Origin of the sequence: Devosia lucknowensis, from assembly GCF_900177655.1 — a bacterium.
Classification (GTDB): Bacteria; Pseudomonadota; Alphaproteobacteria; order Rhizobiales; family Devosiaceae; genus Devosia; species Devosia lucknowensis.
In genome coordinates, this window is sequence record NZ_FXWK01000002.1 from 287,109 (window position 1) to 402,451 (window position 115,343).

General features: G+C 60.9%; 101 protein-coding genes, 1 tRNA gene and 3 pseudogenes (2 of these 105 cut by a window edge). 52 read left to right on the plus strand and 53 right to left on the minus strand.

Annotation, left to right across the window (positions count from 1 at the left end; translation table 11 throughout):
- From CCK88_RS13725 to CCK88_RS13750, 6 genes are all read left to right on the plus strand, one after another.
- On the plus strand, positions 1-236 hold the final stretch of the coding sequence (locus CCK88_RS13725; protein ID WP_244557539.1) for a hypothetical protein. 946 nt of this gene lie to the left of the window's left edge; only the last 236 of its 1,182 coding nucleotides appear in the window; the start codon falls outside the window, past its left edge; its stop codon occupies positions 234-236.
- Between the two features lie 51 nt (positions 237-287).
- Complete coding sequence (locus CCK88_RS13730) at positions 288-746, plus strand: RrF2 family transcriptional regulator (protein ID WP_086471162.1); 459 nt, start codon at positions 288-290, stop codon at positions 744-746.
- 413 nt (positions 747-1,159) lie between these two features.
- A complete protein-coding gene (locus tag CCK88_RS13735) occupies positions 1,160-1,792 on the plus strand; it encodes a tyrosine-type recombinase/integrase (RefSeq protein WP_086471163.1) in 633 nt (210 codons plus the stop codon).
- A 258-nt stretch (positions 1,793-2,050) separates the two neighbouring features.
- Entirely contained in the window at positions 2,051-3,079 is a 1,029-nt protein-coding gene (locus tag CCK88_RS13740; RefSeq protein ID WP_170926493.1) for a carbohydrate-binding domain-containing protein, read from the plus strand.
- A gap of 7 nt (positions 3,080-3,086) precedes the next feature.
- On the plus strand, positions 3,087-4,970 hold the full coding sequence (locus tag CCK88_RS13745; protein WP_086471165.1) for a glycosyltransferase family 2 protein: 1,884 nt from the start codon (positions 3,087-3,089) through the stop codon (positions 4,968-4,970).
- Positions 4,967-5,422: a hypothetical protein gene (locus CCK88_RS13750; protein ID WP_086471166.1), complete on the plus strand. Its 456-nt coding sequence runs from the start codon at positions 4,967-4,969 to the stop codon at positions 5,420-5,422. The genes CCK88_RS13745 and CCK88_RS13750 overlap by 4 nt, the downstream gene beginning before the upstream one ends.
- On the opposite strand, the gene CCK88_RS13755 is transcribed toward CCK88_RS13750, so the two are convergent.
- From CCK88_RS13755 to CCK88_RS13765, 3 genes are read right to left on the minus strand one after another with little or no spacing between them, the layout of a single operon-like run.
- Positions 5,405-5,839: an ATP-binding protein gene (locus tag CCK88_RS13755; RefSeq protein WP_086471167.1), complete on the minus strand. Its 435-nt coding sequence runs from the start codon at positions 5,837-5,839 to the stop codon at positions 5,405-5,407. The genes CCK88_RS13750 and CCK88_RS13755 overlap by 18 nt on opposite strands.
- 3 nt (positions 5,840-5,842) lie before the next feature.
- Positions 5,843-6,178 carry an STAS domain-containing protein gene (locus CCK88_RS13760; protein ID WP_086471168.1) on the minus strand — a complete coding sequence of 112 codons (336 nt, stop codon included), beginning with the start codon at positions 6,176-6,178 and terminating at the stop codon, positions 5,843-5,845.
- Entirely contained in the window at positions 6,165-8,090 is a 1,926-nt protein-coding gene (locus tag CCK88_RS13765; RefSeq protein WP_140048993.1) for a PP2C family protein-serine/threonine phosphatase, read from the minus strand. Before CCK88_RS13765 ends, CCK88_RS13760 begins: the two co-directional genes overlap by 14 nt.
- Positions 8,091-8,194: 104 nt before the next feature.
- On the opposite strand from CCK88_RS13765, the gene CCK88_RS13770 reads away from it, so the two are divergent.
- The gene (locus CCK88_RS13770) at positions 8,195-9,190 is read left to right on the plus strand and encodes an endo-1,4-beta-xylanase (protein ID WP_170926494.1); all 996 of its coding nucleotides are present in this window, start codon (positions 8,195-8,197) and stop codon (positions 9,188-9,190) included.
- Between the two features lie 340 nt (positions 9,191-9,530).
- Here CCK88_RS13770 and CCK88_RS13775 read toward each other — a convergent pair whose 3' ends face one another.
- Genes CCK88_RS13775 through CCK88_RS13795 form a run of 5 tightly spaced genes read right to left on the minus strand, consistent with a single transcriptional unit; the run spans position 9,531 to position 14,302 of the window.
- Positions 9,531-10,667: a serine hydrolase domain-containing protein gene (locus CCK88_RS13775; RefSeq protein WP_086471171.1), complete on the minus strand. Its 1,137-nt coding sequence runs from the start codon at positions 10,665-10,667 to the stop codon at positions 9,531-9,533.
- A complete protein-coding gene (locus tag CCK88_RS13780) occupies positions 10,667-11,716 on the minus strand; it encodes an extracellular solute-binding protein (protein ID WP_086471172.1) in 1,050 nt (349 codons plus the stop codon). The genes CCK88_RS13775 and CCK88_RS13780 overlap by 1 nt, the downstream gene beginning before the upstream one ends.
- 18 nt (positions 11,717-11,734) lie before the next feature.
- Positions 11,735-12,775 (minus strand): ABC transporter ATP-binding protein, encoded by a 1,041-nt coding sequence (locus CCK88_RS13785; RefSeq protein WP_086471173.1) that lies wholly within the window; start codon positions 12,773-12,775, stop codon positions 11,735-11,737.
- A 4-nt stretch (positions 12,776-12,779) separates the two neighbouring features.
- Positions 12,780-13,562 (minus strand): ABC transporter permease, encoded by a 783-nt coding sequence (locus tag CCK88_RS13790; RefSeq protein WP_086471174.1) that lies wholly within the window; start codon positions 13,560-13,562, stop codon positions 12,780-12,782.
- The gene (locus CCK88_RS13795; protein ID WP_170926495.1) at positions 13,559-14,302 is read right to left on the minus strand and encodes an ABC transporter permease; all 744 of its coding nucleotides are present in this window, start codon (positions 14,300-14,302) and stop codon (positions 13,559-13,561) included. Before CCK88_RS13795 ends, CCK88_RS13790 begins: the two co-directional genes overlap by 4 nt.
- Positions 14,303-14,961: 659 nt before the next feature.
- On the opposite strand from CCK88_RS13795, the pseudogene CCK88_RS13800 reads away from it, so the two are divergent.
- Positions 14,962-15,155: pseudogene (locus CCK88_RS13800) on the plus strand (IS3 family transposase); the annotation flags it as partial.
- 50 nt (positions 15,156-15,205) lie between these two features.
- On the opposite strand, the gene rffA reads toward CCK88_RS13800, so the two are convergent.
- Positions 15,206-16,336, minus strand: coding sequence for a dTDP-4-amino-4,6-dideoxygalactose transaminase (gene rffA, locus CCK88_RS13805; RefSeq protein WP_086471176.1), 1,131 nt, complete (start codon positions 16,334-16,336; stop codon positions 15,206-15,208).
- A gap of 25 nt (positions 16,337-16,361) precedes the next feature.
- Positions 16,362-17,240 carry a glucose-1-phosphate thymidylyltransferase RfbA gene (rfbA, locus tag CCK88_RS13810; protein ID WP_086471177.1) on the minus strand — a complete coding sequence of 293 codons (879 nt, stop codon included), beginning with the start codon at positions 17,238-17,240 and terminating at the stop codon, positions 16,362-16,364.
- 217 nt (positions 17,241-17,457) lie between these two features.
- Between rfbA and CCK88_RS13815 the strand changes: the two genes are divergently transcribed.
- Positions 17,458-18,462, plus strand: coding sequence for a hypothetical protein (locus tag CCK88_RS13815; protein ID WP_140048994.1), 1,005 nt, complete (start codon positions 17,458-17,460; stop codon positions 18,460-18,462).
- A gap of 382 nt (positions 18,463-18,844) precedes the next feature.
- Entirely contained in the window at positions 18,845-19,999 is a 1,155-nt protein-coding gene (locus tag CCK88_RS13820) for a hypothetical protein (RefSeq protein WP_140048995.1), read from the plus strand.
- An 11-nt stretch (positions 20,000-20,010) separates the two neighbouring features.
- On the opposite strand, the gene CCK88_RS13825 is transcribed toward CCK88_RS13820, so the two are convergent.
- From CCK88_RS13825 to rfbB, 6 genes are read right to left on the minus strand one after another with little or no spacing between them, the layout of a single operon-like run.
- Positions 20,011-20,445: a GtrA family protein gene (locus CCK88_RS13825; protein WP_086471180.1), complete on the minus strand. Its 435-nt coding sequence runs from the start codon at positions 20,443-20,445 to the stop codon at positions 20,011-20,013.
- Positions 20,438-21,343: a glycoside hydrolase family protein gene (locus CCK88_RS13830; RefSeq protein ID WP_086471181.1), complete on the minus strand. Its 906-nt coding sequence runs from the start codon at positions 21,341-21,343 to the stop codon at positions 20,438-20,440. Before CCK88_RS13830 ends, CCK88_RS13825 begins: the two co-directional genes overlap by 8 nt.
- On the minus strand, positions 21,343-22,008 hold the full coding sequence (locus CCK88_RS13835) for an acetyltransferase (protein WP_086471182.1): 666 nt from the start codon (positions 22,006-22,008) through the stop codon (positions 21,343-21,345). The genes CCK88_RS13830 and CCK88_RS13835 overlap by 1 nt, the downstream gene beginning before the upstream one ends.
- Positions 22,005-22,649 (minus strand): methyltransferase, encoded by a 645-nt coding sequence (locus tag CCK88_RS13840; RefSeq protein ID WP_086471183.1) that lies wholly within the window; start codon positions 22,647-22,649, stop codon positions 22,005-22,007. Before CCK88_RS13840 ends, CCK88_RS13835 begins: the two co-directional genes overlap by 4 nt.
- Positions 22,650-22,661: 12 nt before the next feature.
- A complete protein-coding gene (locus CCK88_RS13845; RefSeq protein WP_086471184.1) occupies positions 22,662-23,363 on the minus strand; it encodes a WbqC family protein in 702 nt (233 codons plus the stop codon).
- Positions 23,360-24,400 (minus strand): dTDP-glucose 4,6-dehydratase, encoded by a 1,041-nt coding sequence (gene rfbB, locus CCK88_RS13850; RefSeq protein WP_086471185.1) that lies wholly within the window; start codon positions 24,398-24,400, stop codon positions 23,360-23,362. Before rfbB ends, CCK88_RS13845 begins: the two co-directional genes overlap by 4 nt.
- A gap of 69 nt (positions 24,401-24,469) precedes the next feature.
- On the opposite strand from rfbB, the gene CCK88_RS13855 reads away from it, so the two are divergent.
- From CCK88_RS13855 to CCK88_RS13900, 10 genes are all read left to right on the plus strand, one after another.
- Entirely contained in the window at positions 24,470-25,693 is a 1,224-nt protein-coding gene (locus tag CCK88_RS13855; RefSeq protein ID WP_086471186.1) for a class I SAM-dependent methyltransferase, read from the plus strand.
- Positions 25,690-26,508, plus strand: a complete 819-nt coding sequence (locus tag CCK88_RS13860; RefSeq protein ID WP_086471187.1) for a phytanoyl-CoA dioxygenase family protein — start codon at positions 25,690-25,692, stop codon at positions 26,506-26,508. Before CCK88_RS13855 ends, CCK88_RS13860 begins: the two co-directional genes overlap by 4 nt.
- Positions 26,447-27,445 carry a glycosyltransferase family 2 protein gene (locus CCK88_RS13865; RefSeq protein ID WP_244557541.1) on the plus strand — a complete coding sequence of 333 codons (999 nt, stop codon included), beginning with the start codon at positions 26,447-26,449 and terminating at the stop codon, positions 27,443-27,445. Before CCK88_RS13860 ends, CCK88_RS13865 begins: the two co-directional genes overlap by 62 nt.
- Before the next feature lie 4 nt (positions 27,446-27,449).
- Entirely contained in the window at positions 27,450-29,267 is a 1,818-nt protein-coding gene (locus CCK88_RS13870; protein ID WP_086471188.1) for a hypothetical protein, read from the plus strand.
- Between the two features lie 652 nt (positions 29,268-29,919).
- On the plus strand, positions 29,920-31,788 hold the full coding sequence (locus tag CCK88_RS13875) for a polysaccharide biosynthesis protein (RefSeq protein WP_086471189.1): 1,869 nt from the start codon (positions 29,920-29,922) through the stop codon (positions 31,786-31,788).
- A gap of 91 nt (positions 31,789-31,879) precedes the next feature.
- A complete protein-coding gene (locus tag CCK88_RS18675) occupies positions 31,880-33,094 on the plus strand; it encodes a sugar transferase (RefSeq protein ID WP_244557542.1) in 1,215 nt (404 codons plus the stop codon).
- Between the two features lie 56 nt (positions 33,095-33,150).
- The gene (locus CCK88_RS13885) at positions 33,151-34,458 is read left to right on the plus strand and encodes a nucleotide sugar dehydrogenase (RefSeq protein ID WP_086471975.1); all 1,308 of its coding nucleotides are present in this window, start codon (positions 33,151-33,153) and stop codon (positions 34,456-34,458) included.
- A gap of 6 nt (positions 34,459-34,464) precedes the next feature.
- Positions 34,465-35,529, plus strand: coding sequence for a Gfo/Idh/MocA family protein (locus tag CCK88_RS13890; RefSeq protein WP_086471190.1), 1,065 nt, complete (start codon positions 34,465-34,467; stop codon positions 35,527-35,529).
- An 8-nt stretch (positions 35,530-35,537) separates the two neighbouring features.
- Entirely contained in the window at positions 35,538-36,638 is a 1,101-nt protein-coding gene (locus tag CCK88_RS13895; RefSeq protein WP_086471191.1) for a DegT/DnrJ/EryC1/StrS family aminotransferase, read from the plus strand.
- A gap of 12 nt (positions 36,639-36,650) precedes the next feature.
- Positions 36,651-38,018, plus strand: coding sequence for a lipopolysaccharide biosynthesis protein (locus CCK88_RS13900; RefSeq protein WP_086471192.1), 1,368 nt, complete (start codon positions 36,651-36,653; stop codon positions 38,016-38,018).
- 293 nt (positions 38,019-38,311) lie between these two features.
- On the opposite strand, the gene CCK88_RS13905 is transcribed toward CCK88_RS13900, so the two are convergent.
- Positions 38,312-39,649, minus strand: a complete 1,338-nt coding sequence (locus tag CCK88_RS13905) for a glycosyltransferase (RefSeq protein WP_086471193.1) — start codon at positions 39,647-39,649, stop codon at positions 38,312-38,314.
- The gene (gene wecB / locus CCK88_RS13910; protein ID WP_086471976.1) at positions 39,646-40,728 is read right to left on the minus strand and encodes a non-hydrolyzing UDP-N-acetylglucosamine 2-epimerase; all 1,083 of its coding nucleotides are present in this window, start codon (positions 40,726-40,728) and stop codon (positions 39,646-39,648) included. The genes CCK88_RS13905 and wecB (CCK88_RS13910) overlap by 4 nt, the downstream gene beginning before the upstream one ends.
- A 131-nt stretch (positions 40,729-40,859) precedes the next feature.
- Between wecB (CCK88_RS13910) and CCK88_RS13915 the strand changes: the two genes are divergently transcribed.
- Complete coding sequence (locus CCK88_RS13915; protein ID WP_086471194.1) at positions 40,860-42,119, plus strand: hypothetical protein; 1,260 nt, start codon at positions 40,860-40,862, stop codon at positions 42,117-42,119.
- On the opposite strand, the gene CCK88_RS13920 is transcribed toward CCK88_RS13915, so the two are convergent.
- Positions 42,116-42,637, minus strand: coding sequence for an acyltransferase (locus CCK88_RS13920; protein ID WP_086471195.1), 522 nt, complete (start codon positions 42,635-42,637; stop codon positions 42,116-42,118). The genes CCK88_RS13915 and CCK88_RS13920 overlap by 4 nt on opposite strands.
- Before the next feature lie 41 nt (positions 42,638-42,678).
- On the opposite strand from CCK88_RS13920, the gene CCK88_RS13925 reads away from it, so the two are divergent.
- The 7 genes from CCK88_RS13925 (at position 42,679) to CCK88_RS13955 (ending at position 49,986) form a co-directional block, all read left to right on the plus strand.
- Positions 42,679-43,989, plus strand: coding sequence for an N-acetyl sugar amidotransferase (locus CCK88_RS13925; protein ID WP_244557543.1), 1,311 nt, complete (start codon positions 42,679-42,681; stop codon positions 43,987-43,989).
- Entirely contained in the window at positions 43,986-44,600 is a 615-nt protein-coding gene (gene hisH, locus CCK88_RS13930) for an imidazole glycerol phosphate synthase subunit HisH (RefSeq protein ID WP_086471196.1), read from the plus strand. Before CCK88_RS13925 ends, hisH begins: the two co-directional genes overlap by 4 nt.
- Before the next feature lie 3 nt (positions 44,601-44,603).
- Positions 44,604-45,383 carry an AglZ/HisF2 family acetamidino modification protein gene (locus CCK88_RS13935; RefSeq protein WP_086471197.1) on the plus strand — a complete coding sequence of 260 codons (780 nt, stop codon included), beginning with the start codon at positions 44,604-44,606 and terminating at the stop codon, positions 45,381-45,383.
- A 73-nt stretch (positions 45,384-45,456) separates the two neighbouring features.
- Complete coding sequence (locus tag CCK88_RS13940) at positions 45,457-46,491, plus strand: polysaccharide biosynthesis protein (protein ID WP_086471978.1); 1,035 nt, start codon at positions 45,457-45,459, stop codon at positions 46,489-46,491.
- Complete coding sequence (gene wbjC, locus CCK88_RS13945; protein ID WP_086471198.1) at positions 46,491-47,597, plus strand: UDP-2-acetamido-2,6-beta-L-arabino-hexul-4-ose reductase; 1,107 nt, start codon at positions 46,491-46,493, stop codon at positions 47,595-47,597. Before CCK88_RS13940 ends, wbjC begins: the two co-directional genes overlap by 1 nt.
- Complete coding sequence (gene wecB / locus CCK88_RS13950; RefSeq protein WP_086471199.1) at positions 47,597-48,730, plus strand: non-hydrolyzing UDP-N-acetylglucosamine 2-epimerase; 1,134 nt, start codon at positions 47,597-47,599, stop codon at positions 48,728-48,730. The genes wbjC and wecB (CCK88_RS13950) overlap by 1 nt, the downstream gene beginning before the upstream one ends.
- 62 nt (positions 48,731-48,792) lie before the next feature.
- The gene (locus CCK88_RS13955) at positions 48,793-49,986 is read left to right on the plus strand and encodes a glycosyltransferase family 4 protein (protein ID WP_244557545.1); all 1,194 of its coding nucleotides are present in this window, start codon (positions 48,793-48,795) and stop codon (positions 49,984-49,986) included.
- A gap of 403 nt (positions 49,987-50,389) precedes the next feature.
- Here the strand turns inward: CCK88_RS13955 and CCK88_RS18910 are convergent, their stop codons facing one another.
- The 11 genes and pseudogenes from CCK88_RS18910 to CCK88_RS14025 all read right to left on the minus strand — a co-directional run bounded on the left by CCK88_RS18910 (position 50,390) and on the right by CCK88_RS14025 (position 63,998).
- Positions 50,390-50,878: a tyrosine-type recombinase/integrase gene (locus CCK88_RS18910; protein ID WP_425290640.1), complete on the minus strand. Its 489-nt coding sequence runs from the start codon at positions 50,876-50,878 to the stop codon at positions 50,390-50,392.
- The gene (locus tag CCK88_RS13965) at positions 50,766-52,691 is read right to left on the minus strand and encodes an AAA family ATPase (protein WP_086471202.1); all 1,926 of its coding nucleotides are present in this window, start codon (positions 52,689-52,691) and stop codon (positions 50,766-50,768) included. The genes CCK88_RS18910 and CCK88_RS13965 overlap by 113 nt, the downstream gene beginning before the upstream one ends.
- A 78-nt stretch (positions 52,692-52,769) precedes the next feature.
- Positions 52,770-54,053: a DUF4357 domain-containing protein gene (locus CCK88_RS13970; protein ID WP_086471203.1), complete on the minus strand. Its 1,284-nt coding sequence runs from the start codon at positions 54,051-54,053 to the stop codon at positions 52,770-52,772.
- Between the two features lie 386 nt (positions 54,054-54,439).
- Positions 54,440-55,666 carry a site-specific integrase gene (locus CCK88_RS13975; RefSeq protein WP_086471204.1) on the minus strand — a complete coding sequence of 409 codons (1,227 nt, stop codon included), beginning with the start codon at positions 55,664-55,666 and terminating at the stop codon, positions 54,440-54,442.
- Positions 55,667-56,511: 845 nt separating this feature from the next.
- Positions 56,512-57,610, minus strand: a protein-coding gene (locus tag CCK88_RS13980) for an IS3 family transposase (protein ID WP_140048997.1) whose coding sequence is annotated in 2 segments (ribosomal slippage) — positions 56,512-57,352 and positions 57,351-57,610 — 1,101 coding nt in all. Because the reading frame shifts where the segments join, the coding sequence is not laid out codon by codon here.
- Between the two features lie 357 nt (positions 57,611-57,967).
- Positions 57,968-58,612: a Na/Pi cotransporter family protein gene (locus tag CCK88_RS13985; protein WP_086471205.1), complete on the minus strand. Its 645-nt coding sequence runs from the start codon at positions 58,610-58,612 to the stop codon at positions 57,968-57,970.
- Positions 58,613-58,660: 48 nt separating this feature from the next.
- Positions 58,661-59,098 carry a Na/Pi cotransporter family protein gene (locus tag CCK88_RS13990; protein ID WP_086471206.1) on the minus strand — a complete coding sequence of 146 codons (438 nt, stop codon included), beginning with the start codon at positions 59,096-59,098 and terminating at the stop codon, positions 58,661-58,663.
- Between the two features lie 2 nt (positions 59,099-59,100).
- Positions 59,101-60,686, minus strand: a pseudogene (locus CCK88_RS18915) (FGGY family pentulose kinase).
- Positions 60,687-61,038: 352 nt separating this feature from the next.
- Positions 61,039-61,269 (minus strand): SDR family NAD(P)-dependent oxidoreductase, encoded by a 231-nt coding sequence (locus CCK88_RS18920; protein WP_425290630.1) that lies wholly within the window; start codon positions 61,267-61,269, stop codon positions 61,039-61,041.
- Positions 61,270-61,336: 67 nt separating this feature from the next.
- Positions 61,337-61,567, minus strand: coding sequence for a hypothetical protein (locus CCK88_RS14015; protein WP_140048998.1), 231 nt, complete (start codon positions 61,565-61,567; stop codon positions 61,337-61,339).
- 2,354 nt (positions 61,568-63,921) lie between these two features.
- Positions 63,922-63,998 (minus strand) — tRNA-Arg (locus CCK88_RS14025).
- A gap of 190 nt (positions 63,999-64,188) precedes the next feature.
- Here CCK88_RS14025 and CCK88_RS14030 point away from each other — a divergent pair.
- From CCK88_RS14030 to CCK88_RS14045, 4 genes are all read left to right on the plus strand, one after another.
- A complete protein-coding gene (locus tag CCK88_RS14030; protein ID WP_086471211.1) occupies positions 64,189-64,800 on the plus strand; it encodes a DNA-3-methyladenine glycosylase I in 612 nt (203 codons plus the stop codon).
- A gap of 65 nt (positions 64,801-64,865) precedes the next feature.
- Positions 64,866-66,545: a circadian clock protein KaiC gene (gene kaiC, locus CCK88_RS14035; RefSeq protein ID WP_086471212.1), complete on the plus strand. Its 1,680-nt coding sequence runs from the start codon at positions 64,866-64,868 to the stop codon at positions 66,543-66,545.
- A gap of 22 nt (positions 66,546-66,567) precedes the next feature.
- Positions 66,568-66,852 (plus strand): circadian clock KaiB family protein, encoded by a 285-nt coding sequence (locus CCK88_RS14040; RefSeq protein WP_086471213.1) that lies wholly within the window; start codon positions 66,568-66,570, stop codon positions 66,850-66,852.
- Positions 66,849-68,294 carry an HWE histidine kinase domain-containing protein gene (locus tag CCK88_RS14045; RefSeq protein WP_086471214.1) on the plus strand — a complete coding sequence of 482 codons (1,446 nt, stop codon included), beginning with the start codon at positions 66,849-66,851 and terminating at the stop codon, positions 68,292-68,294. Before CCK88_RS14040 ends, CCK88_RS14045 begins: the two co-directional genes overlap by 4 nt.
- Positions 68,295-68,353: 59 nt before the next feature.
- On the opposite strand, the gene CCK88_RS14050 is transcribed toward CCK88_RS14045, so the two are convergent.
- Complete coding sequence (locus tag CCK88_RS14050; protein WP_086471215.1) at positions 68,354-68,791, minus strand: FKBP-type peptidyl-prolyl cis-trans isomerase; 438 nt, start codon at positions 68,789-68,791, stop codon at positions 68,354-68,356.
- A gap of 391 nt (positions 68,792-69,182) precedes the next feature.
- Between CCK88_RS14050 and CCK88_RS18685 the strand changes: the two are divergent.
- Positions 69,183-69,677, plus strand: a pseudogene (locus CCK88_RS18685) (transglycosylase SLT domain-containing protein); the annotation flags it as partial.
- Positions 69,678-69,680: 3 nt separating this feature from the next.
- On the opposite strand, the gene CCK88_RS14060 reads toward CCK88_RS18685, so the two are convergent.
- The gene (locus CCK88_RS14060) at positions 69,681-70,067 is read right to left on the minus strand and encodes a response regulator (protein WP_086471217.1); all 387 of its coding nucleotides are present in this window, start codon (positions 70,065-70,067) and stop codon (positions 69,681-69,683) included.
- 216 nt (positions 70,068-70,283) lie between these two features.
- On the opposite strand from CCK88_RS14060, the gene polA reads away from it, so the two are divergent.
- The gene (gene polA, locus CCK88_RS14070; protein ID WP_086471219.1) at positions 70,284-73,205 is read left to right on the plus strand and encodes a DNA polymerase I; all 2,922 of its coding nucleotides are present in this window, start codon (positions 70,284-70,286) and stop codon (positions 73,203-73,205) included.
- On the plus strand, positions 73,206-73,757 hold the full coding sequence (locus tag CCK88_RS14075) for a hypothetical protein (protein WP_086471220.1): 552 nt from the start codon (positions 73,206-73,208) through the stop codon (positions 73,755-73,757). It abuts the gene before it with no gap.
- 106 nt (positions 73,758-73,863) lie between these two features.
- On the opposite strand, the gene CCK88_RS14080 is transcribed toward CCK88_RS14075, so the two are convergent.
- Together CCK88_RS14080 and CCK88_RS14085 are read right to left on the minus strand one after the other, a co-directional pair.
- A complete protein-coding gene (locus CCK88_RS14080; RefSeq protein WP_140048999.1) occupies positions 73,864-74,280 on the minus strand; it encodes an endonuclease domain-containing protein in 417 nt (138 codons plus the stop codon).
- A gap of 168 nt (positions 74,281-74,448) precedes the next feature.
- Positions 74,449-74,742, minus strand: coding sequence for a hypothetical protein (locus CCK88_RS14085; RefSeq protein WP_086471222.1), 294 nt, complete (start codon positions 74,740-74,742; stop codon positions 74,449-74,451).
- Positions 74,743-74,905: 163 nt separating this feature from the next.
- Here CCK88_RS14085 and CCK88_RS18490 point away from each other — a divergent pair, with 163 nt between their 5' ends.
- Positions 74,906-75,064 carry a hypothetical protein gene (locus CCK88_RS18490; RefSeq protein WP_170926497.1) on the plus strand — a complete coding sequence of 53 codons (159 nt, stop codon included), beginning with the start codon at positions 74,906-74,908 and terminating at the stop codon, positions 75,062-75,064.
- The gene (locus CCK88_RS14090; protein ID WP_086471223.1) at positions 75,048-75,506 is read left to right on the plus strand and encodes a DUF1810 domain-containing protein; all 459 of its coding nucleotides are present in this window, start codon (positions 75,048-75,050) and stop codon (positions 75,504-75,506) included. The genes CCK88_RS18490 and CCK88_RS14090 overlap by 17 nt, the downstream gene beginning before the upstream one ends.
- A 20-nt stretch (positions 75,507-75,526) precedes the next feature.
- Here CCK88_RS14090 and tsaE read toward each other — a convergent pair whose 3' ends face one another.
- From tsaE to CCK88_RS14135, 9 genes are all read right to left on the minus strand, one after another.
- A complete protein-coding gene (tsaE, locus tag CCK88_RS14095) occupies positions 75,527-75,955 on the minus strand; it encodes a tRNA (adenosine(37)-N6)-threonylcarbamoyltransferase complex ATPase subunit type 1 TsaE (protein WP_086471224.1) in 429 nt (142 codons plus the stop codon).
- 6 nt (positions 75,956-75,961) lie between these two features.
- The gene (locus CCK88_RS14100) at positions 75,962-78,424 is read right to left on the minus strand and encodes a sensor histidine kinase (RefSeq protein ID WP_086471225.1); all 2,463 of its coding nucleotides are present in this window, start codon (positions 78,422-78,424) and stop codon (positions 75,962-75,964) included.
- Positions 78,425-78,739: 315 nt separating this feature from the next.
- Positions 78,740-80,143 (minus strand): adenosylhomocysteinase, encoded by a 1,404-nt coding sequence (gene ahcY / locus CCK88_RS14105; RefSeq protein ID WP_086471226.1) that lies wholly within the window; start codon positions 80,141-80,143, stop codon positions 78,740-78,742.
- A gap of 272 nt (positions 80,144-80,415) precedes the next feature.
- Positions 80,416-80,937 carry a DUF2937 family protein gene (locus CCK88_RS14110; protein ID WP_170926498.1) on the minus strand — a complete coding sequence of 174 codons (522 nt, stop codon included), beginning with the start codon at positions 80,935-80,937 and terminating at the stop codon, positions 80,416-80,418.
- A gap of 174 nt (positions 80,938-81,111) precedes the next feature.
- Positions 81,112-81,417 (minus strand): HPr family phosphocarrier protein, encoded by a 306-nt coding sequence (locus CCK88_RS14115; protein WP_425290641.1) that lies wholly within the window; start codon positions 81,415-81,417, stop codon positions 81,112-81,114.
- Positions 81,414-81,812, minus strand: a complete 399-nt coding sequence (locus CCK88_RS14120; protein ID WP_086471229.1) for a PTS sugar transporter subunit IIA — start codon at positions 81,810-81,812, stop codon at positions 81,414-81,416. Before CCK88_RS14120 ends, CCK88_RS14115 begins: the two co-directional genes overlap by 4 nt.
- A gap of 142 nt (positions 81,813-81,954) precedes the next feature.
- A complete protein-coding gene (locus CCK88_RS14125) occupies positions 81,955-82,422 on the minus strand; it encodes an HPr kinase/phosphorylase (protein WP_086471230.1) in 468 nt (155 codons plus the stop codon).
- A gap of 9 nt (positions 82,423-82,431) precedes the next feature.
- The gene (locus tag CCK88_RS14130) at positions 82,432-84,123 is read right to left on the minus strand and encodes a sensor histidine kinase (RefSeq protein WP_086471231.1); all 1,692 of its coding nucleotides are present in this window, start codon (positions 84,121-84,123) and stop codon (positions 82,432-82,434) included.
- 104 nt (positions 84,124-84,227) lie between these two features.
- On the minus strand, positions 84,228-84,944 hold the full coding sequence (locus CCK88_RS14135) for a response regulator transcription factor (protein WP_086471232.1): 717 nt from the start codon (positions 84,942-84,944) through the stop codon (positions 84,228-84,230).
- Positions 84,945-85,198: 254 nt separating this feature from the next.
- Between CCK88_RS14135 and pckA the strand changes: the two genes are divergently transcribed.
- Complete coding sequence (pckA, locus tag CCK88_RS14140; protein WP_086471233.1) at positions 85,199-86,791, plus strand: phosphoenolpyruvate carboxykinase (ATP); 1,593 nt, start codon at positions 85,199-85,201, stop codon at positions 86,789-86,791.
- A 95-nt stretch (positions 86,792-86,886) separates the two neighbouring features.
- On the opposite strand, the gene CCK88_RS14145 is transcribed toward pckA, so the two are convergent.
- Together CCK88_RS14145 and CCK88_RS14150 are read right to left on the minus strand one after the other, a co-directional pair.
- Positions 86,887-87,711: a cell wall hydrolase gene (locus CCK88_RS14145; protein ID WP_086471234.1), complete on the minus strand. Its 825-nt coding sequence runs from the start codon at positions 87,709-87,711 to the stop codon at positions 86,887-86,889.
- 344 nt (positions 87,712-88,055) lie between these two features.
- Positions 88,056-88,751, minus strand: a complete 696-nt coding sequence (locus CCK88_RS14150) for an HAD family hydrolase (protein WP_086471235.1) — start codon at positions 88,749-88,751, stop codon at positions 88,056-88,058.
- Between the two features lie 101 nt (positions 88,752-88,852).
- Between CCK88_RS14150 and CCK88_RS14155 the strand changes: the two genes are divergently transcribed.
- Complete coding sequence (locus tag CCK88_RS14155; protein WP_086471236.1) at positions 88,853-90,331, plus strand: protein adenylyltransferase SelO; 1,479 nt, start codon at positions 88,853-88,855, stop codon at positions 90,329-90,331.
- A complete protein-coding gene (locus CCK88_RS14160) occupies positions 90,280-90,834 on the plus strand; it encodes a gamma carbonic anhydrase family protein (RefSeq protein ID WP_086471237.1) in 555 nt (184 codons plus the stop codon). Before CCK88_RS14155 ends, CCK88_RS14160 begins: the two co-directional genes overlap by 52 nt.
- Here CCK88_RS14160 and CCK88_RS14165 read toward each other — a convergent pair.
- Positions 90,831-92,243 carry a helix-turn-helix domain-containing protein gene (locus tag CCK88_RS14165; protein WP_086471238.1) on the minus strand — a complete coding sequence of 471 codons (1,413 nt, stop codon included), beginning with the start codon at positions 92,241-92,243 and terminating at the stop codon, positions 90,831-90,833. The genes CCK88_RS14160 and CCK88_RS14165 overlap by 4 nt on opposite strands.
- A gap of 122 nt (positions 92,244-92,365) precedes the next feature.
- Between CCK88_RS14165 and CCK88_RS14170 the strand changes: the two genes are divergently transcribed.
- The 5 genes from CCK88_RS14170 to CCK88_RS14190 all read left to right on the plus strand — a co-directional run bounded on the left by CCK88_RS14170 (position 92,366) and on the right by CCK88_RS14190 (position 101,188).
- A complete protein-coding gene (locus CCK88_RS14170; protein WP_086471239.1) occupies positions 92,366-93,898 on the plus strand; it encodes an acyl-CoA carboxylase subunit beta in 1,533 nt (510 codons plus the stop codon).
- A gap of 8 nt (positions 93,899-93,906) precedes the next feature.
- Positions 93,907-95,889, plus strand: coding sequence for an acetyl-CoA carboxylase biotin carboxylase subunit (locus CCK88_RS14175; protein WP_086471240.1), 1,983 nt, complete (start codon positions 93,907-93,909; stop codon positions 95,887-95,889).
- Positions 95,886-98,003 (plus strand): methylmalonyl-CoA mutase, encoded by a 2,118-nt coding sequence (scpA, locus tag CCK88_RS14180; RefSeq protein ID WP_210189951.1) that lies wholly within the window; start codon positions 95,886-95,888, stop codon positions 98,001-98,003. The genes CCK88_RS14175 and scpA overlap by 4 nt, the downstream gene beginning before the upstream one ends.
- The gene (gene mce / locus CCK88_RS14185; protein ID WP_086471242.1) at positions 98,000-98,410 is read left to right on the plus strand and encodes a methylmalonyl-CoA epimerase; all 411 of its coding nucleotides are present in this window, start codon (positions 98,000-98,002) and stop codon (positions 98,408-98,410) included. Before scpA ends, mce begins: the two co-directional genes overlap by 4 nt.
- 117 nt (positions 98,411-98,527) lie before the next feature.
- Positions 98,528-101,188: a bifunctional diguanylate cyclase/phosphodiesterase gene (locus tag CCK88_RS14190; RefSeq protein ID WP_244557546.1), complete on the plus strand. Its 2,661-nt coding sequence runs from the start codon at positions 98,528-98,530 to the stop codon at positions 101,186-101,188.
- 17 nt (positions 101,189-101,205) lie between these two features.
- On the opposite strand, the gene CCK88_RS14195 is transcribed toward CCK88_RS14190, so the two are convergent.
- Positions 101,206-101,931, minus strand: a complete 726-nt coding sequence (locus CCK88_RS14195; RefSeq protein WP_086471243.1) for an SIMPL domain-containing protein — start codon at positions 101,929-101,931, stop codon at positions 101,206-101,208.
- 77 nt (positions 101,932-102,008) lie between these two features.
- Between CCK88_RS14195 and CCK88_RS14200 the strand changes: the two genes are divergently transcribed.
- Entirely contained in the window at positions 102,009-103,052 is a 1,044-nt protein-coding gene (locus CCK88_RS14200) for a Gfo/Idh/MocA family protein (protein ID WP_086471244.1), read from the plus strand.
- A 151-nt stretch (positions 103,053-103,203) separates the two neighbouring features.
- On the opposite strand, the gene CCK88_RS14205 is transcribed toward CCK88_RS14200, so the two are convergent.
- From CCK88_RS14205 to CCK88_RS14220, 4 genes are all read right to left on the minus strand, one after another.
- Positions 103,204-104,844 (minus strand): ABC transporter ATP-binding protein, encoded by a 1,641-nt coding sequence (locus tag CCK88_RS14205; RefSeq protein ID WP_086471245.1) that lies wholly within the window; start codon positions 104,842-104,844, stop codon positions 103,204-103,206.
- Entirely contained in the window at positions 104,844-105,803 is a 960-nt protein-coding gene (locus tag CCK88_RS14210; RefSeq protein ID WP_086471246.1) for an ABC transporter permease, read from the minus strand. Before CCK88_RS14210 ends, CCK88_RS14205 begins: the two co-directional genes overlap by 1 nt.
- A gap of 4 nt (positions 105,804-105,807) precedes the next feature.
- Positions 105,808-106,788 (minus strand): ABC transporter permease, encoded by a 981-nt coding sequence (locus tag CCK88_RS14215; RefSeq protein ID WP_086471247.1) that lies wholly within the window; start codon positions 106,786-106,788, stop codon positions 105,808-105,810.
- Between the two features lie 66 nt (positions 106,789-106,854).
- A complete protein-coding gene (locus CCK88_RS14220) occupies positions 106,855-108,444 on the minus strand; it encodes an ABC transporter substrate-binding protein (RefSeq protein WP_086471248.1) in 1,590 nt (529 codons plus the stop codon).
- Positions 108,445-108,674: 230 nt separating this feature from the next.
- Between CCK88_RS14220 and CCK88_RS14225 the strand changes: the two genes are divergently transcribed.
- From CCK88_RS14225 to CCK88_RS14240, 4 genes are all read left to right on the plus strand, one after another.
- Positions 108,675-109,067: a VOC family protein gene (locus CCK88_RS14225; RefSeq protein ID WP_086471249.1), complete on the plus strand. Its 393-nt coding sequence runs from the start codon at positions 108,675-108,677 to the stop codon at positions 109,065-109,067.
- Positions 109,040-109,576: a hypothetical protein gene (locus CCK88_RS14230; RefSeq protein ID WP_086471250.1), complete on the plus strand. Its 537-nt coding sequence runs from the start codon at positions 109,040-109,042 to the stop codon at positions 109,574-109,576. The genes CCK88_RS14225 and CCK88_RS14230 overlap by 28 nt, the downstream gene beginning before the upstream one ends.
- Positions 109,573-110,511 (plus strand): aldo/keto reductase, encoded by a 939-nt coding sequence (locus CCK88_RS14235; RefSeq protein WP_086471251.1) that lies wholly within the window; start codon positions 109,573-109,575, stop codon positions 110,509-110,511. Before CCK88_RS14230 ends, CCK88_RS14235 begins: the two co-directional genes overlap by 4 nt.
- Positions 110,512-110,653: 142 nt before the next feature.
- Positions 110,654-111,817 carry an ROK family transcriptional regulator gene (locus tag CCK88_RS14240; protein ID WP_170926499.1) on the plus strand — a complete coding sequence of 388 codons (1,164 nt, stop codon included), beginning with the start codon at positions 110,654-110,656 and terminating at the stop codon, positions 111,815-111,817.
- Positions 111,818-111,826: 9 nt separating this feature from the next.
- Here the strand turns inward: CCK88_RS14240 and CCK88_RS14245 are convergent, their stop codons facing one another.
- Positions 111,827-112,132 carry an HU family DNA-binding protein gene (locus CCK88_RS14245; protein WP_170926500.1) on the minus strand — a complete coding sequence of 102 codons (306 nt, stop codon included), beginning with the start codon at positions 112,130-112,132 and terminating at the stop codon, positions 111,827-111,829.
- Between the two features lie 187 nt (positions 112,133-112,319).
- On the opposite strand from CCK88_RS14245, the gene rirA reads away from it, so the two are divergent.
- A complete protein-coding gene (gene rirA / locus CCK88_RS14250) occupies positions 112,320-112,796 on the plus strand; it encodes an iron-responsive transcriptional regulator RirA (protein ID WP_086471253.1) in 477 nt (158 codons plus the stop codon).
- Positions 112,797-113,046: 250 nt separating this feature from the next.
- Positions 113,047-114,861, plus strand: coding sequence for an ABC-F family ATP-binding cassette domain-containing protein (locus CCK88_RS14255; protein ID WP_086471254.1), 1,815 nt, complete (start codon positions 113,047-113,049; stop codon positions 114,859-114,861).
- Here the strand turns inward: CCK88_RS14255 and CCK88_RS14260 are convergent.
- A protein-coding gene (locus CCK88_RS14260) for a LacI family transcriptional regulator (RefSeq protein WP_244557547.1) crosses the window boundary here: on the minus strand, positions 114,858-115,343 show its 3' end. It continues 561 nt past the right edge of the window; only the last 486 of its 1,047 coding nucleotides appear in the window; its start codon lies off the right edge, out of view — the gene reads right to left on this strand; it ends in the stop codon at positions 114,858-114,860. The two genes, CCK88_RS14255 and CCK88_RS14260, sit on opposite strands and share 4 nt — an antisense overlap.

A 115,343-nucleotide genomic window follows, 5' to 3' on the forward strand; every position in this document is an offset into this window, starting at 1 on the left:
CGACCCCGTCGGGCCTCAAGCTCAGGGGGCTGGTGCCGGCCATCGGCAGCGTTCCTGCAGGCCTACTCGCCGCTCTGGTGATCATCGCCGGCAGCTACTGGACCCTGCACGGCGCTTTCTACGACTACGGAGCCGCCAAGCCCGTCGTCACCGCGCCCGACGGCGAACTGCTGACGCATATGCCGAACGCGGAGCATCCGCACGGCATGGCCGTCCCCGAGATCACCGCGCAGTAGTCAGGACGACGGCCCCGCTTCGGCGGGGCCGTTCCCATCAGGGAGTATCTCGTGCGTCTGACCCAATTCACCGACTTCGCGCTCCGGCTCCTGATCGATCTGGCCCGGGAGACTCCCGGGAAGCGGACTACCATAGCGGAAGCCTCCCGGCGCCTCGACATCCCTATCAACCATCTCACCAAGATCGCGCATCGTCTCGCCAAGGCGAACCTACTCAAGACGAGCCGGGGGCGTTCGGGAGGACTTGCCCTTTCCCGACCGGCGGAAAGCATAACTGTCGGCCAGGTCGTGCGCGTCACGGAACCTGACTTCGCACTGGTTGGATGCATGGCGGGTCAAGACTGCTCACTTGCTCCCGGATGTGGTCTCGCTCCCGTTCTCGACACCGCTCTCATGACGTTCCTGCGCGTTACCGACCAAGCCACTCTGGCCGATATTGCCCATTCTCCACAACGCACCGGTACTGCTGATAGTCTCGACCCGTTCGGGGAGAAGAACCCATGTGGCTAAACCTGATCGTCGGAAGTCTGGTCATCTGCTGCACCGTTCTGATCCACGTCTCCGGTCTGCTGGCACTCTCCCGCGCAACTTCATTGGTGGACGTCGAGCGGTTTGGACAGCTGCCCAAAATCGACCTGCTCACCGCAGTGGTCTTCGGCTTGTCATTACGGTCGGAGTGGAGATATGGCTCTGGGCCGCGATCTACTGGACGTTAGGGGTGACCGGTGACTTCGCTGGCGCTGGTCGCCGCGCCATAATCCTGTCACGCCCCTCGGCTGAAGCCGGCTCAGGCGCGTTCTGAGCGTCTGCTTTCGGAAATTTTCCCAGCTGCTCTCCGTGACCGAAATGGGGTCGGCATGGGCCGCTGTTGAGCCTGCCATATTCGTTTCCTTATTGGCCGCTTTGGCCAGAGGAGAAATGTAATGGGTATCTCACAGTACGACCCCGCTGCCGCAGGAAAACCTGCCTGGAATGCCGGCAGGCAAATCGGCGCCAAACGCGCATTGAAAATCAGACAAATCTGGTCAATCCGCTTTTATCTCGACCGAGAGGGAAGGATGAGGGACCGAGCACTTTTTGACCTAGCGATCGACAGCAAGCTTCGAGGCTGTGATCTGGTGAGGATTAAGATCGGCACCCTTGTGGCTGGACCTGCCATCCGCTCGCGATCGATGGTGATCCAGCAGAAAACAGGCAGACCTGTTCAGTTCGAGATTACTGCTGATACAAGAGCCAGCCTGCTTGCCTGGCTCGAGCGACGCGGGGGCACGATCGATGACTTCGCCTTCCCGAGCCGAGTCGTGGCTGATGGCCACCTGAGCACCCGCCAATACGCCAGGCTGGTCGACGAGTGGGTCACAGCCATCGGATTGCCGGCGCCGGAGTACGGCACGCATTCGCTGCGACGAACAAAGGCATCGCTCATCTACAAAGCCACAGGCAACCTGCGAGCTATCCAGATTCTGCTTGGCCATAGTAAGATCGAGAACACAGTTCGGTACCTTGGTGTGGACGTCGACGACGCTCTCTCGCTGTCAGAGGCTACCGAGATATGAATTAGCGACTTCGCCGGCGGCCGTTCTTCACTGTCGGCGAAGCGCCCCCTCTCGGACGTCCGAGCCCACGTGTTGAGCGCTAAAAGCAGACATGGGCTGGCGACTTTGACGTTCAGGTTGGAGGCGTTCGGGTACCCTTAAAATTGATGCATGAGTTCGTAGCGCATTGCCGTTAGGTCAATGGTTACCCTGACGGACCGTTTTGGGTTGTCATGGGCCTTGTGGCTTGCAAGCTTTGAAGCGGATCGGGAGGCAGTGATGCGAAGCGGTGCATTTTTCTGTTCGGTAGCGGTTTTCGCGCTAAGCCTCGCTGGATATTCCGCTCGGGCTGGCGAGATCAGCGTTACTCTCTCGGGCACGGCCTTCGAGGGCGGTCCCGCCTTCGAAATGGCGCTAGGCGGCACGGTGGTCGGCAGTGGCACGGTCGAGAACCCGGTACCAGAAGGGCAGACTTTTACCTTTGCCGTCGGCGATGATCTCCTCGCCTCGCAGGGCGACCTGACGCTGCGCCTCACCAACGATTATTTTGCCGGCGAGGGGCAAGACCGCAGCCTTGCGGTACTCAGCGCCACTGTCGGTGCGACGGGCCTCACTCCTGCCGATTTCAACATTGTCGCCGAAGGTACCATCATAGAACGCGACAACTCGATTGGAGCCTTGGTCTGGTCGGAGAACGAAACGGCGGTGGCCAATGCGCCGCCCGGCGGATGGCAGGCTTCGACCGAACAGTCTGCAGGTGACGCTTGCTCCGCATCCGCCGACGTCATCGGTTTCGCCACTGACAGCACGGCGGCAGACGTCGGGGAAGCGCTCTCGTCGCTCGTTTCCGCCGCTGCGGCCAACAACTGCTCGGTGACCATTACGGGTTATGCCGATGTCAGTGGCTCGGAACTGGGCAACCTGCGCTTGACAGCGGCCCGCGCTAGCGCCGTGCTCGATGATCTCCTGGTCGCCGGCGCGCGCTTCCCTGCCGCCAATATCGTGCCTACCCCTGGCACCAACCAGTTCGGCGCAGAAGCCGCAGACAATCGACGCGTCACGGTGCAGCTCTGGAGCCCGACCCCTGTCGCTCAGCCTGCCGCTGTCCTACCCGACAATCCTGTTTCGCAACTGGCCGGTGAAGCGCAAGGTGCCGATCTGGCGCATATTCTGGTTCTCGGATGGCGCAATGACGGCACCCTTTATGTCCGCTCCAGCAACACCGATCCCAAGGAGGTGTTGTGGCTGCTTGAGCAGGCCAAGGCGCGTCTGATCGCAGGGGAACCAGTGCTCGGACCAGGGCATTAGCGGTGCCATGACGGATTACGGTTTCCGCTCGCGTTTTGCGGCACAAAAACCTTGGACGCCCCTGCGCTATTCGCCCTGGCATGAGGCGCTCTGGCAGTTTCTCAGCACAGCGTGCCTTGCGTTTGGCGCTTGGTACATCATCTGGCGCTGGATGTTCTCGGTCAATTTTGAGGCGCTGTGGTTTTCCATTCCCCTGCTGGTGGCCGAAACCGGCGCCTATCTCGGCCTTTTCCTTTTCACCCTCAACCTGTGGTCGGCAAAATCTCCGGAACTGCCGCCGCTGCCGGTGACCACGCGCGACTGCAGCGGCGATCCCGATGCACCCGAGCGGCCGCTCGCCGTCGATGTGTTCTTTGCCACCTATAGCGAGGATCCCGAGCTGGTGCGGCAAGGCCTGCAAGCGGCCAAGGCGCTGACCTACCCTCATCCGATCGACCTCAAGGTGCACGTGCTCGATGATGGCAAGCGCCCAGCCATGGCCGCGGTCGCGGCGGAAGAGGGCGTCAACTATATCACCCGCAGCGACAATCTGGGCTTCAAGGCCGGGAACCTGCGCAATGCCATGACCGTCACCGGCGGCGATTTCATCCTGATCTGCGACGCGGACATGATCCCGTTTCCCACATTCCTTGAGGAAACGCTGGGCTATTTCCGCGACGAAAAGGTCGCCTGGGTGCAGACGCCGCAATGGTTCTACGACGTGCCCCCCGGCGTGCCGCTGCCGGCAAAGCTTGAGCGCCGCCTGGGCCGGCCCGGCCGCTGGCTGGGACAGGCGGTAGAACGTGTTGTCGGTCCGATACAGCTGGGCGAAGATCCCTTCGCCAACGATCCGCAATTGTTCTTCGACGTCATCCTGCGCCGGCGCAACTGGGCCAATGCCAGCTTTTGTTGCGGCGCGGGCTCCATTCATCGCCGCGAGGCCGTGATGGAGGCCGCCCTTCGTCAATGGTCGGACGCCATCGAGGCCGAGGCAGGTCGTGACGAGGCTTCGGCGCGCCGGCTGACCGGCGAAACGGCGATCGCCGAGTCGATCAAGAGCGCGATGCGCTGGCAGGGCGCGCTCGATACCGAGTTCCAGCCCTATAAATTCCACGTCTCGGAAGACATCTATACCTCGATCGCCCTTCATTCCGACCGCGAACGCGGGTGGAAATCGGTGCTGCACCCGGTCCCGCAAGCGCGCATGCTCTCGCCCAACGACCTTCTGAGCTGGATGCTGCAGCGCTTCAAATATGCTGGCGGCACGCTCGACATCTTCGTCACCGACAGTCCGCTCTTTCGCCCGGGCCTGACCGGCGCGCAAAAGCTCATGTATGCGGCGACGTTCTACTCCTACCTGTCGCCGATCTGGAACGTCATCTTCCTCGTCTCGCCCATCGTTTTCCTTCTGACCGGCATCGCCCCGCTGGCGGGCTATTCACTGGATTTTTTCATCCACATCACCCCGTTCCTCGTGCTGAACGAGCTCAGCAAGCTGGTCTCCACCTGGGGCAATTCAAACAGCAAGGGCCGTGCCTGGTATCTGGCGACATTCCCGCTGAGCCTTCAGGCGCTTTGGACCGTGTTGCGCGGCAAGAAGATCGCCTTTCCCGTGACCCCCAAGGATCGGCAGGTTGGCACTTACGGTCGCCTCGTGCGCTGGCAGATCGGGGTCGTGGTGTTGACACTCGTGAGCCTGGCTTGGGGCTGGGTCGCCTATGCCCAGGGCCGTCACGGCTATGGCCTGGGCGCCATGCTGGCGAACACGCTTTGGGGCCTCACCAATGCCAGCTCCATGCTCCCCATCATCCGCGCCGCCTTCTGGCAACCCGACGCCGAATTTGAAAGCGAGATCGTCGCCGGCAAGATGCATCCACACCAATCCAAAGGCGAGGAGGCCGTGTCGCCATGAGTTTTCGCGATGGCATGCTGCAAGCCCGCGGGCAGATCGTCTTTATCGCCGCGCTGCTTTGTTCCACCGCAGCGATCGTCTACCTCGAATACCTCGATACGACCGGGCGTATCCGGGACCAGGTTATTGCCGCTCAAGCCACGACAGGCTCGGAGGCTCCCGTGCTTGCCCCGGACTTTGTCGGGACAGCGATGCAAAGGGGAGAGGATTCTTATGGCGCCGATCCCAGCACCGCCGGCAATAGGGCAGCAGCGTTGAACGCGGCCGTCCTCGGCTTAGCCCAGGGGCTAGGTCAACCGGCGCAGCATCGGCAATCGCTGGAGCAGGTCATCGCCACGCTCGAAGCGGAGGCACCCTCTGCGTCTCAGGAGGTCGCGCCGGCTTTGGCACTGGTAGCCGCAGCGGTTCCGGATCTGGAGCCGCGCGTCAGGGCGCTACTTGCGCGACAATAGCTTGGTCAAGGTCAGTGTGTTAACGCCCTTGCGCGACGAATAGGCTACCTCGTCCATCGTCATCTGGATCAAGGCCAGGCCCATGCCGCCCTCGGGCAGATCCTGCGGCTGGCCCTCGTCTATCCCGGCCCAGGGATCGGGCGGTTGGAGCGCCGACTGTGGCATGGGCGGCGCCCGATCGATGATCTCGACGACAACCTTATCGGCCTTGAGGCCGACGCGCACCTGGACCAAAGAGCCCTTTTGGCCGGCATAGCCGTGCTTGATGACATTGTTGAGGGCTTCAACCACCCCCAGTTCGAGCTCGTCGAGCGCCAGCTCGTCGAGCGTCTCCGAGCACAGCGCACGCACCGCCCGGGCCACCGGCCCGACACCGGCAAGATCACTGTCGATCTTCAAACTGAGGGAGGACGGCATGGCCTAGGCCTGAAGGTTTTCGATCGCCAATTGCGGCGTATCGTAGAGGGTAAAGACGCGGTCCATCCGAGTAAGACTGAACAGGCGCCGAACCGCGCTATTGGCGCTGGCAATGGCGAGGCTCCCCGACGGACCGAGGCGTTTCAGCACCGAAACGATGACGCCCAACCCCGAGCTATCGATGAATTCCACCTGTCCCAGGTCCAGCACCAGCCGATTCACATCGCCGCCCAGGGATGCGCTCATATGCTCCTTGAAAGAGGGCGCCTTGCTGGCGTCGAGCCGGCGCTCTAACACCCGAACGATCAGCACGCCGTCGATGGTTTCAGTGGATAACATGGTTGCTCCTTAGGTCGGTTCGTTCAACGATCAGCACGCTGACATCGTCGGTCAGCTCGCTTTCTCCCCGCCACTTGCGTAGCGAATTCTGAAGGGACGCCAGAAGGTCCGGCGTTGCGCTCGCGGCATGGCCGGCGACGAAATCGTGGAGGCGTTCTTCCGAGTAGAAGGCGCCCCGCGGATTTTCCGTTTCGACCACCCCGTCGGAATAGATCAGCAGCCGGTCGCCGGTGCGAAAATCAAATTCGATGCTCTCGTAATCGGCCTGGGCAACCATGCCCACCGGGAAGCCGCTGCCGCCCAAGGGCTCTACCTCGCCGTTCGAACGGATCAAAAGCGGGCTGGGATGCCCGGCCTGGACGATGCGGCCGACTGGCGCGGCGGCGTCGATCTCGCCCAGGATGGTAGTAAAATAGGGCAGGTCCTCGGGCCATTCGCGGTTGACCTGTGCGAGGATCTTTTCGATCGGCTCCTCGCGCCGCCGTGTCAGGATCGCTTGGGACAGCGTATGCTGCCCCGCCACCGACACCAAGGCGGCCGCCGCCCCGTGTCCTGCGACATCGATCTGGAAAAAGCCGACGCCGCCCTCGGGCTGGGCAATGACATTATAGGTGTCGCCGGCAACAAGGCTCGATGGGCTATAAAGCCCGTTATGGCTGATGCCGTCGACAATGGCCGGCGCCGGCAGCATGGCGAGCTGGATGGTCGCCGCCGCCTCGAGGTCATGCCGCAACTGGTCAAAGGTGCGCTGCAGGTTCTGGTGCACCGACTGCAGTTCGCGCTGCGTCCGCTGCCGCTGGATGGCATTGGCCTTGAAGGTGCGCAGCGCATTGGTCATCACGCCCACCTCGTCAAGGCGCTGAGCGCGCGGCACCGGCGTCGAAAGGTCGTTGTCGGCCAGTCGCACCATGGCGCCACTAATGCGCCCGATGGGTTGGATCACCCGACGGCGCACGACAAGAAGAATGAGCACGGCCGCGACGGCACCGGCTCCTGCGACCAGAGAAAAAATAATGGCCGACCGTCGAGCATCGCGAACGAGTAGCTCAAGCCGCTCTGATGAACTTACAATCACCGTGTCCTGAAGTGCGCTGAGCGCGTCGAGCATCTTGTCCGATGTCGCTTCCCAGTTGGCTACCATTGATGCTGTGGCCGCACCGGCTTTTGCGCTGACGAGCTGGAGGAGCAGCGGATAGTATTCTCGTCGATAATGCGCTCGTGCGTTCGCTATGGCGGCGCGAACCGTAGAACTGAGAGAGATGTCGACTTCGTTTTCGATCATCTGCCAGGCTAGGCTCACTCTTCCTAAAATGCGCTCGACCATCACCAAAGTTTCGCCCGGCTCACCATCCTCGTAGGTTAGAAGGGAGACGCCGATCGCCTCATTGAACGCAACCGCTTCATGAAGAATATCGACATAGGCGCGAATGTTGGCTTCCGCTGCCAGCACGGCATCGGTCGGACGGTTGTCGTTGAGAAGGTCCAGTCGCGTGGCCTGTAAGTCGTCGATCAAAGCCGACGCCTCGCTGAGCCAGGCCGCTGCCGCAGCAAGGCGCGCACCTTCGTCACCGACGCCGATTGCTCGGTCTATCCTCGCGCGTAAGGCCGTCAGTCTGCCCTTTTTTGCTACAACCTGCGCATGACTTTCTCCGGCGCGTGCGAGCAGCCCATTTCCAGACTGGAGCGCTGCCTCAGCCTGCTCCAGCGCCTCTTCGGCATCGGCGCGCATCTGGTCAATATCGTCACCGAATTCATCTTGGTTCGACACGGTGAGATGAATAAAGGTCTTCGTCCGTTCGCGCGCCAAAACAGTGCTCGCGAGCAGCAGTTCCTGCCGCACCGCATTGGATGCCTGCAGGCGCTCTGCGGTTTCGAGCTTGGAAAGCTCGCCGCGAAGCAGCGCGATGGTCACAAGGATTAGGGCTAGGCCGAGACCAGCAGTAAGCACCAGGATTATGTCGCGTATCTTCATGGGCCGCTCGCGTCTGGCTCGCTAACGCTTTGAAGGAAAAGTCGTTGAGACAACTCGGCGAAAATTGTGGCTCAGCTCCTTGCTCCACATTCGGCTATGCCATAGCAACGGCTGACCTCGACCACTCCGCGCGCCGCGCTGTGATCCTGCGCGATTGCACCTCGTTGACGCCCGAATACGAGGGCAAGTGGGACGCCGTTTGCCAGGCGGACGGCAGCCTCGACTTTGCAGCGCTCGATTGCCTGGCCGACTTCGCCAAGGCCCATGGCCTTGCGCTTCATGGCCATACTTTGTGCTGGCATGGTTCAATCCCCAGGCAGTTTACCAAGGTGGACGCCGAGCGATTCCGCGCGGCCGCGACAGTCTACTGGGGCAACGCGGTGGACCGGTACCGTGGCGTCATGCGTTCATGGCATGTCGTTAACGAACCCTTGTACCTGCCCGATGGCCGCGATGATGGGCTGCGGCTGACGCCGTATCTCCAAGCCTTCGGCCCGCCTTACCTGCACGAACTCTTTCAGCTCGTTGCCTCCCGCGATCCCCATGCGGTGCTTGTGCTAAACGAAATGGGCCTGGAAGACCAGTCGCCGGAGGCTGACGCAAAACGGCGCGCTATGCTGCGGCTCCTTGAATCTGCGCTCAGGCACGGCGTGCCGATCCATGCTCTGGGGTTACAATCACACCTCGATGCCGCGACCTTCTTGCGCGGGGGCCACGAGCGGTTTGCCCGCTGGCTGCGTGATGTCACGGATCTGGGCCTCCGGGTTTCGGTCACCGAGCTCGACGTCGACGACCGTGGTCTCGAAGGAAACATCGTCGTTCGAGATGCAGCCAGTGCCGAGGTTTATCGCGAATACCTTGCTCTGGTGCGCGACAACGCCCTTCTGCGCGACATCACCGTCTGGGGCCTATCCGACGACCGTAGCTGGCTCAATGCCGAACACATCGACCCCGCAGCGCGTCCGCTGCTCTTCGACGAGCACCTCATTCCGAAGCAGGCGTGGCACGAAATGACGGCTACAACGGGTCAGACAATATAACGGCAGTTATTCCAACCGGACGCCCAAAAGCTGCCAGTCCGCTACCGGCCCCGGTGCGGTCACAAATCAGACCGACTGCCTTGGCCGCCGCCCGGAATTTCACTGGTTTTGCATTCGAGGTACATCCGCGAGGACCAGCCTCAATCAACCGGATGCCCTTGGTCTTGAGCAGCTAGCCAATGTCGAATTTTGGTCCCCTACGCTCAGATTGAGGTCGCGCCCCACGTAGGTTGGCAAATGCGACTTGAGCGGCGCGCCGGTTTGCCTTCGGAACAGCTCACCAGCGCGGTTTCGTGCGAAATCCAACCCTTGGTTGTTGAGTTGGAAGTGGTGTCTGTTTTTAAAGGGAGATCGACATGTAGGCGGCATCGATCATCGCTTTGGCGCGCGCCCCGATGTCGTTGCCGTCATGCATCTTGTTGGTGGTCCAGCACAGACTGAGCTGCGCCACAGGATCGGCGAAGGCCTGCGATCCGCCCGCGCCGGAATGCCCAAAGCTTCTCATGTTCGGGCCCATCGGCCGGTGCGGCGGCGAGTTCAGCATAAACCCTACAGCCATGCGCAGTCGCGCTCCTTCGCTGTCGGTACTTTGCGCCTGCTGCTCGGTCAAGAATTGCCGCAAGGTCGCTGCGGTGACTAGTGGATTGGGCCCGATCATGGCATTGTAGATGCCGGCAACCGCTCGCGCGGTACCATGTCCGTTGACCGAGGGCAGCTCTTCGCTCCGCCATCGCACCGAGTTGTAGTCTTCCTCCACAGGCACCGCTTGCCACATGCGATAAGAAATGGAGTTTTTGGGCTCACGCTTTGCAGCATTCACCACGTTATTGGCCGAAGCGACGATCGTGGAACAGCGCGCTTGCTGTTCGGCATTCATGCCAATGAAATAGTCGAGCCCCCGCGGGGCGCAGATTTCGTCCCGCAGAAAGGTGCCGATGCTGCGCCCGGTAACCCTGTGCACCAGTTCTCCTGCGATAAAGCCAAGCGTTGAGGAATGGTAGACCTGCTTTTCACCCACCGGCCAAAGTGGCTTCTGGTTGGCAATCGCGGCGACCATTCGATCCCAATGGTAGAAGTCGCCCGGCACGGCCAGATCAGTCACCGGAATGCCGGCCAGGTGCCCCAGCGCCTCGCGCACGGTGATCGCGCCTTTACCTTCTGCGGCAAATTCGGGCCAGTAAAGACTGACCGGCGCATCGAGCGATAGTTGTCCGCGATCGACGAGCATGGCCACACAGATCGTCGATATGCCCTTTGCCACCGACATCATCAGCGTCAATGTGTCGGCGCGCCAGGGCGCGCCGCTCTGCTTGTCGGCAATACCGCCCCACAAATCCACCACCAGCTCGTTGCGGTAGTAGATGGCAACGGCGCCGCCCAGTTCGTTTCGCAACCTAAAATTGTCGCGAAACGCCTGAGCCACCGGCTCAAAGCGGGAGTCCGAATGGCCGCCGATAGTGGGGTGCACTTGCGCCATCAGCCCGAGATCACTTCCTGCTGCATGCGCTGGGTGATCTCGGTAAAATGCGACTGGATCGACGCCCAGTCGATGCGCAGGAGCTGGTCGGCTGGGGCGATGCGGCTAGCGACATCGGGGTTGAGCTGGGCTTTGGAGTTGACCACGCCAGTGGGCATGGCATTGCCGAACGCCACCTGCTGGTCGACGCTGAGGGCAAAGTCGACGAATTCGAGCAGCAGGTCGCGGTTCGCCGCATTGATCGGCACGTGGTAGGACAGGACGCCCATCGGCGCGCCTTCCGTCGGCGTCACGAACTTGCCGGGAACCCCACCGTCGATCAGCGCGTAGGAGCGGAAGCCGCCAAAGCCGGCGGCAACGCTGGCTTCCTTGCGCTGGATGAGCCCGTCGACCTCGTTGGCGGTGTTGAACCAGCGCGCCACATTGGGCTTGAGTTCCTTGAGCTTTTCGATTCCCAAGTTCCAATCCGAGGGATCGCCGGCGATCGCCGCAGCAATCATCACCAACTCATACATCGAGCCTGCGGCTGCCGCCGGAGCCAGAACCTTGCCGGCGAGCGAAGGATCCCAAAGATCGGCCCAGGAGGCAATCGGCTTTTCGACCATGTCTTCGCGGTACAAGATGCCGTAGTCAACATAGTTGAAGCCGACGGCCTTGCCTTCGTAGGTATCCTTAAAGATCGGATAGACGTCGGCCAGTGCCGGTACCTCGTTGGGCGTCAGGTCCATGAACAGGTCCGGTACGCGGATGGCGCGCATCGCCACCGGCAGCGAAAGGAACGGTAGATCGATTTCGGGCGCATCGCGATTGACCAGCGCATTGTTGAGCCATTCATCGGCTGAACCATACTTGATGACAAACTCGGCGCCGGTCTTGGCCGAGAAAGGGTCAAGCACGTGCTTGCGATAGTTCTCCTCATAGGCGCCGCCGAACAGTGTCGTGACGATGGTCTTGCTCTGTGCGCGCACGATTGCCGGAAAACCGGTGACCAGACCTGCAGCAGCCGTCGCTGCCAGAAAGTGCCGTCGAGTCAGTGAACCTGATGTCATTTCCAAACTCCCTTGAAGCTAATGTGCCAGAATACGAATGGCCGCCGGATCGAGATCGACCGATACGGCCTCTCCCACCGCGAACCGCGCATCCGTCGTCGGGATGCGGGCCGTGACGGGACCAGTTGCGGTGTCGACGACATAAGAGGTCTGTTCGCCCTGATAGACGGAGGACGAAATCTGCCCCGGCATCGCCCCTTCGCGATGACCGGATGCCAGCGACACACGCTCGGCTCGAATGGCCATCCGGACTTTGCTGCCCGGCTGCGCCTCGATTTTTTCGACCGCAATGACCGTATCCCCGATCGCTAATTGCTGAGCCGAACGCGCCTCGGCGTCGAAAATGTTCTGAAAGCCCATGAAATTGGCGACGAACTCGTTGGCCGGGTTTTCGTAGACGTCACAGGCCGGCGCGATCTGCTGGATGATCCCGGCATTCATCACCGCCACGCGATCGCTCAACACCACAGCCTCTTCCTGGTCATGGGTCACGAAAATGGCGGTAATGCCTAGTTCCTTGGTCAGGCGGCGCAGTTCCACCTGAAGCGTTTCGCGCAGTTTGCGATCGAGCGCGCCAAAAGGCTCGTCAAGCAGCAATGCCGTCGGGTTGGTGACGACCGCCCGAGCAATGGCGACGCGTTGCTGCTGCCCGCCCGAAAGCTCATGCGGCATGCGCGCGAGGTAATCATCGAGCCGGACCAGGCTTAGGGCGCGCTTCACGCGCTCTTCACGCTCGGCCTTGGCGACGCCCTGCATCTTGAGGCCGAACGCAACATTGTCTGCGACGCTCATATGCGGAAACAGCGCATGAGACTGAAACACCATGGCGATGCCGCGCTTGTGGATCGGCACCTTGGTAACGTCGCGGCCATCGAGGATCACCCGACCCTCGTCGATATCGGCAAGTCCGGCGATCGAACGCAGCAAGGTAGTCTTGCCGCAGCCGCTTGGCCCCAGCAGCGTTACCAGCTCACCCTTGTCGATCTGCGCCGACACATGGTCGAGCACGAGCAGGTGGTTGTAGCTCTTTGAGACCGATTGAATATCGAGTGCGGGCATGGGGTTAGGCTCCCAGGGTTTTGCGCAGGCCGGCAAAGCGTTCGAGCGCAATTGCGACAACCAAGGCCAAGAGGATCAAAAGGGTGGACACGGCTGCAACCGACGGGTCGAGATTGTATTCGACATAGCTCATGAGGCTGAGCGGAAGAGTATTGGTGCGGGCGTTGGCCAGAAACAGCGAGATCGACACGTTGTCGAACGAGATGATGAAGGCAAATATCATTCCCGCCAGAAGCCCCGGCGCCATGCCGGGCAGCGTCACATGCAGGAAAGTACGCAAGCTGTTGGCGCCAAGCGAACGGGCGGCCTCTTCCGCAAGCGGATCAAGCCGCATGAGGCTAGCGCTGGTGGTGCGCACGAGATAGGGCAAAACGATCAAGACGTGCGCCGCGATCAGCCGCGTGCTGCCGCTCGAAAAGCCAAGGCGAGACGACGCCAGCAAAATAGCAAGCCCGATTACCACCGAAGGCACGACGAGCGGCGCCAGCAACACCGTCTGCAGCACCTCCCGGCCTGGCAACCGGCCACGGGTGACGGCAATCGAAGCCGCAACGGCCAGCGGGGTGGCAATGGCCGTCGAGGTCACGGCCAACCATAGGCTGTTCCAGGCCGCCGAGGTAAATTCGGGGCGGCTGAGGGCATAGGCATACCAGCGCAGGGTGAAGTTCTGCGGCGGAAACTCGAGGATTTCGCTGGTGCCGAAAGAGCTTAGCGCAATGATTACCGTCGGCGCCAGGATGAAGGTAAAGAGCGCGGCGACGACGAGGCCGAAGACGATACGGGTCATTGCGGGCGCCTTTGTGCCGGAGCCAGTATTGTCGTGAGCGTGCCAAGGCCAAGCACGACCGTCGCCGCGACCAGCAGCAACAGGAAGGCCATGGCCGACCCAGTGCCCCACTCATAAAGGTTGATGAAGTTCTGGTAGATTAGCGTGGTGATGAAGTTGGGGCCGCTCGGGCCTAGCACTGCCGGGGTGACATAGGCCGAAATTGAGAGCGAAAAGCATAAGGTGACCCCCGCACCAATGCCGGGCACACAGAGCGGCAACAGGATGTGCCACCATACCCGAGCCCGATTAGCACCCAGGGTCGATGCCGCTTCGCTGATGGCCGGCTCAATGCGGTCGAGTGCTGCAACCAGCGACAGGACCATGAATGGCAGAATGATGTGCACCAAACCGACACCGATGGCGAAGTCGGTGTAGAGCAACTGGATCGGCGACTGGATCACGCCAAGCCCGATCAGGAGATTGTTTATGACGCCATTATTGCCGAGGATGACGATCCAGCCATAAGAGCTCGCCACCATGCTCACCAGCAGCGGCGACAGGACGATGATAGCGATCGGCGAGCGCCAAGCGGCCGGCGCGCGCGACATCAGCGCCGCCAGCGGAAAGCCGAAGATCAGTGCCATGACCGTGGCACAGAGCGAGATCAGGAAGGTTCGCCCGGCAACCCCCAGAAAGAACGCGTCTGTTAGCAGGCCCGAATAATTCGCCCCAGTCGGCCCCGAAACTTCCTGGAGCATGAAGTCCCCGGTCAGGGTGCTAAAATTGAGTAGGTGATACAGCGGCACACCCAGCACCAACCCCAGGAGCGCCATACTGGGTACAAGAAGCGCCAAAGAGTATCTGTTTGATAAAAAGGGCATCGTCACTCCTCCCCCAGAAGCTTCGACACTCAACTGTCATCTGTCAACAGTTTGTTACGCCGGGACGCGATCACTCCCATCAGTCTTTAGGATAATGAGATAAAGGCTTGCGTACCAAGGGAAGCAGCCAAGCAGAAAGCCTAGAGGACGTATTCCAGTCATCGTAGAATGTGTTTGTGCAGACTGTCGACAGGTTGGATTGGATGCACTTGCAACCATGACCTCTCGAGAGTTGACGGTCTGCGTATCCACCCCCCAAGGCCATGCGCGTGATCCTGACTACGCCTGAGGAGTTCTAAACCAGGATGACCGCGCCTTGGGAAGTGGCCAAGTTGCTTCAGGGCCCGCTCCCGGATGGCCACTCAAAATTGTCGCCCGACGCGCCAAGGAAGATCCGCCACCCTCCAAAACGGAGTAGCTTCGCCCGGCAACTCAATCGTCCTTGACGACTTGCAGCTTGGTTATGGCCAGAGCCGCGCCACGCGGCCGCAGACGAAGCGGCCGGGTGGTTTCTCCTTGATGGGCGCCGATGGCGGAGCAGGCGCGGAAACTGCCATTACGATGCCGTAGCCGAAAGCTTCTTCATCCTGCTCAAGCGCGAGAGAATTAGGCGCTGGACCTATTGAACCGGGACGAAACGCACCAGGATACGTTCGACTACACCGATCTGTTCTACAACCCGACCCGCATGCTGTCACCCGTCGAGTTCGAGCGACGGCATCAGAAATGACCCCGAGGGTGTTTACAAAACGAGCGGCTATTCACAAACCCGGGACAAGGCTATGTGCACGAAGCCAAAATCTCAACTATGCGTACCTGATCAGCAGACCGCAAGCCCGGCGAAAGGGGCAGGCGTACGATGCGCTGCCAGATGTCGTCGGTAACGGTCATGTCGCCGTGGGATCGACCAAACTTCTCGCCAGCCGGAGAGGAATGGAGCGGCACATAGTGGAAGGCGGCCTGGATACCGGCCGCGGCCAGCGCGCCGATCACGACCTGGCGCTGGGCCGCCTCGGGCAGCAGGACATAATACATATGCCCATTGTGCCGGCATTCGTCGGGCACGATGGGTCGCCGCAGCCGACCTGACGCCTCGAGCCCAGCAAAGGCCTGGTGATAGTTGTCCCAGACTGCCAGGCGTGCGCGATTGATCGCCTCTTCCTCCTCAAACTGCGCCCACAGAAAGGCGGCAATCAATTCGCTGGGGAGATAGGATGAACCGATTTCGCGCCAGGTATACTTATCCACTTCGCCGCGGAAGAACTGGGCCCGGTCGGTGCCCTTCTCGCGGATCACTTCGGCGCGCAGCACCATGTCGGGGGAGTTGACCAGCAGCGCGCCGCCTTCGCCGGCGATGATGTTCTTGGTTTCGTGGAAGCTATAGGCGCCCAGCGTGCCGATGCTGCCAAGCGCCCTGCCCCGATAGCTCGCTCCGACGCCCTGGGCGGCGTCCTCGACGACGGCGAGCCCATGCCGATCGGCAATGGCCATGATCGTATCCATCTCACAGGCCACGCCCGCATAATGCACCGGGGCGATCGCCCGGGTTCTCGATGTGATGGCCGCCTCGATCAACCTTTCATCGAGGTTGATCGTATCCTCGCGAACATCAACAAAGACCGGGATACCCCCGCGCAGCACGAATGCATTGGCAGTCGACACGAATGTGTAGGATGGCATGATGATTTCATCGCCCGGTGCGATGTCTAGCAACAAGGCTGCCATCTCCAGTGCGGCGGTACACGAATGGGTCAGCAGAGCTCTGGCCGTGCCGGTCTTCCGTTCCAGCCAGTCGTGGCATTGCCTAGTGAAACGGCCATCGCCAGACAGCCTCTCAAGACAGGCCTGGGCGACATAGTCCATCTCCTTGCCGATGAGATGGGTGGCGTTGAATCGGATGCTCGAGGACATGGCAATTCCAGTCATGAGAAGTTCATTAACGCTGCTGCCTTTCGGCCTCGGAGGCGACATAGGCTAGATAGTCACGATACTCGCAGTGAGGGATAGTGTCCAAAAGCGCACGGAACCGTTCGACGCTGAGGAAGCCCCGGACCAAAGCGGCTTCTTCGGGGCAGCCGAGTTTGATCCCCTGCCGACGCTCGATTGTCTCGACATAGGAGGAGGCTTCCTGAAGGGTGCTGCTCGTGCCGGCATCTAGCCAGACAAAGCCACGATTGAGTCGAGATACCTGAAGCTCGCCCTGTTCGAGGTAGTGCCGGTTGACGTCGGTGATTTCGAACTCACCGCGCGCCGACGGCTTTAGGGATTTGGCGATATCAACCACCTGTCGATCGTAGATATACACACCTGGCACGGCGAAATTTGAGCGGGGGACGCTTGGTTTTTCCTCGATAGAAATGGCCTGGCCATCGGCGCCGAACTCGACCACGCCATATTGGTTGGGATGCTTGACGTGATAGGCGAAGATCAACGCGCCGGACTTGAACGTCGACACGGCCTGAGGGAAGGCATTGCCGCCGAAGAAAATGTTGTCGCCCAGCATGAGGGCGACGTTCTCGTCGGCCACGAAATCCTCAGCAATGACGAAGGCCTGCGCAATGCCTTCGGGCCGTTCCTGAATGCGATAGTGGATCTCGATGCCCCATTGCGTGCCGTCGCCCAAAAGCGCCCGGTAACGCGGCAGATCATGTGGTGTTGTTATGATACAGAATTCGTGAATGCCTGCCGCAATCATCACGGTGAGCGGGTAATAAATCATCGGCTTATCATAGACGGCCTGCAGCTGCTTGCTGGACACCTTAGACAAGGGATAGAGCCGCGAGCCGTTGCCACCCGCTAGAATAATGGCTTTCATGCCTCAACGCCCCCATAAACGCGCCTTCCTGAAAGTGAATTGCGTATCAGAAGGTCGCTAGGGAGAAAATCTATAAAATGGAATATGAAAAACTAGTTTGGCACGATACACAGCGCGTGGTGCCGACCCCGCCGTAAAGAGAATTGCCCCCTCACCGAGCCGCCGCACGATGCGCCCCCTTGTAGCCTACATCCTCTGCGCAGCACGCGCGCCCGCAATGTCGATCTGCTCTGTTCTATTGCTTCTGCATACGGGATTCGATGCCTACTGGCCTGCATTCAGCGACGACGTCACATTCAATCATCAGATTCGAACCTTTGCAGCTGTGGGATTTTCGGGGGGGTACTACACCATCGGCGAGCTGCCGCCGCCTGCATCGTTTACCCATTTTGGGGCCCATGGTCCGTTTTATCCCGCGCTCTATGGGCTGTTGTTATGGCCGCTCGGGGCATCCGTCTCCGGGCCGATCTGGGTGCACCATAGCGTAATGTATGCGGCAACGTTGTTCGGGCTGCTGCTTGCCCGACCGACCGCGGCTGGCGCCCTGGCGATGGCCGTTGTCATTGCGACGTTCTGGCCGGCAATTGCCATGCTGACTGCCTCCATGCAGGAGGGATTACATTTCAGCATCGCAATCCTTGGTGCTGCCGCAGCCTTCCACAAAAGGACCTCGATCGGCACGGCGTTGTATATGGCCGCAAGCCTGGTCCGCCCGACCTGGGCGCTCGGATTAGTTACGCTGATCCGAAAGCCGAGAAACGTTTCGAGCTTCGCGGTACTGGTGGGCGGTGTTGCGCTGTTTTCGGTCGGTTCGCTTATGGCCTTCATGTTTATTGCGGCCCCTGTTCCGAGGGGAATTGTAGAGCGCGCCCAAGATGCCATCGGGAGCGGAGGGATTGGCTCGCAGACAGCCGGGCTCGCTGTATACTACGGCCAAAAAGCCCTCGCGAACCTGACATTCGTCATGTCGCCGTCCCGCTGGCAGCCTCTCGAAGGTCAGGTCCTAGTTCTTTCTGCGGTCGCTTTGCTCCTTGCTCTCCGGCGCGACGCGGACTGGAGATTACGGATGTCGGCTACAGTGCTCGCCGGGATGCTCACTCTGGTAATAGTTTTCTATGATGCCGACAGCTATAGAGGGTTTAGGACCTTGGCCCATTCACGTTACTCGCCCTCGTCAGTGCCGTGCTATGTATCGGCAGTAAAAAGGTCGCCGCACTACTAGTTGGCATCAATCTGATATTTGTCGGCTCGTTCGTCCACTTCGTCCAACAGAATCGCGAGCCGGCATTCGGCTCGAATCATTTGGCTCTCGCAAGCATTGCCGACGAGTTGTCGGATCGAATGAGGTTTGACATTACGGCAGACCCTTGGTGCAATACCGTTCTTATTGACTACATGGATTTGGGCGCGATAGCAGCGACTATACCCCCGGGGTTTGGATTATCTGTTGTCGCAGAGCCGAAGCGGGTGCCTGATAGCCCAAGATCGGCATTTATCATGATTTCGTCTGGCACTACAGAAGCCATGAAGTTTTCGTACGAAGTTGTATACCGATCCGACGATTTTTCGATTCTTAGAAATTCACTCAGCGAATGCAAATAAAAATGACAACAGATCAGTCTAATACAGGCGCCAGACGTATTCGGGATATCTCGCTATTTGTAATTGTATTCTTATTTTTTGCTTTTGTGTTTTTGCAGTTTATGCTCACAAACAGTAGCAGCGATCTTCACCTGCACATAAGATACGCGGAGGAGATCAAATCATTTTCGGATATCCACTCGCCGCATTTTCTCTTTCAGATAACGATCAATTTCATTCACTTCATTACGGGTCTGTCCCACAGCTTATCCACGGCTACGCTTCTGGGCATTTGCTACGGAGCTATGGCCATTCTGATCGCCCACAGAATACTGCGCACCGGCATGTGTCTTGATGCGAGTATGGTTTATGGATCGACATTCCTTGTCCTGGTCGCGTCCCATATTTTTGCGGTGACGATCCTTGTGCCAAATTTCTACTACAATTATCTTGTCCCGATAACCTATCACAACCCGACCCAGCAACTGAACAAGGTGTTCGCCGTTGCTATATGGTTCATCTATTGTGATTTGGCTCTCTCGAAAGAGAATAACTGGTCACCTGCGAAGTTGGCGCTGTTGTCGGGCCTTTGCGTTGTTTCGGCGGTGGCAAAGCCATCATTTTTGATAGCATTCCTGCCGATAAGTGGCGTCATTGCATTGTTTGATCTCTGGCGCAGACAGTGGCGCAGAGCATTCAACTACGCCCTGGCAATGATCCCAGTCACTCTCGTTCTTGTGTGGCAGTTCGGTTCACACTACGGCGCATCGGAAAAGGGAGGTATCATCTTTGCTCCGTTTGTGGTTTTCCCAAACCCCGTACAGTACCTTCTGATGATTCCGATGTCGCTTGCATTTCCGATCGTGGTCACGATCTGCTTTTGGAGGGAAGCGAAACACTCGCGCGCCTTGCAAATGGCTTGGTCATTTATGCTCTTGGCGCTGTTTTACACCCTGTTTTTGGCAGAATCGCAAGATATTGGGTCCGGAAACTTCGCCTGGACCGCCCAGACTGGGGCTTTTTTGTTATATATTGAATCTCTATTGCTCGTGATGGAACGCCGCGCCGCCACTGGCCGCTTCAAAACGATACCGATCGCCGTTCTAGGGGTTCACGTCGCCTGTGGGTTTGTCTTTGCCGGAGCCAGCGCATTCTGGCCCGCACCACTATGGCAGTAGCGGGAATGGGATCAACTTTCGCTATTGCGGCGTTCTGACCTGTTAGCGCGACTTTGCGGGAAAACCACGAAGTTGAAACAAAGGAAAAGGAAGCCTGCCACCATGAAGATGGCAAGGCCTTGAATGACCTGGTGCGGGTAGCCAAGCCGATCTACCAGGATATAGAGGAGGGCAAAATTGAGCCCATAGCCGCAGAGATGGGCAACGCCATAGCGTATGGCGCTACCCACGACACTGCCGCCATAGCTGAAGGCGAGCTTTCGATGGCTGAAATAGCCCGCCACAGCGCCGACTGCATATAGTAGTGTCATAGTGGTTTTGGGGCCTGCGCCCAACCAGGTCAGCCCAAGATAGAGCAGATACCCCGAAAAATTTAGGGCAAGGCCGATTACGCCGTAGCGTATCAGCCGTGTCAACGTATCGCGCAAAACTGCCAAATCAGTCACTGGCCACCGCAAGACCGAAACCGGTCTGACCGTAGCCGTTGCCGTTATAGAGCATAAATAGCTTGCCCTTGTGGCGGAACACGAAGGGATATTCGATCATTTCGCTGTCCCAGCCCTCGGCTGCTACATCGAAACCCGGTTCAGCATGATGCCATTCACAACCATCTGGGCTGGTCGCATGGCCGATGCGATAGGTTTCGCCGCGGCCGCTGCGACAGGAATACCACATGGACCAGCCATCGCCATTCTGGACCACGGTGGGCCGTGAGAAGGCCTGAGCCTTCCCGAGGGCATATGGGATGACTGATCGGTCGGGTTGGAAGGCGTGTCCGTCCAACGAATGGGCGTGGCGGATGATGTGCAGCATCTCGCCATTACCGGCGTCCCAGCTCAAGGTAGAACCGTACCACATGTGATGACCGCCGCGGGCGTCGTCCATGACCCAGGGATAGGACAGGCTGATCGGGTCAGATTCACTGAGGCCGAAGAAAGGCATGTCGCCGTTAAGCGTGAGCGAAAGGTCTTTGCCTAAAACGAACCGGCCAATCTCGCCGCGCCAGTGCTCGTTTTTAGGAATGTGCCAGCCCATAAAGAGGATGTAGCGCTGACCGCCGGCAGTGTAGCAATTACCAATGCTAACGCCGTGCGAGTAGAAGCTCTGAGATGGGCCATGGCGAAAGACCGGCTCCCGGCACGTTTCGAGCACCGCGCGAGTGACGATGTCGATGTCGACATAGCCGACCGAGGAGCGCTTCTCAACATCGCGGCCGCTGAAGAAGACGCGGAACACGTCGTCATACAGGTGGACCGGCAGGGGGTTGGCCGCGTGCGTCTGCAGCTTTTCGTGCAGCGGAGGTGCATCGTAGATCTGGCCTAGCCTGGTCCAGCGTATGGCCATCAAATATTCCGCAGCCGACTAGAGGGCACGCGGGAGCGCTCGGTCGCGGAGCCCAGATACACGCCCTCGGGTTCGGCATCGGTCAGGATCAAGGCGCCAGCGCCGATGACACATTTCTCGCCGATTGTCACATGGTCGCGAATTGTCGCGTTGACGCCGATGAAACAGGACGACTCGATTCGGCAGCCGCCCGAGACCACGACGTGGGAAGCGATGAAGCTGTGGTCTTCAATGGCGGAATGATGGCCAATGTGATTGCCGCTCCAGAGCGTAACATTGTCGCCGATGGTCACAAAAGGCTGGATGGTATTGTCCTCGAGGATGAAGCAATTTTCTCCGATGCGGCCATCGTTCAGAATAGTGGCGCGGGAACTGACATAGCTGGCGAGCCGGTAGCCAAGCCCTTTGGCATCGAGATATTTCTGACGCCGGACGGCGTTGAGCTTGCTGTAACTGAGAGCGACGAAAAGATCATGTTCGTCCGGAGCGAACTGGCCCGGCAGCTCATCGAAAGCAATGACCGGTAGATCGCAGAAGCGGCCCGCGCCCAGATACTCCCGGTCCACGGTGAAGCCGATGACCTCGTAATTGGTGTCGGTAGAGAAGTAGTACCAGGCAAGCTGAGCTATGTCGCCGGTGCCGAAAATGACCAGTTTTTTCTTCACGGATCGGTCCTGACCAGAATGGTGAATTCGTACAGGCCGTAATCGTGCAAAAGGGCGACATTCCGGGAATAGCGCTGCCGGCAGAGATCGAACACGGCGGATGGCGACGCGTAATAGAGATCGGAGCGCATCCGGTCCGCGTCGGAATAGGCTGTCAGGCAATTGAAGGAGAAGCCGCGCCGGCTAGTGCGCGCGATAAGGTCGAGCGTCTCGACCATATAGGCCCACCACTGGTCGTCGGAATGGCCGAGCCGGACGTTGAAAATGCCGCTGGCAAAGCCATAATCGGCAACGCGACCCGGATCGGAGCCGATCACGAAGGCGGCACCCGAATTGTCACCGAATTCGACCTGACCGGCTGCGACCATATCGGCGGAGATGTCACAACCAAGGTAGTCGAGACCGGTGTGATGCTCGCGCAAAAAGGCAAACATGGCGCCATAGCCGCAGCCGATGTCGTTAACCGAAAAATTGGGCTGGGCGCCGATGATGCGGACCAGTTGCTCGAAGCGGAGCAGTTGGCTGGCATCACCATTCCAGTCGACACCTTTGGCTGTAGTTCCATGTTCAGCGAGCCTCGCAGCATAGTAGCGCTCCACATCGCCCAGAAGGCTCAGCTCATCGGAAGAACGAGATGTCATGACTGTTTGGTCCTATGCAGGTTTGCGCTGGACATATTTCATTGCCTCGGGAGCATTGGCGCCGGAATTGAACAGCAGATCCACAATGCTGACGCCGTGGACGAATTCTCCCCAAAGCTGGGGATACGTTGGATAGCCACCGTAATCAAACCATTCGACAGCAATACCGAGATCGGCGAAGACCGTTTCGTCGAGATATTCCCGGGCAGCGGGTCCCGAAATATAGGTGGTCGCGCCGGCCTGTCGGCACAGATCGGCCAACCGCTCGCTCTTGCCTTCGGCGAGCGAATAATCCCAGGAATTGAAGATCGTCGTTCCGATACCCAAATAGTCGCAGATCGTTTCGATGAATCGGCGGTTGACGTCGGAAATATTGTCGTAATGCTCACGATAAAGCGGCTCTAGCACCGCCGAGACCTCCCTGAAATGGGGGGCCCGGGCATAGTTGGCGCAAAGCGTCTTCCAATGCGCCTCGGCCCAGGATGGATCCTGGATCTCGGTCTCACGGATAGTCTGGGTATATTTGCCCTTCACCTTTACCGGAACGGTCAGCCATTGCGTACCCTGCGGGGTCTTGATGAGATTGCGATTGCGCCAGTCGCGGCGTGTGAACTGCATCTCATCATAGAGAATGAACTGATCTACGGCGGCGATTAGATCGAAATAACCCTTCCAGGGAATATAGTTGGACTGAACTATCGCCACCCTCGTCATGCCAGTACCCTGCCCTGATCGCGACGCTTCAGGGCATCGGTCACCCACTGGCCGTGATCGAGATACCAGCGCACAGTCTTGCGCAGGCCACTGGCGAGCTGCTCAGTGGGCTGCCAGCCAACCTCCTTAGTAATTTTGCTGCTGTTGATAGCATAGCGGAAATCGTGTCCGGCCCGGTCGGTGACGAAGGAAATCTGCTCGCCGTAGGATCGCTTCGAAGGCAGGGGCGCCATTTCGTCGAGCAGGTTGCAGATCATGCGCACGAGATCAATGTTGGCGACCTCATTATTGCCACCGACATTATAGGTTTCACCGACGCGGCCACGGTCGAGCACGGCGCGGATGGCGGAGCAATGGTCGGCGACGTAGAGCCAATCACGGATATTGGTGCCATTGCCATAGACCGGGATCGGCGCGCCGGACAGGGCGGACCGGATGGCAACAGGAATGAGCTTTTCCGGATATTGATAGGGCCCGTAATTGTTCGAACAATTTGTAGTCAGGACAGGCAAGCCAAAGGAGTGGTGGTAGGACCTCACCAGATGGTCCGATGCGGCCTTGGATGCCGAATAGGGGCTGTTGGGGGCATAGGCAGTGGTCTCGGTGAAAGCGGGAGCGTCCGAAGGAAGACTGCCATAGACTTCGTCGGTCGACACATGCAGAAAACGGAACGCGGCGCGTTCCCCGACAGCGCCTTGATCGAGATAAAGTCGCACCGCCTCGAGCAGTTCGAACGTGCCCACGACATTGGTCTGGATAAAGGCTGATGGCCCAGTAATGGAGCGATCGACGTGGGACTCGGCTGCAAAATGCAGCACTGCACGCGGACGATGGGTGGCTAGTGCCTGCGCGACAAGTCCGCGATCGGCGATGTCACCCACAACCAGAGTATGCCGATCGTGATCAGGGAGGTTGCCGGGATTGCCGGCATAGGTGAGGCTATCAAGAGTGACAACCGGCTCGCTGGAACGGCGCAACCAGTCGGTCACAAAATTGGCCCCTATGAAACCGGCGCCACCCGTTACCAGTATCGTCATTCCACACCGAATCCTGTTGAATAATGTGACGTGTCGAGTATCAATTTGATCGCCTCAACGCCATAAGCCATGATCACGGCGGGCATGTGCAAGCGAAATTATTCCCCGTCCAGCAAAGAGCTTGGCCATAAATTGATCTGTCCTGTCTGCGGATCCCCCGATATTGCAGTTCTGCCGGCGCCCCATGCGGGCCGCTCAATGGCGAGCGACGGCCGCGTCATCGCCGCCGCGCTCGAAAAGGCATCCTGCTGCGCGTGCGGGCACGGCTTCCACGCCAGGCCGCTGACCTCCGAGGACCGGGACCAGCTCTACGACGACAGCTATGATCTCGGGCTGCACGATGTCGCCGCCGACGCATCACGAGCGACAGACTACGCCGCGCTGATCACCGAGTTCATCGACCGGCATGTGCCAGGCTATCGGCTCCCGGGGCTATCGATCGTGGAATACGGCTGCGGCAGCGGAGCCTTGCTCAACCGGCTAGTACAGCAATGGCAGGCGGCGCCCTCGCTTGGGATTGAGGCCGCCTCCGGCCTTGTCGATGCCGCCAGGATGCGCGGTTGGCAGAATGTGGAAATCCGCCAGGGTTTCGCAGAAGCCGCAGCCGCATCAGTGCCACATTACGACCTGTGCCTGTCGGTCAACGTGGTCGAACATGCGCTTGATCCGGTGTCTTTTCTGGCTGTTGGCAAAACCTCAATTGGGCAAGATGGCCTCATCGTCACCATCTGCCCTAATGGCGACTGGCCCAGCACCGAACTACTGTTCCGCGATCATGTATCGAGTTTTACGACGAGCTCATTTGCAGCTGTCGCCGAGCAGGCGGGCCTGAGGGTGGTTACCTCGGCGGCATTGTCCGGCCGGCAATCCGGCTTCAGTATTTATCTGCTGCAGCATGGCGCCAGCCCGAAGTCGACGAACGCCGCCGCCGCCGAGCTTGCCGAGAAGCGACTGCGCTATCTGGAAGGCTGGCAGGAACTGGAAGGCGCGGTGCTAAAGGGCGTGGGAACGCGGCCTTTCGTGATTTTTGGGACAGGCGAATTCGCCGACCTGCTGCACGCCTATTGCCCGCGCGTTACGGACCGGGCGCAGTGTTATGTTGTCGACCGCCCCGTCCAGTCTACGAGGCATGGGCGCGATATACTGGACATTGTGCAGTTCGAGGAAGAACGAATTCTCCTTCTGGCAGCCGTCCATCCGCGCAGCTGGCCGCTCCTTTGTGACCGCTTCGGACCAGATTCCGATCGTCTGATTCATCCCTATCAATTCTCCAGCCTGAGATCTGAGCTATGACTGAAATTGCCCGTTACGGTGTCAAGGAAGCGCTGGTGGCCAAGGACGATATCGACGTCCTGGTCGAGGAAATCAGGCTGCTAGGCTATACTTCGTTGGCGTCAGGATTATCGGAAACCGAGCTCGATACGCTATCGGGGGTGTTCGACGCCGCCGAGCAACGCTATCAGGCCGACGCAGCAGAAAAGAGCCTCGACCTGGCCGCGATTGGTGAGCGCGACACGATCCGCGTGCTGCCGGCCATGGCGCCCGAATTCTGGCAGGTGGTGTTCAACGAGCGGCTGCATCGGCTGCTCGGCCAGTGCCTAGGGGACTATTACATCCTCAACCAGGCCAATGGCTTGATCAACCGCGCTAATGCCAGCCGCTATTCACAGGCGGCATATCATCGGGATCTGCCCTACCAGCATTTCGTCAGCTCCCGGCCAATTGCGATCAATGCTCTGTTCGCGATGGACGAGTTCACCATCGAGAATGGGGCGACGCGCGTCATTCCGGCGAGCCACACGCGTGAACCGTTCCCTTCCGACGACACGGTGCGTCGCCTCGAAAAGCAGGTTACGGTGCCGCGAGGGACATTCATCGTGCTCGACTGCATGATCTACCATGCGGGATCGACGAACTTCTCTGCAAACAACCGCCGCGCCGTCAATCACGTTTTCACCATACCGATGCTCCGCCAGCAGATACATTTTCCGTCGGTGATCGGGTACGATCGAGACCTAAGCGATTGGCAACGAAAGGTACTGGGATTTGGACTCGACGAATACCGATCAGTCAACGAGTGGTTGGCCGCACGCAGCAGCAAACCCTGACATAGCGGTCAAGGTTAGCGTCCTCAGCATCGTTACGACCGTCTATCGGTCCGCTGCGACGATCAAGACCTTCATCGAGCGCGCGATAGGTGCAGTATCGAGCGCGGCCGAGCGGATCGAGGTCATCGTTGTCGATGACGGCAGCCCGGACGATTCGGCATCTATCGTGCGGGACTTAGCGGACCAGGACGACCGCATCACGCTCGTGCAGCTCAGCCGCAATTTCGGCCATCACAAGGCGATGATTGCCGGGTTGGAGAATGCCCGCGGCGATCTGATATTCCTGATCGACAGCGACCTAGAGGAAGAGCCCGAGCACCTCACCCCCATGCTCGCTAGACTGCGACAGGAGCAGGTCGACGTGGTCTATGGCGTGCAGCGCGAACGCCGCGGCGGCTTCATTGAGCGCGTTTCGGGCAATGTGTTCTATTCTACCTTCAGCCGACTGAGCGAAGTTGAACTGCCCCGAAATGTAGCCACGATGCGGCTTATGACGCGGCGTTATGTCCGCTCCTTTCTGCTGTTCCGGGACCACAATCCAGTCTTCGTACCCCTGTCGATCCTCGTCGGTTACCGGCAGGCGGCCTATGTCTTCGACAAGAGAAGCTCCAGCGCGACGACCTATTCGGTCCGCAGCCGCATCTCGCTGCTGATCCTGGCGCTCACCAGTTTCAGCGGCAAGCCGCTGCTGTTGATATTCTGGGCGAGCGTGGTCTTTTCTTCAGTAAGTTTCTTTTTCGGGCTCTCTGTGGTGGTCAATGCCGTGGTTGGACCGGTGCAAGACGGCTGGTCCTCGCTGATGGCGGCAGTCGTGTTCTTCTTCAGCCTCAACGCACTCATGACGGGAATATTGGGCCTCTACGTCAAACTGATCCTTGATGAGGTGAAGGACCGTCCCAGAACGGTCGTGCAAGAAGTCTATCGCAAATCGACATAACCGTATGACACCCCAGATCAACGCCATCCTACGCTGGCTGCCCGCTGTTGCTTCGGTCGTGGCTCTTGGCTATCTGCTTACATTGGCTGATCGCGGCTTCGATTTCACCGATGAATCGAGCTATCTCAACTGGATCGCTGACCCCTGGCTCTATCCTCTGTCAGTCACGCAGTACGGTTTCGTATATCATCCCGTGTTCACGCTGCTCGGCGGCGACGTAGCGGCGCTGAGGCGCTTCAACATTATTGTGACCTTCCTGTTGGGCTGCGGCTTGGGACTGGTCGTGGTGCGATCGCTCATCCCCCAGCTCAGGTTTATCTCGACGCTAGTTCTGGCCATGCAGGTAGGTTTCGTCGCCCTACTAATCATCGCCAACTGGTTGCCTACGCCCAGTTACAACAGCCTCAACCTTCAGGGGCTGTTGGTTTCAGCCACCGCGTTGTGCCTGATTGCCTGCACCGATCGCGAGGGAGGGCCTCCACGAGTTCTCCTGCCCTTCGTGCTACTGGGCGTTGGGGGCTGGCTGGTATTTATGGCCAAGCCCACCAGTGCCGGGCTGCTGGCCGCAATCGCGCTGGTCTATCTCACCAGCCTGCGTAGACTGTTCACGCCAGGGCCGGTGGTGGCCGGAGCCGTCGCCGGTTTGCTGCTCCTAAGCAGTGCACTCTACATAGATGGCTCAGTCACTGCGTTCGTCTCCCGCCTCTCTGACGCCGTCACGCTATCAGCCAGCATGGACAGCAGTTACTCCACCGGCCGGATTTTGCGTATTGATACAATCGCTTTTACCAATCTGGACTGGGCCGTCTTCTGGGGCCTTGCCACACTAACTGCCATAATCGCGGTGCTGTCGACTACCCACAATCCAAAGGGACGTGTGCTCGTTCTCATGGCGGTGACGGCGGCAATAGTGTTCTCTGGCACGGCGCTGTTTGGGCTGACCGGGTTAGGGTTACAGGGCTGGTCGATGTGGAACGTGCTCCAGATCGGCGCCGTGCTGCCAGCTGCCATCCTTGCCGCCGCCTATCTGCTCTGGCGTGGGAAACTGCAGCGCCCCCCTACTGCAAGGCTGCTGACGATTGGCATGTTCATTGTGTTGCCCTATGCAAACGCTGTGGGCACCAACGGCAACTATTGGCCAGCAGCGAGCTATGCCGGAATATTCTGGGTTTGCGCGGCGCTGTTGGTGCTCGGGACTGGAGATACGCCCGGTGACGGCCGGCAAAGTGCCTTGGCCGCCCTAGGTTTTTCTATCGCTACTCTGATTCTAGGCATCGGGTTGCAATTCCCTTACCGACAACCGCAACCGGTGCGCGACAATGTCCAGTCCATCCAGGTCGGCGGAAATAACGTCGGACTGCTAGTTTCCGATCAGTTTGCGCGATACATCAACGAACTGCAGGCCTCAGCAAAGGAGAAGAACTTGCTGCCTAGGACGCCGGTAATCGACCTAACCGGCCACTACCCGGGCGCGGTTTTTGCGTTGGGCGGGGCTGCCGTGGGCCAAGCATGGATGATAGGCGGATATCCGGGGAGCGACAGCCTCGCCAAAGCCTCACTTGAACGCGTGGCGTGTGCTATCCTCGCCCGCGCCTGGCTGCTGGTGGAGGGGAATGGGCCGCGCTCCCTGTCGCTTAGCGTGACCGAGCTGAACGGCGCATCATACGAGGCCATCGGTCCGATAGCGTCGCCGACGGGGGAATATCCTCGGTCCTACGCGCAACGGCTGATGCGGCCAACACATGACGTCAACGCGGTCGCGTCGGCCTGTTTGGTGGCTCGGGAGCGTCAGCCCCGGGGACCGGCAGGCACCTCGTTGTAACGGAACAAGCAACAACCGTTCCACCGCCAATGTCCCGGAAACTGTGACCTGCAGCAACAGATATGATTTCTACAGGGTGAACCGCGCTCTGAACAGAATCTTGCGCATTCTCCGCGTCCGCACATTCTCCGGATCGCGTCCCAATGTGTGATGTAACTGAGGATCGGCCGCACGCAGATCGGCTTGGTCGGCTAGCCAGAGTGCATGAACCGCCAGCTAGCTGACGAGGCCGATAGTGTCCCAACTGAGGACGATGCTACGACCTCGACCCTGCGCGTGCGTCGCCATTTTATTCGATTGGCTATTGTTAAGATTTGCCTGACGCCCCTAGGACGCTGAATAGGCGAGGATATTGTGCGCGTTCTAATCTAGTCTATTGTCGTGACGAGCTTTGGCAGGCTTAGACGAATCTAGCCGGCAACGGCGCACCCCTACAAGATACAGTGTTCTTTCGACAGAAGAGAGGGCCAGACAACACCGATCAGTATTCCGTTCCGCGCAGCGTTGACATGGGCACCAAACGAGCGGCTCAAGATGCGCCCCGCCCTAATGACATGGCGGGGCCCGCTATGGTAAACCGCCACCTGCTTGTTCAGAGCTTTGCTTCGCTGTTCGGACCGCACGTATTTCGTATTCACCCCATGAGACTTTGATGATCGATCGTTTTCGGACCTGGGTCCTGGGTCTGCCGCGCCGCGGAAAACAAGCGATACTGCTCAGCTTCGATTTTATTGCCTTGTCATGTGCGTTGTGGGCCAGTTTTTGCCTTCGCTATGACGCGTGGTACCTGCCCAACTCCTTGGATCAATGGATCGTCATTATCCTCGCACCGGTGGTGACGATCCCGGTTTTCATTCGGATGGGGCTTTACCGGGCAATCGTCAGATACCTGCCTGAGCGCGCCATGTGGACTATCCTACGAGCCATGGTTATCGCCACCGTCACGTGGGTTGTCCTCGTCTTTCTGTCTCAATTGGCGGGACGCCTCGTTGTGCCCCGGTCCGTGCCACTGATATATCTTGGCCTTGGGACCTTCATCATTGCCGGCAGTCGCTTTGCAGCAAAATGGACTTTCCTGCCGCAATTTGACCGAACGCTAGCAACACAAACGGCGGCGATCATTTATGGCGCCGGCGACGCGGGCATACAGCTTGCTCATTCGTTGCGCAGCACGCATATGGTGGTTGCCTTTGTGGATGATAATCCCGCCTTGCACCGACGCGAGCTGGCAGGCGTCAAGGTGTATAGTCCTGGCGCGCTGGGGGAACTGATAGAAGAGCACGGGGTCAAGGACGTCATCCTGTCGATCCCCTCGCTCACTGCCCAGCGCCGCAAGGAAATCGTTGCCTCCGTCAGCAAGCACGGCGTCAAGATCCGCGCGCTTCCATCCATCGTCGACCTGGTTACCGGCAAATACCTTGTCAGCCAGATCAAGGAAATCGACATCATCGAACTACTTGGCCGTTCATCAGTGCCGCCAGACGCCGAACTGATCAAGCACATGATCGTCGGTCGCTCAATCATGGTGACGGGAGCCGGCGGGTCCATCGGCTCGGAGCTCTGTCGCAAGATAGCTAGTTGGAGCCCCCGCTGCCTGGTGCTGTTTGAAGCCAATGAATTCGCGTTGTACCAGATCGAGCAAGAGCTTTCCGAGCTGCAGGATCTGGTCATCATACCCGTACTCGGCTCGGTCATTGATCGGGAACGCGTGAATAAGGTGCTGGCGCAGCATGACATCAAGGTCGTATTTCACGCTGCAGCTCACAAGCATGTCCCTCTTGTTGAAGCCAATGCCCTGGAGGGCATCAAGAATAACGTTTTTGGCACGGCAGCCGTCGCCGAGGCGGCCTACGCTCACGGCGTTGAGAATTTTGTCCTGATTTCAACGGATAAGGCGGTCCGACCAACAAATGTGATGGGCGCTACCAAGCGGTGGGCCGAGCTGATCGTTGGCAGCATAGCCATGCGCGCCAAGGGCGAGGAGACAGGACAGCGTTTTTGCGCCGTACGCTTCGGCAACGTCCTGGGCTCCAACGGGTCCGTGGTTCCGCTCTTTAAACAGCAGATCGCAGCCGGCGGTCCCGTGACCCTGACCGATGCAGCCATGACGCGCTACTTCATGTCGATCCAGGAGGCTGCTGAGCTCATCGTGCAGGCCGGCGCGCTTTCAAAGGGTGGCGATGTGTTCCTGCTCGACATGGGCGAGCCCATGCTGATCTCCGAGCTAGCCGAGAACATGATCCGGTTGGCGGGCCTGTCGGTGAGAAATGAAGCCAATCCCCATGGCGACATTGAAATCGTTGTCACCGGCAAGCGTCCCGGCGAGAAGCTCTACGAAGAGCTGTTTTACGATTCTTCGGATGCCGAGATCACCAAGCATGCCAAGATAATGCGCGCTCCCTCGCGCGCGCGGTCCGTCTCTATTGCGGATCTACTCGCCGATCTCCAGTTGATCATCGAGCGTCACGACGAACAGGCGGCCCGCCAACTGCTGTTCGAAGCCGTCGAAAAAAGCGGCTAGGTTGGATCTCAACTTCAGCATGAGCCGCGGTATACGAAGGGGTGGTGGGACCTCCGGCGACACGGCCCATGCCACACCGAAAGAGAGAGCGATGAGCGTCCGGAGCTTTGTAATCGTCGGGGCGAGCGGCACTGTGGGCCGGCGGCTGATTCCGGCGCTGATCGATGCCGGCTGTCGCGTCGGTCTGATCGGGCGCGACACCGAGAAGCTGAAAGGGATTTTTCCCGGCGCCGATGTCGGCGGCTACGCGGATATCGGCAAAACCGGTGGCGCGGGCAGCACACTCCTTTATCTGGCGACCATCAACAATGACAAGGACGCGGACTACGAGGCGTTCAAGGCCGTCAATGTCGACCTGGCCCTGGCCACGCGAGACCATGCGGCCGCGGCCGGGATGGAGCGCTTCGTCTATTTTTCGTCCACGCACGCCTTGGACGAGACCAACTCGTCCGCCTATGCGCGCTCGAAAAGGGCTGCCGTTGAGCTTCTGGGGCAGAATGCGCCGATTGACACCCGCATCCTCTACCTGCCTGCGGTCACCGGCGAGACCCTGTCCGGACGGCTGGCGGTGCTGAACAGATTGCCCGGCTTGGTCTCGCGTCCGCTGCTCTCAGTGCTCAAGGCCCTCAAGCCCACGGTGACCATCCCGGACATCGTGACGGAGCTCATCGCTCTCGATGACACGCGGGACGACGCGCCGGTCGTCTCGACGGACCAGGAGCGCAACCCCTTCTTCGTGGGCCTCAAATGGTTGATGGATTTTGTCAGCGCGCTGGCGATCCTGCTGCTGCTCTGGTGGCTGATGATTGCCGTTTGGGTGGTGATCAAGGTGCAGTCGCCGGGACCGGGAATTTTCAGCCAGACGCGTATTGGCCGCCACGGCAAGCCGTTCACCTGTTACAAGTTCCGCACCATGTACACGTCCGCTCCCAATGTCGCGACGCACCAAGTCCCGATCTCGGCGGTGACGCCGCTGGGCAGCTTCCTGCGCAAATCCAAGGTCGACGAATTGCCGCAGGTCTTCAACATTCTGGCCAACCAGATGAGCCTCGTTGGACCGCGCCCCTGCCTCCCCTCGCAAACGGAACTGATTGCCGAGCGGCAGGCGCGCAACGTGCTGAGCATAAAGCCTGGCATCACCGGGCTTGCGCAGGTAAACGACATTGACATGAGCGACCCGGTTCGGTTGGCAAAGTGGGACCAGCGCTACCTCAAGTTGCGTTCACTGCTGTTCGACATAAAGCTGATCATTCAAACCGGTCTGGGTCGAGGCCGGGGCGACAAGATCCGACCGGACCGAGCCTAGCCGAGACGAACCGCTTTCGCTGCCTACCCTTGTTATTGAAATTCAGAGTGGCCATCATGCTGACCGACCTCCTGCAAAAAATCGACGATCGCACCGCAACGATCGGCATTGTCGGACTTGGCTATGTCGGCCTGCCCTTGGCGCTGCGCTTCGCCGAAGTCGGCTACAAGATCATCGGTTTCGACATCGACCCCGAAAAGGTTGGACAGTTGATGGCGGGCCGGAGCTATATCGAGCATATCTCCCCCCAGAGCGTCGCGCGGCTGCTAGCAAGCGGCTTCGAGGCCACGACGGACTATGCCCGCGCCACCGATGCCGACGCGCTTATCCTGTGCGTCCCCACGCCTCTCGACAAACACCGCGAACCCGACCTGAGTTATGTGCTCAACACCACCGACGCGTTGGTGCACTACCTGCGGCCTGGACAACTGCTTTCCTTGGAGAGCACCACGTATCCGGGAACCACCGACGAAGCGCTACTGCCCCGCATCCAGTCGCGCGGGCTCGAGGTCGGCGAGGACTTTTTCCTGGTCTATTCGCCCGAGCGCGAGGATCCTGGCAATGCCAAATTCACCACCCAGACCATTCCAAAAGTCTGCGGCGGAGTGACCCCCAACTGCCTCAAGGTCGGCGTCGCTCTTTATTCCAGCGTCATCGACCGCGTGGTGCCGGTGAGTTCAACGCGCGCCGCGGAACTGACCAAGCTGCTTGAGAACATCCATCGCGCCGTCAATATCGGTCTCGTGAACGAGATGAAGATCGTTGCCGACAAGATGGATATCGACATCTACGAGGTCATCCGCGCCGCCGCGACCAAGCCGTTCGGCTTCGTGCCCTATTACCCGGGTCCGGGCCTCGGTGGCCATTGCATCCCCATCGACCCCTTCTACCTGACCTGGAAGGCGCGGGAATACGGCGTCAACACGCGCTTCATCGAGCTGGCGGGCGAGGTCAATTCCGCCATGCCCGACTTCGTGATCGGGAAGGTCGTGGGCGCGCTCAACGACCGCCGCAAATCCCTCAACGGCAGCCGCGTCCTGGTCCTGGGCCTCGCCTACAAGAAGAATGTCGACGACATGCGCGAATCTCCCTCGGTGGTGCTAATGGAGCGAATGGAAAACCTTGGCGCGACGATCGCCTACAGCGATCCGCATATCCCGGTTTTTCCGCATCTGCGCGACCATCGCCATTTCAACCTCACAAGCGTCGAGCTGACGCCCGAAAACATCGCCGGCTTCGATTGCGTGCTTATCGCCACCGACCATGACCGGTTCGACTACGATCTCATCAAGCAGCACGCGCAACTGATCGTCGACAGCCGCGGCCGTTATCTCGAGCCAGCCAACCACATCGTGAGGTCCTGAGGGCTCATGCACACCTTCGCTCCCCCGGTGACTGACCGCCCCATCCGCTTTGCCCTTGTCGGCTGTGGCCGCATCGCGCAGAACCACATTGCCGCGATCGCCAAGCATCACAACCGCGCCCAACTCGTCGATGTCTGCGACATCGACCCGAGCGCCGTGGAAGCGGCGGCCGAGCAGGCCCGCGCCAGGCCACACGCGAACCTCGGTGCCATGCTCGAAAGGACCGATGCGGACATCGTCGTCCTGACCACGCCGAGCGGCCTGCATCCGGAGCAGGCGATCGAGATTGCGCGCTCGGGTCGCCACGTCATGACAGAAAAGCCGATGGCCACGCGCTGGGCCGATGCGCAACGCATGGTCAAAGGCTGCGATGCAGCGGGCGTCCGGCTTTTCGTGGTCAAGCAGAACCGCCGCAACGCCACCCTGCAATTGCTCAAGCGCGCCATCACGCAGGGGCGCTTCGGCCGTATCTACATGGTCAACATCAACGTGTTCTGGACAAGGCCCCAGGAATACTATGACGCCGCGGATTGGCGCGGCACCTGGGAATTCGACGGCGGCGCCTTCATGAATCAGGCCAGCCACTACGTCGACCTGCTCGATTGGCTGATCGGCCCGATCGAAAGCCTCCAAGCCTATACCGGCACGCTAGCGCGCAATATCGAGGCGGAAGACAGCGGTGTCGTCAGCTTGCGCTGGCGCTCGGGCGCCATGGGCTCGATGAATGTCACCATGCTGACCTACCCCAAGAATCTCGAGGGGAGCATCACCATCCTCGGCGAGAAGGGGACCGTCCGCGTCGGCGGCCTGGCCGTCAACCAGATCCAGCACTGGGAATTCGCCGAGCCGCATCCCGACGACGCCGAGCTGGAGAGCGCGAGCTACGAGACCAGCTCGGTCTACGGGTTCGGTCACCCGCTCTACTACGACAATGTCATCAACGTCCTGCGCGGCGAGGCTGCTCCCGAGACCGATGGCCGCGAGGGTCTGAAATCGCTCGAAGTACTCACCGCCATCTACCGCGCGGCGCGTGACGGGCAACGCGTCCACCTGCCGCTCGACTCCCTATAGGATTGCCAATGGCCAGCGCCGTCGACTTCATCGATCTCAAGTCCCAGTATGCGGCTCTCAAGCCCTCCGTGGACGCCCGCATCCAGGCCGTGTTGGACCATGGCCAGTACATCATGGGTCCCGAAGTTGAGGAGATGGAGGCCAAGCTGTCCGCCTATGTCGGCGGTGCGGAATGCATCAGCGTATCGTCGGGCACCGAGGCGCTGCTGATCGCGCTGATGGCGCTGGGCATCGGCCCCAGTGACGAGGTGATTACCTCTCCCTTCACCTTCGCCGCGACCGCCGAGGTCATCGCGCTGGTGGGAGCAACTCCAGTCTTCGTCGATATTGAGCCCGATACCTGCAATATCAATGTCAGCCTGGTCGAAGCCGCGATCACGAGCAGGACACGGGCCATCATGCCGGTTTCGCTCTACGGCCAGACCGCAGACATGCAGGAGCTCAACGACATCGCCGACCGGCACGGTCTCGCAGTCATCGAGGATGCCGCGCAGAGTTTCGGCGCAACCTATCATGATGCCAAGAGCTGCAATGTCAGTCGTATCGGCTGCACCAGCTTTTTCCCAAGCAAGCCGCTCGGATGCTATGGCGATGGGGGAGCCATCTTCGCCTCCGATCCCGAACTGACGACCGTCATGCGCCAGATCCGCGTGCACGGCCAAGGCAAGCGCTATCACCATGTCCGCGTCGGCGTCGGCGGCCGCATGGACACGATCCAGGCCGCTGTCATCCTGGCCAAGCTCGAACAGTTCGAGTGGGAGGTCGAGCGGCGCATCGCGATCGGCCAGCGATATATCGACCGCCTCGCCGGCATGAACTCCATCCAACTACCAGTCGTCCGGCCAGACCGGAGTTGCGTCTGGGCCCAGTTCACCATCCAAACAGCAGATCGCGATGCCCTCATCGCGGCGCTCAAGGCGCAAGGCATCCCCACAGCGATCCATTACCCTGTCCCGCTGCATATGCAGCCCGCCTATGGCCCTATATCACGCATTTCCGGCACCTTGAACAATGCCGAGGCAGTGTCGCAGCGTGTGCTAAGCCTTCCCATGCATCCCTATCTCACGGAGGAGACGCAGGACAGGATCATAGCGGCCTTGCCGGTATGATCGCTGTCAGCCATGAGCCTCGTTGAGAAAGTAAAGCATACATTGGGCGGCCCATTCATACGGGCCGTCGGCATCTTGGTTGGCGGAACCGTGGTGGCCCAGGCCATTCTGGCCGCAACTCTGCCAGTGGCCACCCGACTCTATTCGCCCGAGGATTTTAGCACCCTCGCCGTGTTTACTGGTATCATCGCCATCCTGTCGGTCGGCACCTGCCTGCGCTTCGACATTGCCGTGCCTCTTCCCCTCAAGGATGAAGACGGGTTAGCGGTGGTAGTGCTCTCGCTCGGCATAGCCGCTGCGCTCAATCTGGTTCTGCTCGCCGCAACCACACTCTTCTCCTCCACATTTGCTGCATGGCTCGGTCACCCTGAGCTGGCGGCCTATCTCTGGCTGGTGCCGGTGGCGGCCTTCCTGGCCGGGGCCTACAACACGCTGCAATTCTGGTTTGTGCGGCGCAAGCGGTTCGGGGAGCTTGCCCGAAACCGCGTCATGCAGGCCGCAGGCAGTTCGGCGACGCAGATCGGGCTGGGCATGACCGGTGTCGCACCACTCGGGTTGTTGCTCGGCCAGTTGGTCAATAGCGGCGTGGGCTCACTTCGCCTTGCCTGGCGCCTGTGGCACGCTGAACGGACAACGATTGGACAGATCCGTCGGCACGATATCGCCCGCATGGCGCGGCAGTACGACCGGTTTCCCAAATTCTCGACGCTTGAGGCTATGTGCAACAGCGCGGCAGTCTATCTGCCCATAATACTGCTCAGTGCCTGGGCGGTCGGCCCAGAGGCGGGCTATCTGAGCCTAGGCATGTATGCGATGCAGGTTCCGATGAGCCTGATCGGCAATGCGGTGTCACAGGTATATATGTCACGCGGCCCCGAAGAGGCACGCGCCGGCACGATCGGTCGCTTCACCACAGAGGTGCTTTCAGGACTGCTCAAAACGGGCATCGGGCCGATCATCTCCATCGGTGTAATGGCACCTGAACTGTTTCGAATCGTATTTGGTAGCGAGTGGAGCAGAGCCGGCGTGCTCGTTACCTGGATGGCGCCGTGGTTCATTCTACAATTCCTTGCTTCGCCGATCTCGCTAGCACTGCATATCAAGAACCGACTTGCAGAAGCATTCGCACTGCAGGTATTCGGGCTGGCATTGCGTACCGGCGCGGTGACGCTAGCAGCTGCTCTACCAAACGCTCCACTCTCGGAATTTTATGCGCTGTCTGGCGCAGCCTTCTATCTCGTTTACCTGATCCTTATCCTCAATATCGTCGAGGCCGATTGGAAGGCCACTTGGCTCGTCGTCCTGGGCAGCCTGCCCATCGCCGCTGGCTGGTTGATGCTCGGCGTGGCCGCCAGTTTTGCCCTGGCCCTCATTTTCTAATGAGGTCCCTTGTAGATAGAAAGACCAGCAAGATCTGCATTTATTTCGACGGTAAGGCATGCTAACCACCGACCCATTGCAAGGGGCATAGGCCAGCACGGCGGTCTGGATAAATGTATGGTGATAGCCACTTCACCCATACAATCTCCCGCCTCGCGGCAGCTTCCCAACCTCATTTGCTCCAGCGCCCGCTTCGCATCTAGAGCTGCCAGATAGTCCATGACTAGACTGAAGGTACTCAAATCTTCAAATGTCGGCTCCCAAAGACGAGCGCCAATAGGCACTTCTTGAGTTTAGGCCATTTGCTTCTTCGCCGTAGCCACAACGTCGTCAAGTAGGGCGAGATATGTCTGTGCCTGAGCTGCCCGCGACAGTGAATCCACGAAGGATGATCGAGCAACGGCTTGAGGCTCCCTGAACGTTTCGGACAGCAGGTATTCCTCGAAGGCGTTGGTATCGTCAGACACAAAATGCTGGTCGCTGGCGCGCACCGCAAATGAACCAGCCAGGGTTTCGGGGCTGATGTCGGCCAGAATGGGCCTGCCGGACGCCAGATACTCAAAGAGTTTGGTCGTCAATATCCCACTTGCGCTGGCTGTCTCTCCAGCTTTGGGCGGAATCGAATTCTCGCAGAAGAGCAGATGATCGGATGTCGCCACCAGTTCCAGCGACCGCGAATACGATACCCGTGGCAGAAACTTGAAGAAGCCGTTGAGGTCGGGGTGATGCTCCTGTAGATAGTTTAGCATCACTCGCCCTTCCCCGTAATACTCGAACTGCATCATGGAAGGGTCAACGCGGCCTCCGGCTTGGAGGCGAGACAGTGCGCCAAGCAGCGCCCTGGGAATTCGACCCTCACTGACCAGCCCCATGTACCGAATAATCAGGGGCCCCTTGTGGGACCTGATACGCTCGATACGGGACAGGACCGCCTCTAGCGGTTCAGGATCGTAACCATTGAGAATGGTATGCGTATTGGGGTGGAACTGCCGATAATACGCTGACATGGGTTCGGAAATTGTCACCAACGCGCTCGCCTGACTCGCTAGGGAGCGGTCGACCGGCAGTTCGAGAGCCTTAGCGAGCCTACCTCCCGGCATCTCATGGCAGAGGCTGAACTGATCGCGGTAGTCGAGTACGACCGGCTTGCGGAAGCGACGCTTCAAGGCGATCGCTGCCAAGAGCGGTGGCCAAGGCGGCGTCGTCGCGACGATCACGTCCGCCTCCCGGACTGCACGCTCGATCTCAGGAGCAAGTCTAGGTCTGAAGAAGCTCATCGCGAAAGGCAGCCTTGGGTCCGGCAGTTGGCCAAACATGTGCATCACCACATCCTTCGCGATCCGAGCCAAAGAGCGACCGGACTGAACAGGCTGATCCACCGGCTTGGCAGCCTGATGTCGGTTCGCGTCAAATGGCCGGACGCATCCCCGCCAGTCCAGTTCAAGTACCCGTACGCCAGGCGGCATGATCTCGGTAAATTCACCGTCTGCCTCAACCTTGGCAGTCGTCAAGACCGTTACGTTTCGGCCAGACCGCGAAAAATACTTGGACATGGCTTCCATTCTCTTCGCGCCGGAGCTGTTCACCGGCGGAAAATAGTGGACGATCAGGACGATGTTATGGGCGGTCATGAAAGATACTCCAATAGGCCGGCAGCGATCTGCCTGGAAGACGACCCATCACCATAAATGTCTCGCTTGGCGACCGGCTCCGCTGTGCGTGTCTGCGTGAAAGCATTGGAGAGTGCCACCTTGTCGGCGCCCACAAGCACGTTAGCCCCGATATCGACAAGCTCTACCCACTCGGTCTCATCGCGCAGAGTTATACAGGGCACGCCATGAAAGTACGCTTCTTTCTGCACGCCACCACTATCGGTCGCAATCACTGCCGCGGACGATTCAAGCGCCATCATGTCTAGGTAGCCCACTGGATCGATCAGCGAAAAGTGCGCAGGAAATGTCAGTCCATGGTCCGCGATCCGCTTTCGCGTCCGCGGATGCAGCGGCAAAACGATAGGAAAAGGGCTTTGCGACAGGCCTTCGATAAAAGCGGAGAGTCGCGCATCATCGTCTGTGTTTTCCTTGCGGTGGATGGTGACCAAAGCATAGCTCTTGGGTGCGAGCGCCAGATCGGCAAGGATAGTGGATTCCCGCTTTGCCACCTCCGTAAAGGCTTGTACGGCATCGAACATCACATCGCCAACCAGTTTAATCTTTGGGGGCGCCACTCCTTCGCTGTGAAGGTTGGCCACGGCCGACTCGGAAGGGGCAAACAGTAGGTCGGATACATGATCGGTGAGGACGCGGTTGATCTCTTCAGGCATACGCCGGTTGAATGAACGCAATCCGGCTTCGACGTGCGCGAGGGGTATGTTCAACTTGGATGTAGCAATGGCACCGGCCAAGGTGGAATCGGTATCCCCATAGACGAGCACAGCCGCCGGCTGTTCGGCGAGGATGACCCCCTCGAGCGCTTCGATCATTCGGCCCGTATTCTGGCCGTGACTCCCGCCGCCAATTGCGAGATTATGACGGGGCTGGGGGATGCCCATCTGCTCGAAGAACACCCTCGACATGTTGTCATCGAAGTGTTGTCCGGTGTGGACAATGATCTCCTCAAGCGCGGAGTGATCAGCCAAAGCCTTGCTCACGACCGCAGCCTTGATAAATTGTGGGCGCGCGCCGACGACAACGATGACTTTCTTCCGCACAAGCGTCTCCAACCCAGTGAAATATCGCTTTTACGGATGATTGGTTGAATATCAAGCCAAATGGGAGTTGGCGCTTGCCTCACACCACACAACCTGCCATCTCCGCCCCGATCAAATTTGGGGTATCGGTCATGAAAACGCTCTTGGCGCCAAGGAATTCATGGCTACTGGTTAGCTTGGCTATATTTTGCCTTTACGTTGCGCTGCCCGCCTTCATCTACTTATTCATCGATCAAAATCAATACATGCTGACCCTAGCTGCAATCAGCGGCGCTGGATTGGCAGCGATAATTGCGGGATATCATCTGTCGATCACCGATCGCGTGCTTGATAGGCCTGGCTACTGGCTTTGTATTAACGCCAGGGTCGTACATGTCGCCATATGGACGGCTTTTTTGATCTTCGCGACTGTCACGCTACTAACTGCCGACAGTGTTCCTGTGCTAGCCGCCCTGGGACATGCCACCGCAGACCAGCTTAGCCAGGAGCGTGCGAATTTTCTGAAGCTGCGCACTGGCTGGCAAGCCGCCCTCCCGTACTTCAGCACCATTTTTGTTGGCGTGCTCCTGCCCTATTCCACGACCCGCCTGTTTGCCGAGAGAAGTGCTTTCCGGTTCCTCGCGCTGGTAGTATTCATAGCTTATACCCTCCTATCGCTTGAAAAAATTCTCTTTATACTAGCTATGGCCCCACTGACCGTCTTCGTTTCCCAATACTATAAAGACGCCCGGCGCATGTTCATGGCACTCGCCGCCATCGCCGTCCTATCGGGGGGGGTACTCTATCTCAATACCGTCCTCGCCTCCGGAACAGATTATTTCGTCCAAGAGAAGCTAGGGCCGGGTCACGAGACACTGGGTGACGCGCCCTACTTTGACATCCGGCACCGGCCGGATTCGGCAGTCAAGCTGATCCTCTGGCGATCCATCGCCGTACCAGTCATTACGGCCGCCGATGGGATTCGCGTTTTCGAAGAGCGGTTCGAAGGGCACTACTTGCTTGGCGCCACAAGCTCGCTGGTTGCGCGAGTCACCGGACAGCAGCGCGTCAATTTCGATGCGGCCGTTTTTGCAGATCAGTTCGGATCCGCCGATGTCGGCCGAGCGAATTCCGTCTTTTTCATAGAGGCCTTCGTCAACTTCGGCTGGATTGGCGTCGTCGCCTTCTCATTCGCCGTGGGACAAGCGCTCCGCCTCTTCGCGCGGTCCGACGATTTGGCCTCCCAAAGCATGTGGGTAGTGTTCTGCTGGTTCATATTCACAGGAGGCCTTTTCGGGACGATGTTCAGCAACGGCTTCCTGCTGATGCTCCTCGCTATCTTGACCATTAAGGTGCTTCCCAAAGCGCAGAGCGAAGCTGCAATGGCCAGCGCACCACCCTTCGCCGTCTAATACTCTGCCGATTCTTCGGAGGGCCTCTCAGGCACAGTATCGCCGGCCCGGTTTACCCAGCCGGCCTGGCGAGCGGGCACGCCCAGCATTAGTGCATAGTCGGGAACGTCGCGCGTCACGACTGCGCCGGCACCAATCAAGGCAAAACGGCCAATGGTGACTCCGCAAACGATAGTGGCATTGGCGCCGATGCTGGCGCCGCGCTTGACGAGTGTAATCCGAAATTCTTCCTTCTTTTCGAGGAAGGCACGCGGATTGATCACGTTGGTGAAGACGCATGATGGGCCGCAGAAAACGCCATCTTCGAGCTCGACGCCGTTGTAGAGCGAGACGTTATTCTGAATCTTGCACTGGTCGCCAATCGACACGCCCGGCCCTACCATGACGTTCTGGCCAAGCACGCAGTTACGTCCAATTTTTGCGTCAGGCATGATATGGCTGAAGTGCCAGATTCTGCTTCCTTCGCCGATAAGGGCCCCCTCGTCCACATAGGCACTCTCATGAATGGTCGCTGGCATGGGCCCTCTTGCATCGGTGGTGGGTTTCGGTTCTCACTAGCATGACCGGCGTCACCCTTGGCAAGCCCAGTACGATACGCAGCGGGCAGAAGGACGGCACTGACGGCCCTTCCAAAGCATCCGCGTGGATGGTATCAGCCGCCATATTGTCACAATGCCTAGTGGCCCCACGCGGCCATAGCAGTTCAGGGATGCAGATGGCTAACGAGACGGCGGGCAAACGCCCATATCAGATCTGCGCGAACTGCATCATGGACACCACCGATTCCAAGATTGTCTTCGATGATCGCGGATGGTGCGAATATTGCAATAATTATCACCAGAATATCGTGCCCCACTGGCACCCGAACGAACAGGGCATGCGTGAACTCGAGCCTATGCTCGAGCAGATCCGCCGTGATGGTAAGGGCAAGGATCATGATTGCATCATCGGCATCAGCGGCGGCGTCGATAGCTCTTATGTGGTTTACCTGGCGAAGGAGAAGTTTGGTCTTCGTCCCCTGCTGTTCCACGTCGATGCCGGCTGGAACTCGCAGCAGGCTGTTCACAATATCGAGCGCTTGGTCGACGGGCTCGGGCTGGACCTGCACACCGAGGTCATCAACTGGCAGGAGATGAAAGATCTCCAGCTGGCCTTCTTCAAGGCGCAGGTGCCCCATCTCGATACGCCGCAAGACCACGCTTTCTTTGCCGGCCTCTATAATTATGCGGCGAAGAATGGCGTGAAGTACATTCTGACCGGCGCCAATTATTCGACCGAATGCGTGCGTGAACCGCTCGAATGGCACTACCATGCCTCGGATCTGCGCCAGCTCAAGGATATCCACAAGCGCTTCGGAACGCGACCGCTCAAGACGTTCCCGCTGGCGGATATCTTCACCTTCAAGCTCTACTACCGCTTCGTGAAGAACGTGCGGGTGGTCAAGCCGCTCAATCACATTCCTTTCTTCAAGGAAGCGGCGATGCAGGAGCTGTCCGACAAGTTCGGGTGGCAGCGATACGCCCATAAGCACTATGAATCGCGTTTTACCCGCTTCTACGAAGGCTACTGGCTGCCGACGAAATTCGGCTACGACAAGCGCCGTGCCCATTTCTCGAGCCTCATCCTCACCGGTCAGATGACGCGCGACGAAGCGCTCGAGAAGATCGCCCAGCCTGCCTACAACCCCGAAGACGTTAACCAAGACTTCGAATACATCGCGACCAAGCTCGGCCTCACCGTCGAAGAGTTGCGCGCGCTCCACGCCGGTCCGAACAAGACCTACAAAGACTATAAGAATGCCATGACCTTCATCGACCTTGGCACTCGCGTGTTGCGCGCCCTGGGCATTCAGAAGGCTGTGATGCGATGATCACGATTGTCGATTATGGGCTGGGGAACATCAAGGCGTTCTCCAACATGTACAAGCGCCTCAACATCGAGACGCGTCTTGCCCGCTCTGCCGAAGAATTGCAGGCGGCGACCAAACTCATTCTGCCCGGTGTGGGTCACTTCGACCACGCCATGGACCTGCTCGATAGCTCGGGCATGCGCGCCACGCTCGACGACCTGGTGATGAACAAGCGTGTCCCTGTCGTTGGCATCTGCGTTGGCATGCAGATTCTTGCTAATAGTAGCGACGAGGGCAAGCGATCCGGCCTGGGCTGGGTTCCGGGACACGTCCAGTCGCTCCGCAAGCTGCCTATCGGGAACGACATGCCCCTACCCCATATGGGTTGGAACGATGTTTCCGCAACGCAATCCTTCGGCCTTTTCACGGGCCTCGAAACCGACGCGCGTTTCTACTTTCTGCACTCGTTCTACTTCGCTGCCGCGAACGAGAATGATGTGGCCGCCATTGTCAATTATGGCCAGGACTTCCCCTGCATCGTGCACTCGGGCAATGTCACCGGCGTGCAGTTCCACCCCGAGAAGAGCCATCACTGGGGCGCACGGCTCCTCAAGAACTTCGCCGAGCTTTAAACCGTGCTTCGACCGAGAATAATTCCCTGCCTGCTGGTCAGCGACGGCGGCCTGGTGAAAACCCAGCGCTTTAAGGATCCCAAATATGTTGGCGATCCGATCAATGCGGTGAAGATCTTCAACGAGAAGGAGGCCGACGAGCTCGTCGTCCTCGATATCGACGCCAGCACCCAGCGCCGCGAGCCCGACTTCACCATGATCGGCCATCTGGCCGTCGAATGCCGCATGCCGCTCTGCTATGGTGGCGGGATCACGACACGCGAACAGGCCAAGCGCATTATCGGCCTGGGTGTCGAAAAGGTCGCCATCAGCGCCGCAGCCATAGACGACCCCGGCCTCGTCTCCCAGACTGCCGACGAAGTGGGCAGCCAGAGCGTGGTCGTGGTGCTCGACGTCAGAAAGCCCATGTTCGGCAAGGACTTCGACGTCTATACCCACAATGGCAGCAGGAAGGCGCGCGGCGGGCTGGCCTCACTCGTGGCCGAGTTCGAAAGCCGCGGGGCCGGCGAACTGGTCATCAATTCCATCGACCGAGACGGCATGATGAAGGGCTATGATCTCGATCTGGCCGAACGCATCCGCTCCACCACCAGACTGCCGGTAACGATCCTCGGCGGAGCCGGTTCGCTCGACGATATCGGCGCGCTCATAGGCCGTTGCGGCATCATCGGCGCCTCTGCCGGAAGCCTCTTCGTGTTCAAGGGCAATTATCGGGCGGTCTTGATCAATTATCCGAACCCGGCGCAAAAGGACGAGATCGTCCATAATAATCTGGCGCGCTGACGCGCGCTGCCGAGAAATGCATCAGCTTCGAGCGTGGCCTGCCACGGCTCGACGAGAAATGGAACAGACAGGCATGTTCGACGGCAAGACCCTCTTGATCACCGGAGGCACCGGCTCCTTCGGGAATACGGTCCTCAAGCGGTTTCTGGACACCGGCATTAGCGAGATCCGCGTGTTCAGCCGCGACGAGAAAAAGCAGGACGACCAGCGCAAGAAGTTCCAGAGCGACAAGCTCAAGTTCTATATCGGCGACGTGCGCGATCCGGGCAGCATTCTGTCGGCCACGCGCGGGGTCGATTTCATCTTTCACGCCGCAGCGCTCAAGCAGGTCCCGTCCTGCGAGTTCCATCCCATGGAAGCGGTCAAGACCAATGTTCTCGGCACGGAGAACGTGCTCGAAGCCGCCATCCAAAACGGTGTGAGCCGGGTCGTGTGCCTCTCGACCGACAAGGCGGTGTATCCGATCAACGCCATGGGCATTTCCAAGGCGCTGATGGAAAAGGTCATGGTCGCGAAGTCGCGCGAGCTGGCAAAGTCGCAGACGGTTATCTGCGGCACCCGCTACGGCAATGTCATGGCTTCGCGCGGTTCGGTCATCCCGCTCTTCGCCCAGCAGATCGGCGCCAACAAGCCGATCACGATCACGGATCCCAACATGACGCGGTTCATGATGACCTTGTCCGACGCGGTGGACCTCGTGCTCTACGCGTTCACCCATGGGAACAACGGCGACATCTTCGTGCAGAAGGCACCTGCCGCCACGATCGGCGTTCTCGCGGAGGCGATGCGCAAGCGTCTCGGCGTTGCTCAGCACCCGATCGACGTCATCGGTACGCGCCACGGCGAAAAGCTCTATGAGACGCTGCTCAGCCGGGAAGAAATGGCCAATGCGGTCGACATGGGCGACTATTACCGCATTCCGCCCGATCTGCGCGACCTCAACTATGCCAAATATGTCGAACAGGGCGAAACGACGATCACCCGTGCCGAGGACTATAATTCGCACAATACCACGCGACTTGACGTCGACGGGATGGGAGAATTGCTGATGAAGCTGGACTTCTTCCGCGATCTCGTGGCCGGACGCACGCCGACCCTGGAGGACTGATGCCCACCATCGCTGTTACCGGAGCCAATGGTTTCATCGGCAGGAATCTCGTCGTGCGCCTAGGCGAGGCCAACCACCAGATCATCGAGATCGCGCGTGATCTCGACTTCGCGGCGATGGTGGAAAAGCTCAGTGGCGCAGAATTCGTCGTGCATCTTGCCGGTGTCAACCGGCCCGAGACCGAGGCCGAGTTCGAAACCGGCAATGTCGGGATGAGCGAGAAACTCGCCCGGGCCCTGCATCAACTCGAACAGCCGCTGCCGCTGGTATTCTCGTCGTCCATCCACGCCGACCTCGACAATCCCTACGGCCGGTCGAAGCGCGCCGCAGAGGCTGTGTTGGTTGAATACGGCAAGGTCGCGGGCGCGCCTGTTCATATCTGGCGGCTTCCCAATGTCTTCGGCAAATGGTGCCGGCCGAACTACAATTCGGTCGTGGCGACCTTCTGCAACAACATCGCCAAAGGCTTGCCGATCAAGGTCACCGACCCGGGCGCTGCTCTCCATCTCGTCTATATCGACGACGTCGTCGACGCGCTTCTCGCCCTCATCGCCAATGGCGGCGCTCAACCAGTTTCGGTCGAGCCGGCTTATCAGACGACGCTGGGCGAGCTTGTCACCGAAATCGAGACGCTTCGAGACAGTCGACAGACGCTCGTGACCGGCGCTGTGGGCACCGGCTTCAGGCGAGCCCTGCACGCCACCTATCTCAGCTATCTCGAACCCGTGAATTTTTCCTATCCGCTGGTGACGCACACCGATCCGCGCGGCACCTTCGCCGAAATGCTGCGCACCCCCGATGCGGGACAGTTCTCCTTCTTTACCGCCCATCCCGGCATTACCCGCGGCGGGCATTATCACCACAGCAAGACCGAGAAGTTCCTGGTCGTCCAGGGCAAGGCGCGCTTCGGCTTCCGCCATGTCCTCACCGATGAAACCTTTACCCTCGACACCGACGCCAGCCTGCCCCAGGTGGTGGAGACGGTCCCCGGCTGGTCCCACGACATTACCAATATCGGGGACGACACCATGGTCGTCATGCTCTGGGCCAATGAAGTGTTCGATCGCAACAAGCCCGATACCATAACCGCCAGGGTCCTGCCGTAATGAAGCGCCTGAAAGTTGCCACGGTCGTCGGTACGCGGCCCGAAATCATCCGCCTGTCACGGGTCCTCGCCAAGCTCGACGAACATTGCGAGCATCTGCTGATCCATACGGGCCAGAACTACGACTACGAACTGAACGAGATCTTCTTCAGCGATCTCGGCGTTCGCCGTCCCGACATTTTCCTCGATGCGGCAGGAGAAACGGTGGCTCAGACCATCGGCAATATCATCGGCAAGGTCGATGCCGTTCTGGCCGAGCACCAGCCCGAGGCGCTGCTTGTGCTAGGCGATACCAATTCCTGCCTCGCCGTGATCCCGGCCAAGCGCCGCAAGGTGCCGATTTTTCACATGGAGGCCGGCAATCGGTGCTTCGACATGCGCGTGCCCGAGGAGATCAACCGCCGTATCGTAGACCATACGGCGGACATCAATCTGACCTATTCCGATATCGCCCGGGAATATCTCCTGCGCGAGGGATTGCCGCCCGATCGGACGATCAAGACCGGATCCCCCATGTTCGAAGTACTGACCCACTATCGCGGCCAGATCGATGCTTCGGACGCGCGCCAACGCCTCGGCCTGATGGACGGCAGATACACCGTGGTCAGCGCGCACCGGGAAGAAAATGTCGACTCCGAGGTCAATTTCGGCAAGCTCATCACCCTTTTGAACGGCGTGGCTGAGCAGTTTGACGAACCGGTCATCGTATCCACCCACCCGCGCACCAAAAAGCGGATTGATGCCGTCGGGGCAACGTTCCACCGCCATGTCCGACTGATGAAGCCGCTTGGGTTTCATGACTACGTCAATCTGCAGATGGGCGCTCGGGTGGTGATGTCGGATAGCGGCACGATTACGGAAGAATCCTCCATCCTCAATTTTCCGGCGGTGAACCTGCGCGAAGCTCACGAGCGGCCCGAAGGGATGGAAGAGGCGTCCGTGATGATGACGGGCCTCGACCTGGAGCGGGTCTTGCAGGCCATCTCCATCCTCGAAAGCCAGGGGCGTGGAACTGAACGCTGTATCCGGCTGGTCGGCGATTATTCCATGCCTAATGTGTCGGATAAGGTCGTTCGCATCGTTCATTCCTATCGGGACTACGTCATGCGCACGGTCTGGAAACAGACCATCTAGAAATGCGAATTCTTGTCATCAGCCAATATTTCTGGCCGGAGAATTTTCGGATCAACGACCTTGTGGCGGAACTGGTCAATCGCGGCCACGAATTAACCGTGCTGACCGGAAAGCCCAATTACCCACGCGGCGAAATCTTTCCGGAATTTTTGGCAGCGCCTCAGGCGTACAACAGCTTCGAAGGCGCGGAAGTGGTGCGCGTCGGCCTTTTGCCACGGGGGCGTGGCGGCTTGCGACTGATGCTGAACTATCTGTCGTTCATGATTTCCGCCAGTGTCGTCGGATCCTGGAAACTGCGTGGACGAAAAGTTGAAGCCATTTTTGTCTTCGAGCCCTCTCCGATCACCATCGGCATCCCGGCCATCGTCCTCAAATGGCTCAAGCGCGCTCCGATCGCCTTCTGGGTGCTCGATCTCTGGCCGCAGTCCCTCGAAGCGGTTGGCGCTGTTCGGTCCAGGGCGGTCTTGCGCCTCGTCGACCATCTGGTTCGATTTATCTACCGGCACTGCGATGCCGTCCTGGCGCAGTCAAGAAGCTTTATGACCGCGATCGGAGAGCAGATCGACGATCCGAAGCGGATTATATATTTTCCCAGTTGGGCCGAGCCTGCGCCGACAATCGACAGCGTGATCCCCGCCCCTGAAATTGAGGCGCGCCCTGATCTCTTTGACATCGTGTTCACCGGAAATGTCGGCGAGGCGCAGGATTTTGCCGCCGTTCTCATGGCTGCCCAGGCGCTGCGCAATGAGCCAGTGCGCTGGATCATCGTCGGCGACGGACGCAAGTCGGCATGGCTCGCTGAAGAGGTCCAACGCCTGAACCTGCAAGATCAAGTCCTTCTCCCGGGACGCTTTGGTCTCGACAGGATGCCGTCGTTCTTCCGCCACGCGGATGCATTGCTCGTCTCGCTTCGGAACGAGCCGATATTTGCCTTGACCATCCCGGGAAAATTGCAGTCCTACCTGGGCGCTGGCATCCCCATCCTTGCCATGCTCAATGGTGAGGGCGCCGAGATCGTCACGACTTCCGGCGCCGGAATGGCGGTTGCCGCTGGCGATGGTGCCGGCCTGGCAGAAGCCGTTCTCAAGATGCGCATGCTTGATCCCGAGCAGCGGGCGAAAATGGGTGAGCGGGGTCTGGCCTGCATTGCCAAGCAGTTCGACCGCGACAAGCTCATCGCCCAGCTGGAAGGAATCCTGTTTACGCTTGAGCAAGGCGTCAAAACGAGGCGCGACTTTGAGGGTGTAAATGGCTAGAGCTGCTAGGAGGCCGGGATGAAGTTTGCTGGAATGGCGTTCGCTGCCGAGCTTTCGCTTCCCTTCTCCTAAGCTCATTTCGGATCGTAGTTTGTCCGTGGGCGATGTACGGGTGAAGATTGACGAAGATGGTCGTGAAGACGGCCAGAGGACTTCTGGGCGGAAGCAATTGCACGACCTAGGCTTGTTGCGGCCGATCGACAAACGCAACACGGTTCGGAATAGGCCAAGTCAGTTGGAAGATTGTTCAATGACTGCCGTTACCGATTAGCCTTCGCTGGTGGCTGTCGTATCGGAGACTGGTTCCGCGCTCCCCTGGCCGAGTGTGGCATCGCTGCGTGCACCGCTTCAAAGACCAACCGCAAGATACCGATCTCCCATGACGCAAGGCTACCCGTTCGCATCAGGGAATGCCCCGGACATCTAGGTCAACATTTTCGATGTATCTGGCGACCACATCTGCCGATTTCCATCCACCAGCACGCATGATCTGAGGCAGCCCCAAGCCGTTCAGCGTCAATTGTTGCGCTGCGCCAACCCGCAGCGAATGGCCGGATAAACGTCGCTCTAGCTCCCCCTCGATGCAAGCTAGCTCCGTAAGTTTTTTCAGCACTCGCGACACCGTCAGGGGCTGGAGATACGTCGGTCGAATGGTAGAGCCGAATACAGGTCGCAGCAGCGCCCCTCGAGTGATCGCAGCCTGGGCGATCCCCTCGCGCACAATGTTGCTAGTCCCAGTGGAAAGTCGTGCCGTGCGACCCGCACCTTCAGGATCATTTTTAGCTCGTCGAATAAGAATGGTGAACCTCCCGTCCTCCGTTGGCGTCAAGTCTTCGACTGACAGCGCCAAGCGCTTCCGCAACTTCCTCTCCCGACAGCACCCGCATCTCAACCAGCCGATCCGCCAGCGCAAGAATTGTCACCTTATCGGCTCGAACGATCTTTTGCGCTTCCGCCAGGAGACCGGTTAGCTCACTTTCGATGTCGGCATGCAAGGCGCTCGGATCGAGGGATCGACCTAACGCGTGGCCCGAGGACAGGCGCTCATAAAGACCCAATGTCTCACGCGCATCGAGCAGAAGACGTGTCGCATCGGCGAGGTCCGTTTCCGCCCCGCCATTGGGCCCCTGCCCCAAAACCATATCCGCGGCTCGTCCCCCCAGCATCATTGTGGCCTGCGCCCGAATGGAGGCAAGTGTCGGAACCAGGGTTGGGAGCCGCGTACTTGTGTGACCGCCTGTTCTCGCGCCAGGAATGATCGACACCGACTTAACGACGATCCCCAGTCGGATGGCTACGACGGCGTGTCCAAGTTCATGGATGGAGATGGTGCGTTGGTCATCAGCAGAACGAGTATCGGCGGGCACCATCTGTTCAATCATGTCGGTCAGCAAAAGCGCACGACCTGCGGATCGTGCTCGCGCACGCGCTGCATTGGTCCAGCCTTCCACGCGGGCCGGCGTGTGGTTGAGCGCCAGACGCACCAGCTTTTCCAGCTCCGTCTCCTCGAAATCTTCAGCAAGGTAATGACGCAGCAGTGCCCGGACTTCTTCAGAACTTGAGGGCGGCAGCACAGAAACCCTTTTCTGAAGTCGGCCTGGGCGGATGAGCGCGCTATCGAGGAAATTGTAGTGGTTAGTCGCGCCAACCAGATATGCAGGCTTTCCGCAGCGGCGCAGGCGATCGATTTCGGTCAGCACCAGCGTTACACAGGCTGTCCACCACTCCCTCGCCTTAGCGTCCATCGTGGCCCGATCTGGGAGGGCATCTGCCTCGTCTAGCAGCCCAAGTGCTGGGCTCTTCTCGATGATTTCGTCGATGAACGCTTTGACGTTACGCGACACACCGCCCAAGGCACCGTCTCCATGGGTGAACCACGCGCCAACGGAGCTGGGTACAAAATTGTAGCCGGCACTCCGCGCCAAGCTTCCGGCGATCAGCGTCTTTCCGGTACCGGGCGGTCCTTCCAGAATGGCGTAGGTCAATGTCGATGGGTCGACCTGCCCCTGCCGGGCAGCACGAAGATCTGCCACCAACGGGTCGCTCCAGTCCTTCACCACTTTGGTGAGCGGCAAATCGTCGAGCAGTGGAGTTTTGCTCTCGAAAACCGTCGAGGAACTCGCTGCCGGGTTGATCGCAGCGCGCAAACGCTCGATGCTTTGGCGCGCCGTGGCGCCGGGACGCAGAAGGCTCATGAGAAGTTGGGGGTCGAGCCTGCACATTTTGGCGGTCACCCCACGTGCAGGTGAGCCGGTCATTTCCCGGATGGCCTTGCGCAACAAGGCTGGCGTCAATGCCGGTACCATGACGAAAACATCGGCGCTCTTGATCACGGCATCTTCGATGAGACCGGCAGGGTCGTGACTGATAAAAATAAGCGAACGCCCCATTTGCAGCCAGGGGAGATCGTCGAGCCCAGACTTTTCGGCGCTGCGCTTGGGAGCAGTCGTCACACTGCGAACGACGAAATCGTGGTCCAATCGATTGAGGGCTTTCGACATTCGCAACACCCAGTTCGGATGCGGCACATGGACGATCGTCAGGCTGGGCTTGCGTTGCATCCGACGACGCTCTGCGGCGGTCATGGCAGCATCGAACATCAACTTGGCGAGGATTTCGCCTGAGGCACGATGCGCCTCAAGCTCCTGCTCATCATCCGGCTCGTCGGCTTCATTGTTGTTCGTGGCGACATTAAATTTCGACATGGTGCATGGCTCCGCATGGCGGGCAGCCCTCGGGCTGCTCCGCGCGGTGAAAACTGAGGTTTAAGATGTCTGGCGGGACTACGCCGCTATGAGACGCTCGGTGTTTGGATCGTAGCCCCCATCGGGATCGATCGGTTTCCATCCACCCCGGCCCTGCCCTTTGGAGCCCAGCACGAAATGCAGGGCGGCGCTGGGCGAACCGAAGAGGATGTCGCGGGCGAGGACATAGCTGCGCCCGTCGGGAGCCAGCTCGATGATGCCGGAGTGAAGCAAGGCAGCACGGTGATAGCTGGCCGAGGCATTGGCACTGGCCACCGGCTCCAACCTGATGTCGGAGCCGCGCAGCAACAGCCATTCGGTTTCGGAGTGGCGCGCCGAAAGCGCGCTGAGGTTCTCCCCAAAGCTGACCTCCATCACCTCTTGATCTGGCGCAGCATTGAACGGGCGCGGCGGCGCCAGTTGTCCGGTTTCGGCGCGAGGACCGGCCAGCACCATGCGTGGGCTGAGATCGAGAAACAGGTAACCGTTGCGGGCAATGCTTTCGCAGGCCAGTGCGGCCATGGCATTGAGCGCCGCATAGCGCTGGGGTGTGACCGATGCTCCATTCGGTGTGCTGTTAACGAGACGCACTTCCCTGGCCGCCGAAACGCGAGTGTGGATGATGCGTTCGAGCACCTGGGCATCATCTTCGCTCAGCCCACCACCTTTTTCGGTGATGGTGATTATGCTGTCGACATCGCTGATCGGTTGGCTGCCGCTGGCAACCCGCCGCCCGACGTTGACGCCCATGCCGACATAGGCGTTCTGATGCGACAAGAGAATATAGACGCCGGGACGCTGCAGCTCCTCCAAAGACGCAAAGCCGCGCCGGGCCGAGGCGGCGCCGACAAGCACATCGGGCACGAGATCTGCCGCTTCCAGGCGTTGGATTCGGACGGGAAGTTCGGCTGCCGCGCCGTCTTCAGGGTCCTGCGGATCGGACGGCGACGGAATAGGCTGTGGCGCGTGGGGTTCAGGGTCATCGTCCGGTGAGGTGTCGTCATCGGCCGCGAGCGGCTGGATGCGGGCAATGCGCGCATGTTCGTCAAGAATACCAGTAGGCAGATCGACCGAAACAAGATCGGCCTCCAACATGGCAAGGATGGCCCCGACCGGATCGGCGTGCCCTTGTCCCAGCACCGCCATCAGGGTGCCGACGCTGGCCGAGCCGGAGATGTCGATCTCGCGCAGCAGCGACACTTGGTCGGTGGCGGTGAGCAGGGGGTGGCGCGCAAGGCCGATGTCGAATTTGGCAGTGCAGTCGTGGGAAGAAGAAAGGGGTTTTGCAAGCGCCATGGCGCCGTTAGAAGACTGATAGGTCATAGTTGCCTCTGTTCTCAGCAGTGGTGGCATGGCTCAGGCTGGCGGTGGGTTTGCAGGCCCCCCGTCGGCCGCCCTTGCAGAGGCGGCAACCCGAGATCGAAGCGTCTTGCCCCGACGAGGATGAAGATGGCGCCGATCCTTGCTGGCGCCTAGGTCCCTTCGCGTTCCAACTTTGTTCATGGTTAACAGCTGGCGCCGCGCTGGTGGAGCACGCCAACAATTCGGTCGCAGCCTGTGCAAGGAAACGACAGCTCTGAGGTGCCTAGAACACGTGAGCGACACCACCGGGCAAATGTCACAGAACTACAGGTAGCCAAATCTTGGGCCACTGTAGCAAAAGTGAGTGCGCCCTCGCAGCTAAGACGATCGACACCAAAAGCGAGTTATTAATCACCCAGATCAAGTTCCGATGCCACTGCACCATCCACGTAATGGTGCCCGGGTAATGTCGTACCGGATCGCGCGATCCGTTGCACGACTTCGCTTATAGCATTAGCCTTCGCTTCAAAACTTTGCTGGACGGCTCGTTTCCCCTTCTGCAAGTTATTTGCGGGGATTGGCCTAGGCATGGCCTCAACTTCGAACACTCTGTCCATTTGTTTCAGCGGCATGGTAGGCTTAGCGCTCAAAACATTCTCATCGGTCTCACTAATGACGCGGTGCTCTTGCTGGCTTCCCTGTTGGTGGTGCTGATGTGCATCCGCATCAGCAGTCGCAACAACAGGTTCCGACGACACCGGCAGCGCAACTGCAGCTCCCATCCGCCAACCTTTGCTTGCGCCCGCGTAATGCTTGTTCGCCGTATCCAGATTGAGGTGACCCGCTAGGGCAGCGATTTCCGCCTGAGAGAATCCAGAGTTTTTCCAGGTCGCGATTCCACAATGACGAAAACTATATGGCGCCAGACGCCGACCACCTGCCTTTTCGCTGGCATAGGCAAGGCACTCGGCTAAACGAGAGTACCAGGCGTCTATCATCTTCTGCGCGTCGAGATCTGGATCATCGGGAACGGCTGACTGTGTAAGAATGCAAAGCCATCGAACCGCTTCGATGAAGGTCGGAGCAAACCTCTTCAAACTGATGCGGCGATACCGGAGCTGCCCAGGCTTTGCTTTCGCGTTCATTACACGGATTTCGTCGCCGAACACGTCCGCGGTAAGCAACTCAATGGGTCTCAAGGCGACATGCGGCATAACACAGGTGAATAGGGCCGCCGCCATAGCTGTCCTGCTTTCATGTTTTAGCGCCGACGCCTTCAGAAAGATGAAAGTCGCTTTCGCTTCCTTCTGCGTGACGTCTTTATGTTTTTTTGCTGAAGTTCGCTTCCCTATCTCGCGCCGCAAGGCACGCCGCGTCTCAAGCTGCTCATTTAAAAGAGCGAAATCTGCATCGATGTTTGAAGACCCCACTATCTTGAGAGCTCTCTTGTAGCTGTGACGGTAATTTCGAAGTGAGCTGCCAATTATAGGTGCCGGGCTGCCTGCTTCTCTTATCAGCGCTTCGACCATGTTTTCGCCGGGTTTGCGAAGTTCCTCAGCGCGTTTCAAGAAGCGCATCGCTTCCTGATCGATCTTCCAGTCCTGACGCTCTTTCGATATTCTCGTCCGGCTCATGTCACCTCCGCTTCAGTTCGCTATTCAGGAACAACCAGCAAGTCGAAAGAGCTCCTTACCTGCGACGCTGTGTGGCCTGAAAAAGCAGGGACCAGGACGTGCCTGAACACACCGACAGCTTCGAGTCGCATTGTCAGCAATGTGGCTCCCTTGCGTAGCTAACTAAACTGGATTGGAATTGAGCTCGATGACCTGCGATTCAATGCCACCACAACGACGTGGCATCCACCGTTAGTCCAGACAGAATGTTCGCTAACTAACTTCAAAGCGTTCGGACCCTGAGCTACCTGCCAGCGTTTTCAGGCACTTTGCAGCTTCACTGACATGTCCATTTCGGTGTCGCACTTCGAGAAACGTCCGTGTCCCAAGTCAGCGGGTTTCAAACGAGATTAACTACTCGATCTCCTATTTAGGCCCTAGGACGATGCAAGGGATAAAAGTAACGCAGATTTAGCAGAGAGTAACGCTGGTCACTGGACTGGTAACGGAGATCTCTTGTCCGGTAACACCTTTATCGAAGCTAGTGACGGATCTCCATGACCTACCTGTAGGTCGTGGGTAGGTCATGAGAGAAAATCGCTAGCAGCGGCGGCCGTATGCTATGGGTGGCTTGAGCTCCTCCACCTGCGAGAACCGCTTTTCTGCGCCTCCAGAAGGAAGGGCAAACAGCGCCGGCACATCGTTCCAAACCTGCAACGTCGACGTCGATCTGATCAGGAGGCACTGTCCGATTTCCGTCGTCCCAGATCGGATAGGCGACGCTAGCGAACAGCGAATTGATGGTCTTGACCTGAGCCCCAAGTCCCCTCCGGTTTTACGGAGAGTCCTTGGGTTGATGTTTGGCCCTAAGCGGCCTGTTTTTCCAGTGCCAGATTGCTGGCGAATTCGCTGGGCGTGAGATTGCCCAGCGAGGAATGCGGTCGATGGTCGTTGTAATCATCCTTCCATGCGCCGATACGCATCCTGGCTTCGGCCAGTGATGTGAACAGCGTCTCGTTGAGGCATTCATCGCGGAAGCTGCCATTGAAGCTCTCGATGAAGCCGTTCTGCATGGGCTTGCCCGGAGCGATATAGTGCCAGTCAATCTGCCGGTCCTGGGACCAGCGCAGGATCGCCATGCTGGTGAACTCGGTGCCATTGTCACTGACCACCGTCGACGGCCTGCCTCTTTGGGCAATGATAGCATCAAGCTCGCGCACCACTCGCCGCCCGGAGAGCGAGGTGTCTACGACCAGGGCGAGGCATTCCCTGGTGTGGTCGTCGACAAGGGTCAGCACCCTGAACCGCCGGCCATCGGTGAAAGCATCGCTGACAAAGTCCAGGCTCCAGCGCTGGTTAGGCTGATCCGGCACGATGATTGGCTGTCGTGTTCCCAAGGCACGTTTACGGCCGCCTCGTTTGCGCACCTGCAGCTTCTCCTCGGCATAGAGGCGCCTGAGCTTCTTGATGTTCATCTCGATGCCCTGTCGCTGCAGCATCACATGGATACGGCGGTATCCGAACCGGCGCCGTTGGGCGGCAACGGTTTTCATCGCCACTCGCAGCTCGCGGTCGTCCGGCCGCAGACTGCGATACCGCACGCTTGATCGATCCACGTCCAGAGCTTCACACGCCCGCCGCTGGCTCACTCCGTGCACCAGGCAGGCATGAGCCACCGCATCCCGCTTTGCGTCGGGCGTCACCATTTTTTGCTGCGACATCCTTAAGGATGGCATTATCCAGCATCGCCTCGGCCAGGAGCTTCTTGAGCCGGGTATTCTCGTCCTCCAGCATCTTCAACCGACGGGCGTCCGACACTTCCAGACCGCCATACTTGGCCTTCCACTTATAGAAGGTGGCACTGCTGATCCCGTGCTTGCCACACAGGTCCGCCGTCCCCAGCCCGGACTCCTGCTCCTTCAATATCGCAATGATCTGTTCTTTGTTGAACCTGCTGCGCTTCATGCGTCCGCCCTCTGTTGCGGCGGACTCTACCAAAATCTGGAGGAGATCTAGGGGCTCAGGTCAGTCTTTGTCGACCTCAGCGTTGCGAAGTGGATATTGCTATTATCGATGCTGAGCCACGTGCCGCCTTCTAGCCGTCGGAGATGCTCTAGGGCGCTGCGGCCCTCAGCCTTGCGCTTCTCTTCCTACTCGGCCAGCACCAGCCGGGCGGACTCGCGACCCTCCGAAGTAAGCGCGTTGAGAGTCAGGTGCATGTTTTGAAGAACGCCGCAAAGCATGTCGGTGAGTTCACCCCAACCGGAGGCGAGAACGAGAGCTTTTCGCTTCGGTGTGTTTCGGCGAGCTTGACCAGCGTCTTCAAGACCGGGGTCCCGGTATACTTGAGATTGACGGCGAAAGTGGCGAGGTACTGTGACCGGCGCTTATCCTCGTCCAGCATGTCCGGATGCCGGACCTGCGTGAGATAGAGCTTGATGTCCGCTGCGTCTTGTCGACCACGCGCTCGACAGTCTCGGCTATACGCAGGAGCTCGCGCTTGCCGCTGCCCAGCGCGAGAACGGGTCGGTCGACCACGCTTTGATCAAGGCATGAGGTAGGCGCCGATGAAAGCGGATCAGGCATGGCCCTCGGGCGAATCCATGCCGTCAGCAGGCGGGCCGCCAAGGAGGTCAGCGGCAGGCAAGGAACCACCAGCGCGAGATTGAACGCCAAATGCATGTTGATGACAAAATAGGCCGGATCGCGCGTCAGTACCGTCAAGGGCGGATAGTGCAATTTGACGATGATGAGTCCGATGACCGCTCCCAACCCACGGAAAAGGCAGCTGCCGATGGCAATGCGAAGAGCATGGACCACACCAATGAGGGTGATGCCCAGGGCGAAGAGCCCATCGCCTAGATTAGCGCCAAGCACCAACGACACCGCCAGTACGACCGGCAGCTTGCCCTGATCCGCTAAGGTCGCCATCAGCAGCAGCGATGCCAGGTGCAATGCACCAGCCATGTGAAGGCGGCACCAAGAAGAAAAGCGGTGAAGAACTCGGACTGCAGGTTAGCCCACGATCTCGGGCAGCAACGGCGTGTCGCGCAGGGGCGCGGTCGCATCCCCGATCATCTGCAGCGACAAGAGCACGAGTGCGATGCTGAAGACGGTGCGGCTGCCTTGACGTCCAGTGCGGCTTGGGAGACGGAAGAACAGCAACCCGCCGTCGACCGGCACTAATGGGCTGAGCCATTGCATAAGATGGAGAAGAATGCGCATAACCATGGCCGATCCGACATCGGTTCCCAGCATCATGGCATAGCCAGTGCCAAGGCTGATCGTGCCGCTGGCGGCAGAGCCGGATGCCAGCAGCGCCACGGCCGTCGAGCTCTTGAGAAACATCGCCCCGCTGCGTCGATCCCAGTGCGCACCATGCGCCACCCAGAGCAGCAGGGTAACGGCGCCGGCTAGATGCAGCAGCACCATACAGGGGTTGGAAGCGTCCATGCTCAGCCGTCCGTGCAAGGGGTGCGCGCCACCTTCTGGAGGGCCGCCAAGGCGTCGTATGAGCCCCTTGCCCGCTAGGCAGTGCGCCCTGGGCTGGCTCGTGCACCTGACCGATTGCCGACATCGCTTCGATCAATGTCGCATGTCTGCCACCCGCCACCGCGCCCGGCATGGCCGCGCCGACAAGCGCAGATGCGGGCGGGGTCGAGGCCACCACGGTCAGCCTGGTCGCATCGGCCAGTAGCTGTCGCACTAGCGGCGAGGCGCCCGCTCCGCCACTGACCGCAATAGTGTCGAACGCAATGCCCAAAGCAGCCATGGTCTCTATCAACTGCCGGCAGCCATAGCCGAGGCCCAGCATACCCGCCACATAGAGCGCGACGAGACTGGAAAGCGACGTTTCCACCCCAAGCCCGGCAATGACATCGCGTGCGTCGGGATCAGCGAAGGGCGCACGATTGCCGAGAAATTCAGGTACAAGTGCAGGCCATCGGCAGGCCTGGCGACGTCGGACGCACCTGCCTGCCCGTCCATGGCGCGCATACCGAGCCAGGCCTTGAGGCTCAGCCCTGCGCCGTCGCCTCTGCGCGGGCGGCATCGGTGGCCGGATGAAGCGTCACGAGGTGATCGAGCGCGGCGCCGTCAGCGGACTGGCCACCCTCATCGTTCCGGGGACCACGGCAGAACAGGGACCCACACGCCCGGCACGAAGACCGGTTTGGCCGGGCTGAAGATTGTGCAGGCCGATGTACCCATCACATAAGCCATGCGGGTACAGAGGCTGCCTACCTCGCCCCCGGGCGCCGACGGAACCCACCCCGCCGGCATGGTCATCGATCATACCGACGGCAATCGGATTACCTTCGCCAAGGCCCCACTCCGCAGCGACTTTGGCACTGACCATCACCAGCATGCCAGGCGCACCGATATCGGCTCCGATGCGCGCAAAGCCCTCGTTCTGCCAGCACGCTGAGACCAACGGCGTGGAAATAGCCGGCATCCGACGCTGTTCATGCGCAAGGTAGGTTCATTTGCAGGTCAAGATAAAGCTCGATTGCGGCAGGTCCGTTGGCACGCCAGGTGAGAAAGTCGGCATGATCGAAGAACTGCCAGGCGGCGTCGAAACTCTGTCGCTTTTGTCGGGTCAGCCAGATGAGCTTGGCCGGACCTGTTTCGGGCGAGATGGTGCCGCCCACGTGATCGAGGACGCGGTGAGCCGTAGCGTTAATTTCTGCCGCTTCGCTAGCAGCGCGGTGATCCACCCAGATTATGACATTTCGGTCCGGATCGCCGGAGGGTCCCATCGGCAGCAGCGCGCCTTGAGGAGCCAGGACCACATGCGAACAAGTCGCGTCGAAAACATGCCAGCGATCGCGTCCCGATTGACGCCGCTGTCCTGTGCGTTGCGCACGCTGGCAGTCACGGCCGCCCAGATGTCGGGGCTCAACTGCTGGACCACATCCCTTGCCTCGCGGAAGATGGCAATGTCGTGCCTGACCATCGCGAGCATGCGCCCCGCGCCGTAGAAGATACCGGCGCGGGCAATGCCCATGCCGAGGTCGATGCCGATATGGAGCGGTTCGGACATCTCAGAGGTCGTTGCTCTGCGGCAGGCCGGCTCCATCAGGTCACCCGCGGCCAGTGCCGCCTCGAGCTTGTCTTTGGGCCCACTCGCCGATGAGAGCGGTGACCACCGGTCCGAACGGCGCCAACGCGTATGCCATGCGACGCCGCCTGGTGGCTTATGGTGTGCCCGAAAGCTTGCAACGCGTGCCTTGGATGCCGTTTAGATCGGCTCTCAAACCAAACCAGCGATTGAACTTGTCTTAATGATGTCGCCGCTTGTGCCCTCGATCATGCACGGCAGCACCGCTCCAACGAAACGAAACGCCGCATATGTGCCGAGATCGAGCATGAAATCCCGTTGGTCGGGGGCGCCCTCAGCGATCGGGCCGCCACGCATGAGAGTCGGCGTTGGCATGGATGATATCGATCTCTTCAGCATGGGCAAGAATGGCACGAACCAAAGCCTCAGCACTCCAGGGGTCTTTGAGATTGGTGACCACGGCAAAGGCATTGCGGCCGAGCTCGCCGCAGAGTTGGTCGAGCCTCAACGCGTCGCGATCGACCAGCGCAACCCGCGCTCCTTCCGCCAGCAGCATGCGCGCCATTCGAGCCCGATGCCCGACGCGGCGCCGGTAACGGCAGCAACCTTGCCGCGCAAATCTTGACCCAAGGTCACACCTTGCTTGCTCGACGATCAAAGGAACACTGCCGCCCGCCCAGGGAACGGTTCGCGATGGCAAAGGCCTGCGGCAGCTTGGCTGCGCCCGCTACAACGAAGAGTGCACCGGCTTCCACCAGCACCTCGGCTCGTCCCGACCTGTCATCTGCCGGTTCCACGACGCCAATCCCGACCATACCTACGGCGCGCAGCGCTTCGATGCCGGGCGGACTGTCATCGATCATGACGCGATCGTCCTGGAGGACGCCGAACGCTCTGGCGCAATGCAGCATCAGGTCGGGGTCTGCTTGGACCTTGGCACCGCGTCGGCGCTGAAAATCTGTGGAGGACGATTGCGAGGGGAATGAGCAAGGCTCCCCTCAAGCCTATGCATTGTGCGGTTGGAGGCCACGCATCTGGGCTGATCGAGGGAACCAACGACGTACATGAGTCTGGGCATGGGTTCAGCCGCTCGGCAAAGCCTGCATAAGGCGTCTGGCCCCAATGGGCGAAGAATTCATCGATGTCGCGATAAAAATACTCATCCTCGATCATGCGGCGGATGATGCGCACTGCATTACCGGTACGTCGTACCACGCGCTTCGGCATCGTTAGTGGCAACGCCATGAGCACACGTGCTCTATGCGAGCGTGCTGCTGGCGATCGGCTCGCTATGCATGAGGACGCCACCGCAACCAAGATGATAAGGGCGATGTTTTCGATTGTCTGGGCGGATCGCCGGCAGCGGAAAGGACGTTTACGAGTACTAATGAGCCAGCCGCATGTTGAAGGCACGGTCCGGCCGGCCGGTGGCTAGCTGTCGCAGGGTCTTGTTCAGGACAAGTTCGGCCTCCTCGTGGTGTGGGGAACCCAGACAGCCAGCCGGTCGGCCAGGATACGGGCGGTTATGGCTTCCCAGTGGCTCTGGAGAAGGCTCTTCTCGATCGAGATGCTATCAGACACTTCAAGCAGCTTGGCCATCCGGCGAATTGTCGGAACGATCGATTCTGGTTCGCTATGGCCTCGCCTGCGACTTGCCTGTCCAGCATCTGCTGAACTTGGACGCCTGCGGCGATCTCCTACGGCGGTTCAACGAGATATAGGGCTCGCTATCGAGTACAGGATAGTTGATGCGCCATGCCTTGCCGCTGGAAGGCTGCGTGCGGTGCCAGACGTGGTGCTGAGCTTGGGAGGATCGCACACGGTCAAGGCGATGGCGGCCGAGCTGAGGTCGCCGCTCACTCGTTGTATTCCGACGAAGCAATGAGGCGCCACGCTCTCGAACTTCAAGAAGGCGGCAGACCCGAAAGAAGACGTCTGGTTTGTAAAGCACGTTTAGGCGAACCGACTGCGCCTGGACCTTCAAGCCGGCGGAATCAATGTTTGCTACCCGTTAGTCCAGAATTTTTTGCGAGCTTTCGACCGGGATCGTATGTTTAAACTAGCTCGAAATTACGTCGTTTCTGCAGTCTGCGCCTCTGCCGAGAAAGGCCTTTTGCCTCTCGTGTCTTGGGAAAACTCAAAGCCGCAGAGGGCGCTATGTATCCTTTGGCGCTTCCGGCCTGATGACGCTTGAGCCGGCTGGAAGTGTCGCCAAGAGGCAGAAGTAACGCTTTTATTGAATGAGGTAACGCAACACATCGGGTCAGGTAACGCATTTTAAGGGATGGATAACACTTTGTCCGAAGCTTGTGGCAAATCTCCATGACCTACGGGTAGGTCGTGGGGAGGTCGCCGGTAGGTCGCGGCATGAACAGATAAGGAACAAAGGTGGGTATGCCGAGGGTTTCAGCTTGAGAAGTCTTAGACCCGGGTATGAGGAAGCAACCTGCCATTTGGGCAGAAGCAAAATCAGTTGGATCGGCCAGTCGAAAGCCCGATACAGCCGGTGGGTCGCAACCCAACTATACCGCTTCAGGGGCGATGGTGAAGAAGAACGAAGTCGGGACGCAAGCCGTTCAAATGCGGTTGGACGTAGATTTCCCACGCTGGCGGCAGATATCGAATGAACAGATCCAGGACCTGACGCTCACCAGGCGTCAAAGGCTGACGAAGATCGGCATGCTCGGATAGGGGCGGGTGTATCACGCGGATCGCGGTACCCGTCCCCGTAACATCATCAGCCGGTGTTCCCTTTTGTAAGAGCATTTACTCACCTCCAAGGCGAAAATGGTCATAGGGATCCGTCTAAATATCAAGCGGATAAGGAAAATATCGTCGGCATGCTTAAGGGCGATCGTCTTTAGAAGAGGCGGCTCACTTCGCTGCGCATCGTCCTTTGGATCGCCTATGCATTGAACCACGCGTCCAAGCCGATCCGGTAGGTTTCCATCAAGTAGCTCTGCGTCGCAGCCAAGAGTTCCAGGTGCGCCGGCTGCACTCCGGCCTTGGAATAACCGGGCTGAACCAAAGTCACTCGGTATTCAGGCCGGATCTGCTGCCACCTATTGATCCAACCGATTAGGGCGGTATTCACATCGGTTGGGCTCGTCCGACGCCGACTAGCTCTACGCTACCAAGGCGATGTAACGGCTAATCGACCCAAAATTGTTTGGTATCGACCCAAGCCCAATTTGGCCTGACAATGTCTGAAAAAGCTTGGCGCACCCGGCGAGATTCGAACTCACGACCTCTGCCTTCGGAGGGCAGCGCTCTATCCAGCTGAGCTACGGGTGCAGGCCGGAATCGGGCCGGGGCCCGGTGGGATGGGCGCAAACTAGTCGAAGGCTGGCGGTTGCGCAACCGGACAATGCCGCCCTCATGGCAAATGCGAGGGAGCGCTGCTGACAGCTTCCCGCGCACCGGTCTATGCTTATGGCACACCGCTCGAACGGCCCGATGGCCGACCAGATCAGGAGGGGCCGGAATGGCGCTGTTTGAAGGACCCGATGGCTTTGGGCGCTGCTTGTGGTGCGGCGGCGCGCCGGAATTCGTGCCCTATCATGATCACGAATGGGGCTTTCCGGTCAGCGACGACACGCGTCTGTTTGAAAAGCTCAGCCTCGAAGCCTTTCAGTCGGGCCTCAGCTGGCGCACCATCCTCAACAAGCGCGAAGCGTTTCGCGCGGCGTTCGCGGGCTTCGACATCGAAAAGGTCGCGGCGTTCACGCAAAAGGACGTCGAGCGCCTGCTCGCCGATGCCGGCATCGTCAGGCATCGCGGCAAGATCGAAGCGGTGATCAACAATGCCCGGCGCGCCCGGGAGCTCATCGCCGAGGCCGGGTCGATCGCCGCCTTCGTCTGGCGCTATGAAGCCGAAAGCCCTGCCGCGCCGCAGAGCCAGACCACCTCGCCTCAATCCATCGCCTTGTCCAAGGCGCTCAAGAAGCGCGGCTGGGCGTTTGTCGGCCCGACGACGGTCTTCGCCTTCATGCAGGCGATGGGGCTGGTCAACGATCATGCCACCGGCTGTGTCAGCCGCGACAAGGCCACCGCGCTGCGGGCCAGTTTCGTGGTGCCAGGCACTGCACGGCCTTAATCTGAATTAATTGGCAAACGCGGCGTTGTCGCCTAGATAGGCTGACCTTTGCAGACGAGCGACCCATGGAACAGCCGACCGGCATCTCGAAATCTCTCACCGGCATATCCGGGTTTGACGATCTGACCATGGGCGGCCTGCCTACCGGCCGTCCGACGCTGGTCTGTGGCTCGGCCGGGTGCGGCAAGACACTGTTCGCCACCACCTTCCTCGTGCATGGTGCGCGTGATTTCGACGAGCCCGGCGTGTTCGTCAGCTTCGAGGAACGTCCCGAGGATATCGCGGCCAATGTCGCGTCCCTTGGCTTCGACGTCGATGCGCTGGTCGCGGCCGACAGGCTCGGCTTTGAGCACATCGCCATCGACCCCAGCGAATTGGCCGAGATCGGCGATTATGATCTGGAAGGTCTGTTCCTCAGGCTGGAACTGGCGATCGATGCGATCGGCGCCAAGCGCGTCGTGCTCGATACGATCGAGAGCCTGTTTTCCGCCTTCTCCAATCCGGCCATCCTGCGCGCCGAGATCCGGCGCCTGTTCGACTGGCTGAAGGACAAGGGGATGACCACCGTCATCACCGCCGAGCGTGGCGACGGCACGCTGACGCGTCAGGGGCTCGAGGAATATGTGTCCGATTGCGTCATCCTGCTCGATCACCGGGTGCACAACCAGATTTCGACGCGCCGCATGCGCATCGTCAAGTATCGCGGCACCGCCCATGGCACCAACGAATACCCGTTTCTGATCGACCAGGACGGTTTCTCGGTGTTGCCGGTGTCCTCACTGGGTCTCAATCACCAGGTGTTCGAAGAGCGCATTTCGTCGGGCGTTCCCGATCTCGACGAGATGCTGAGCGGCGGCGGCTTTCATCGCGGCTCCTCGATCCTGATTTCGGGCGTCGCCGGTTCGGGCAAGTCGTCGCTTTCGGCCAGCTTCGTAGGCGCCGCGGCCAGCCGGGGCGAGCGGTCGATCTATTTCTCGTTCGAGGAGTCGCAGGAGCAGGTGGTGCGCAATATGCGCTCGATCGGGCTCGATCTCCAACCGATGATCGAGAGTGGCCTTGTGCACTACGTTGCCGCGCGACCGACGTCCTACAGCCTCGAAATGCACCTCGCCATCATGCTGCGCGAAGTGGTGCGGTTCGATCCCAAGCTCGTCGTGCTCGATCCCATCTCCGCCTTTATCGATACGGGTGATGCGCTCGAGGTCCAGTCCATGCTGCTGCGCATGGTGGATTTCCTCAAGAACCGCGGCATAACGGCGGTCTTCACCCATCTCATGCACAATCAGGATGGAAACGTCGCAACCGATGCCGGGCTATCGTCGTTGATGGATGCTTGGGTGCTCATGCTCAATCGCGAGGTCAATGGCGAGTTCAATCGCGAACTCTACCTGCTCAAGGCCCGCGGAACGTCGCACTCCAATCAGGTGCGCGAATTCGTCATGAGCGACGGGGGGATCAGGCTTTTGCCGCCATATCTGGGCGAGAACGGTGCACTGACAGGGTCGGCGCGCAAGAGCGAGGAGGCCCGTGCCCGCCGCGCCGAAGTCGCACGTCTCGACGAAATCGAACGTATCCGCGTGGAGGTCGAAACGCGCCGCCGCAAGGCTCAGGCGCAGATCGAAAGCCTGCAGGCGGAAATCGACGCCGACGAGCGCGAGTTGCGCGCCGCTCTCTCCCGCGAAGCCGCCTACATTGAGCAGGCAAAAGACGACCTTACCGAAATGGAAGCGAGCCGGCGCGTCTGATGCGTGCTGCCGGAGACAGACGATGACCGAGACCACAGTCCCCCGCAAACTGACCCTTTATGTCGCCGGCCAGACGCCCAAGTCCGTCTCCGCCATCGCCAACCTGCGCAAGATCACCGAAGAGCACCTCCCGGGGCAATACGAGATCGATGTCGTCGACCTGCGCGAAAACCCCAAGCTGGCAAAAGAGCATTCCATCGTCGCCATCCCGACGCTGGTGCGTGAGCTGCCCATACCGCTGCGCAAGATCATCGGCGACTTGTCCGATGTCGAAAAGGTGCTGGTGGCGCTCAAGGTGCAGGAATGACCGGGCAGGACATCTCCGAGCTTCGCACCCGCCTCGAAGAGGCCGAAGACACGCTGCGCGCCATTCGTGCCGGCGAGATCGATGCGCTGGTCATCGATACGCCCGATAGCGCGGAAATCTTCACCCTCGAGGGCGAAGGCCAGTCCTATCGCAACTTCCTCGAAGCCATGGATGTCGGCGCCGCGGCGCTCGATGGCGAGGGGCGCATTCTCTACGTCAATACAAATCTCATGTCCGCTCTGGGCACCGCCCTCAATTCATGGCACGGACTGCGCTTTGCCGATGTCCTGGATGCCGATGTCGCGGCCCGCATCGATGCGCTGGCCGGCTCGGTCCATGGGAGCGCCGAGATTTCGCTCACAAGGCACGGACAGCCAACCCACTTCGCCGTTTCCGCGCGTCCGATGCGGCTCGGCGCCGTCCAGGGCCACGCCGTAACCTTTACCGACATCACCCAGCGGGTCGAGGCGGAGCTGGCGCTGCAGAGCGAGCGCGCTGCCCGCGCGGTGATCGCCTCGGCCAACGAAGCCGTACTGGTCTGCGGCCTTGACGGCGTCGTTACCCATGCCAATGTCGCGGCCCAGAACGTCTACGAGGGCGATCCGGTCGGGCAGCGGTTTGCCGATATCGTGCCGCTGATCTTCCCCGGCGCAACCGGCATGGTGCAATCGGCCGACATCGTGGACATGGCCATCGGCGGCAGCGCCGTGCAGGGCATCGAAGCCACCGCTCCGAACGCCCCGCGGATCAAGGATTACCAGGTCAGCGCCGCGCCGCTGCATGTGGGCGATGAATCCATCAGTGGCTGTGTGATCACCATGGTGGACCTGACGCACCGCAAAGCGGCCGAAAAGCAGCAATTGCTATTGATGCGCGAGCTCGACCACCGGGTCAAGAACACGCTCGCGCTGGTGCTGTCGATCGCCGGCCGAACGATGCACCACGAGGATACGCTCGAGGGCTTCCACGCTGCGTTCACCGGGCGGATCCAGGCGCTCGCCGCAACGCACAATCTCCTGGCGGAAAACGGCTGGACCGATCTGACCATTGCCGATGTGGTGCAGGCCGAACTGGCTCCGCATGCAGGCGGCTCCGGACGCTTCGTCACCGAGGGTCTCCATCATGCGATAACGCCCCGCGCCGCCATCGCGCTGGGTCTCGTCATTCACGAACTCGCGACCAATGCCGCCAAGTATGGTGCGCTTTCGGCCACCAACGGCAAGGTCACCGTGATCGCCCTCGGAAATCCTGACAAGGATGCATTCGCGCTCGAATGGCGGGAAAGCGGTGGTCCCCCGGTCGCGACACCGGCACGCCGCGGCTTCGGGCAGAACGTCATTACCCGCAGCCTGCAGTATTCGCCCCATGGTGGCGCCGAAGTCGACTATCGGCCCGAGGGCGTCGTCTGCCGGATTTCACTGCCGCGCGAGGACATGCGCTAGCTCTTCAGCATGGGACCGGCAGCGATCGCCGCCGGTCCCTCTGGCCGACAGGCTGTCGATCAGGCGGCCTTGACCACTTCCACAACTTCGACATCGAACACGAGGTCCTGGCCAGCCAGCGGATGGTTGGCGTCGACGGTAATGCTCTGCTCGTCCAAACCGACCACGGTGATCGGCAGCATGCCGCCATCGGCCGTGCGGGCCTGAAGCTGGGAGCCGACCTTGAGATCGATGCCCGCAGGCACCTTGGCGCGGTCGAGCTGCTGGATTGCCTCGTCGCGGCGCGGGCCATAGGCGTCGTCCACCGGAATGGTCACGGTGCTCTTGGCGCCAGCTTCCATGCCCGCCACGTGCTGTTCAAGCCCGCGGATCACCTGGCCCTGGCCAAGCGTGAATTCGAGCGGCGCGCGCCCCTCGGAACTATCGAACTGCGTGCCATCAACGAGACGGCCGGAGTAGTGGATGCGCACGATGTCGCCGGTTGCGGCAGTGGTCATGAGACAAGCCTTTCGGAATTTTGAAGCCCGCGTGGCGTGCGGGCCTGTCGTGTCAGTCGCGCGACAGTATTGCCGCCCTATGGGGCAGAACACCGACCGACCAAGGGTCGAATGGTGAGCGCGAGGCGAAGGCATTAATTTAGGGCGCGAGCGGCGGATGTAAACCTTTTGGTCGCAAGTGCCTGCCATGATTGCGCTTTCGCGCTTCTGCGCCCCGATAACACTTGCCCGTGTGTCGCATTTCCGCCATCAAGCCGCCGTGTTTCCCGCGTAGCGGGCGGAATGAGGGACTGCATTGGCTTTTAGAGGTACTGCGATGACGGCACGGCCGCTCCCCATTGCCGGCTCCATTGCCCTGGCATTCGTTCTGTCCGGTTGCTCCATGGCCGGCATCAAACCCATGCCCGGCAAGAGCGCGACCGCGGCCATCGCCAGCTTTGCACCGGCGGCGCCTACGCCGGCCGGACATGTGCCGCGCGCCAATGCCGTGCCGACCGCGCCGACGTCTGCCCTTCTTGGATATGCCGGGAGCGAACGCGGCGCCCTAGACGGTCTTATCGCCCACTATTCCGCTGAATATGCCGTGCCCGAGCATCTGGTGCGCCGGGTGATCGTGCGCGAAAGCGGCTACAATCCGGGTGCGCGCAACGGTCCCTATTACGGCCTGATGCAGATCAGCCACGCCACGGCGCGCGGCATGGGCTATCGTGGCGAGGCCGCGGGCCTCCTCGATGCCGAAACCAACCTGCGATACGCCGTGCGTTATCTCGCCGGCGCCTACGTGACTGCCGGCGGCAACGACGATCGCGCCGTTCAGTTCTATGCTCGTGGCTATTACTACGATGCCAAGCGCCTGGGCCTGCTCGACAAGGCGGGCCTGCGCTGATCGCTAGGCGGTGGGCGCGGTAAGCAGGCTCTTCAGCCGCTCGGTCAATTCATCTTCGCGATAGGGCTTTTCGAGCCGCACGAAGTCGTGGTCGATCGTGCCCGGCAATTCCGCATGGCCGCTGGTCAGCAGTACTGGGAGGCCCGGCCGCAGCTTGCGCGCGGCAGTGGCGAGTTCGACGCCGTTCATGCCCGGCATTGAATAATCCGTGACCATGGCGACGATATCATTGTTCCGCTCGAGCAGAGAAAGCGCTTCCGCGCCGGAAAAGGCCTCCAGCGCACGATAACCGATCTCGGTCACGATGTCGGCAGTGTTGAGGGTAATCAAGGCATCGTCGTCCACCACCAGAATGGTGGTGCCGGATCCCCTCAAGGGGGTAATCTGCACGGGATATCCTTTAAGGCCCCACCGAGCCTGTTACCGGAAGTAGCGGAAATCCGCTCTTCCTATCCTCTTACACCCTATGCCCGGAAAAGTGGCGAAGATAGGGAGCTGCGCGGAAAAGTGATCTCGCCGCTGCTCCTGACACCTCCGGTCAGAAATGGGTGCCATCATGGCGCGCGAGGCGATAAAGTCGCCGCCGACTGAATAGGGGAATCGTTCATGCATCTGCTGCTCGTCGATGGCTCGGGCTACATCTTCCGCGCCTTCCACGCCCTGCCGCCGTTGTCGCGCAAGTCCGATGGGCTGCCGGTCGGCTGCGTACAGGGGTTCTGCAACATGCTCTACAAGCTGACGCAGGACATGGATGGCGACGAGCCCCCGACCCACATGGCGGTCATCTTCGACGCCAAGGGCAAGACTTTCCGCGACGATATCTACCCCGAATACAAGGCCCAGCGCCCGCCGGCGCCCGAAGAACTGGTGCCGCAGTTCCCGCTGACCCGTTCGGCCACGCGCGCCTTTTCCATCCCCTCCATCGAAATGGAGGGGTGGGAGGCCGACGACATCATGGCCACCTATGCCTGCATGGCGCGCGACGCCGGCATGAAGGTCACCATCGCCTCCTCCGACAAGGACCTGATGCAGCTGGTCGAACCCGACGGGTCGATCCGCCTGCTCGACACCATTCCTCGCCCCGGCCAGCCGCCGCTCAGGTGGATCGGTCCCGACGAAGTCTTCACCAAGTTCGGCGTGACGCCCGACAAGGTCATCGACGTGCAGGCGCTGTGCGGCGACAGCGTCGACAATGTCCCGGGCGTGCCGGGCATCGGCGTCAAGACGGCAGCCGAGCTCATCAATACCTATGGCGACCTCGAGACCCTCCTCGAACGCGCCACCGAGATCAAGCAGAATGCCCGCCGCGAAAAGCTGATCGCCAATGCCGAACTGGCCCGGGTGTCCAAACGCCTCGTGACGCTCGAACGCCAGGTGCCGGTCGAGATCGATCTCGATGGCCTCGTGCGCCAGCCGATGAGCCCGTCCGCGCTGTTCCCATTCCTCAAGGCAATGGAATTCGCCACTATCACCAAGCGCCTCGCGACCCTGCTCGAGGCCAATCCCGACGATTTCGCGCCCGATCCGGAACTCGCCGCCAACAGGGACAATCCCGTTCCCGGCGCGCCGCAGAAATCCACGACGCTCTCGGTCGCCAAGGCCAAGCTCGCCGCCAATGTCGTGCCCGGCTCCGGCCCTGCCCGGTTCGCCGCCGAGGAGCATGCGCGCGTCAAAGCCGTCCCGGTCGATTACCACGCCTACGAGATCGTCACCACGCCCGACCGGCTCGAAGCCTGGATCGCGAAAATCGTCGACAAGGGGCATTTTGCCGTCGACACCGAGACCACCTCGCTCGATCCGCAGGTGGCCGATATCGTCGGCATCTGCCTTTCCACCGAGATGGGCACCGGCTGCTATATCCCTGTTGGCCACGCCCTGCCCGGCGATCTCCTAGGTGGCGGCGGCCTCGTCGAGGGGCAGCTGCCCATCGGCTTCGTGCTCGAGGCGCTGAAACGCGTCCTCCAGGATCCGGCCATTCTCAAGATCGGGCAGAACGCCAAATACGATACCGAAGTCTTCGCGCGCTACGGCATCTCCATGGCGCCGATCGACGACACCATGCTGATCTCCTACGCGCTCGATGGCCCGCGCTATAACGGCCTCGACGTCCTGGCCGACCACTGGCTCAACCACAAGACCATCACCTTCGGTGAGCTCGCCGGCACCGGCAAGGCGCAGAAGACCTTCGACCAGCTCGAGATCGCGGCCGCCGCCCGCTACGCCGCCGAGGATGCCGACATCACCCTGCGGCTCTGGCATGTGCTGAAGCCGCGCCTTGCCGCGGAAAACGCCACCACGGTCTACGAAACCCTGGAGCGCCCGCTCTCGCCGGTGCTGGCCCGCATGGAAGCGCGCGGCATCACCGTCGACCGGCAGATCCTCGCCCGGCTTTCGGGCGATTTCGCCCAGCGCGCCGCCGCGCTCGAAGCCGAGGCCCATGAGATGGCCGGGCAAAGCTTCAACCTCGGCTCGCCCAAGCAGCTGGGAGAAATCCTCTTCGACAAGATGGGCCTTGAAGGCGGCACCAAGACCAAGACCGGCGCCTGGTCGACCGGCGCCGACGTGCTCGAAGACCTGGCGCTGAAGGGCATTCCGCTGGCCCGCACCATTGTCGACTGGCGCCAGCTCACAAAGCTCAAGGGCACCTATACCGATGCCCTCCCCACCTATATCAACGCGCGCACCGGCCGCGTGCACACATCCTACCAGCAGGCCTCCGTGCTCACCGGGCGCCTCTCGTCCAACGAGCCGAACCTTCAGAACATTCCCGTGCGTACCGAGGACGGCCGCAAGATCCGCACCGCCTTCATCGCCCCGCCGGGCAAGGTTCTGATTTCGGCCGACTACAGCCAGATCGAATTGCGGGTGCTGGCGCATATCGCCGATATCCAGGCGCTCAAGGACGCCTTCGAGGAAGGCCTCGACATTCACGCCATGACCGCGTCGGAAATGTTCAACGTGCCGGTCGAAGGCATGCCCTCGGACGTGCGCCGCCGCGCCAAGGCCATCAATTTCGGCATCATCTACGGCATTTCCGCCTTCGGCCTCGCCAACCAGCTCGGCATCGAGCGCTCGGTGGCCGGCGATTACATCAAGACCTATTTCGAGCGTTTCCCTGGAATCAAGGACTATATGGACGCCCAGAAGATGCGCGTGAAAGCCGACGGCTTCGTTACCACCATTTTCGGGCGCAAGATCCAGTTCCCCAATGCCAATTCCGGCAATCCAAGCGAACGGAGCTTCGTCGAACGCGCCTCCATCAACGCCCCTATCCAGGGCTCAGCCGCCGACATCATCCGCCGCGCCATGATCCGCATGGAGCCGGAATTGGCGAAGGCGGGCGTGGATGCACAGATGCTGCTGCAGGTCCACGACGAACTGATCTTCGAAGTCCCCGAAGGCACGCAGGACCAGGCGATCCCGGTGATCAAGCGGGTGATGGAAAAGGCGGCGGAACCGGCCGTCATGCTGTCGGTGCCGATCCAGGTGGATGCACATGCGGCGAAGAACTGGGATGAGGCGCATTGAGTGGAAATTGTTCTCACGTATCGAGGCAGGATCCCATCCAAGGCTAGCAATAAGTCGGCCATTTGGGACATGCGAAAATCTTTCAACCACCAACTTCGGAAGCTGTGGGGAAAAGAACCTTTCGACGTCCTCAAGAAGTGGGAGGATTCCAACTTCACCGCTGGCGGAGCAGAGTTCCGAATTCACCAGGGCGAGCAGCTATTTGTGCCACTGTATGGCAATTTGATCGGTGTTGGGGTGGATCTAGACATCCGGCTCTTGGCCGGCATGCCCACACAGAAGGCAGTGTTAAGTTCTGGCGACCTCGACAACAGGATAAAGCGGATAATTGATGCTCTGCAGGCGCCTGCGCAGGTTGGCGAGCACATTGACGGATTAGAACCAAACGGTCGCTGGCACTGCTTGGTCGATAACGATAGCGCAGTTGTCGGGTTATCAGCAAAGCTGGGAGCTTTCCTGGACGGTGGAGACCCGTCTGAATCCTTTGCAACGATTATAGTTAGGCCAGTGCCGCTGCGCGTGACTTGGGCTAACATGAGCATGCTCTACTAGTAGTTGCCCCCACCCGGCCTCCCCCTGAAGGAGGGGGAGGGGAAGAGGTGTTCATCGAGATGCCTCCGCAAACTCGATGGGTCCCTCCCCCTTCTGCAGGGGGAGGCTAGGTGGGGGGCCCTTCCGGTGCATCCGGCTCGCCGAGAACGCCGCACAGCACCAGGAACACACCCTCAGGACTGCTCACCTCGCCATTGGTGAACCGCAGGACGCGGTAGCCGCGTCCCTCCAGAAACGCCGTGCGCCGCTCGTCATGCGCCAGTCCAGCTTCGGAATAGTGCGTATCGCCATCAATCTCGACGATGAGCTTTTTGCCCTTGCAGACGAAGTCGACGACATAGGGACCGATGGGCGCCTGCCGCCGCCAGTGCAGACCAGCCTCGCGCCAAGGATGGAGGATCGCCCAGAATTTCCGCTCAGGCGGCGTCTGTTCACGCCGCAGTTTGCGGGCGAAAGTGACCGGGCCGTCCATGAGCCCTCCTGCGCCGATCGTAGCATTGGCAGTGAGGAAGAGGACCCCCACCCGGCCTCCTCACCTCGGCTAGCTCCACTGGAGCTAGCCGCCCCACGGGATGGATCAGAGCCCTCAAGAAGGGGGAGGGGAAGAGGTGTTCATCCGAGATGCCTCCGCAAACTCGATGGGTCCCTCCCCCTTCTGCAGGGGGAGGTTAGGTGGGGGTACTCTTCATCCTCACCCCCGCATCGCCTCCGCCGCCGAGTAGAGCCGCACAGCACTCGCGTGGTTCCACTGGTCCACCGCCTCCCGCGCCGCCGTGTCCCTGCGCACAAACGCCTCGATGCGCTCCAGCCCGATATCGTCGAGGAGGTGTCGGATCGGCGACCACATGACCCAGATGGGGTTGACCATGCGCATGTGGAGACGATCGTGGACGATGTCGAAATGGACGTTGGCCGAGCGCGCCAGGTCGAGGAATTCGGCGACGGCGTCGTCGGTGATGGGTTCTGATGTGTCGGTGTAAGCCATGGGGCTGCCTCGCATTTGATACAAATGCAATGCGTTTCGCGGCGCCGGGCTCCGGAAACCGGCCGTTATGGTGAATGAAGGGTTAAGGGCGGCGGCCCGGAAGCCCGCGCTGCAACCCACGCGCGCTGGGGTCGTTGGTCCTCCATCCACAGGAGGAGACGCCATGAACAAGGACCAGAAGCCGGGCAACAGAGGGCAGGACGACGATACCAAATCGCTGGTCGAGGCGCGCGAAGAGGCCGAGCAGCCGGCCGGCGAATTCGAGACGGCGCACGATCAGCAGCATCCCAAGCCCAAGCCCGAAGATGACCAGCCAGAGTGATATCTATGGCGCGCTGATCGCCAAGTTCCTCGCAGCGCAGGACCGGGTCTATCCGCAGGCGCTGGGGGAATTGCGCGCGGGGCGCAAGCAGACGCACTGGATGTGGTTCATCTTTCCGCAACTGGCGGGTCTCGGACACAGCGACATGGCCCGGCGCTACGCGCTGGGCGATCTCGACGAAGCCGCGGCCTATGCCGCCCACCCGGTGCTCGGCGCGCGCCTCCTGGAATGCACCGAGGCCGTGTTGCTGCATACCCCGGGTAGCGTGGCGCCGCGCGATCTCCGCAGCATTTTCGGCACGCCTGACGATCTCAAGTTCATTTCATCGATGACGCTGTTCGCCCGCACCCTGCCCGACCGGCGCGCGTTCCGGGCCGCCCTCAGCGCCTTCAATGGCGGACATGAGGACGAGCGGACCGTGGCGCTGCTGGAGACGGTCTGACGCGACCGCGATGACGAGTGTCAGCGGCGGCGGAGCGTCGCCTGTCGTCCGGCGCCGCCCGGCGGAATATCGAGCGTCACGGTGACCGTCACGGCATCGCGCACCTGCGGCGCACGCTCCGCCCATTCCACCAGCACGATGGCTTCGGCGTCGTCGAGCAGGCCCAGTTCCTCGACTTCCGAGGCATCGGCCAGCCGGTAGAGATCGGCGTGCAGAACCGGCCCGCGCGGCGTGTCATAGGGCTGGAGGATGGCAAAGGTCGGCGACGGCACGTCGAGCTCGCCATCGCCGGCCAGCGCCCGGATCACCGCCCGCGCCAGCGCCGTCTTGCCGGCGCCCAGGTCGCCCTCGAGGCTGACGACATCCCCGGGCTTCAGCGTCCTGGCAAGCGCCGCACCGAATTGCGCGGTAGCCTCGTCGTCGGGGAGGAAGGTTTCGTCACCGGCCATTGGGGTCTATTCGGCCACGCCGGCCATGGCGCTGTCGAGCGGCAGGTTGACGATGATGCGGCTGCCCTTGGGCTCGCGCTTTTCAGCCGAAATCGTGCCGCCATGCATGTTGACGAAGGTGCGCACGATGGAGAGCCCGAGGCCCGCACCGCGCTGACGGCCGCCCGCGGCGGGCGTATCGAGGCGGGTGAGGATGGCCGATTTCATCTCGTCGGTGATGCCGGGGCCCTCGTCCTCGATGACGAAGAGCATGCGGTCGCCACGATGGCTGGCGACGAGGCGGATATCGCCGCCGGGCGGGGAGAAGCGCGCGGCATTGGACAGGAGATTGTAGAGCACCTGCACCATGCGCGTGCCGTCGGCGACGAAGATGGGGAGATCGGGCTCGATGTCGATGATGAGGTTGGGCGGCTCGCCCGACAGGTCGTGCAGCGAGGCGGTGAGACCGGCGCGGGCCTTTTCGACGAGCCCGGCCACGTCCTGCGGTTCGGGATTGAGCTCGGCAATGCCGGCATCGACCGAAGCGAGATCGAGGATATTGTCGATCAGCACGGCCAGCGTCACCGAGGAGGCGCGGATATAGTCGAGATATTCGCGCTGGCGCGGATTGAGGCTGTCGCCTTCGGCATCGGCCAGGAAATCGGCAAAGCCGATGATATTGGTCAGCGGCGAGCGCAGCTCATAGGAGACGTTCTCGACGAAGGCGTCCTTGAGGTGGTCGGCGGCGACGAGCGCGTCGTTGCGCTCCTTGAGCACCTTCGAATAGGAGGCGCTTTCGGTGACGTCGAGGAAGGTCATCATCGTCTGCCCATCGGGCAGGCGGGTGATGGCGTAGTCGACGAGGCGCCCGTCGGAGCGGTTGATGCGGCCGGTGCGGTCGGTGCGGGTGGGGTTGAGATCGACGATGGTTCGCTTGAGGTCGCGCCAGATGGTGGCGCCGTCCTCGGGAATGGCGCGGCCGGAGACTTCGGCCAGCTGGTCGATATGAGGATTGCTGCCCAGCTCGTTCATCGGCAGCTTCCAGAGCTTGGAAAGCTGCGGATTGGAAAGGGTCAGGCGGCCATTGGTGCCGAACACCGCCACGGCCTCGTTGAGGGCCATGATGGTTTCGCGCAGCACATTGGTGAAGGCCTTGTTGGTGGATTCGAGCTCGAGACGCTCGGTCATGTCCTCGAAGACGTAGATGACGCCGCCCGCGGGGCCCGCCGGGGCCGAGATGACCTTGATGGAGCGCCCGTCGGGCAGATGCCAGGGATCGGCCTCGTGCGGCGCCTTGCGCGCGTAGCTCTCGAGGTGCTTGGTGCGCCAGGTAAGGTAGTCGACCTGGTTGGGCAGCATGCCCTCGGTGCGCAGCTTGTCGAGGATGGCGCGCTCGTCGAGGCCGGGGGTCAGGAACTTGGCGTCGAGGTTCCAGAGATTGGCATAGGCGGCGTTGAACTGGGTCAGTTCGCGCCGTGCATTGAAGATAGCGATGGGTGTCGCCAGGGCATCGATGATGCCGCCGATATGGTTGGCAGCGGTCTCTGGCGCGGCGGCCGGGCGAGCGGTTTCGCCCTGCACGCGGAGATAGCCGGCGCGGCCGCCGGGCACCGGGAATTCCACCAGCTCGTATTTGCCATGCGCGGCGAAGTCGAGCGAGCGGCTGACCGGATCGGCCGAGGCGCGGCAGGTCTTGAGATGTCCGGCAAGGGTCGTGGCGTCGAGCAGCTCGGGCGGCGTCGCGTCAGGCGCCGGGCGTCCGAGCGTGCGCGCCAGCCCGAGATAGGCGGCATTGGCAAAGACCAGGCGATCGTCCTCGTCGCGCAGGAAGGCGGGCTTGTTGAGCCGGGCGAGAATGGTGCGGGCACTTTCCCAGGCCTCGTCGGCAACCACGGCGGCAAGGACGGGCTGCTGGCCCGGCTGGTTGTGCGCGGGCCGCAGGCGCAGCGCCACGGCACTGCCCATGACCCAGCCGTTGACCCGGACCACCCGGCCGTCGAGCGTGGCGACGCTTTCGGCAAAGGCGTGGCCGTGCATGCGCAGCTCTTCGACCAGTGCCGACAGCCGGTTGGTTTCGGCGGCGCCGAGCCAGGAATGGAAATTGAGCACGCTCTGCGGCTGACGTCCGCGCGGCAGCACGGCATCGGCCTGGCCGAGGAAGCGCGGCGCTTCATGGCCCTGCCAGAGCACGGTCAGTTCGCGACTGCCGGCGATGAGGTTTTCGTATTCGTCCACCAGGGCGCGCAGGTCGGCGATCTGCTCGGCGGCGCGACGGCGGGCGGCGCGGCTGTCGGTGAGGAGCGTGCGCACCAGGGCCATGGAGAGCAGCGCGAAACCGCCCGCGCCGATAGCGACTGCGAAGGGGGCGATGCCGCCCAGATTTGCCGGAACAAGACTTTGCGCCAGTGCGGGGACCGCCATCAGCAAGGTCAGGGGTGCCGCACCGAGTGCCGCGAATCCCAATTGTTTCCGGAATCGATCCGGCGCCATACCAGCCCTCTTTCGCTTTGTGTGCGATGCCAACCCGACCAGAATGGCCGGTACGCCCCAACTTCAATCAGGCTGCTACGCGAAACCGAAAGCGGTTCCAGCTGCCCCCAAGATCAGGCGGCGCGTCCCCTCGCCACCCGAATCACAAAGACCATAGCGGGCACGCGAATCGCGCAAAAGAGTCTTGATGGCTGTGCGTTGCGGGCAAAGGGCAAGGAAAAGGCTTGACCCATGAACGAAACAGAAACCTTTCAAAAAGGTAAAGCCCGGGACATGTCCCGGGCTTTTTTCGCACATCGTGGCCCCGGATGGACCTCAGTAGCGATATTCGGCCGACTTGAACGGACCTTCCGGCGTGACGCCGATATAGTCGGCCTGGGCCTTGGTGAGCTTAGTCAGCTTGGCGCCGAGCTTGGCCAGGTGCAGCTCGGCAACCTTTTCGTCGAGATGCTTGGGCAGCACGTGCACCTTCTTCTCGATCTTGTCGCCATTGGTCCAGAGCTCGATCTGGGCCAGGGTCTGGTTGGAGAACGAGGCAGACATCACGAAGCTCGGGTGGCCCGTGGCATTGCCCAGGTTCACCAGGCGCCCTTCGGACAGCAGGATCAGGCGCTTGCCGTTGGGCTGCTCGATCAGGTCGACCTGCGGCTTGACGTTGGTCCACTTGAAGTTGCGCAGGCCCAGCACGTCGATCTCGTTGTCGAAATGGCCGATATTGCAGACGATGGCCATGTCCTTGAGATTGCGCATGTCGTCGACCATCAGCACGTCGCGGTTGCCGGTGGCGGTCACGACGATGTCGGCGCGATGGGCAGCGTCCTCGAGCGTCACAACCTCGAAGCCTTCCATGGCGGCCTGCAGCGCGCAGATCGGATCGACTTCGGTGACCAGCACGCGGGCGCCGGCGCCGCGCAGCGATTCAGCCGAACCCTTGCCGACGTCGCCATAGCCACAGACCACGGCGACCTTGCCGGCCAGCATCACGTCGGTGCCGCGACGGATCGCGTCGACGAGGCTCTCACGGGTGCCGTACTTGTTGTCGAACTTGGACTTGGTGACCGAGTCGTTGACGTTGATGGCCGGGAACGGCAGCTCGCCCTTGGCGTGCAGCTGATAGAGGCGCATCACGCCCGTCGTGGTTTCCTCGGAAACGCCGCGGATATTGGCGCGGATGGTCGAATAGAAGGTCGGGTTGGTGGCCAGGCGCTTCTTGATGGTGGCGAAGAAGATTTCTTCTTCCTCGTTGCCCGGCTTGTCGAGAATGGACGGATCCTTCTCGGCCTTGGCGCCCGTCAGCACCAGCATGGTGGCGTCGCCGCCGTCATCGAGGATCATGTTGGGCGTGCCGCCATCGCCCCATTCCATCATGCGGTCGGTGAAGTCCCAGTATTCCTGCAGCGTCTCGCCCTTGTGGGCAAAGACGGGAATGCCGGCGGCGGCGATGGCGGCAGCAGCATGATCCTGGGTCGAGAAGATGTTGCACGAGACCCAGCGCACGTCCGCGCCGAGCGCCACAAGGGTCTCGATCAGCACGGCAGTCTGGATGGTCATGTGCAGCGAACCGGCAATGCGGGCGCCCTTGAGCGGCTGGGCGGCCGCATATTCCTCGCGGATCGCCATAAGGCCCGGCATTTCGATTTCGGCGATGCTGATTTCCTTGCGACCGAAATCAGCGAGGGCGATGTCCTTGACCGCGTAGTCGGTCGGGCTCTTGGTCATGGGTCGGGCTCCGGCGGGATAGGTTTCGTTGCCCCCTCCTATACGGGAGTGGATGTTACCGATCAATGACGGATATAAAGGTTTTGTTATATGGCTTGAGGTGGCGGTTTCTCCGCAGTGAACAACTCGGGCAAGAAGGCTCCCACATCCACGGATCCGCCCTCGAGCTCGACCCGAGGGCCACTCAGAACGCGGTGGATGTTCATGCAGGTCCTCGGGTCAAGCCCGAGGACGGCACGGTAGTGTTGATGTCTCCGGAGCAAGCTACAAGGCTAGGCCCGTGTCACCCGGATCCTGCTTCGCCCCCTGCCCCGACGGAACGGCAGAGCGCAAACCCGGACCAGCGCGGACAAAACCAGATATCCCATGATGAAGCCGGCTCCGGCATAGAGAATGCCTTCCACCGTTACCGGCACGGCCGGCTTGTAGTTTTCAAGCGTTCGGCGGCCGATATCGCTGTCGAGATAGGCCGGAAGCGATTGGAAACGCTGGACCGGGCCAGCGCCCTGGATCTCGGCAAGCGTCGTGTTCAGCTGCTCATACCGCTGGAAGGTGGCAACCATGGATGTGCCGCGGCCGGCGAGGAAGTCGTCATTGGACACCGAGTACCGAGCGAGCGCCTGCTGCCGATCCAGGCCGCCCGCTTCCGCAGCCCGGTCGAAATCCTCGGTAATGACGCGCAGCTCGTCGACCGCGCCGCCAAGACGTTGCGTATATTGCTGCGCATATTCGGGAAACTGGCTGAGCACCAGCGCCAGGGCGATACCGCCTGTACTCGCTATAAGCCGCCTCAACACACCCTGGCTCCCCGTTCGCCTCGCTGTACCATTACTCAAGCAAAAGGCAGGAAAAAGTCACGGGTTCCATGGCGCTTCGCGCACCGGCCCGACCATGTCCGGCACAATCGCATCGACAGAGGCTGTCTTATGCCAGGAACGGGCTGCCCGAACGTCGCGTCCCGTCGTCTCTCAGGCCTCTGCCCCGTCCACGTCCTCGTCGAAACCATTGTTGACCAGTTCGACAATGGCTTCGAGCGCTTCCCGCGCCTGCTTTCCGGTCGCTTGCACGAGGATGGTAGAGCCCGGTCCCGCACCGAGCATCATGAGACCCATGATGGAGTTGCCGGCTACCGAGGTGCCGTCCTTGATCACCGAGATCGACGCATCGAAGCATTCGGCCGTGCGCACGAACCGCGCCGAGGCGCGGGCATGCAGGCCCTTGCGGTTGACGATGGTGAGTTGCTGGGCAACGGCCCGACTGGCGTCCACTGTCAGCTACCCAGAATGGTATTGGCGACGGTGATGTATTTCTTGCCGGCCTCCTGGGCGATGGCGACGGCGTCTTCCATGCTCATTTCGCCGCGAACCCGGCCCAGCTTGACCAGCATAGGCAAGTTGACGCCGGCGATGACCTCGACCTGCCGGTTCTGCATCACGGAAATGGCCAGGTTTGACGGCGTGCCGCCGAACATGTCGGTGAGGATGATGACACCGTCCCCGCTATCGGCCCGGTCGATTGCCTTGAGGATATCTTCCCTGCGGCTCTCTGCATTGTCCTCGGGCCCAATGGCTATGGTCTCCACATATTCCTGCGGACCGACCACATGTTCCATCGCCAGCTTGAATTCATCAGCCAGCGCGCCATGCGTCACCAGAACCAAACCAATCATGCACATTCCCCAGACGGTCGTCGCAGCCGGAATAGCCGGTCGCGGCAACTCTTGCGTCCCCCGTTCGCCGCTCCGCCTGGAGCCCGGTGGCAAACGGCGGACAGTCTTGTCCCCATCGCCGTGGGTTGCAAGGGATAATTTGTCACGGTGCGGCGTGTTGCAGGCTTGCGCGCACCGCTTCGGCAGCCAGCAAGATCTGATGGCCCAGACTCACGACTCCCGCCTGCGGGATCGGGGCGCGCGGCACAACGCGGCCCAGCACCTCGGTTTGCAGCTCTTCCTCCTCGACCATGCGGGTGAGTTCCGGGACGAGATCGATCACGAGATCGAGCCTGGCCTTCTGCCGCTGGGGCCGGCTGACAATTCCGCGACCGCGCAGTTCGATGAGGCCAGCCAGCTGCGGCGGGGCCAGCATCGCGATGCTCTCGCCCTCGAGTACCAGGTCCACCCGGTCATCCGAGACCAGGAGCGCATCCAGGCCGCGACCTTCCCAGCGATCGAGCAATGCGAGCGACAATGTCGATTTTCCCGCGCCTGAAGGACCGCGCAACAGAACGCCGGTTTCACCCAGGACAAGGCCTGTCCCATGCACGTTGACTGGTTTGTTCATCGCCCAAGACTATTTGCGGGCCCGCGGCAGCACAATCGTGAAAATGGCACCAGACCGGTCGGTGCGGTTCTGTGCACGGATTTTTCCCTTGTGGGCATCGACGATCTGCTTGGAGATCGAGAGACCAAGTCCGGAGTGATTGCCGAAGCCATCGCCCTCGGGACGATCTGTATAGAAGCGCTGGAAGATCCGCCCGACGTCGCCGGTAATGCCGGGGCCTTCATCGGTGACGGTGACGGTGATGGTTTCGCCCTCGGTGGACAGGGCAACCGTCACTGTTCCGCCGGTCGGCGAGAAGGACACTGCATTGTCGATCAGATTGGCAAAAACCTGCGCCAGCCGGCTCTCGTGCCCGCTGACCATGGTCGAGCCGCGACCTGTGCGCTTGCCCATCACCACCTGAACGTCGCGGCCGGCGGCAACGTCCTTCTGGATCGCCACCATGGCCGTCGCCAGCTTTTCGACGTCGACGCGCTCGGCACTTTCGCGGGCCAGCTCGGCGTCGAGACGGCTGGCGCTGGAAATGTCGGTGATCAGTCGATCGAGGCGGCGAATGTCGTGCTGGATGATGTCGTTGAGGCGCTCCTTGTCCTCCGGCTTTTTCGCCAGTGGCAAGGTCTCGACGGCCGAGCGCAGCGAGGTCAGCGGGTTCTTGAGCTCATGGGCGACGTCGGCGGCGAACCGCTCGATCGCCTCGATGCGGTTGTATAGGGCGTCGGTCATGCGGCGCAATGCACCGGACAGATGCCCGATCTCGTCTGGCCTGTCGGTCAGATCGGGAATTTCGGCGCGGGCATCGCCTGCAGTCTGCACCCGTTCGGCAGCCGCGGACAGGCGTCGCATGGGGCCGGCAATCGTGCCGGCGAGCAGCAGCGACAGCACCACCTGCACGCCCGCTGCGATCATGGCGATCCGCAGGATACTCCAGCGCTCCTGCGCCACCACGGCATCGATATCTCCGGGCTCGGTGGACAGGAGAATGGCGCCAACGATGGCGCGCAGGCGCTGCACCGGCACTGCGACGGAGACGACGAGCTCGTTCTGTGAATCGACCCGGACGAAATCGGCTGGAGCGCCCTGCAAGGCCGACGCGACTTCAGGATAGCGCGTCCCTTCGTCTGCCTGGTATTCCTGGTAGGTCGGGTAATTGCCACCTGGCGCCCATGTGAAGAGCGCATTGAGCCAATCGAAGACAAAGAAGTCGCCGTCGTCGGACGGGGCGGCGGCTTTGCTCAGCACCTCGCCGCGCGCGTAGAGGTTCTCGCTGTCGAGGATCAGCAGCCCCTGACCGTCATAGATGCGTGCGCGGGTCCGCGTGGGCGTGATCAGGTTGCGCAGCAACGGTGCGACGCTCTCGGGGTTGATGGGGAATTCGAGCGTCGGATCGAAATAGGAGAAAGGCGAGATATTGCCCGCCTGGGCGTCGAGCAGCCGGTCGGGATCGACGGAGATGACATCGCTGTCCACCGTGGCCGACGCGGCAATGGCCGCGGAGATGATTTCGCCCTGGACGCGCAGGGATTGCACCCGCGCTTCGATGAGGCCTGCGCGCCACTGGTTGAGGTAGAGAATGCCCACGACCAGCACCAGGAGGCCGGCCATGTTCAACACCACGATCCGGCGCGTGAGGCTCGAGAAGATGGTGAAGTCGATGAAGCGGCGAATGCCGTCGAAGACCTTGATCAGAGGCTTGAGAACCATGCGCCAGCCCCTCCGGCCGGAACGCTGTGCGTCCTCGTCCGAAGCCGGACCCTGACGGGGTCCGGGATCAGCAGCATGCTGGTCTAGGCTGGCCACGAGGGTCCTTATTGCTCCTTGAAGCGATAACCGACGCCGTACAGCGTTTCGATCATCTCGAAGTCGTCGTCCGTTGCCTTGAACTTCTTGCGCAGCCGCTTGATGTGGCTGTCGATCGTGCGATCGTCGACATAGACCTGGTCATCATAGGCCGCATCCATCAGCGCGTTGCGCGACTTGACGACGCCGGGTCGCAGGGCCAGGGCCTGGAGTATGAGGAATTCGGTGACGGTCAGGGTGACGCGCTGCCCCTTCCAGGTACAGGTGTGGCGTTCTTCGTCCATCACGAGGTTGCCGCGTTCGATCAGCGCCTTGCTTGGCACGGGCTCGGCACCGCCGGTGACTGCACCGGTGGCATCGCGAGGCGCGGAACGGCGCAGGATCGCCTTGACGCGTTCCACCAGCAGGCGCTGGCTGAACGGCTTGGTGATGAAATCGTCGGCGCCCATCTTGAGGCCGAACAGCTCGTCGATTTCCTCGTCCTTGGAGGTGAGGAAGATCACCGGGACATCGGATTTCTGTCGCAGGCGGCGGAGCAGTTCCATGCCGTCCATGCGTGGCATCTTGATATCGAGGATGGCCAGATCCGGCTTGTCGGTGGTCAGGCCTTCGAGGCCGGATGCGCCATCGGTATAGGTGGCGACCTGATATCCCTCGGCTTCCAGGGTAAGGGAAACAGAGGTGAGAATATTGCGGTCGTCATCCACCAGAGCGATCTTGGGCATGAACTGCCTTTCTTTTCGTGACGCTAGCTTCAAGCGGCGCACCGGCGTGCCGGATGCGCCTTTCGAGCGACTTTGCAGGCGACAATTACGTACTAAATAAGGCGCGTCCCGATCTGGCGCCAGTGCCGGATGGAAAATGGCGCCGATGAGACTTCCGTCTTACGACCCATTGCCGGATGGCTGATGCCCATGGCGCGCCGGTATTTTGCCCGCAATAACCGACCTTGTGAGGTCCGGTGCAGCGGAGACAGAATATGCCGGCGTTCGATCATAAAACTCTCAGGACAAAAGTCGCGAGCGCTGCTGCTTCGCTCAGCGATAACGCCATTGCCCCAACCCTGGTTGCCGCAGCCGTCGGCGCCGGCGGCGCGCAGCTGACAGCGCATGGCGCCCTCAGCGTCGAGACCGGCGCCTTCACCGGCCGCTCGCCCAAGGACAAGTTCATCGTCCGTGACGCGCTCACCAGCGACCGTGTGTGGTGGGACAATTCGGGTGCCCTTGCTCCCGAGCAGTTCGACCTGCTGATGGCCGATATCGAGCAGCACCTGGCGGGGCAGCCGCTGTTCCGGCAGGACCTCCTGGCCGGCGCCGATCCGCAGTTCCAGTACGACGTCACGGTGCTGACCCCCAGCGCCTGGCATGCGCTTTTCATCCGCAATCTCCTGATCCGGCGCGACGATGGCATTCCGGCCTCGGATGACGCGACGCCCGTCACGATCCTCCATGCACCGCTGTTCCAGGCTGACCCGGCCCGGCATGGCAGCCGCACCGACACGGTGATCGCCCTCGACATGAGCCGCAACATCGTGCTGATAGCGGGCACGCGCTATGCCGGCGAAATCAAGAAGAGCGTGTTCTCGCTGTTCAACTTCCACGCCCCCGAGCAAGGGGTGCTGCCGATGCACTGTTCGGCCAATCTCGGGCCCGACGGCGAGGCCGCCCTGTTCTTCGGCCTTTCGGGTACGGGCAAGACCACGCTCAGCAACGACCCCGCGCGTCCGCTGATCGGCGACGACGAGCATGGCTGGAGCCCAAGCGGCGTCTTCAACCTCGAAGGCGGTTGCTACGCCAAGACGGTGAACCTGTCGGCAGAGGCTGAACCCGAGATCCACGCGGCGACGCAGCGTTTTGGCACGGTTCTCGAGAATGTGGTGCTTGATGTTAACAATATGCCAGCATTTTCCGATGTAACGCGAACTGAGAACACCCGCGCGGCGTATTCCATCGACGTTTTGCCCTCGATTGCACGAGGAAGTGTGGGAAAAACGCCGAAAACGGTGGTGTTCCTGACCGCCGACGCCTTTGGGGTTTTGCCTCCGCTGGCGCGGCTTTCGCCGAACCAGGCCGTCTATCATTTCCTTTCGGGCTACACGGCCAAGGTTGCGGGTACGGAGCGCGGGGTAACCGAGCCGCAGGCGACGTTTTCGGCATGCTTCGGGGCGCCGTTCATGCCGCTCCATCCCACGGTCTACGGCGAGATGCTGGCAAAACGCCTCGCTGAAAGCGGTGCACAAGCCTGGTTGCTCAATACCGGATGGATCGGTGGCGCCTATGGCACCGGCAAGCGCATCGACATTGCGTCCACGCGCCGGTTGCTGACGGCCGCACTGAATGGCGAGCTCGACCACGTCGACATGCGGTTCGACCCGCTTTTCGGCTTCGAAGTGCCCATGAATGTACCCGGCGTCGACGACCGCCTGCTCGACCCGCGCCAGTGCTGGGCCGACGGTGAGGCCTACGATATCCAGGCCGCCAAGCTGGTGGGCCTCTTCCGCAAGAATTTCGAGAAGTTCGGCCCGGAAGCCGACGCAGATGCCGGCCCACGCCTGCAGATGGCGGCCGAATAGCAACGGGGTCGGGCAGACCGCATCAAACAAGAAGGGCGCCGACGAGGCGCCCTTTTCGTTTGCCGCAGCCGACTGTCGTCTCCGTCAACGCGACCTCAATTCGGCGAATAGAAGATGTGGCTATCGACAACGGCGACACGGCTGAAGGTATTGGCCCAGGACGGGCGAACGGCGGTCGTGTGGTAGTAAAGGGCTGAACCAGGCAACACGCCGATATCTTGGCCCTGCGCAAACTCCGCATAAACCTGGCGCGCCAGGTCCTGCGAGCGCAGCCAGGCCCGACGTTCGCCGGGAGTATCGTCCCTGCCGTCGCAGGCGAAGGTGAACTGGCACCGATAACGGCCCTTGTCGGCGTTCTGGTAGATCACGCCGCACAGGGTCGACGGGAATTTGTCGGACCGGGCGCGGTTGACGATGATGTTCGCCACGGCCATCTGGCCGGTCGCGCTTTCGCCGCGCGCCTCGTGATAGATGGCCTGAGCCAGGCACTCACGTTCGCCATTGGCGTACTCAACCCGCTTTGACGTCGGCTGGTAGCCAGACTGGATGTAGTCGGCCAGCAGGTCGCTCGTAACAGACGGAAGAGCCGGCGCCGAGGGCTGGGTGAAGCTTGCGATGGCGGACAACGCGGTATTGTCGCCGCCGAAGGAACCGCGACCGATATAGCTCAGCAGCACGTCAGTGGTCAGCTCGGGCTGCGGACCTGCCGTGGTGACATCCACGGAACGGAGCTCCTGCTGGCGCTTGACGTAATTGGCAAGCAGCGCGGGAGTGAGCTTCTGCTGACCGGGAGCGAGGGCAACATCGGTGGGACCGATGGCCGGCTGCAGGCGCAGGCTGGTAAGTTCGGCGGGAACAGGAGCAGGCAGGGTGACGGGTGTATCGGCACGCGCAGGCGACAGGGTCACGAACAGAACCATTGCGGCGGCGCCGATTGCCAAAGCAGGCGAAACAGCGCGCGCGATTTTCCGTTGCCAGCCTGTCGTCAACGTCTAGTCCTTACCCCTGGGCCCATCCAGTGCTTCCGGCGGGCCTTCTTTCAGGAGGCCCCATGCAAGGCCTCCGCACTTCCCGGCAGCACACTAGCCAAGGCGACGCCGGGAGGGAAGTCGAAATTTACTGCTGGTTAACCATAGCTCTTAGCGACTTAAGGCAGAGTTAACGGACCCGGAAGCCCAGGAAAACCCTATAATTCTCCGAGGTTTGGACGTGCTCAACCGAACCTTGACGGCTTCGTTAAAGGTTTAACGATCTGCACGGATGGTTAATTGTGATCGAAGGCCGCGAGGTGGACATCGGCCAGGCTCGGCATGATGAACACGCCGAGAGCGTGGATCTCGTCACTGGGGCTGACGAGGTCGGGGACCATCACCGTCTGCATGCCCGCGGCATGGGCGGCATGAACGCCAGAGTGACTATCCTCCAGCGCAAGACAGCGTCCCGGCTCAACGCCGAGACGCCGGGCGGCGGTGAGATAGGGCTCAGGATGCGGCTTGGGGTTGACCACGTCGTCCCGCGTCACGACGGTTTCGAAGAGGTGCAGCAGTCCTGCAGCCGTCAGGTGGTGCTCGGCATGCGGATTGCGCGAGGAGGTGGCAACTGCGGTGGGAATTCCGCGGGCCCGCAATTCGGTGATGAATTCCACAGCACCGGGTTTGACAGGCACCCCGCCATGGCTGCGCTCGCGCATGGTGACGCGGCACCTTTCGTCGAAGAGTGCATAGGGAAAGGCCACACCGTAGGATTCGATCAACAGCTTCTGGGTGCGCTCATGGCTACCCCCGACCATCGAGCGGTGCACATCGTGCGTCATCTCGAAGCCCAGTTCGGTGCAGACATCGAAGACGATATCGCGGAACACGGCTTCCGTATCGAGCAGAGTACCATCCATGTCGAAGATGGCGGCGTCGAAGGGCGCCAGGCGAAGGGCGGAAGCAGCGGCGGCAGATGCGGTGGTCATAATCCGTCTATAGGCCGATTTGACGACAATCGCCAGACAGACCCATGCAAGCCGGCCTTGCAGGCGACGAACGCAATGCCGTCTGGTAGCGTTGCACCGACATGACCCAGTTTACTCCCTCAAAAGCGCACGAAGCCCTCGGACCGGCCTTCTTCGATCCCGTCGACCCCGCAGATTTCCCACGAACGGTGTTGCGGCATCGAGACCAGCGCTGGGCCGACCGGATCGGGCTGGGTGCCCTGGACGATGCGCAATGGCTCGCGCATTTCGGGCGTTTCACCGCCCTTCCAGGCTCGCTTCAGCGCCCGCTGGCCCTGCGCTATCACGGCCACCAATTCCGTTCCTACAATCCGGAATTGGGCGATGGACGCGGGTTTCTGTTCGGTCAATGCGTGGATCCGGTGGATGGACGGCTTCTCGACTTCGGCACCAAGGGCTCAGGCAAGACGCCCTGGTCGCGCGGCGGCGATGGCCGGCTGACGCTCAAGGGTGGCGTTCGCGAAGTGCTGGCGACCGAAATGCTGGAGGCGCTGGGCGTCTATACATCGAAGAGCTTGTCGCTGGTCGAAACCGGCGAAGGGCTTTATCGCGGCGACGAACCATCCCCGACACGCTCGGCGGTGCTGACCCGCCTGAGCCACAGCCACATTCGCATCGGTACGTTCCAGCGCCTCGCCTACCTCGAGGACACCGACAACCTTGCACGGCTCGTCGACTATTCCATCGCCTCCTACTATCCACATCTGGCCGACTCCCAGGACAGAGCCGCGGCACTGCTCGGCGCGGTGGTGGCCAATGTGGCGCGACTGGGTGCGCAATGGATCGCCGCCGGGTTCGTCCACGGCGTGTTGAACACTGATAATATCAACATCACTGGCGAAAGCTTCGACTACGGCCCGTGGCGCTTTGTGCCCCATTACGACCCCGAGTTCACCGCGGCCTATTTCGACGAAACCGGCCTTTATGCCTTCGGCCGTCAGCCCGATACGCTGGCGTGGAACCTTACGAGGCTCGCCGAATGCCTCCTGCCGCTCTCCTCGATCGAGGCACTCGAGCCCCCACTCAATACGGTGTGGCCCGTCTTCCGCGAAGAGTTACCGCGCCAAATCCTGCGCCGCCTGGGCCTTGAACCACGAGACATCGAACGGGATAGCGCTTTTGTCACCGCGATCTTCGGCTTTCTCTCTGCGACCCGAACACCCTACGAGCAGTTCTTCTTCGACTGGCGCGGCGGCGCCATCGGTAGCGAGCGGGCCGCCGCGAGCCCCGCATCAGAATATTACATGAGCGATGCGTTTCGCCCGGTTGCCGACCTGCTTGAAGGTTATGACGCCAGCAAGGACGTCAATCTCGATCACGCCTATTTCGCCCGCAAGGCTCCACTGACCATGCTGATCGATGATGTTGAAGCGATCTGGGCGCCGATCGCGGAACATGACGACTGGAGCCGTTTTCACAGGACGCTCGACGAGATTGCGCAGATGCGCGACGCTTATGGCATAAGGCCCCGACTGCAGGAGGACATGCCATGCCAATCTACGCCCTCGATGATTTATCGCCCCGCATCGATCCGGCAGTAGGCTGGATCGCACCGACAGCCGTGCTGATCGGCGACGTGGTGGTGGGGCCGGATGTCGGCCTCTGGTTCGGCGCGGTCGCGCGCGGCGACATCGAGACCATCACGATTGGCGCGCGCAGCAATGTGCAGGAAAACTGCGTTCTGCATACAGATCGCGGCTTCCCTCTGAACATAGGTGCCGACGTTACGATAGGGCATGGAGCCATCATTCATGGCTGCACCATTGGAGATAATTCGCTGATCGGCATGGGCGCCACTGTTCTCAACGGCGCTGTGATCGGAAAGAATTGCCTTATCGGTGCCAACGCCCTGGTCACTGAGGGCAAAATTATCCCCGACAATTCGCTGGTCATGGGCGCACCGGCCAAGGTGATCCGCCACATCGACTCCGAAGGCGAGGCAGGCCTCGCCGCCTCCGCGGAGCGTTACGTGCAAAACGCCCGGCGCTACGCTGTCGGCCTGAGGCCTGCCAGTGATCACGGACCGGACTTCGATCCGGCCTAGCCGATCTCGTAAGGAACCACGCTGCGCCGATCGGCCGGCACCGATATGCTCGCGGCAAGGGGCGGCACGGCACGCTGCGGACAATTACGCCGCTCGCAGATGCGGCAGGATATGCCGATGGGATCGAAACCGGCCTTGGCCATGTCGAGGTCATCAGCGTAGACAAGCCGGCCAGCGTGAGAGATTTCGCAGCCTAGCGCGTAGGCATATCGCCGAACCACACCCCTGTATCCGCCAACGCGCTTTTCGTAGCTCCAGGCGAGACAGAGATACTGCTTGCCATCGGGTGTCTCGGCGAGTTGACGGATGATCCGACCATGCGCCTCGAATGCGCGATGAACATTCCAGAGCGGACAGGCTCCACCAAAACGCGCGAATTGCAGCGCCGTGGCAGAATGGCGCTTGGTGATGGTACCGGCTGCGTCGACACGGGCGAAAAAGAAGGGCACGCCCTTCTCGCGCGGTCTTTGCATGGTCGAAAGCCGGTGCGCCACCTGCTCGAGACTGGCCCCGAATACGCGCGCCAGTTCTTCGATATCGAAGCGATATGCATCGGCTGCCTTCAGAAAAGCGCCATAGGGCATGTGCAGGGCACCCGCGAAATAATTGGCTAGCCCCATCCTGGCGATGGCGCGGGCCTCCGGCGCCTTGAAGTTGGCGCCGTCGAGCAAGGCATCTAGCAGGGTTGCCTGCTCGAGACCGCACAGCACACTGCCGATCTGGAAGAACTGACTTGCCGGCTCAAGGTGAGCATTGACCCAAAGATCGCGATTGGCGCGATCGAACACGACCAGGCGGTCGCGCTCGACCGAAGCACTCAACACGACGCGGATATTGTGCATCTCGGCGCAATAATCGATCAGCCGACGCAGCCGGTCGGGCCCGAATTCGCCCAGCTCCGCGGCCAGAGCTTCGGCAGCGCGATCCAGCGGATCGATGTAGTTATCGGCGTAATGAAAGAAATCACGCACTTCCTCGTAGGCCGTGGTCACGCCGCTCTGCGGATCGCGGGACAGCGCGGCGTCCATGCCGGCAAGCTTTTCGTTAGTCTTGCGATAGGCCTCATAGAGCGCAAGTACTGCCCTTGCCATGTCCGGCGCATTGCTGGCGACGGACTTCAGCTCCTGAAGGTTTGGCACGGCCTCGCCGAAGACCGGATCGGCCAGCGCCTCGCGCAGGTCCACCACCAGCCGGTCGCTCGCATCGGTTGCGAGGCTGGAAAGATCGAGGTCGAAATTATCGGCAAGAGCCAGCATGACGGAGGCCGTCAGCGGCCGCTGATTGGATTCGATCTGGTTGACGTAAGACGGCGAGATGTCGAGGCGCGCCGCAAGCTCCCCCTGTGTCAGGCGATGCTGCACACGGAGCGCACGAAGCCTGGCGCCTGCAAAGACTTTCCTGGGCGGCACTTCACAACTCCACAAATTCACACAATCGAGGCTGTGTGATTGTAGCAGCCTTGCTCTTTCCTGTCTTGGGCCCGGCCGTTGAAGTCGTTAAAGTCCGCCCGACCGTCTAGTGGAGGCCGCCCATGCAGAAAATCCTTTCCGCGCTCGAAGATCGCCGCGCCGAGGCGCGGCTGGGTGGGGGGCAAAGGCGCATCGATACCCAGCACGGCAAGGGCAAGCTCACGGCCCGCGAGCGTCTCGACGTGCTGCTCGATGACGGCAGTTTCGAAGAATACGACATGTTCGTCACCCACCGGGCCACCGACTTCGACATGGAAAAGACCATCATTCCAGGCGATGGCGTGGTGACCGGCTGGGGCACGATCGAGGGTCGCCTGGTCTATGTGTTCAGCCAGGATTTTACCGTTTTCGGTGGCTCGCTCAGCGAAACGCATGCCAAGAAAATCTGCAAGATCATGGATCTGGCCATGCAGAATGGCGCGCCGGTGATCGGGCTCAACGATTCGGGCGGCGCCCGCATCCAGGAGGGCGTGGCGTCGCTGGGCGGCTATGCCGACGTGTTCTGGCGCAACGTACAGGCTTCTGGCGCCATCCCGCAGATTTCCGTCATCATGGGACCCTGCGCCGGCGGGGCCGTCTACTCGCCGGCCATGACCGACTTCATCTACATGGTGGAGGACACGAGCTACATGTTCGTCACTGGTCCGGACGTGGTCAAGACTGTCACCAATGAAACGGTGACCCAGGAAGAGCTCGGCGGCGCGTCGACGCATACGAAAATCTCGTCGGTGGCCGACGCAGCCTTCGCCAACGACATAGAGACGCTCCTGGAAGTACGTCGGCTGTTTTCATACCTGCCGCTGGCGGCGGGCCAGAAGCCGCCGCGTGTCGTCACCCACGATCCGATCGACCGGCGGGACGACAAGCTCGACACCATCATCCCCGATAGTGCCAACAAGCCCTACGACATGCGGGAGGTCATCGTGACCGTGGCGGACGAGGGCGACTTCCTCGAGATCCAGAAGGATCATGCCGGCAATATTCTTTGCGGGTTCATCCGGCTCGACGGCCACACCGTTGGCGTTGTCGCCAACCAGCCGCTGGTGCTTGCCGGTTGCCTTGATATCAACGCGTCCAAGAAAGCCGCACGATTCATCCGCTTCTGCGACGGTTTTGAAATTCCGATCCTGACCTTTGTCGACGTGCCCGGCTTCCTGCCGGGGGTGGCGCAGGAATATGGCGGCATCATCAAGCATGGCGCCAAGCTGCTGTTCGCCTATTCGGAGGCGACCGTGCCGCTGGTCACAGTCATCACCCGCAAGGCCTATGGCGGCGCCTACGATGTGATGGCATCCAAACATATCAAGGCTGACGTCAACTATGCCTGGCCCTCGGCCGAGATCGCCGTGATGGGCGCCAAGGGGGCGACGGAAATTCTTTATCGCTCGGAACTGGGCGACAAGGAGAAGATCGCCCAGCGCACCGCCGACTATGAAGCGCGCTTCGCCAACCCCTTCGTCGCCGCCGAGCGCGGCTTCATCGACGACGTCATCATGCCGCACGGCACACGGCGCCGGGTGATCAGGGCCTTTTCGACGCTGCGGCACAAGACCAGCAGCATGCCGAAAAAGAAGCACGACAACATTCCGCTGTGAGGCACGAGATGACCATCACAAAACTCCTCATCGCCAATAGAGGCGAGATCGCTTGCCGCGTCATCAAGACGGCGCGAAAGATGGGCATCGCCACGGTTGCCGTCTACTCCGATGCCGACCGGGAAGCGCTGCATGTGCGCATGGCCGACGAGGCCATCCACATCGGTGCCTCGCCGGCCAAGGAGAGCTATCTCCAGATCGAGAAGATCGTCGCTGCCTGCAAGGCTTCCGGCGCGCAGGCGGTGCATCCGGGCTATGGCTTCCTCTCCGAAAACGCCGCGTTTGCGGCGGCGCTGGAAAAGGAAGGAATCCTCTTCGTCGGGCCGCCGCCCAAGGCGATTGAAGCTATGGGCGACAAGATCACGTCCAAGAAGATCGCCGCCGAAGCGGGCGTTTCCACGGTTCCAGGGCATATGGGACTGATCGACGACGCCGAGCATGCCGTGACCATCGCGCAGTCGATCGGCTACCCGGTCATGATCAAGGCGTCGGCCGGTGGTGGCGGCAAGGGCATGCGGATTGCCTGGACCAATGCCGAGGCGCGCGAAGGGTTCGAGCGATCCAAGTCAGAGGCGGCCAGTTCCTTTGGGGATGACCGCATCTTCATCGAAAAATTCGTCACCGAACCGCGCCACATCGAAATCCAGCTGATTGCAGATGCGCATGGCAACGCGCTCTATCTCAACGAGCGGGAATGCTCGATCCAGCGGCGCAATCAGAAGGTCATCGAAGAGGCGCCGTCGCCATTTCTTGACGAGGCGACCCGCAAGGCCATGGGTGAGCAGTCGGTGGCCCTTGCCAAGGCTGTGGGGTATCAGAGCGCGGGTACGGTCGAGTTCATCGTCGACAAAGACCGCAATTTCTACTTCCTCGAAATGAACACGCGGCTGCAGGTGGAGCATCCCGTCACGGAACTCATTACCGGCCTTGATCTCGTTGAACTGATGCTGCGCGTGGCCAATGGCGAAAAACTTCCGCTCACCCAAGTTGAGGTCCGGCGTGATGGCTGGGCCATCGAGAGCCGCCTCTATGCAGAGGACCCCTACCGCAATTTCCTGCCTTCGACCGGGCGCCTCAGTCGCTACCGTCCCCCGGCCGAAAGCATTTCGGACACGCTGGTGGTTCGAAACGATACGGGCGTTTTCGAAGGCGGAGAGATTTCCACCTTCTACGACCCGATGATCGCCAAGCTCTGCACCTGGGCGCCGACGCGCATCGAGGCGGTGGACGCCATGGCCGTGGCGCTCGACACGTTCGAGGTCGAGGGCGTGGGCAACAACCTGCCGTTTCTATCGGCGGTGATGGAGCAGCAGCGCTTCCGAGATGGTCGGCTGACGACCGGGTATATCGCAGAAGAGTTTCCGGACGGGTTTGCCGGCGCCGCGCTCAGCGACGAGCATCATTTCGACGTCGTGGCGGCAGCCGCCCTGCTGATGGCCCGGCGCGAGGCGAGGAAGACGGGTGCACAGGCCGAAAGCGTCTGGCATGTGCAGATCGGCGATCGTGCGGAGACGGTGACGCTGCACCAGAACGGGCTCGATATCCTCGTTGATCTCGACTGGCGTTCGGAAGCGGTGCGCCTCACCTGGCAACCGGGTGGCATGCTGGCGCATCTGGATTGGTCGGGCGGTCGTCACGCCGTGCTCAAGGTCGAGCCGACCACTTCGGGCTTCCGCATCCGCTATCGCGGCGCCGATCTCAAGGCCGTGGTGCTCAGGCCTCATATCGCGCAGTATCTCAGGCACATGCCGGTCAAGGTCCCGCCGGACATGAGCAAGTATCTGCTGTGCCCGATGCCGGGTCAGGTCGTGCGGGTCGATGTGAAGGAAGGCGATGTGGTGGAGGATGGCCAGACCCTCGCCATAGTCGAAGCGATGAAAATGGAAAACGTTCTCAAGGCCGAGAAGCGGGCGCGCGTGGCCAAGGTGCATGTCGTACCCGGCGCCGTGCTGGCGGTGGACGCCGTGATGCTCGAGTTCGAGGCGGTATGATGAGCGCGAACGAGGAAAAGTGGGCAAAGCTCGCCCAGAAGGAATTGCGCGATACCCCGCTCACCTCGCTCGACAGGGATTATGGTGGCATCGACGTCAGACCGGTTTACCTCGGACCCGATGATGAAATTCCGGGCGTCGAGCCGTTCACCCGCGGCGTGCGCGCCACCATGTATGCCAACAGACCCTGGACGATCCGGCAGTATGCCGGTTTCTCGACGGCGAGGGAATCCAACGCCTTCTACAGGCAAGCGCTGGAAAAAGGACAAAAGGGGCTCTCGGTGGCATTCGACCTCGCCACCCACCGCGGCTACGACAGCGATCATCCGCGCGTTGTGGGCGATGTCGGCAAGGCAGGCGTCGCGATCGACTCCGTGGAAGACATGAAGGTGCTGTTCGACGGCATTCCGCTCGACCAGATGAGCGTGTCTATGACCATGAACGGCGCGGTCATTCCGGTTCTGGCCATGTTCATCGTCGCCGCCGAGGAACAGGGCGTCCGCCAGGAGCAGCTCGAAGGGACCATCCAGAACGACATTCTCAAGGAGTTCATGGTCCGCAACACCTACATCTATCCGCCCGAGCCATCGATGCGGATCGTGGGCGACATCATCGCCCACACGGCCGAGCATATGCCGAAATTCAACTCGATCTCGATTTCGGGCTACCACATGCACGAAGCCGGTGCCACGGCAGTGCAGGAGCTGGCCTACACGCTAGCTGATGGCATGGAATATGTCCGCTCGGCGCAGGCGCGCGGGCTCGACATCGACGCCTTTGCCGGCCGCCTGAGCTTCTTTTTCGGCATCGGCATGAACTTCTTCCTCGAGGTCGCCAAGCTTCGCGCCGCCCGGCAACTGTGGAGCCAGATCATGACCGATCTCGGCGCCAAGGATCCCCGCAGCAAGATGCTGCGCACGCACTGCCAGACCTCCGGCGTGTCGCTGACCGAACAGGATCCGCACAACAACATCGTGCGCACGACGATCGAAGCGCTGGCAGCGACGCTGGGCGGCACACAGTCGCTCCACACCAATTCGTTCGACGAAGCCATCGCGCTGCCGACTGAATTCTCGAGCCGTATCGCACGCAACACGCAACTGATCCTGCAGCACGAATCCCGCATTACCGACGTGGTCGATCCGCTCGGCGGCTCCTATTACATCGAGGCACTGACGGCCGATCTCGTCGCGGGAGCCAGGACGCTCATCGCCCAGGCTGAAGCGCAGGGCGGGATGACCGCCTTTGTCCAATCGGGTGGTCCCAAGCTTGCCATCGAGGAAGCGGCCGCTCTCCGGCAGGCCCGTGTCGACCGTGGCGACGATGTCATCGTCGGCGTCAATCGCTATCGCGTCGAGGCCGAAGAACGGATCGAGGTTCGCGAGATCGACAATGCAAAGGTGCGGTCCGAGCAGATCGCACAACTCGACCGGATCCGCGCCACCCGCGACGAATCCCGGTGCCAGTCCATGTTGTCCGCGTTGCGCGAATACGCAGCCAAGGACGAGGGCAACCTGCTAGCGGCCGCCATCGAAGCCGCGCGTGCCCGCGCCACGCTTGGCGAAATCAGCCAGGCGCTGGAAGATATTTTTGGACGTCATCGTGCCGTGACCCAGGTGATTTCCGGGGTCTATGCCGGCGGCTATGGAGACGATCCGCAGCTTCAATCCGTTGCTGATCGTATCGGCGCCTTCAAGGCGGCTCGCGGCCGGGCGCCGTCCATTTTCATCGCCAAGATGGGACAGGACGGGCATGATCGCGGCGCCAAGATCATCGCCTCGGCCTTTGCCGATCTCGGTTTTGTCGTTCACATGGGCGACCTGTTCGAAACCGCACCCGAAGTCGCCGCTCACGCCGATGAACTCAAGGTAGACGCGGTCGGCGTGTCGTCGCTGGCAGCGGGGCACAAGACGCTGGTGCCCGAACTGATTGAGGCGCTGCAGGACCGCTCGTTGGCCGACGTGACCGTGGTGGTGGGCGGGGTCATCCCCGAGCCCGACTACGATTTCCTCTACGATGCCGGCGTGGCCGCCATTTTCGGCCCCGGCACCAATGTGCTCGATGCAGCATTTTCGGTGCTCAACGAAATCGAGGGAAGGCTTTCCAACCGATGATCGGCCGCGTCAATCACATTGCCCTTGCCGTGCCGGACCTCGCCGCCGCAGCTGCAGCCTATCGCGACCAGTTGGGCGCTTCCGTAGGCGCTCCGCAGGCGCTGCCGCAACATGGCGTCACGGTGATCTTCATCGATACTGGCAATACGAAGGTCGAGCTGCTCGAACCGCTGGGGGACAATTCGCCCATCGCCGCCTTTCTCGAGAAAAATCCGAGTGGCGGCATGCATCATGTCTGCTACGAGGTCGCCGATATCGCTGATGCGATTGCCAGCCTTCAGGCGAGCGGAGCGCGCGTGCTCGGGGACGGCACGCCCAAGACCGGTGCCCACGGAAATCCAGTGGTCTTCCTGCATCCCAAAGACTTCGCCGGCACACTGATCGAACTCGAGCAAGTTCCGGCATGAACCGTTTGCAGCCTGTTTACCAGTTCTGCACTTCCCCCATCCGTTAAGCACCTCATCAACGCCTGCCATCCTAGTATTGCCGCGAACACAGAAAGTGTTGGGCGTCCGGGCGGCAGTATGACTGAGGTTAAGACAGAGGCACATCGCGGCGACTGGCGGCGCACCATGGTTATTCCGGTGCTCATGGCCTTTCTCGTCATGCTGGTGGCCGGCATTTTCCTCGACCGGCAGAACCACCAGATCGCAGAAAGCCGCCAGCGCACTGACACGCTGAACCAGATTTCGGTCATCCGCGCGAAGCTCGAAGGCAATGTGTCGAGCAATATCCAGCTCGTCAAAGGACTGGTATCGGTCATTTCCACCGAACCGGACATGGATCAGGCGCGCTACGAAGATCTGGTACGCAACCTGTTTGAGGAAGAAAGTCAGCTACGCTCCGTGGCGGCTGCACCGGACCTCGTCATCCGCATGACCTATCCACTCGAGGCCAATGCGGCCGTGGTCGGTTTGGATTACCGCACCAATGCAGCCCAATGGCCAGCGGTGGAAAAAGTCGTCGCTACCGGCCGTCTCAATATCGCCGGGCCGGTGGACCTCATCCAGGGCGGGCGAGGGTTCGTCGGTCGTTTCCCCGTCTATATCGGGGAGGGTAATAGCCGTTCCTTCTGGGGCATCGTGTCGGCCGTACTCGATCTCGACCGCCTTTACCGGGACAGTGGCCTCCTTAATCCCGAGCTCGACCTCGACATTTCGATCACCGGCCACGATGGCACGGGCCGCGGCGGCAACCGCTTCTACGGCCCCGACCTGAGTGGTGCTGATCCCGTCGTGGCCGACGTGGTGCTGCCTTCGGGCACCTGGCAAATTGCCGCTGTGCCGCGCAGCGGCTGGGGCGCCGATCCGCTGGCCACATGGCTGCTGCGTGCCTTGATGGTGGGCGCCGGGGCACTCATGGTGTTTCCCATTCTTCTCACCGGCCGCATGGTCGACCAGCGTCACGAGCACATCCGCGCGCTGGGCGAGCGCGAAGTGCAGCTGGCGCGGCTGTCGCGCCGCCTCAACCTGGCGCTCGAAGTGTCCAAGGTCGGCGTATGGGAGATGGATTTCGAGAGCGGTGACGAAGCCTGGGACGAGCGGACAAACGAGCTATACGGCCTGCCGAACGACGGCAGTCCGCGCAGTCACGACCACTGGCGCGCCGCCGTCCACCCCGACGACCGCGAACGGGCGGAAAACGACTTCCGCAGGATGATCGCAACCGGTCACTATGAATCGGACTACCGGGTGGTGCTGCCTGACGGCAAGCTGCGCTATGTGCGCTCCATCGGCGCACTGTTCAGCGAGCCGGGTCACCCGGACAAGGTCGTGGGCTGCAACTGGGACGTGACCAGCGACGTCGAGCTCAACGACAACCTGCGGCGCGCCAAGCGCCAGGCGGAGGCGCGCAACAACGAACTCGAGGCCGCCCGTATCCGTATCGAGCACAATGCACTGCATGATAGCCTCACCGGGTTGCCCAACCGCCGCTATCTCGATGACGTCCTGAAGCGCCACGCCGCCGATGGATATCACGGCAGCGGCTCGATCGCCTTGCTGCACATCGACCTCGATCGGTTCAAGCAGATCAACGACACGCTGGGCCATGCGGCAGGCGACGCCATGCTCATTCACGCCAGCAATGTGCTGCGCGCCAACTGTCGCGAAAGCGATTTCGTGGCGCGCATCGGCGGTGACGAGTTCATCATCGTTTCCAGTGCCGGCTCAAGCGATGGGCGGCTCAAACTGGTGGCGGACCGCATCGTGCGCGAGATGCGTCTGCCGGCGCTGCACGAAGGCCATGAAGTCAGGTTTGGCGTGAGCATTGGTGTCGCGGTGTCACGCACGGCTGACATCGACGTCAAACAGCTGCTGGTCAATGCCGACATCGCGCTCTATCGCGCCAAGGCGCTGGGCCGCAACCGGCATGAATTTTTCTCCGAAGTGCTGCAGGCCGAGGTCATCAACACCAAGCGCGTGGCCGACGAAATTCTCAAGGCGCTCGATACCGACGCCTTCGTGACCTACTATCAACCGCAATTCTGCGCACAGACACTCGATCTCGTCAGCGTCGAAGCACTGGTGCGCTGGCAGCATCCCGAACAGGGCATCAAAGCACCGGACAGTTTCATGGCGGTGGCTGAGGAACTCAACGTCGTCGCGCAGATCGATAGCGCCGTATTGACGCAGACCCTGGCCGACCTGGCGCGCTGGGACAAGCTGGGGCTCAATGTGCCGCGCGCCTCGGTGAACGTTTCTCTGCGCCGGTTGCACGACGAGGGGCTGATCGAAAGCCTCAAGGCCCTCGACATCCCCGCCGGGCGCCTGGCTTTCGAACTGGTGGAAAGCATCTATCTCGACGAAAACGACGGTGTCGTGGCCTGGAACATCGACCACATCAAGGAGCTTGGCATCGACGTCGAGATCGATGATTTCGGTACGGGATACGCCTCGATCGTGTCGCTGCAGAAACTGCATCCGCGGCGCCTCAAGATCGACCGCCAGCTGATCTTGCCGATTCTCAAGGAACCGGCGCAGCGCCAGCTGGTGGCATCGATCGTCGACATCGGCAAAAGCATGGACATCGAGATTGTCGCGGAGGGCGTCGAGACAATGGAGCACGCAGTGATCCTGCGCGATCTCGGCTGCGACATCCTACAAGGATACGCCTTCGCCAAGCCCATGTCCCGCGACGCTCTCGAAAACTTCCTGCGCCAGAATGCGTGGGCCCGGGCCGGCTAAGGCGCGGACCGCAATGATCAGTCGACGAGGAAATAGGTGATCGTGGTCACGACGCGGACCTTCTTGTCGATCTGCTTTTCCGGCCGGTCATTGGGGATTTCCACCGCCGGCAGGATCTCGAATACGCCCTGATTGGCGGTCTGGATATCGCCAACCTGCGCACCCGATTCAGTGGCGAATTGCGCTGCCGTTTCCTTGGCCCGCTGCGTCGCTTCGGTCAGCATTTCGCTCTTGAGATCGTTGATGTCGGTGAAGACGAAGGATGCACCGGCGCTGTAGGCATCGGCGGAAAACACCACGCCCTGACGCAAGAGGTCCGCGACCGACCGGCTCGCGTCGGCCAGCTCGGTGACCTTGTCGGTTGTAACCAGAATATCCTCGGTGAGCACGAAGCGGTATTCGTCAGGGGTCGAACCGGCGTTGTAGCCGGCTGCACGATCTTCGACGAGAACGTTCTGGACCTGAATTTCCGTTTCGCCGAAACCGCGATCGGTGAGGAATGTCCGCACGGCCGCCTCCGAAGTTTCAAGGCTCGAACGTGCACCCTCAAGCGTTGCGCCGGTCGCCACGAACCGAATTGGCCAGAAGCCGAGATTAGCTTCGACGGCCCGCTCGCTGAGACCCTTCACCGTGACAGTGCGCAGCGGCTGCCGGCTTTCCACCAGCGAGTTGCCGACGAACCACCCCGCCAGGGCAATCCCAGCCGCCAGGAAAAGCGCTGCAACAATCCCAACCGATTTCATGATAGGTCCCTCTTGTGTCCCGCTGACAATGAGCGCCCGGAACGTGGCGCGACCAAGATGTAGAAGGAGGCTGCTGAATGGCGCATGAACAGAGAGTTTTCGGGATCGGCGTGGTCGGCGCCGGCATGGCCGCCAAGCCGCATGCACTGGCACTCAATGCGCTGAAGGGCAGCATCGTTGTTCGCGGCGTGTGGAGGAGAAACCGCACCGAGCTCGCGCAGTTTTGCGAGACCTATGATTTTCCAGCCGCGGACAGTTACGAGGCTCTGCTGGCCGATCCCGCCGTGGACGCCATCCTCGTTCTGACGCCGCCCAATGCCCGCGAAGAGATCGTGGCGGCTGCAGCCAGGGCCGGCAAGCACGTGCTGATGGAAAAACCTGTCGAACGGACGACCGAGGCGGCCGAGCGGATCGTTGCCGCTTGTAAGAACGCAGACGTCACATTGGGCATCATCTTTCAGCACCGGTTCCGGGCAGCGTCCATCGCACTGGCGAAAATGGTAGCCAGCGGTGAACTGGGCACTCTCTGTGCTGTCCACCTCGTTGTCCCCTGGTGGCGAGCGCAGCAGGGTTACTACGACAAGCCAGGTCGCGGCACATTCGCCCAGGACGGCGGCGGGGTGTTGATCACCCAGGCGATCCATTCTCTCGATCTGATGTTGAGCCTCACCGGTCCGGTCACGGCCGTGACTGCCCTTTCGGCAACGACGAGACTGCATCAGATGGAAACAGAGGACTTCGTTGCCGGCGGGATGGAATTCGCCAATGGCGCCGTTGGCAGCCTTGTGGCCACCACCGCCAATTATCCCGGCAGCGCCGAGAGCCTGACGCTGAACTTCACCGGGGCCAGCGCCACGCTGACCGGGGGTAACCTGACGCTGAACTGGCTGGATGGCCGGACGGAAACGATCGGCGAGGCCAGCAATTCAGGCGGCGGCGCAGATCCGATGGCTTTTCCGTTCGACTGGCACCAGGCGCAGATTGCTGAATTTGCTGCCGCGGTGCTGGCAGGTCGGCAGCCGAGCTCCACAGGGCATACGGCGCTGGCCGTTCACAGGCTGATCGATGCCCTGATCCGATCCGGAAGGGAAGGAAAGAGGGTGGAGGTTCAGTCTTTGTGACGGGACGCGACGGCTATTCCTCTCCCCATCGGGAGAGGTGGCCAAAGCGAAGCGGAGGTCGGTGAGGGGAGCCTTGACCGGCATGGCTGCCGGGGCTGCCTCCCCTCATACAGCGCTGCGCGCCGGCTTTACCCCATGGGGTAAAGAAGTCTCAGGCCACCTTTGAAATGTCGGGCACAGCATCGAGCAGCATGCGCGTGTACTCGGCCTGCGGATTGTCGAAGATGGAGTCGGTTGGGCCCTTCTCGACCATGACGCCATTGTGCAACACGCCGACGGCGGTCGACATCTGTCGCACCACAGCCAGATTGTGGCTGATGAGCAGATAGGTCAGTCCGAATTCGGCCTGCAATTCGCTCATCAGTTCGAGCACCTGGGCCTGGACCGACACGTCGAGCGCCGAAGTCGGTTCATCGCAGACAATGAATTCGGGCTGGCTCGACAGGGCTCGCGCAATCGCGATGCGCTGGCGCTGTCCGCCGGAGAATTCGTGCGGGAACTTGCGCATGACCGAGGGATCGAGGCGCACGCGACGCAGGAGTTCGGCCACGCGGTCCTGTACTTCCGATCCCTTGCGGGCAATGCCAAGGGTCCGCATCGGCTCGGCGATGATGTCGGCCACACGCCAGCGCGGATTGAGGCTGGCATAGGGATCCTGAAAAATCATCTGGACGCGCTTGCGACGCTCCTGGTGGCCCTTGCCGCCGGCCCAGATGTCGTGACCGTCGACGGTGATGTGGCCGGACGTCGGACGCAGTAGCCCGACGATCATCTTGGCACAGGTCGACTTGCCCGAACCCGATTCGCCCACGAGGCCGAAGGTCTCTCCGCGAGGGATCGAGAAGCTGACCTCGTTGACGGCGCGGAAGATTTCGACCTTGCCGGGAAGGAGCTTAGTGAAACTGCCGCGGCCGATTTCGAAATCGCGAACGAGGTTCCTGACCTGCACATAGGCCCGATCGTCATTGGCGGCTTCGGCCGGCGGCGGCGCATCATCCTGACGCTTGATGGTAGGAATGGAGTCGATCAGCTTGATCGTATAGGGCTCGCGCGGGCGACGGATGATGTCGCCCACAGTGCCGGTTTCGACGACGGTGCCGTGATGCATCACCACCATGCGGTCGGCGGTCTGGGCGATAACGCCCATGTCGTGGGTGATGAGCATGACCGCGGCGCCGCGGCTGGAACAGAGCTTTTTGAGGACCTTGATGATCTGGGCCTGCACCGACACGTCGAGCGCTGATGTCGGCTCATCGGCAATGATCAGTTCGGGTTCTGCCGCGAGGGCCAGGGCAATGACGACGCGCTGCCGCATGCCGCCGGAGAACTGGTGCGGATAACTGTCGATGCGCTCGGCGGCCTTGGGTATTCCGGTTTCCGCCAGGAGGTCGATGGCCTTCTGACGGGCCTGCTGTTCGGTGAGCGGCAGGTGGGTGCGGATGGTCTCGACCAGTTGCTCTCCCACCGTATAGAGCGGATTGAGACTGGTGAGCGGATCCTGGAACACCATGCCGATGCGCTTGCCACGCAGCTTGGCGCGCTGTTCCTCCGGCAGGTTGTCAATGCGTTCGCCCTTGAGCAGGATTTCCCCGCCAGCAATATGGCCGGGCCGCTCGATGAGGCCGATGACGGCGGAACCGGTCATGGACTTGCCGGCACCACTTTCACCCACCACGCCGACCACTTCGCCGGGCATGATGTCGAAACTGACGCCATCGACTGCGCGAAACACGTCGTCACGGAAAGGAAACTCGACGACGAGGTTCCGAATGGAAAGTACGGGCTCGGTCATCAGCGCAACTTCGGATTGAGGGCATCGCGCAGCCAGTCACCGAGCAGGTTGACGGACAAGGCGAGCAGGACAAGGGTGACGGCCGGGAACAGCAGGATCCACCATTCGCCCGAGAACAGGAACTGCTGGCCGATGCGGATCAGTGTGCCCAGCGAGGGCTGCGTGGGCGGAACGCCGACGCCGAGATAGGAGAGCGTCGCTTCTTCGATGATGGCCAGCGCCAGGCCGATCGTACCGATAACGAGAACCGGCCCCATGACATTGGGCAGGACGTGGCGGAGCAGGATTATGAACGGATTGACGCCAAGGATGCGGGCGGCAGCCACATAATCCTTCTGCCGCTCGACCATGGTGGCGCCACGCACGGTGCGCGCGAACTGGGCCCAGTTGGCCAGACCGATGGCAATGATCAGCACCCAGACGGCGGCGCCTTCCTGCTGATTGGGCGGAATAACGCCGCGGGCAACACCAAAGATCAGCAGGGCAATCAGAATAGCCGGGAAAGACAGCTGGACGTCAGCGACACGCATCAGAATGGCGTCGACAAGACCACCGACATAGCCGGCGACGAGGCCGAGGCCGACCCCCATGACCATGGCGAAGAGCGTCGCCATGACCCCCACGAAGAGTGAGACGCGCGAGCCATACATGATGGTCGAGAGCATGTCGCGACCCTGGCTATCCGTACCCAGGGCATAGTAGCGGCCGGCCGAGGTGGCGGTTCCCGGCGGGGAGAAGCCATCCATGAGGTTGAGCGTTGCCGGGTTGAACGGATTGTAGGGCGCCAGCCACGGGGCGAGGACCGCCATCAAGATCAGCAGCAGTGCGACGATCGATGCGACGATGGTGATTGGCGAATGGCGGTAGGACCAGACGATGTCGGACGTGAGGAACGTCTTCCATCGCGAGGTCTTTGCAGCAGGTACCGGCTGTTCCGGCGAGTGGGGCAGATCGGTCACGGTCTTACTTTCCGGATCTGGCGCCGTCGCGCAGGCGCGGATCGACGATGAAGTAGAGGATATCGACAATGAGGTTGATGACCACGAAGACCAGGGCAACGAAGACCAGGTAGGCGGCCATGACTGGCACGTCGACAACAGCCACGGAATTGACGAAGAGCGAGCCAACACCTGGCCACTGGAACACGGTTTCGGTGATGATCGCGAAGGCGATGACCGAGCCCAGTTGCAAACCGGTAATGGTGATGACCGGCACCATGGTGTTTTTCAATGCATGGCCGAAATTGATCGCCCGCTTGGAAAGGCCGCGCGCTCTGGCAAAGCGGATGTAATCGGTGCGCAGGACTTCGAGCATTTCGGCGCGCACGAGGCGCATGATCAGCGTCAATTGGAACAGCGAGAGTGTGATCGCCGGCAGGATCAAAGAGCGCAGACCCGACTGGGTCAAAAGGCCGGTCTTCCACCAGCCGATCTGCACGACTTCGCCACGCCCGAAGGAGGGTAGCCATTTCAGTTCGACGGCAAAGACGTAGATCAGCCCGATACCGATCAGGAAGGTGGGAAGCGACACACCGATCAGCGAGGCGGTCATGACAACGCCGGTTGAGAAGGCGCGCGGCCGAAGCGCTGTATAGATGCCCAGCATTATGCCAAAGACCAGGGCAATCGTGGCCGAGGCGAAGGCGAGCTCGATCGTCGCCGGAAGGCGATCAAGGATCAGTTGCGTGACCGGCTGTTGCAAGCGGTAGGAAATGCCGAACTGCCCCTGCAGGGCGTTGATCACGAAATAGTAGAACTGGATGTAGAAGGGCTGGTCGAGGCCAAGGCGCTCACGTGCCGCATCATAGTCGCTGGCCCGGGCATCCTGTCCCAAAAGGGCGGCCAGCGGGTCACCGACATAGCGGAATACCAGGAAAGCAATGAACGCCACGACAAGCATGACGAGGACGGACTGCAGGAGCCGTCGGGCAATGAAGGCCAGCATGGAGCCCCCTCAAAAAAGGAACCGCCGCGGGATGGACTCCACGCGGCGGCTCGGGATGGCAGGGCTTTACTCGAAGGTGACCGTGGTCATGTTCGGCTGGTTTTCCGGCTGGACCGGCAGCGTCACACCATCGCGCATGGCATAGGCCAGCACCTGGTTGTGGATCGGCAGCAGAACGCGGTCGGCCTTCACCACTTCCCAGATGTCGGCGATGGTCTGGTTGCGGACAGCTTCGTCGCTTTCCACGCCGAGCGAGACGATCTTCTCGTCCAGTTCGGGATTGGTGTACATGCCGACATTGTAGCCGCCCAGTTCAGCGTCTTCGCCGGTTTCCTTGGTGTGGATCAGGTCGTTGAAGACATAGGCGCTGTCGAACGTCGGAACGCCCCAGCCGAGCAGGTAGAAATCGGTGTTGCTGGCCAGGATGAGCGGGGAGTGTTCGGCGACCGGACGGGAGGCCAGGGTGACCTGGATGCCGATCTGGCCGAGCATGCCGACATAAGCCGTCGCGATGGCTTCGTCGTTGACGTAGCGATTGTTCGGCGTGTCGAGGGTGACCGTGAAACCATCGGGATAACCGGCTTCGACCATCAGTTCCTTGGCGCGCTCGACATCGACTGCCGGATAGGCGTCGAGTTCTTCGGTCCAGCCATTGACGAAAGGCGGGTTCGGGATACCGGTCGGGATGGACTGGCCGCGCATCACAACGCGCTGGATCGCATCACGATCGAGCACCAGTTCCATGGCTTCGCGCACGAGCGGATTGTTGAACGGGTTGCTGTCGGTGATGTTGGACGACTTCAGCGGTTCGTCGCCGAACTTATAGCCGAAGTAGATGAAGCGGTTTTCCGGGCCGGTTTCGACCTTGAAGCCATCGGTCGAGGACAGACGCTCGATATCCTGCGGCGGGACGTCCTGGACGATGTCCACTTCGCCCGAAAGCAGCGCCGAGACGCGCGTGCCGGCATCGGCGATGACGATGTATTCGATGTCGGTGACTTCGGGCTGCTCGCCCCACCAGCCTTCGTTATAGGCGAGGACGGTGCGCACGTCCGGCTCACGCGAGACGAGGGTATAGGGACCGGTGCCGTTGGTGTTGAGAACCGAGTAGTTGGTCGCGCCGGCGGCGAAATCCTGGACGACGTCGAGGTCGTTGGCTTCCGACCACGTTTTGTCCATGATGAAGGTGTTGGTCAGGTTGTTCGGGTAGATGAGCGAGGGGCCGGCCATCTGGAATTCGACGGTGTAGTCGTCAACGGCGGTGACCGATTCCACTTCGGCATGCAGCTGCCGCATGTTGGAGAATTCGCTCTTGGCGCGGGTCATGGAATAGACCACGTCCTCGGCGGTGAAGTCAGCGCCGTCGTGGAACTTGACGCCTTCGCGCAGCTTGAACACCCAGACGGTGTCGTCGCCATCCTTGAGAGCCCATTCGGTGGCCAGACGCGGGGTCAGGGTGCCATCATTGTCGCGGCCGACAAGGGTTTCATAGATGTGGTGGGCAAGCGTATGCGTGTTGCCCTGGTTCTGCGAATGCGGATCCAGCGTCAGCGCGTCAGACGAGCGCGCCCAGCGAATCGTCTCGGCGTTCGCAACACCGGCGAGCATCGTGGAGGCAACAAGTACCGCCGCAATGCGGGTCAGTGAAGAATGCATTGGAAATCTCCCGTTCCTTGACTTTACGCCTTCTCAGCACACTAGGCGCCGGAGGCTTGGGCGACACAAAAGCGTAGAATCCGGGGGAGCGCAACGGGAATCATTGACCATTTGGTCAATCGTATGACGGCCAAAAGGCAAATCCACAGGATTGGACGGAATTTTCGCAATCCGTTCGCCCGTTATTTGAGGCGCTTGACCGATTCACTTGCCGCAGCCAGCATGGAAGAATGAGCCAAGCCATTGCTACCATTGCTCTTGTCGTGGACGATTATGACGCGGCCATCCGCTTCTATGGCGACACGCTGGGCTTCGAGCTGATCGACGACCGGGACATGGGTGGCGGCAAGCGATGGGTGGTTGTGGGGCCTTCCGGCGATCGCGGCGCACGCCTGTTGCTGGCCAGAGCCGAGGGTGAGCAACAGCGCGCCGCAATCGGTAACCAGACCGGCGGTCGCGTCATGCTGTTCCTCGAAACCGACAGGTTCGAGGAAGACTACAGACGCCTCCGCGATGCTGGAGTATCCTTTCTCGAAGCGCCCCGCCACGAGGCCTACGGATCAGTCGCCGTCTTCACCGATCTCTACGGAAACAAATGGGATCTCATCCAACCAAGGCGCTGATCGCAGCGAGCCTGCTGGCAGCGGCGCCGACCCACGCGCTCGAACCCGGATGGGGGTACTCGCCCCTCCCCGGTGAGGGCGATCGCGCGAGCATGGGTTGCGCGCGCGGCTCGACCGACGAAGATTACAGCTGCCTGGCCGTGCGGTGCGAAGATGACTTTTCGATTGGCATCCACATTCATTCGAGCCGACCCGGCGGAACCGAAGGCATGTGGGAGATGACGCTGGATCGCGAGGCGCGGCAGCTCGAGGCGGTAAGCGACCTCGCCCCTTATGACGCTCGTCTGGTGGATGCCGATGGCTGGCTGCTCGATGGCCTGAGGCATGGGACATTCGTCTATCTGCGCCATCACGCCGATCCGACCGGAGAATTCGCGTTCATCGATCTGGGCGGTTCGTTCAGGGCGATCAACGAGGCGCTCTACTGGTGCGCACCCCGTGTCGCACCAGCCGAACAGAATGAGCTTTCAGACGTTGATACAACGACACAGCAAGGAGAAACCCGATGAATAGACGCCCGCTCGGACGGAGCGAACTGGTAATCGAACCTTTGGTGCTCGGCGGCAACGTCTTCGGGTGGACCGTGGATGAGGCAAAGGGGTTCGACATTCTCGATGCCTATGTCGAAGCCGGGTTCACTGCCATCGATACCGCAGAGGGCTACCCCAACTGGGTGCCCGGCAACCCGCCCGGCATGAGCGAAACCATGATTGGCAAATGGCTCAAGGCGCGCGGCAATCGCGACAAGGTGCACGTCTTCACCAAGGTGAATTCGGCCAAGAAGCCGGGTGGGCTCAAGCCCGACGCCATCAAGGCCGGGATCGAGGCGTCGCTGCAGCGCCTGCAGACCGATTATGTGGATCTCTATTTCAGCCACTGGCCGGATGCGGAGGCGGATCACGAGGAGACGCTCGAGGCCTATGACGTGCTGATGCGCTCGGGCAAGGTCCGCACGATCGGCGCTTCCAACTATACGGCCCAGATGATGGAAGATGCCCAGCAGACCGCCATCATCAAATCGCTGCAGCGCTACGAAGTCACGCAGCCGCGCTACAATCTCTATGACCGCGAGGAATTCGACAGCCTGCGACCCTACCTGCTCGAGAACGAGGTCGGCGCCATCGTTTACTACAGCCTCGCCTCCGGCTTTCTGACCGGCAAGTATCGCAGCAAGTCCGACCTCGGCCAGTCACCCCGCGGCGGTGGCATCGATCGATATCTGGACGGCAAGGGGCTGCGTATCCTTTCGGCACTCGACAAGGTCGCTGCAGACCTTGAAGCCACGCCCGCGGAAGTTGCCCTCGCCTGGCTCGTGGCGCAGCCGGGCGTCAGCGCCCCGATCGCATCGGCGACCTCCGTGGATCAGGTGAAGAGCCTCGCCCGTGGCGTTCGCCTGGAGTTGCCGGAAGAGGCCGTCACGCTATTGACGGACGCGGGTCGCTGACAGCCGACGGCGCCTCCGGGCGCCGTTAATTTTTACGCTGAAAAACGAGCATTGATAGATACTTGACGGACACATCCGAGTGTAGTCTTTGCCGACCTGGAGTGGGGGCACGCTGGCATAGATGGATATGATCGATCGACCAATGCGCGACGTTTTCGATGTCGTGCGGGCCAAACTCAGCCATCAGGATGTCCGCCGCACCAACGAAAAGGCCGTGCTGACATCGGTCGCCTTCAATCCGGGAGCATCGAACGCCGAAATCTCCCGGTTGTCGGGGCTAGCCCCGCAGACCGTGTCGGCCATTCTGGTCGATCTGGAAGAACAGGACCTGATCCGCAGGGGCGAGGTTCTTCGCGGCCGACGCGGCCAGCCTGCGACCCCGCTATGGCTGAACCCCGAAGGCGGCTATGCCATCGGCATTGAGCTGGGATGGCGGCATCTGGACATCATCCTGCTCAATCTCCATGCCGTCGTGCTTGAGCATCGGCATCTCGATTATGACTATCCCGATGCGCGCACGATCATCGCGACCATCGTCGACCTGATCGGCGACATCACTCGGGATCTGACGCCGCACCAGCGTTCGCGCCTTCTCGACATCGGCATCGCCAAGCCTTCGCGCCTCGGCGCAAACCTGCGGAGCATCGATGCTCCCACCGAGCAAGTTGATCTTTGGTCCGCCATCGATCTCAAGACGGCATTGCAGGAAAAAACCGGCCTCTCGGTTTCCGTGACCAATGACGGCACCTCAGGGTGCTGGGCCGAGCTGATCGCCCATTCCAAGCCCCGCCCGCCGACCATGATTTATCTTCTGGTCTCAAACTTCGTCGGAGGAGGCGTGCTCGGGGACGGAGTGTTGATAGAGGGACCGAGCGGCAATGCCGGTGAGTTGGGGTCGATCCTGGTCAGCACGGATGCTTCCGGTCCGAAGCCGGCGCACCACGTTGCTTCACTCGAGGCCCTTCGCTGGGAGCTCGGCGCCGCGGGCGAAGACACTGGGGGCACATCGCACAAAGCGCTGATCGAAGCGACCGACGCGGGCAGACTGGATGCCTGGCTGACCCGCTCTGCCCAGGCCCTGGCACAGGTGATCTACAACACGGTCACCGTTGTCGAGCAGCCCATCGTGATCGTGGATACAATCATCGGAGGCGACTTCACCGCAAGGCTGGTAGATCTGGTGCGCAGCGAGCTGGACTTGCTGCCCAAACGCCCCTGGACACCGCCGATCTTCGCAGGTCAACTCGGGCCGATGGCGCCCGTCATGGGTGCGGCCGAACTGACATTGTTCCGGCGCTACTTCTGACTTTCCGCATCAGGCCTTTTCGGTAGCGCGATGGTCCATCGAATCGCGCAGCCGTGCGCTGGGAATCAGCACGACGGTATGGCGCGGCGCGATACGGTGCTCGTCGCCCGTGCGGGGATTGCGTCCTACGCGTTCGGCCCGCGAGCGAACCTCCAGTGTTCCAAAGCCGGTCAATTTGACTGTTTCGCCCTGCTTGAGGGCATCGCCGATCAATTCGAACATGCGATCGCTGATCTGGGCGGTGTCGAAGCGCGACAATCCGGTCGCGTCGGCAGCGCGCTCACTCAGTGCTGCCCGTGTAATGGTGTGTTCCAAGGCTAACCTCCTCCACCCATTAAATTCATAGGCAGAACATAAAACGCTGTCCAGCCCCGCAGCCGATCACAAAAAACATGATCGAAAGCTTCAGGATTGTTTGACATTTTTTAGAATGGTTATAAGCTAGCGACATTCGGGTTGCCGGCACCGACCCGATGGCAGCCGATATGAAGAAAGGTTTTCCGTGAGACTGACCCGCCAATCGAACTACGCTATCCGCACCCTCGTCTACTGCGCCGTCAACGAGCCAGGGCTGAGCCGGGTCGCGGAGGTTGCTCGCGCTTACGGAATTTCCGAGCTGTTTCTGTTCAAGCTGATCAAGCCACTGGTGGAAGCTGGCCTCTTGCAGACCGTGCGTGGCCGCCATGGCGGCATTAAGCTGGGCAAGCCAGCCGACCAAATCACTCTTCTGGAGACGATCCGCCTCACGGAAGAAAACTTCGCGCTGGCCGAATGTTTCGAAGAAGGTGCCGACTGCCCCTTGATTGGCGAATGCGATCTGAACGGTGCGCTGCGGGAGGCCTTGGGCGCGTTCTTCGAGGTGCTGAGCCGTCACACCATAGCGGATCTCGCGCATAAGAAGCGTTCCATCCGTGAACGCCTCGGGATCAGCACTGCCGACGCCGTGAACGAGAGCATCGCTGCGATTTCCGCAGCCTGACCAAAAATCTGACTGCCAGAGTAAAATATGACTTTGACAATCAGGTTTGGACGTGATTGATAGGGGGCATGGCGCTGCGACCCCTTGGGGCCTGTGGGTCCGAGCGCCAGAACTTGACGGAGGCTTGCTGCTACCGTCTCCCCGGGCCGGCCAGGATCCTCAACGTCCTGTCCGGCCTTTTCCATTCCCCTAGATTGATCTGGTTCCCCCGCTATGCTCTAGAGCGCGGGCGCTCATTCCGGACTTGCATATGGCCCAGCCTCCCCTCCTCACGCTCCAGGATATCCAACTCACGTTTGGCGGCACGCAGTTGCTGGAGGCCGCCGAACTGATCGTGTCGCCCGGGCAGCGGATCGCTCTGGTGGGACGGAACGGCTCGGGCAAGTCGACGCTGCTCAAGATAGCCGCGGGACTTGTGCAGCACGACGGGGGCAAACGATTTGCCGAGCCCAGCGCCACCATCCGATACCTTCCTCAGGAGCCCGATCTCACTGGCTACAACACGACACTTGCCTATGTCGAAGCTGGCCTGGCACCAGGCGATGATCCGTTTCGTGCGCAATATCTGCTCAACGCGCTGGGGCTGACCGGCAGCGAAAACCCGGCCACCCTGTCCGGTGGCGAGGGCCGTCGTGCTGCGCTGGCGCGCGTGCTGGCGCCACAGCCCGACGTTCTTCTGCTCGACGAACCAACCAACCATCTGGATTTGCCGGTCATCGAGTGGCTGCAGGACGAACTGAGCCAGATGCGTTCGGCCATGGTGCTGATCAGCCACGATCGGCGTTTCCTCGCCGACCTTTCCCGCTCCACTGTTTGGCTGGACCGTGGCGTGACCCGGCGCATCGAGAAAGGCTTTGCGGCCTTCGAAGGCTGGCGCGACGAGGTGCTGGAGCAGGAAGAAAAGGACCGACACAAGCTCGACCGACAGATCGTTCGTGAAGAACACTGGCTGCGCTACGGCGTGACCGCGCGCCGCAAGCGCAATGTGGGTCGCCTCGAACGGCTCGCCGGTCTGCGGCAGGAGCGGCGGGAACAGCGCAAGGTCACCGGCTCGGTGGCAATGGCGGTGACCGAGGGCCGCACATCTGGGGCACTGGTGGCGGAAGCCGAGCAGATATCCAAGAGCTTCGGTACCCGCACCGTTGTGCAGGACTTTTCGACGCGCGTGTTGCGCGGCGACCGAGTGGGCATCGTCGGACCCAATGGCGCTGGCAAGACCACTCTGATCAAGATGCTGACTGGTCTGCTGGAGCCCGATAGCGGCACCATCAAGCTCGGTTCCGCCCTTGAACTGGCGATGCTCGATCAAGGGCGCGCCAGGCTGGAGCCCGAAACCCGTCTCAAGGACGCTCTGACCGGCGGGGGCAGCGACACGCTCAAGATCAACGGCGAAAACAAGCATGTCGTTGGCTACATGAAAGACTTTCTGTTCAGCCCCGAACAGGCCAACACGCCCATCGGAAAATTGTCGGGCGGCGAGCGCGCCCGCGTGGCGCTTGCACGGGCATTGGCGCTGCCCTCCAACTTCCTGGTGCTGGACGAACCGACGAACGACCTCGACCTCGAAACGCTCGACCTGCTCGAAGAAATGGTCTCGGACTATGCCGGCACGGTCGTTGTCGTCAGTCACGACCGAGACTTTCTCGACCGCGTCGCCACCTCCGTCATCATGGCGGAAGGGGAGGGACGCTGGACGGAATATGCGGGCGGCTACTCGGACATGGTGAGCCAGCGCGGTGCCGGTGTGTCGGCACGCGTCTTGGAGAAGGCCACGAAGGCTGACAAGCCCAGAAACGACACACCCCCTGCAGCGACCCCGACGGCCAAGCGCAAACTCAGCTTCAAGGAGAAACATGCGCTCGAGACCCTGCCCAAGGAAATCGACGCGCTGGATGCCGAAATAACGGCGCTGAACGCGGCCCTGGCATCATCCGATCTCTATAACAGGGATCCAAACGGATTTGCCGCCAAGTCCAAGGCGCTGGAAACGGCGGCGACACGCAAGGCCGCCGCCGAAGAGAAGTGGCTGGAACTCGAAATGCTGCGCGAGGAGCTGGAAGGCTAGTCCTTCCAGTCGAAGACCGGGCTCTGCATGTGGTGCAGATTTTCAGTTTCTCCGGAAATGCGCTTGAGCAGCAGGCTGCCCAGATTCCGACCAGCTGATACAAAATCTTCCTGCACCGTTTCCGCCCCCGGCTGGAACTGGGCAAACATCGAGGTAGACTGCTTTGTGACCACGTGGGCCGTCTTGCCCACGACCATACCCGCATCGGAAAGCCCGCCGATCACGGCCAGGGCCGACACTTCCGAGGCGCAGACGTAGCCATCGGGATGATCGGGCCGACGCGAGCGCTTGATCACGTAGTTGCGGATGGAGTCCGTTGGGCTCCCGAGGTTCACATCGGACGCGAATTCATATTCGATCCCAGCATCGCGCGCGCCGCGGGCAATGCCCGATTTGAGATGTTCGGCATAAGTGAGCGCGCTATCTGGCAACACGATCGAGACCTTGCGGCAGCCTTTGGCGGCCAGACGCAGCGTAGCGCC

What these genes read in the sequence shown, in the direction of transcription:
- CCK88_RS14045 (WP_086471214.1), top strand. Translation starts at nt 66,849, where the DNA reads ATGACCGGGCAGGACATCTCCGAGCTTCGCACCCGCCTCGAAGAGGCC.
- CCK88_RS13735 (WP_086471163.1), top strand. Translation starts at nt 1,160, where the DNA reads ATGGGTATCTCACAGTACGACCCCGCTGCCGCAGGAAAACCTGCCTGG.
- CCK88_RS13795 (WP_170926495.1), bottom strand. Translation starts at nt 14,302, where the DNA reads ATGCTCCAGGAAGTTTCGGGGCCGACTGGGGCGAATTATTCGGGCCTG.
- CCK88_RS14200 (WP_086471244.1), top strand. Translation starts at nt 102,009, where the DNA reads ATGGCGCATGAACAGAGAGTTTTCGGGATCGGCGTGGTCGGCGCCGGC.
- CCK88_RS13870 (WP_086471188.1), top strand. Translation starts at nt 27,450, where the DNA reads ATGACACCCCAGATCAACGCCATCCTACGCTGGCTGCCCGCTGTTGCT.
- CCK88_RS13985 (WP_086471205.1), bottom strand. Translation starts at nt 58,612, where the DNA reads ATGGCTGGTGCATTGCACCTGGCATCGCTGCTGCTGATGGCGACCTTA.
- CCK88_RS13890 (WP_086471190.1), top strand. Translation starts at nt 34,465, where the DNA reads ATGCACACCTTCGCTCCCCCGGTGACTGACCGCCCCATCCGCTTTGCC.
- CCK88_RS14030 (WP_086471211.1), top strand. Translation starts at nt 64,189, where the DNA reads ATGGCGCTGTTTGAAGGACCCGATGGCTTTGGGCGCTGCTTGTGGTGC.
- CCK88_RS14205 (WP_086471245.1), bottom strand. Translation starts at nt 104,844, where the DNA reads ATGACCGAGCCCGTACTTTCCATTCGGAACCTCGTCGTCGAGTTTCCT.
- CCK88_RS14040 (WP_086471213.1), top strand. Translation starts at nt 66,568, where the DNA reads ATGACCGAGACCACAGTCCCCCGCAAACTGACCCTTTATGTCGCCGGC.
- wecB (WP_086471199.1), top strand. Translation starts at nt 47,597, where the DNA reads ATGAAGCGCCTGAAAGTTGCCACGGTCGTCGGTACGCGGCCCGAAATC.
- CCK88_RS13925 (WP_244557543.1), top strand. Translation starts at nt 42,679, where the DNA reads ATGACCGGCGTCACCCTTGGCAAGCCCAGTACGATACGCAGCGGGCAG.
- CCK88_RS13780 (WP_086471172.1), bottom strand. Translation starts at nt 11,716, where the DNA reads ATGACATCAGGTTCACTGACTCGACGGCACTTTCTGGCAGCGACGGCT.
- CCK88_RS14145 (WP_086471234.1), bottom strand. Translation starts at nt 87,711, where the DNA reads ATGGTTCTGTTCGTGACCCTGTCGCCTGCGCGTGCCGATACACCCGTC.
- CCK88_RS14150 (WP_086471235.1), bottom strand. Translation starts at nt 88,751, where the DNA reads ATGACCACCGCATCTGCCGCCGCTGCTTCCGCCCTTCGCCTGGCGCCC.
- CCK88_RS13820 (WP_140048995.1), top strand. Translation starts at nt 18,845, where the DNA reads ATGACAACAGATCAGTCTAATACAGGCGCCAGACGTATTCGGGATATC.
- rffA (WP_086471176.1), bottom strand. Translation starts at nt 16,336, where the DNA reads ATGTCCTCGAGCATCCGATTCAACGCCACCCATCTCATCGGCAAGGAG.
- CCK88_RS14015 (WP_140048998.1), bottom strand. Translation starts at nt 61,567, where the DNA reads ATGATCGATGACAGTCCGCCCGGCATCGAAGCGCTGCGCGCCGTAGGT.
- polA (WP_086471219.1), top strand. Translation starts at nt 70,284, where the DNA reads ATGCATCTGCTGCTCGTCGATGGCTCGGGCTACATCTTCCGCGCCTTC.
- CCK88_RS14220 (WP_086471248.1), bottom strand. Translation starts at nt 108,444, where the DNA reads ATGCATTCTTCACTGACCCGCATTGCGGCGGTACTTGTTGCCTCCACG.
- CCK88_RS14175 (WP_086471240.1), top strand. Translation starts at nt 93,907, where the DNA reads ATGACCATCACAAAACTCCTCATCGCCAATAGAGGCGAGATCGCTTGC.
- CCK88_RS13815 (WP_140048994.1), top strand. Translation starts at nt 17,458, where the DNA reads ATGTCGATCTGCTCTGTTCTATTGCTTCTGCATACGGGATTCGATGCC.
- scpA (WP_210189951.1), top strand. Translation starts at nt 95,886, where the DNA reads ATGATGAGCGCGAACGAGGAAAAGTGGGCAAAGCTCGCCCAGAAGGAA.
- CCK88_RS13855 (WP_086471186.1), top strand. Translation starts at nt 24,470, where the DNA reads ATGATCACGGCGGGCATGTGCAAGCGAAATTATTCCCCGTCCAGCAAA.
- CCK88_RS13755 (WP_086471167.1), bottom strand. Translation starts at nt 5,839, where the DNA reads ATGCCGTCCTCCCTCAGTTTGAAGATCGACAGTGATCTTGCCGGTGTC.
- CCK88_RS14160 (WP_086471237.1), top strand. Translation starts at nt 90,280, where the DNA reads ATGCCAATCTACGCCCTCGATGATTTATCGCCCCGCATCGATCCGGCA.
- CCK88_RS13785 (WP_086471173.1), bottom strand. Translation starts at nt 12,775, where the DNA reads ATGCCCGCACTCGATATTCAATCGGTCTCAAAGAGCTACAACCACCTG.
- CCK88_RS13830 (WP_086471181.1), bottom strand. Translation starts at nt 21,343, where the DNA reads ATGGCCATACGCTGGACCAGGCTAGGCCAGATCTACGATGCACCTCCG.
- CCK88_RS14130 (WP_086471231.1), bottom strand. Translation starts at nt 84,123, where the DNA reads ATGGTTCTCAAGCCTCTGATCAAGGTCTTCGACGGCATTCGCCGCTTC.
- CCK88_RS14230 (WP_086471250.1), top strand. Translation starts at nt 109,040, where the DNA reads ATGGGATCTCATCCAACCAAGGCGCTGATCGCAGCGAGCCTGCTGGCA.
- CCK88_RS14255 (WP_086471254.1), top strand. Translation starts at nt 113,047, where the DNA reads ATGGCCCAGCCTCCCCTCCTCACGCTCCAGGATATCCAACTCACGTTT.
- CCK88_RS14240 (WP_170926499.1), top strand. Translation starts at nt 110,654, where the DNA reads ATGCGCGACGTTTTCGATGTCGTGCGGGCCAAACTCAGCCATCAGGAT.
- CCK88_RS14120 (WP_086471229.1), bottom strand. Translation starts at nt 81,812, where the DNA reads ATGATTGGTTTGGTTCTGGTGACGCATGGCGCGCTGGCTGATGAATTC.
- CCK88_RS14085 (WP_086471222.1), bottom strand. Translation starts at nt 74,742, where the DNA reads ATGGCTTACACCGACACATCAGAACCCATCACCGACGACGCCGTCGCC.
- CCK88_RS14215 (WP_086471247.1), bottom strand. Translation starts at nt 106,788, where the DNA reads ATGCTGGCCTTCATTGCCCGACGGCTCCTGCAGTCCGTCCTCGTCATG.
- wbjC (WP_086471198.1), top strand. Translation starts at nt 46,491, where the DNA reads ATGCCCACCATCGCTGTTACCGGAGCCAATGGTTTCATCGGCAGGAAT.
- CCK88_RS14135 (WP_086471232.1), bottom strand. Translation starts at nt 84,944, where the DNA reads ATGCCCAAGATCGCTCTGGTGGATGACGACCGCAATATTCTCACCTCT.
- CCK88_RS14125 (WP_086471230.1), bottom strand. Translation starts at nt 82,422, where the DNA reads ATGAACAAACCAGTCAACGTGCATGGGACAGGCCTTGTCCTGGGTGAA.
- mce (WP_086471242.1), top strand. Translation starts at nt 98,000, where the DNA reads ATGATCGGCCGCGTCAATCACATTGCCCTTGCCGTGCCGGACCTCGCC.
- CCK88_RS13740 (WP_170926493.1), top strand. Translation starts at nt 2,051, where the DNA reads ATGCGAAGCGGTGCATTTTTCTGTTCGGTAGCGGTTTTCGCGCTAAGC.
- CCK88_RS14090 (WP_086471223.1), top strand. Translation starts at nt 75,048, where the DNA reads ATGACCAGCCAGAGTGATATCTATGGCGCGCTGATCGCCAAGTTCCTC.
- CCK88_RS13915 (WP_086471194.1), top strand. Translation starts at nt 40,860, where the DNA reads ATGAAAACGCTCTTGGCGCCAAGGAATTCATGGCTACTGGTTAGCTTG.
- CCK88_RS13920 (WP_086471195.1), bottom strand. Translation starts at nt 42,637, where the DNA reads ATGCCAGCGACCATTCATGAGAGTGCCTATGTGGACGAGGGGGCCCTT.
- kaiC (WP_086471212.1), top strand. Translation starts at nt 64,866, where the DNA reads ATGGAACAGCCGACCGGCATCTCGAAATCTCTCACCGGCATATCCGGG.
- CCK88_RS13760 (WP_086471168.1), bottom strand. Translation starts at nt 6,178, where the DNA reads ATGTTATCCACTGAAACCATCGACGGCGTGCTGATCGTTCGGGTGTTA.
- CCK88_RS13970 (WP_086471203.1), bottom strand. Translation starts at nt 54,053, where the DNA reads ATGACCTATCAGTCTTCTAACGGCGCCATGGCGCTTGCAAAACCCCTT.
- CCK88_RS13900 (WP_086471192.1), top strand. Translation starts at nt 36,651, where the DNA reads ATGAGCCTCGTTGAGAAAGTAAAGCATACATTGGGCGGCCCATTCATA.
- CCK88_RS14170 (WP_086471239.1), top strand. Translation starts at nt 92,366, where the DNA reads ATGCAGAAAATCCTTTCCGCGCTCGAAGATCGCCGCGCCGAGGCGCGG.
- CCK88_RS14235 (WP_086471251.1), top strand. Translation starts at nt 109,573, where the DNA reads ATGAATAGACGCCCGCTCGGACGGAGCGAACTGGTAATCGAACCTTTG.
- ahcY (WP_086471226.1), bottom strand. Translation starts at nt 80,143, where the DNA reads ATGACCAAGAGCCCGACCGACTACGCGGTCAAGGACATCGCCCTCGCT.
- CCK88_RS13750 (WP_086471166.1), top strand. Translation starts at nt 4,967, where the DNA reads ATGAGTTTTCGCGATGGCATGCTGCAAGCCCGCGGGCAGATCGTCTTT.
- CCK88_RS13745 (WP_086471165.1), top strand. Translation starts at nt 3,087, where the DNA reads ATGACGGATTACGGTTTCCGCTCGCGTTTTGCGGCACAAAAACCTTGG.
- rfbB (WP_086471185.1), bottom strand. Translation starts at nt 24,400, where the DNA reads ATGACGATACTGGTAACGGGTGGCGCCGGTTTCATAGGGGCCAATTTT.
- rfbA (WP_086471177.1), bottom strand. Translation starts at nt 17,240, where the DNA reads ATGAAAGCCATTATTCTAGCGGGTGGCAACGGCTCGCGGCTCTATCCC.
- CCK88_RS13790 (WP_086471174.1), bottom strand. Translation starts at nt 13,562, where the DNA reads ATGACCCGTATCGTCTTCGGCCTCGTCGTCGCCGCGCTCTTTACCTTC.
- CCK88_RS14190 (WP_244557546.1), top strand. Translation starts at nt 98,528, where the DNA reads ATGACTGAGGTTAAGACAGAGGCACATCGCGGCGACTGGCGGCGCACC.
- CCK88_RS14195 (WP_086471243.1), bottom strand. Translation starts at nt 101,931, where the DNA reads ATGAAATCGGTTGGGATTGTTGCAGCGCTTTTCCTGGCGGCTGGGATT.
- CCK88_RS13975 (WP_086471204.1), bottom strand. Translation starts at nt 55,666, where the DNA reads ATGAGCCGGACGAGAATATCGAAAGAGCGTCAGGACTGGAAGATCGAT.
- CCK88_RS14100 (WP_086471225.1), bottom strand. Translation starts at nt 78,424, where the DNA reads ATGGCGCCGGATCGATTCCGGAAACAATTGGGATTCGCGGCACTCGGT.
- CCK88_RS18675 (WP_244557542.1), top strand. Translation starts at nt 31,880, where the DNA reads ATGAGCGTCCGGAGCTTTGTAATCGTCGGGGCGAGCGGCACTGTGGGC.
- CCK88_RS14050 (WP_086471215.1), bottom strand. Translation starts at nt 68,791, where the DNA reads ATGACCACTGCCGCAACCGGCGACATCGTGCGCATCCACTACTCCGGC.
- CCK88_RS13940 (WP_086471978.1), top strand. Translation starts at nt 45,457, where the DNA reads ATGTTCGACGGCAAGACCCTCTTGATCACCGGAGGCACCGGCTCCTTC.
- CCK88_RS13845 (WP_086471184.1), bottom strand. Translation starts at nt 23,363, where the DNA reads ATGACGAGGGTGGCGATAGTTCAGTCCAACTATATTCCCTGGAAGGGT.
- CCK88_RS13895 (WP_086471191.1), top strand. Translation starts at nt 35,538, where the DNA reads ATGGCCAGCGCCGTCGACTTCATCGATCTCAAGTCCCAGTATGCGGCT.
- CCK88_RS13875 (WP_086471189.1), top strand. Translation starts at nt 29,920, where the DNA reads ATGATCGATCGTTTTCGGACCTGGGTCCTGGGTCTGCCGCGCCGCGGA.
- CCK88_RS13905 (WP_086471193.1), bottom strand. Translation starts at nt 39,649, where the DNA reads ATGACCGCCCATAACATCGTCCTGATCGTCCACTATTTTCCGCCGGTG.
- hisH (WP_086471196.1), top strand. Translation starts at nt 43,986, where the DNA reads ATGATCACGATTGTCGATTATGGGCTGGGGAACATCAAGGCGTTCTCC.
- CCK88_RS14225 (WP_086471249.1), top strand. Translation starts at nt 108,675, where the DNA reads ATGAGCCAAGCCATTGCTACCATTGCTCTTGTCGTGGACGATTATGAC.
- pckA (WP_086471233.1), top strand. Translation starts at nt 85,199, where the DNA reads ATGCCGGCGTTCGATCATAAAACTCTCAGGACAAAAGTCGCGAGCGCT.
- CCK88_RS18920 (WP_425290630.1), bottom strand. Translation starts at nt 61,269, where the DNA reads ATGGCGCGCATGCTGCTGGCGGAAGGAGCGCGGGTTGCGCTGGTCGAT.
- CCK88_RS13885 (WP_086471975.1), top strand. Translation starts at nt 33,151, where the DNA reads ATGCTGACCGACCTCCTGCAAAAAATCGACGATCGCACCGCAACGATC.
- CCK88_RS18490 (WP_170926497.1), top strand. Translation starts at nt 74,906, where the DNA reads ATGAACAAGGACCAGAAGCCGGGCAACAGAGGGCAGGACGACGATACC.
- CCK88_RS13965 (WP_086471202.1), bottom strand. Translation starts at nt 52,691, where the DNA reads ATGTCGAAATTTAATGTCGCCACGAACAACAATGAAGCCGACGAGCCG.
- CCK88_RS13860 (WP_086471187.1), top strand. Translation starts at nt 25,690, where the DNA reads ATGACTGAAATTGCCCGTTACGGTGTCAAGGAAGCGCTGGTGGCCAAG.
- CCK88_RS13775 (WP_086471171.1), bottom strand. Translation starts at nt 10,667, where the DNA reads ATGGCGCAAGTGCACCCCACTATCGGCGGCCATTCGGACTCCCGCTTT.
- tsaE (WP_086471224.1), bottom strand. Translation starts at nt 75,955, where the DNA reads ATGGCCGGTGACGAAACCTTCCTCCCCGACGACGAGGCTACCGCGCAA.
- CCK88_RS13990 (WP_086471206.1), bottom strand. Translation starts at nt 59,098, where the DNA reads ATGGACGCTTCCAACCCCTGTATGGTGCTGCTGCATCTAGCCGGCGCC.
- CCK88_RS14155 (WP_086471236.1), top strand. Translation starts at nt 88,853, where the DNA reads ATGACCCAGTTTACTCCCTCAAAAGCGCACGAAGCCCTCGGACCGGCC.
- CCK88_RS13840 (WP_086471183.1), bottom strand. Translation starts at nt 22,649, where the DNA reads ATGACATCTCGTTCTTCCGATGAGCTGAGCCTTCTGGGCGATGTGGAG.